At 58.0% G+C, this 115,111-nt stretch carries 112 protein-coding genes (2 of these 112 cut by a window edge); 49 read left to right on the top strand and 63 right to left on the bottom strand.

Annotated features, from left to right (window positions below; all coding sequences use genetic code 11):
- Positions 1-18: the start of a 3'(2'),5'-bisphosphate nucleotidase CysQ gene (cysQ, locus tag C8265_RS09910; RefSeq protein WP_108483835.1), read on the bottom strand. 780 nt of this gene lie to the left of the window's left edge; only the first 18 of its 798 coding nucleotides appear in the window; it begins with the start codon at positions 16-18; the stop codon falls past the left edge of the window.
- Between the two features lie 141 nt (positions 19-159).
- Here cysQ and C8265_RS09905 point away from each other — a divergent pair, with 141 nt between their 5' ends.
- Together C8265_RS09905 and C8265_RS09900 are read left to right on the top strand one after the other, a co-directional pair.
- Positions 160-981: an ABC transporter permease gene (locus C8265_RS09905; protein ID WP_108483834.1), complete on the top strand. Its 822-nt coding sequence runs from the start codon at positions 160-162 to the stop codon at positions 979-981.
- A complete protein-coding gene (locus C8265_RS09900; RefSeq protein WP_108483833.1) occupies positions 978-1,571 on the top strand; it encodes a peptide-binding protein in 594 nt (197 codons plus the stop codon). The genes C8265_RS09905 and C8265_RS09900 overlap by 4 nt, the downstream gene beginning before the upstream one ends.
- Here C8265_RS09900 and C8265_RS09895 read toward each other — a convergent pair.
- Positions 1,545-2,177 (bottom strand): alpha-ketoglutarate-dependent dioxygenase AlkB family protein, encoded by a 633-nt coding sequence (locus C8265_RS09895; protein ID WP_108483832.1) that lies wholly within the window; start codon positions 2,175-2,177, stop codon positions 1,545-1,547. The two genes, C8265_RS09900 and C8265_RS09895, sit on opposite strands and share 27 nt — an antisense overlap.
- A gap of 210 nt (positions 2,178-2,387) precedes the next feature.
- Here C8265_RS09895 and dnaK point away from each other — a divergent pair, with 210 nt between their 5' ends.
- The 3 genes from dnaK to radC all read left to right on the top strand — a co-directional run bounded on the left by dnaK (position 2,388) and on the right by radC (position 6,351).
- Positions 2,388-4,310 carry a molecular chaperone DnaK gene (gene dnaK / locus C8265_RS09890; RefSeq protein ID WP_108483831.1) on the top strand — a complete coding sequence of 641 codons (1,923 nt, stop codon included), beginning with the start codon at positions 2,388-2,390 and terminating at the stop codon, positions 4,308-4,310.
- 74 nt (positions 4,311-4,384) lie between these two features.
- Complete coding sequence (dnaJ, locus tag C8265_RS09885; protein ID WP_108483830.1) at positions 4,385-5,527, top strand: molecular chaperone DnaJ; 1,143 nt, start codon at positions 4,385-4,387, stop codon at positions 5,525-5,527.
- 74 nt (positions 5,528-5,601) lie between these two features.
- A complete protein-coding gene (gene radC / locus C8265_RS09880) occupies positions 5,602-6,351 on the top strand; it encodes a RadC family protein (RefSeq protein WP_108483921.1) in 750 nt (249 codons plus the stop codon).
- 1 nt (position 6,352) lies between these two features.
- Here radC and C8265_RS09875 read toward each other — a convergent pair whose 3' ends face one another.
- From C8265_RS09875 to secA, 3 genes are all read right to left on the bottom strand, one after another.
- On the bottom strand, positions 6,353-7,909 hold the full coding sequence (locus C8265_RS09875) for a substrate-binding domain-containing protein (protein ID WP_108483829.1): 1,557 nt from the start codon (positions 7,907-7,909) through the stop codon (positions 6,353-6,355).
- Positions 7,910-7,931: 22 nt separating this feature from the next.
- Positions 7,932-8,717 (bottom strand): translocase, encoded by a 786-nt coding sequence (locus C8265_RS09870; RefSeq protein WP_108483828.1) that lies wholly within the window; start codon positions 8,715-8,717, stop codon positions 7,932-7,934.
- Between the two features lie 102 nt (positions 8,718-8,819).
- Positions 8,820-11,510 (bottom strand): preprotein translocase subunit SecA, encoded by a 2,691-nt coding sequence (gene secA / locus C8265_RS09865; RefSeq protein WP_108483827.1) that lies wholly within the window; start codon positions 11,508-11,510, stop codon positions 8,820-8,822.
- Positions 11,511-11,672: 162 nt separating this feature from the next.
- On the opposite strand from secA, the gene C8265_RS09860 reads away from it, so the two are divergent.
- Genes C8265_RS09860 through C8265_RS09850 form a run of 3 tightly spaced genes read left to right on the top strand, consistent with a single transcriptional unit; the run spans position 11,673 to position 14,187 of the window.
- Entirely contained in the window at positions 11,673-12,503 is an 831-nt protein-coding gene (locus C8265_RS09860) for a foldase protein PrsA (RefSeq protein ID WP_108483826.1), read from the top strand.
- A 23-nt stretch (positions 12,504-12,526) separates the two neighbouring features.
- Positions 12,527-13,792 (top strand): bifunctional glutamate N-acetyltransferase/amino-acid acetyltransferase ArgJ, encoded by a 1,266-nt coding sequence (gene argJ, locus C8265_RS09855; protein WP_108483825.1) that lies wholly within the window; start codon positions 12,527-12,529, stop codon positions 13,790-13,792.
- Entirely contained in the window at positions 13,789-14,187 is a 399-nt protein-coding gene (locus tag C8265_RS09850) for a (deoxy)nucleoside triphosphate pyrophosphohydrolase (protein WP_108483824.1), read from the top strand. The genes argJ and C8265_RS09850 overlap by 4 nt, the downstream gene beginning before the upstream one ends.
- A gap of 401 nt (positions 14,188-14,588) precedes the next feature.
- Here the strand turns inward: C8265_RS09850 and infB are convergent, their stop codons facing one another.
- The 4 genes from infB to rimP are packed head-to-tail and all read right to left on the bottom strand — an operon-like array spanning position 14,589 to position 19,953.
- Positions 14,589-17,087, bottom strand: coding sequence for a translation initiation factor IF-2 (gene infB / locus C8265_RS09845; RefSeq protein WP_108483823.1), 2,499 nt, complete (start codon positions 17,085-17,087; stop codon positions 14,589-14,591).
- Positions 17,084-17,725 carry an RNA-binding protein gene (locus C8265_RS09840; RefSeq protein WP_108483822.1) on the bottom strand — a complete coding sequence of 214 codons (642 nt, stop codon included), beginning with the start codon at positions 17,723-17,725 and terminating at the stop codon, positions 17,084-17,086. The genes infB and C8265_RS09840 overlap by 4 nt, the downstream gene beginning before the upstream one ends.
- Positions 17,726-17,736: 11 nt before the next feature.
- Positions 17,737-19,350 (bottom strand): transcription termination factor NusA, encoded by a 1,614-nt coding sequence (nusA, locus tag C8265_RS09835; protein WP_108483821.1) that lies wholly within the window; start codon positions 19,348-19,350, stop codon positions 17,737-17,739.
- Positions 19,351-19,353: 3 nt separating this feature from the next.
- Positions 19,354-19,953: a ribosome maturation factor RimP gene (gene rimP, locus C8265_RS09830; RefSeq protein ID WP_108483820.1), complete on the bottom strand. Its 600-nt coding sequence runs from the start codon at positions 19,951-19,953 to the stop codon at positions 19,354-19,356.
- 206 nt (positions 19,954-20,159) lie between these two features.
- Between rimP and C8265_RS09825 the strand changes: the two genes are divergently transcribed.
- Positions 20,160-21,914: an ATP-binding protein gene (locus tag C8265_RS09825; RefSeq protein WP_108483819.1), complete on the top strand. Its 1,755-nt coding sequence runs from the start codon at positions 20,160-20,162 to the stop codon at positions 21,912-21,914.
- Positions 21,915-21,936: 22 nt separating this feature from the next.
- On the opposite strand, the gene pip is transcribed toward C8265_RS09825, so the two are convergent.
- Positions 21,937-22,911, bottom strand: coding sequence for a prolyl aminopeptidase (pip, locus tag C8265_RS09820; RefSeq protein WP_108483818.1), 975 nt, complete (start codon positions 22,909-22,911; stop codon positions 21,937-21,939).
- Between the two features lie 60 nt (positions 22,912-22,971).
- On the opposite strand from pip, the gene ubiG reads away from it, so the two are divergent.
- Positions 22,972-23,733 (top strand): bifunctional 2-polyprenyl-6-hydroxyphenol methylase/3-demethylubiquinol 3-O-methyltransferase UbiG, encoded by a 762-nt coding sequence (gene ubiG / locus C8265_RS09815; RefSeq protein ID WP_240611037.1) that lies wholly within the window; start codon positions 22,972-22,974, stop codon positions 23,731-23,733.
- 54 nt (positions 23,734-23,787) lie between these two features.
- Here the strand turns inward: ubiG and C8265_RS09810 are convergent, their stop codons facing one another.
- Genes C8265_RS09810 through C8265_RS09800 form a run of 3 tightly spaced genes read right to left on the bottom strand, consistent with a single transcriptional unit; the run spans position 23,788 to position 25,245 of the window.
- Positions 23,788-24,228, bottom strand: coding sequence for a MarR family winged helix-turn-helix transcriptional regulator (locus C8265_RS09810; protein WP_108483817.1), 441 nt, complete (start codon positions 24,226-24,228; stop codon positions 23,788-23,790).
- Entirely contained in the window at positions 24,228-24,485 is a 258-nt protein-coding gene (gene grxC / locus C8265_RS09805; RefSeq protein WP_108483816.1) for a glutaredoxin 3, read from the bottom strand. Before grxC ends, C8265_RS09810 begins: the two co-directional genes overlap by 1 nt.
- 34 nt (positions 24,486-24,519) lie before the next feature.
- The gene (locus C8265_RS09800) at positions 24,520-25,245 is read right to left on the bottom strand and encodes a ComF family protein (RefSeq protein ID WP_240611036.1); all 726 of its coding nucleotides are present in this window, start codon (positions 25,243-25,245) and stop codon (positions 24,520-24,522) included.
- Positions 25,246-25,265: 20 nt separating this feature from the next.
- Here C8265_RS09800 and C8265_RS09795 point away from each other — a divergent pair, with 20 nt between their 5' ends.
- Together C8265_RS09795 and hemH are read left to right on the top strand one after the other, a co-directional pair.
- Positions 25,266-26,108, top strand: a complete 843-nt coding sequence (locus C8265_RS09795; RefSeq protein WP_108483919.1) for a methyltransferase domain-containing protein — start codon at positions 25,266-25,268, stop codon at positions 26,106-26,108.
- A 59-nt stretch (positions 26,109-26,167) separates the two neighbouring features.
- Complete coding sequence (gene hemH / locus C8265_RS09790) at positions 26,168-27,259, top strand: ferrochelatase (protein WP_420818861.1); 1,092 nt, start codon at positions 26,168-26,170, stop codon at positions 27,257-27,259.
- 76 nt (positions 27,260-27,335) lie between these two features.
- On the opposite strand, the gene C8265_RS09785 is transcribed toward hemH, so the two are convergent.
- Positions 27,336-27,518 carry a hypothetical protein gene (locus C8265_RS09785; RefSeq protein WP_108483814.1) on the bottom strand — a complete coding sequence of 61 codons (183 nt, stop codon included), beginning with the start codon at positions 27,516-27,518 and terminating at the stop codon, positions 27,336-27,338.
- 152 nt (positions 27,519-27,670) lie between these two features.
- Positions 27,671-28,267 carry a L,D-transpeptidase gene (locus C8265_RS09780; RefSeq protein WP_108483813.1) on the bottom strand — a complete coding sequence of 199 codons (597 nt, stop codon included), beginning with the start codon at positions 28,265-28,267 and terminating at the stop codon, positions 27,671-27,673.
- Positions 28,268-28,445: 178 nt separating this feature from the next.
- On the opposite strand from C8265_RS09780, the gene dalA reads away from it, so the two are divergent.
- Entirely contained in the window at positions 28,446-28,958 is a 513-nt protein-coding gene (gene dalA, locus C8265_RS09775; RefSeq protein WP_108483812.1) for a divisome-associated lipoprotein DalA, read from the top strand.
- 12 nt (positions 28,959-28,970) lie between these two features.
- Here dalA and C8265_RS09770 read toward each other — a convergent pair whose 3' ends face one another.
- The 8 genes from C8265_RS09770 to hslO form a co-directional block, all read right to left on the bottom strand.
- Positions 28,971-29,477, bottom strand: a complete 507-nt coding sequence (locus tag C8265_RS09770; RefSeq protein WP_108483811.1) for a L,D-transpeptidase family protein — start codon at positions 29,475-29,477, stop codon at positions 28,971-28,973.
- Between the two features lie 82 nt (positions 29,478-29,559).
- Entirely contained in the window at positions 29,560-30,345 is a 786-nt protein-coding gene (locus C8265_RS09765) for an ion transporter (protein ID WP_108483810.1), read from the bottom strand.
- 14 nt (positions 30,346-30,359) lie between these two features.
- Positions 30,360-31,586, bottom strand: a complete 1,227-nt coding sequence (locus tag C8265_RS09760; protein WP_108483809.1) for a class I SAM-dependent RNA methyltransferase — start codon at positions 31,584-31,586, stop codon at positions 30,360-30,362.
- Positions 31,587-31,631: 45 nt separating this feature from the next.
- Positions 31,632-33,476 carry an ABC transporter ATP-binding protein gene (locus C8265_RS09755; RefSeq protein WP_108483808.1) on the bottom strand — a complete coding sequence of 615 codons (1,845 nt, stop codon included), beginning with the start codon at positions 33,474-33,476 and terminating at the stop codon, positions 31,632-31,634.
- Entirely contained in the window at positions 33,473-35,314 is a 1,842-nt protein-coding gene (locus C8265_RS09750) for an ABC transporter ATP-binding protein (RefSeq protein ID WP_108483807.1), read from the bottom strand. Before C8265_RS09750 ends, C8265_RS09755 begins: the two co-directional genes overlap by 4 nt.
- Before the next feature lie 66 nt (positions 35,315-35,380).
- Entirely contained in the window at positions 35,381-36,505 is a 1,125-nt protein-coding gene (locus C8265_RS09745) for a CCA tRNA nucleotidyltransferase (protein WP_108483806.1), read from the bottom strand.
- On the bottom strand, positions 36,505-37,095 hold the full coding sequence (locus C8265_RS09740; protein ID WP_108483805.1) for a CoA pyrophosphatase: 591 nt from the start codon (positions 37,093-37,095) through the stop codon (positions 36,505-36,507). Before C8265_RS09740 ends, C8265_RS09745 begins: the two co-directional genes overlap by 1 nt.
- Positions 37,079-38,077, bottom strand: coding sequence for an Hsp33 family molecular chaperone HslO (gene hslO / locus C8265_RS09735; RefSeq protein ID WP_108483804.1), 999 nt, complete (start codon positions 38,075-38,077; stop codon positions 37,079-37,081). Before hslO ends, C8265_RS09740 begins: the two co-directional genes overlap by 17 nt.
- An 83-nt stretch (positions 38,078-38,160) precedes the next feature.
- Here hslO and C8265_RS09730 point away from each other — a divergent pair, with 83 nt between their 5' ends.
- Positions 38,161-38,598 (top strand): NUDIX hydrolase, encoded by a 438-nt coding sequence (locus tag C8265_RS09730; protein WP_108483803.1) that lies wholly within the window; start codon positions 38,161-38,163, stop codon positions 38,596-38,598.
- Here C8265_RS09730 and C8265_RS09725 read toward each other — a convergent pair.
- The 4 genes from C8265_RS09725 to hemA all read right to left on the bottom strand — a co-directional run bounded on the left by C8265_RS09725 (position 38,588) and on the right by hemA (position 41,758).
- On the bottom strand, positions 38,588-38,812 hold the full coding sequence (locus C8265_RS09725) for a DUF6434 domain-containing protein (protein ID WP_108483802.1): 225 nt from the start codon (positions 38,810-38,812) through the stop codon (positions 38,588-38,590). The two genes, C8265_RS09730 and C8265_RS09725, sit on opposite strands and share 11 nt — an antisense overlap.
- A 154-nt stretch (positions 38,813-38,966) precedes the next feature.
- Positions 38,967-39,842, bottom strand: a complete 876-nt coding sequence (locus C8265_RS09720) for a DMT family transporter (protein WP_108483801.1) — start codon at positions 39,840-39,842, stop codon at positions 38,967-38,969.
- A gap of 74 nt (positions 39,843-39,916) precedes the next feature.
- Positions 39,917-40,384, bottom strand: a complete 468-nt coding sequence (locus C8265_RS09715) for a c-type cytochrome (RefSeq protein WP_108483800.1) — start codon at positions 40,382-40,384, stop codon at positions 39,917-39,919.
- Positions 40,385-40,543: 159 nt separating this feature from the next.
- Positions 40,544-41,758 carry a 5-aminolevulinate synthase gene (hemA, locus tag C8265_RS09710; RefSeq protein ID WP_108483799.1) on the bottom strand — a complete coding sequence of 405 codons (1,215 nt, stop codon included), beginning with the start codon at positions 41,756-41,758 and terminating at the stop codon, positions 40,544-40,546.
- A 298-nt stretch (positions 41,759-42,056) separates the two neighbouring features.
- Between hemA and idi the strand changes: the two genes are divergently transcribed.
- Together idi and C8265_RS09700 are read left to right on the top strand one after the other, a co-directional pair.
- Entirely contained in the window at positions 42,057-42,587 is a 531-nt protein-coding gene (gene idi, locus C8265_RS09705) for an isopentenyl-diphosphate Delta-isomerase (protein ID WP_108483798.1), read from the top strand.
- 142 nt (positions 42,588-42,729) lie between these two features.
- Positions 42,730-43,299: a L,D-transpeptidase gene (locus C8265_RS09700; RefSeq protein WP_108483797.1), complete on the top strand. Its 570-nt coding sequence runs from the start codon at positions 42,730-42,732 to the stop codon at positions 43,297-43,299.
- On the opposite strand, the gene C8265_RS09695 is transcribed toward C8265_RS09700, so the two are convergent.
- Positions 43,296-44,552 carry a PP2C family protein-serine/threonine phosphatase gene (locus C8265_RS09695; protein ID WP_108483917.1) on the bottom strand — a complete coding sequence of 419 codons (1,257 nt, stop codon included), beginning with the start codon at positions 44,550-44,552 and terminating at the stop codon, positions 43,296-43,298. The genes C8265_RS09700 and C8265_RS09695 overlap by 4 nt on opposite strands.
- A gap of 180 nt (positions 44,553-44,732) precedes the next feature.
- Between C8265_RS09695 and C8265_RS09690 the strand changes: the two genes are divergently transcribed.
- Complete coding sequence (locus tag C8265_RS09690; RefSeq protein WP_108483796.1) at positions 44,733-45,071, top strand: Hpt domain-containing protein; 339 nt, start codon at positions 44,733-44,735, stop codon at positions 45,069-45,071.
- 6 nt (positions 45,072-45,077) lie between these two features.
- Here C8265_RS09690 and ilvA read toward each other — a convergent pair whose 3' ends face one another.
- Positions 45,078-46,325, bottom strand: coding sequence for a threonine ammonia-lyase IlvA (ilvA, locus tag C8265_RS09685; protein ID WP_108483795.1), 1,248 nt, complete (start codon positions 46,323-46,325; stop codon positions 45,078-45,080).
- Between the two features lie 105 nt (positions 46,326-46,430).
- Between ilvA and C8265_RS09680 the strand changes: the two genes are divergently transcribed.
- Entirely contained in the window at positions 46,431-47,648 is a 1,218-nt protein-coding gene (locus tag C8265_RS09680; protein ID WP_108483794.1) for an argininosuccinate synthase, read from the top strand.
- Positions 47,649-47,702: 54 nt separating this feature from the next.
- Here the strand turns inward: C8265_RS09680 and C8265_RS09675 are convergent, their stop codons facing one another.
- Together C8265_RS09675 and C8265_RS09670 are read right to left on the bottom strand one after the other, a co-directional pair.
- On the bottom strand, positions 47,703-48,119 hold the full coding sequence (locus C8265_RS09675) for a DUF7282 domain-containing protein (protein WP_108483916.1): 417 nt from the start codon (positions 48,117-48,119) through the stop codon (positions 47,703-47,705).
- 75 nt (positions 48,120-48,194) lie between these two features.
- A complete protein-coding gene (locus C8265_RS09670) occupies positions 48,195-48,917 on the bottom strand; it encodes a sulfotransferase-like domain-containing protein (protein WP_108483793.1) in 723 nt (240 codons plus the stop codon).
- A gap of 158 nt (positions 48,918-49,075) precedes the next feature.
- On the opposite strand from C8265_RS09670, the gene mutS reads away from it, so the two are divergent.
- Positions 49,076-51,733 (top strand): DNA mismatch repair protein MutS, encoded by a 2,658-nt coding sequence (gene mutS, locus C8265_RS09665; RefSeq protein ID WP_240611035.1) that lies wholly within the window; start codon positions 49,076-49,078, stop codon positions 51,731-51,733.
- Here the strand turns inward: mutS and C8265_RS09660 are convergent.
- Complete coding sequence (locus C8265_RS09660) at positions 51,711-52,286, bottom strand: nucleotide exchange factor GrpE (protein ID WP_420818860.1); 576 nt, start codon at positions 52,284-52,286, stop codon at positions 51,711-51,713. The two genes, mutS and C8265_RS09660, sit on opposite strands and share 23 nt — an antisense overlap.
- Positions 52,287-52,297: 11 nt before the next feature.
- Positions 52,298-53,362 carry a heat-inducible transcriptional repressor HrcA gene (gene hrcA / locus C8265_RS09655; RefSeq protein ID WP_108483791.1) on the bottom strand — a complete coding sequence of 355 codons (1,065 nt, stop codon included), beginning with the start codon at positions 53,360-53,362 and terminating at the stop codon, positions 52,298-52,300.
- A gap of 121 nt (positions 53,363-53,483) precedes the next feature.
- Between hrcA and rph the strand changes: the two genes are divergently transcribed.
- Genes rph through hemW form a run of 3 tightly spaced genes read left to right on the top strand, consistent with a single transcriptional unit; the run spans position 53,484 to position 55,952 of the window.
- On the top strand, positions 53,484-54,194 hold the full coding sequence (gene rph / locus C8265_RS09650; RefSeq protein WP_108483790.1) for a ribonuclease PH: 711 nt from the start codon (positions 53,484-53,486) through the stop codon (positions 54,192-54,194).
- On the top strand, positions 54,191-54,802 hold the full coding sequence (gene rdgB / locus C8265_RS09645; RefSeq protein ID WP_108483789.1) for an RdgB/HAM1 family non-canonical purine NTP pyrophosphatase: 612 nt from the start codon (positions 54,191-54,193) through the stop codon (positions 54,800-54,802). Before rph ends, rdgB begins: the two co-directional genes overlap by 4 nt.
- On the top strand, positions 54,795-55,952 hold the full coding sequence (hemW, locus tag C8265_RS09640; protein WP_240611034.1) for a radical SAM family heme chaperone HemW: 1,158 nt from the start codon (positions 54,795-54,797) through the stop codon (positions 55,950-55,952). Before rdgB ends, hemW begins: the two co-directional genes overlap by 8 nt.
- A gap of 3 nt (positions 55,953-55,955) precedes the next feature.
- Here hemW and C8265_RS09635 read toward each other — a convergent pair whose 3' ends face one another.
- The 7 genes from C8265_RS09635 to hemJ form a co-directional block, all read right to left on the bottom strand.
- Positions 55,956-56,855, bottom strand: a complete 900-nt coding sequence (locus C8265_RS09635; protein WP_108483788.1) for a ParB/RepB/Spo0J family partition protein — start codon at positions 56,853-56,855, stop codon at positions 55,956-55,958.
- Between the two features lies 1 nt (position 56,856).
- A complete protein-coding gene (locus tag C8265_RS09630) occupies positions 56,857-57,675 on the bottom strand; it encodes a ParA family protein (RefSeq protein WP_420818859.1) in 819 nt (272 codons plus the stop codon).
- A complete protein-coding gene (gene rsmG, locus C8265_RS09625; protein ID WP_240611041.1) occupies positions 57,668-58,291 on the bottom strand; it encodes a 16S rRNA (guanine(527)-N(7))-methyltransferase RsmG in 624 nt (207 codons plus the stop codon). Before rsmG ends, C8265_RS09630 begins: the two co-directional genes overlap by 8 nt.
- A 1-nt stretch (position 58,292) precedes the next feature.
- Entirely contained in the window at positions 58,293-60,164 is a 1,872-nt protein-coding gene (gene mnmG, locus C8265_RS09620; protein WP_206050319.1) for a tRNA uridine-5-carboxymethylaminomethyl(34) synthesis enzyme MnmG, read from the bottom strand.
- A gap of 3 nt (positions 60,165-60,167) precedes the next feature.
- Entirely contained in the window at positions 60,168-61,457 is a 1,290-nt protein-coding gene (mnmE, locus tag C8265_RS09615; protein WP_108483786.1) for a tRNA uridine-5-carboxymethylaminomethyl(34) synthesis GTPase MnmE, read from the bottom strand.
- A gap of 27 nt (positions 61,458-61,484) precedes the next feature.
- Positions 61,485-62,756, bottom strand: coding sequence for a transcription termination factor Rho (rho, locus tag C8265_RS09610; RefSeq protein WP_108483785.1), 1,272 nt, complete (start codon positions 62,754-62,756; stop codon positions 61,485-61,487).
- A gap of 115 nt (positions 62,757-62,871) precedes the next feature.
- The gene (gene hemJ / locus C8265_RS09605) at positions 62,872-63,324 is read right to left on the bottom strand and encodes a protoporphyrinogen oxidase HemJ (RefSeq protein WP_108483784.1); all 453 of its coding nucleotides are present in this window, start codon (positions 63,322-63,324) and stop codon (positions 62,872-62,874) included.
- A 410-nt stretch (positions 63,325-63,734) separates the two neighbouring features.
- On the opposite strand from hemJ, the gene C8265_RS09600 reads away from it, so the two are divergent.
- Genes C8265_RS09600 through dnaQ form a run of 4 tightly spaced genes read left to right on the top strand, consistent with a single transcriptional unit; the run spans position 63,735 to position 66,442 of the window.
- Positions 63,735-64,334, top strand: coding sequence for a Maf family protein (locus C8265_RS09600; RefSeq protein ID WP_108483911.1), 600 nt, complete (start codon positions 63,735-63,737; stop codon positions 64,332-64,334).
- Positions 64,331-65,167: a shikimate dehydrogenase gene (locus C8265_RS09595; protein WP_108483783.1), complete on the top strand. Its 837-nt coding sequence runs from the start codon at positions 64,331-64,333 to the stop codon at positions 65,165-65,167. The genes C8265_RS09600 and C8265_RS09595 overlap by 4 nt, the downstream gene beginning before the upstream one ends.
- Positions 65,164-65,757, top strand: coding sequence for a dephospho-CoA kinase (gene coaE / locus C8265_RS09590; RefSeq protein WP_108483782.1), 594 nt, complete (start codon positions 65,164-65,166; stop codon positions 65,755-65,757). The genes C8265_RS09595 and coaE overlap by 4 nt, the downstream gene beginning before the upstream one ends.
- Positions 65,750-66,442, top strand: coding sequence for a DNA polymerase III subunit epsilon (gene dnaQ, locus C8265_RS09585; protein WP_108483781.1), 693 nt, complete (start codon positions 65,750-65,752; stop codon positions 66,440-66,442). The genes coaE and dnaQ overlap by 8 nt, the downstream gene beginning before the upstream one ends.
- Here the strand turns inward: dnaQ and secB are convergent.
- Both secB and C8265_RS09575 read right to left on the bottom strand, forming a co-directional pair.
- Entirely contained in the window at positions 66,439-66,966 is a 528-nt protein-coding gene (gene secB, locus C8265_RS09580) for a protein-export chaperone SecB (RefSeq protein WP_108483910.1), read from the bottom strand. The two genes, dnaQ and secB, sit on opposite strands and share 4 nt — an antisense overlap.
- Positions 66,967-67,021: 55 nt before the next feature.
- Positions 67,022-67,522: an FxsA family protein gene (locus C8265_RS09575; protein WP_108483780.1), complete on the bottom strand. Its 501-nt coding sequence runs from the start codon at positions 67,520-67,522 to the stop codon at positions 67,022-67,024.
- 118 nt (positions 67,523-67,640) lie between these two features.
- Between C8265_RS09575 and C8265_RS09570 the strand changes: the two genes are divergently transcribed.
- The 3 genes from C8265_RS09570 to C8265_RS09560 are packed head-to-tail and all read left to right on the top strand — an operon-like array spanning position 67,641 to position 69,937.
- Positions 67,641-68,303, top strand: a complete 663-nt coding sequence (locus tag C8265_RS09570; protein ID WP_108483779.1) for a Tim44/TimA family putative adaptor protein — start codon at positions 67,641-67,643, stop codon at positions 68,301-68,303.
- Complete coding sequence (gene mltA, locus C8265_RS09565) at positions 68,300-69,331, top strand: murein transglycosylase A (RefSeq protein WP_420818858.1); 1,032 nt, start codon at positions 68,300-68,302, stop codon at positions 69,329-69,331. Before C8265_RS09570 ends, mltA begins: the two co-directional genes overlap by 4 nt.
- A gap of 3 nt (positions 69,332-69,334) precedes the next feature.
- Positions 69,335-69,937: a Smr/MutS family protein gene (locus C8265_RS09560; RefSeq protein ID WP_108483778.1), complete on the top strand. Its 603-nt coding sequence runs from the start codon at positions 69,335-69,337 to the stop codon at positions 69,935-69,937.
- Here C8265_RS09560 and C8265_RS09555 read toward each other — a convergent pair.
- The 11 genes from C8265_RS09555 to regB form a co-directional block, all read right to left on the bottom strand.
- Positions 69,899-71,143 carry an MFS transporter gene (locus C8265_RS09555; protein ID WP_108483777.1) on the bottom strand — a complete coding sequence of 415 codons (1,245 nt, stop codon included), beginning with the start codon at positions 71,141-71,143 and terminating at the stop codon, positions 69,899-69,901. The genes C8265_RS09560 and C8265_RS09555 overlap by 39 nt on opposite strands.
- Positions 71,144-71,183: 40 nt before the next feature.
- Entirely contained in the window at positions 71,184-72,491 is a 1,308-nt protein-coding gene (gene hslU, locus C8265_RS09550) for an ATP-dependent protease ATPase subunit HslU (protein WP_108483776.1), read from the bottom strand.
- Between the two features lie 45 nt (positions 72,492-72,536).
- Positions 72,537-73,097, bottom strand: a complete 561-nt coding sequence (gene hslV, locus C8265_RS09545; RefSeq protein ID WP_108483775.1) for an ATP-dependent protease subunit HslV — start codon at positions 73,095-73,097, stop codon at positions 72,537-72,539.
- 107 nt (positions 73,098-73,204) lie between these two features.
- Positions 73,205-73,525, bottom strand: a complete 321-nt coding sequence (trxA, locus tag C8265_RS09540) for a thioredoxin (RefSeq protein ID WP_108483774.1) — start codon at positions 73,523-73,525, stop codon at positions 73,205-73,207.
- Between the two features lie 59 nt (positions 73,526-73,584).
- On the bottom strand, positions 73,585-76,923 hold the full coding sequence (addA, locus tag C8265_RS09535) for a double-strand break repair helicase AddA (protein ID WP_108483773.1): 3,339 nt from the start codon (positions 76,921-76,923) through the stop codon (positions 73,585-73,587).
- Positions 76,920-79,874 (bottom strand): double-strand break repair protein AddB, encoded by a 2,955-nt coding sequence (gene addB, locus C8265_RS09530; protein WP_108483772.1) that lies wholly within the window; start codon positions 79,872-79,874, stop codon positions 76,920-76,922. Before addB ends, addA begins: the two co-directional genes overlap by 4 nt.
- On the bottom strand, positions 79,867-80,553 hold the full coding sequence (locus C8265_RS09525; RefSeq protein ID WP_108483771.1) for a nucleotidyltransferase family protein: 687 nt from the start codon (positions 80,551-80,553) through the stop codon (positions 79,867-79,869). Before C8265_RS09525 ends, addB begins: the two co-directional genes overlap by 8 nt.
- A complete protein-coding gene (locus C8265_RS09520; RefSeq protein ID WP_108483770.1) occupies positions 80,532-81,542 on the bottom strand; it encodes an aminoglycoside phosphotransferase family protein in 1,011 nt (336 codons plus the stop codon). Before C8265_RS09520 ends, C8265_RS09525 begins: the two co-directional genes overlap by 22 nt.
- On the bottom strand, positions 81,539-82,030 hold the full coding sequence (gene tsaE, locus C8265_RS09515; protein ID WP_108483769.1) for a tRNA (adenosine(37)-N6)-threonylcarbamoyltransferase complex ATPase subunit type 1 TsaE: 492 nt from the start codon (positions 82,028-82,030) through the stop codon (positions 81,539-81,541). The genes C8265_RS09520 and tsaE overlap by 4 nt, the downstream gene beginning before the upstream one ends.
- 41 nt (positions 82,031-82,071) lie before the next feature.
- Positions 82,072-83,664: a PAS domain-containing protein gene (locus C8265_RS09510; RefSeq protein ID WP_108483768.1), complete on the bottom strand. Its 1,593-nt coding sequence runs from the start codon at positions 83,662-83,664 to the stop codon at positions 82,072-82,074.
- Positions 83,665-83,805: 141 nt separating this feature from the next.
- Positions 83,806-85,188: a sensor histidine kinase RegB gene (regB, locus tag C8265_RS09505; RefSeq protein ID WP_420818857.1), complete on the bottom strand. Its 1,383-nt coding sequence runs from the start codon at positions 85,186-85,188 to the stop codon at positions 83,806-83,808.
- Positions 85,189-85,303: 115 nt separating this feature from the next.
- On the opposite strand from regB, the gene C8265_RS09500 reads away from it, so the two are divergent.
- Both C8265_RS09500 and C8265_RS09495 read left to right on the top strand, forming a co-directional pair.
- Positions 85,304-85,948, top strand: coding sequence for an SCO family protein (locus tag C8265_RS09500; protein WP_108483766.1), 645 nt, complete (start codon positions 85,304-85,306; stop codon positions 85,946-85,948).
- A gap of 71 nt (positions 85,949-86,019) precedes the next feature.
- Entirely contained in the window at positions 86,020-86,574 is a 555-nt protein-coding gene (locus C8265_RS09495; protein ID WP_108483765.1) for an ActR/PrrA/RegA family redox response regulator transcription factor, read from the top strand.
- A gap of 3 nt (positions 86,575-86,577) precedes the next feature.
- Here the strand turns inward: C8265_RS09495 and C8265_RS09490 are convergent, their stop codons facing one another.
- Positions 86,578-87,171: an HD domain-containing protein gene (locus C8265_RS09490; protein WP_108483908.1), complete on the bottom strand. Its 594-nt coding sequence runs from the start codon at positions 87,169-87,171 to the stop codon at positions 86,578-86,580.
- 99 nt (positions 87,172-87,270) lie between these two features.
- Between C8265_RS09490 and ahcY the strand changes: the two genes are divergently transcribed.
- The 8 genes from ahcY (at position 87,271) to C8265_RS09450 (ending at position 97,038) form a co-directional block, all read left to right on the top strand.
- The gene (gene ahcY, locus C8265_RS09485) at positions 87,271-88,659 is read left to right on the top strand and encodes an adenosylhomocysteinase (RefSeq protein WP_108483907.1); all 1,389 of its coding nucleotides are present in this window, start codon (positions 87,271-87,273) and stop codon (positions 88,657-88,659) included.
- A gap of 179 nt (positions 88,660-88,838) precedes the next feature.
- Complete coding sequence (locus C8265_RS09480; RefSeq protein ID WP_108483906.1) at positions 88,839-89,180, top strand: DUF2853 family protein; 342 nt, start codon at positions 88,839-88,841, stop codon at positions 89,178-89,180.
- A 127-nt stretch (positions 89,181-89,307) separates the two neighbouring features.
- Positions 89,308-90,198 (top strand): LysR family transcriptional regulator, encoded by an 891-nt coding sequence (locus C8265_RS09475; protein WP_108483764.1) that lies wholly within the window; start codon positions 89,308-89,310, stop codon positions 90,196-90,198.
- 90 nt (positions 90,199-90,288) lie between these two features.
- A complete protein-coding gene (locus C8265_RS09470) occupies positions 90,289-92,340 on the top strand; it encodes a hydantoinase/oxoprolinase family protein (RefSeq protein ID WP_108483763.1) in 2,052 nt (683 codons plus the stop codon).
- Positions 92,337-93,968 (top strand): hydantoinase B/oxoprolinase family protein, encoded by a 1,632-nt coding sequence (locus C8265_RS09465; protein WP_108483762.1) that lies wholly within the window; start codon positions 92,337-92,339, stop codon positions 93,966-93,968. The genes C8265_RS09470 and C8265_RS09465 overlap by 4 nt, the downstream gene beginning before the upstream one ends.
- Positions 93,969-94,109: 141 nt before the next feature.
- Positions 94,110-94,685 carry a TRAP transporter small permease subunit gene (locus tag C8265_RS09460; RefSeq protein WP_108483761.1) on the top strand — a complete coding sequence of 192 codons (576 nt, stop codon included), beginning with the start codon at positions 94,110-94,112 and terminating at the stop codon, positions 94,683-94,685.
- The gene (locus C8265_RS09455; protein ID WP_108483760.1) at positions 94,682-95,980 is read left to right on the top strand and encodes a TRAP transporter large permease; all 1,299 of its coding nucleotides are present in this window, start codon (positions 94,682-94,684) and stop codon (positions 95,978-95,980) included. The genes C8265_RS09460 and C8265_RS09455 overlap by 4 nt, the downstream gene beginning before the upstream one ends.
- A gap of 23 nt (positions 95,981-96,003) precedes the next feature.
- On the top strand, positions 96,004-97,038 hold the full coding sequence (locus tag C8265_RS09450) for a TRAP transporter substrate-binding protein (protein WP_108483759.1): 1,035 nt from the start codon (positions 96,004-96,006) through the stop codon (positions 97,036-97,038).
- Between the two features lie 46 nt (positions 97,039-97,084).
- Here the strand turns inward: C8265_RS09450 and C8265_RS09445 are convergent, their stop codons facing one another.
- From C8265_RS09445 to tsaD, 3 genes are read right to left on the bottom strand one after another with little or no spacing between them, the layout of a single operon-like run.
- Entirely contained in the window at positions 97,085-97,504 is a 420-nt protein-coding gene (locus C8265_RS09445; RefSeq protein ID WP_108483758.1) for an EVE domain-containing protein, read from the bottom strand.
- The gene (locus tag C8265_RS09440; RefSeq protein WP_108483757.1) at positions 97,504-97,776 is read right to left on the bottom strand and encodes a YciI family protein; all 273 of its coding nucleotides are present in this window, start codon (positions 97,774-97,776) and stop codon (positions 97,504-97,506) included. The genes C8265_RS09445 and C8265_RS09440 overlap by 1 nt, the downstream gene beginning before the upstream one ends.
- Positions 97,777-97,797: 21 nt before the next feature.
- A complete protein-coding gene (gene tsaD, locus C8265_RS09435) occupies positions 97,798-98,886 on the bottom strand; it encodes a tRNA (adenosine(37)-N6)-threonylcarbamoyltransferase complex transferase subunit TsaD (RefSeq protein ID WP_108483756.1) in 1,089 nt (362 codons plus the stop codon).
- A 74-nt stretch (positions 98,887-98,960) separates the two neighbouring features.
- Here tsaD and C8265_RS09430 point away from each other — a divergent pair, with 74 nt between their 5' ends.
- The 9 genes from C8265_RS09430 (at position 98,961) to C8265_RS09385 (ending at position 110,409) form a co-directional block, all read left to right on the top strand.
- Positions 98,961-99,695, top strand: coding sequence for a uroporphyrinogen-III synthase (locus C8265_RS09430; protein ID WP_108483755.1), 735 nt, complete (start codon positions 98,961-98,963; stop codon positions 99,693-99,695).
- A gap of 59 nt (positions 99,696-99,754) precedes the next feature.
- Positions 99,755-101,308, top strand: coding sequence for a COG4223 family protein (locus tag C8265_RS09425; protein WP_126623161.1), 1,554 nt, complete (start codon positions 99,755-99,757; stop codon positions 101,306-101,308).
- An 11-nt stretch (positions 101,309-101,319) separates the two neighbouring features.
- Entirely contained in the window at positions 101,320-102,828 is a 1,509-nt protein-coding gene (locus C8265_RS09420; RefSeq protein ID WP_108483753.1) for a heme biosynthesis protein HemY, read from the top strand.
- A 434-nt stretch (positions 102,829-103,262) separates the two neighbouring features.
- Positions 103,263-104,156, top strand: a complete 894-nt coding sequence (gene galU, locus C8265_RS09410) for a UTP--glucose-1-phosphate uridylyltransferase GalU (protein ID WP_108483751.1) — start codon at positions 103,263-103,265, stop codon at positions 104,154-104,156.
- An 11-nt stretch (positions 104,157-104,167) separates the two neighbouring features.
- Positions 104,168-105,151 carry a UDP-glucose 4-epimerase GalE gene (gene galE, locus C8265_RS09405; RefSeq protein WP_108483750.1) on the top strand — a complete coding sequence of 328 codons (984 nt, stop codon included), beginning with the start codon at positions 104,168-104,170 and terminating at the stop codon, positions 105,149-105,151.
- Positions 105,141-106,178, top strand: coding sequence for a glycosyltransferase family 2 protein (locus C8265_RS09400; protein ID WP_108483905.1), 1,038 nt, complete (start codon positions 105,141-105,143; stop codon positions 106,176-106,178). Before galE ends, C8265_RS09400 begins: the two co-directional genes overlap by 11 nt.
- A 158-nt stretch (positions 106,179-106,336) precedes the next feature.
- Positions 106,337-107,299 (top strand): glycosyltransferase family 2 protein, encoded by a 963-nt coding sequence (locus tag C8265_RS09395; RefSeq protein WP_206050322.1) that lies wholly within the window; start codon positions 106,337-106,339, stop codon positions 107,297-107,299.
- Positions 107,296-108,993: a DUF5927 domain-containing protein gene (locus C8265_RS09390; protein WP_206050318.1), complete on the top strand. Its 1,698-nt coding sequence runs from the start codon at positions 107,296-107,298 to the stop codon at positions 108,991-108,993. Before C8265_RS09395 ends, C8265_RS09390 begins: the two co-directional genes overlap by 4 nt.
- Positions 108,994-110,409 (top strand): nodulation protein NodH, encoded by a 1,416-nt coding sequence (locus C8265_RS09385; RefSeq protein ID WP_108483748.1) that lies wholly within the window; start codon positions 108,994-108,996, stop codon positions 110,407-110,409.
- Here the strand turns inward: C8265_RS09385 and C8265_RS09380 are convergent.
- The 6 genes from C8265_RS09380 to C8265_RS09355 form a co-directional block, all read right to left on the bottom strand.
- Positions 110,397-110,861, bottom strand: a complete 465-nt coding sequence (locus C8265_RS09380) for a PTS sugar transporter subunit IIA (protein ID WP_108483747.1) — start codon at positions 110,859-110,861, stop codon at positions 110,397-110,399. The genes C8265_RS09385 and C8265_RS09380 overlap by 13 nt on opposite strands.
- Positions 110,862-110,909: 48 nt before the next feature.
- On the bottom strand, positions 110,910-111,485 hold the full coding sequence (gene hpf / locus C8265_RS09375; RefSeq protein WP_108483746.1) for a ribosome hibernation-promoting factor, HPF/YfiA family: 576 nt from the start codon (positions 111,483-111,485) through the stop codon (positions 110,910-110,912).
- Positions 111,486-111,707: 222 nt separating this feature from the next.
- The gene (gene lptB, locus C8265_RS09370; RefSeq protein ID WP_108483745.1) at positions 111,708-112,466 is read right to left on the bottom strand and encodes an LPS export ABC transporter ATP-binding protein; all 759 of its coding nucleotides are present in this window, start codon (positions 112,464-112,466) and stop codon (positions 111,708-111,710) included.
- On the bottom strand, positions 112,466-112,954 hold the full coding sequence (locus tag C8265_RS09365; protein ID WP_108483744.1) for an LptA/OstA family protein: 489 nt from the start codon (positions 112,952-112,954) through the stop codon (positions 112,466-112,468). Before C8265_RS09365 ends, lptB begins: the two co-directional genes overlap by 1 nt.
- Positions 112,951-113,586 carry a hypothetical protein gene (locus C8265_RS09360; RefSeq protein ID WP_108483743.1) on the bottom strand — a complete coding sequence of 212 codons (636 nt, stop codon included), beginning with the start codon at positions 113,584-113,586 and terminating at the stop codon, positions 112,951-112,953. The genes C8265_RS09365 and C8265_RS09360 overlap by 4 nt, the downstream gene beginning before the upstream one ends.
- Positions 113,587-113,665: 79 nt before the next feature.
- Positions 113,666-114,277: a ribonuclease D gene (locus tag C8265_RS09355; protein WP_108483742.1), complete on the bottom strand. Its 612-nt coding sequence runs from the start codon at positions 114,275-114,277 to the stop codon at positions 113,666-113,668.
- A 192-nt stretch (positions 114,278-114,469) separates the two neighbouring features.
- On the opposite strand from C8265_RS09355, the gene C8265_RS09350 reads away from it, so the two are divergent.
- Positions 114,470-115,111 carry the 5' portion of an aspartate-semialdehyde dehydrogenase gene (locus C8265_RS09350; protein WP_108483741.1) on the top strand. Its footprint extends 381 nt past the window's final position, so the window shows 642 of its 1,023 coding nt (coding positions 1-642); its start codon is at positions 114,470-114,472; its stop codon lies off the right edge, out of view.

Below are 115,111 nucleotides of genomic sequence, written 5' to 3'. Positions count from 1 at the left end.
CAGTGTGTCAAAATCCAATTGAAAACTCCCTTTTGTGAGTCAAATTTTTGCCAAATTGTTCAGGCAGGTGTTACAAAGATCCGTCGCCCTTATGGTATGTCATAAAGGAAACGGCAACAAATCCATGCGACAACGCGCGGGGGTCACACAGGTAATCAGATGTTCCAGCGGCAAACACGCGAAACACGGCTTGGCACGGCGGCCAACATCCTTGAACTGATTTACCACAATACGGTGCGCAGCATCCGTAAAACCCATTCCAATGCCCTGATGTCAATTCTGATGAACATCTTGCAGACGGTGATTTTTGTCGCGGCTTTTTTTCTTTTGTTTTCGGTGCTTGGAATGCGCGGCAGCGCCATTCGCGGCGATTTCATGGTTTACATCATGTCGGGAATTTTCCTGTACATGGTTCACACCCGCACTGTCACCGCGATTCTGGCATCCGAAGGCCCGGCCAGCGCGATGATGAAACACGCGCCGATGACCACGGCGATCGCCATTGCCTCGGCGGCTTTGGGATCACTGTATATTCAGGTGCTGTCGATGGGTCTGGTTTTGTATTTTTACCATGTGATCTGGGGCCCGTTGCACATTTGGGATCCGGCGGGTGCGATGGGCATGGTCATGCTCAGCTGGTTTTCGGGCGTTGCCATCGGCATGATCTTTCTGGCGCTGAAACCCTGGATGCCCAGTGTGGTGAACATATTGTCAATGATTTACACCCGCGCCAACATGATTGCCTCGGGTAAGATGTTTGTCGCCAACACCCTGCCTGCAACGATGCTGCCGTTTTTCAACTGGAACCCGCTGTTTCACACGATTGATCAGGCGCGCGGCTTTGCATTCATCAACTATTCACCGCATAATTCATCGGTGGACTATCCCCTGTATGTATCCTTGGTTTTACTTATGATCGGGCTGATGGGCGAATTTTATACCCGCAAACACGCCTCGATGAGTTGGAGCGCAAGACGATGATCCGTGCCTTTTGCCTGTGGCTTTTGTTGGCCCTGCCCGCCCATGCCACACAGGATGCGTGGCCCGCGTTACATGATGTGATCGGCGTCACGCCCGATGATGTGTTGAACGTGCGCGCAGGCCCGTCATCGGACACGCCGATCATCGCCACCTTGGCACCTGATGCGGTGGATATCGAACTGATCGCGCCAAACGATGCCTATACCTGGGCGTTGGTCAATGCGGGCGAACAATCGGGCTGGGTGTCGTTGCGGTTCATGCAACGCCAGCCGGGCCAATGGCTGGGCGCGATCCCCAAGGTGCGCAGCTGTTACGGAACCGAGCCTTTTTGGGGCCTTACCCTGACCGATGCGGGCACGTTCACGTTCGACCGCGCGGGCGAAGGGGCGCAAACGGGCCATGTTCTTTCGGTTCTGGCATCGGAAAACCGGCGCGACCGATATGCGATGTCGCTGTCCTCCAGCGGGGCCGCGGCGGTTTTGTCCTATGCGGCCTGCAATGACGGCATGTCGGATCGCCAGTTCGGGATAACGGTTGATCTGCTGATCAATGGCAGTTTCGTTTCAGGATGCTGCACCCTCGCCCCGTGATCCCACCACGCGCAGGGTGACATTGACCCGTCCGCCTTTGGGCATCAGCCGCGATGATCCAAATCTGATCCGGTCCACCCCGTGATGGGCCAGGCGCGCCGCGCCGCCCATCACCACCACATCGCCGCTTTGCAACCACACGCTTTCGGTTTTGCCGCCCTTTTCCACATTGCCCATGCGGAACAGCCCCTCATCCCCCAATGACAGCGATATCACCGGCCACTGAAATTCGCCTTCGTCCCGGTCTTGGTGCAGGCCCATGCGCGCGCCTTCGCCATAAAAGTTGATCAGACAGCAATCGGGCAATCTGTCCGGCCCCAGGGCGCGCCAGATTTCCAGGATTGAATCAGGGATCGGCGGCCAATCCACACCGCTTGGATGGCGCGGCGCGTATCGATAGCCCGCCGCGTCAGACACCCAGCCAAGCCGCCCCGCCGATGTCATGCGCACCGACATCTGCCTGCCCCCCGCCGTGACCGGATGCACCAGCGGGGCGGCACGGATCACCGCGCGCAGATCATTCAGCACCGCCGCTTGCGCGCCCGGGTTCAGCCATCCGCGCCGCACCTCAAACCCGCGCAAACGCAGGATTTGCCCCTCTGCCATCACTCCTCCTTTGCACATTCCGTTGTTAAGAACTGCATTTTACCAAAAATTCCCTGCCCTCCACCGCTTGCAGGGGTCAGACACGCTCCTTATATACGGCCAGACGCCACGCTGAGGGCTTTGTTTTCAGCATAACAATCGGGATCGCCGGGGAAATGCCGCACCGCGGGTTGCCCTGCTAGTATATCGCCTAAGAAGAGGACCATGAGTATGGCCAAAGTCATTGGAATCGACCTTGGAACGACAAACAGCTGCGTCGCCATCATGGATGGCAGCCAGCCGCGCGTAATTGAAAACGCCGAAGGCGCGCGCACCACGCCATCAATCGTCGCCTTTACCGACGATGAGCGTCTGGTTGGACAATCTGCCAAGCGGCAGGCCGTCACCAACGCAGAAAACACAATTTTCGCCGTCAAGCGCCTGATCGGGCGCCGCGCCGATGATGCCGATCTGGCAAAAGACAAAAAGAACCTTCCGTTCAACGTTGTTGCCGGCGGCAATGGCGACGCGTGGGTTGAATCGCGCGGCGAAAAATATTCGCCCAGCCAGATTTCGGCATTCATTCTGGGCAAGATGAAGGAAACCGCGGAATCCTATTTGGGCGAAGAAGTGACCCAGGCCGTGATCACCGTGCCTGCCTATTTCAATGACGCCCAGCGTCAGGCCACCAAAGACGCGGGTAAAATCGCCGGTCTGGAAGTGCTGCGCATCATCAACGAACCAACTGCCGCCGCTCTGGCCTATGGTTTGGACAAGAAAGAAACCAAAACCATTGCCGTTTATGACCTTGGCGGTGGTACGTTTGACGTGACGATCCTGGAAATCGACGACGGCTTGTTCGAAGTGAAATCCACCAACGGGGATACGTTCCTGGGCGGTGAAGATTTTGACATGCGCATCGTCAATTACCTGGCCGAGCAGTTCAAAAAGGACAACGGCGTTGATCTGACCAAAGACAAGATGGCGCTTCAGCGGCTTAAGGAAGCGGCGGAAAAGGCCAAGATCGAACTGTCCAGCTCCAGCCAGACCGAGATCAACCAGCCGTTCATCTCGATGGATCCAAAAGGCGGTCAGCCGCTGCATATGGTGATGAAGCTGACTCGCGCGAAATTGGAAAGCCTGGTGGGCGATCTGATCAAATCGTCGATCAAACCCTGTCAGGCCGCGTTGAAAGACGCCGGTTTGAAAGTCGACGATATTGACGAAATCGTCATGGTTGGCGGTATGACACGGATGCCACGCGTCGTGGAAGAAGTGACCAAGTTCTTTGGCAAAGAGCCCCACAAGGGCGTGAACCCCGACGAAGTTGTTGCACTGGGCGCGGCGATTCAGGCCGGTGTCTTGCAGGGCGACGTGAAAGACGTGGTTCTGTTGGATGTCACGCCATTGTCCTTGGGTATTGAAACCCTTGGCGGTGTGTTCACCCGTCTGATTGATCGTAACACCACGATCCCGACCAAAAAGTCGCAGGTGTTTTCAACCGCCGAAGACAACCAGAACGCCGTGACGATCCGGGTGTTTCAGGGCGAACGCGAAATGGCCGCCGACAACAAGGTGTTGGGCCAGTTCAACCTGGAAGATATCCCGCCCGCTCCGCGCGGTCTGCCCCAGATCGAGGTGACCTTCGACATTGATGCCAACGGCATCGTGGCGGTGGGTGCCAAGGACAAAGGCACCGGCAAAGAGCAAAAGATCACGATTCAGGCATCGGGTGGTCTGTCGGACGCCGACATCGATAAAATGGTGCGCGACGCCGAAGAAAACGCCGAGGCCGACAAGGACCGTCGTGAATTGGTCGAAGCGAAAAACCAAGCTGAATCCTTGGTCCATTCCACCGAAAAGGCAATGGAAGAGCATAAGGACAAGGTTGATCCAACCACGATCGAAGCCATCGAATTGGCCATTGCCAATCTGAACGAACAGCTTGAAACCGACGACGCGGCCAAGATCAAGAGTGGCATTCAAAACGTCACCGAGTCCGCAATGAAGCTGGGTGAAGCGATCTATAAGTCCGAGCAGGCGAAAGCCGGCCAAGAGACCGAAGATGGCGATGCCGATGGCCCGTCAAGCGTGGACGATGATATCGTCGACGCCGATTTCGAAGACTTGGGCGACGACAAACGCGGATCTTAACTGCGGCTTGGAATGACTCTCGGTCGGCCCGGTGATACTGGGCCGACCATTGCGTTCCGAAAGGATGAAACCTGATGGCAAAACGCGATTATTACGACACTTTGGGTGTGAAAAAGGGGGCTTCGGCTGACGAAATCAAAAAAGGTTTCCGTCAAAAGGCCAAAGAACTGCACCCTGACCGCAATTCGGACAACCCAAATGCCGAAGCGCAATTCAAAGAAGCGAACGAAGCCTACGAAGTTCTGAAAGACCCCGAGAAAAAGGCCGCCTATGACCGCTATGGTCACGCAGCGTTTGAGGGTGGCATGGGCGGCGGGCATCGCCCCGGCGCCGGTGGACATGGTGATTTCGCCAGTGCCTTCAGCGATGTGTTTGACGATCTGTTCGGCGATATGATGGGCGGACGCGGCGGGCGGGGCGGACAACGCGCCACAAGGGGCAGCGATCTGCGCTATAACCTGCGCGTCAGTCTGGAAGACGCATATGCCGGACTGCAGAAAACCATCAATGTGCCCACGGCCCTGGCCTGTGGCACCTGTAACGGCACCGGTGCCGAGGGCGGATCAGAGCCAACCACATGCCCCACCTGTGCTGGCATGGGCAAGGTGCGCGCGCAACAGGGGTTCTTTACGGTCGAACGTACCTGCCCCACCTGTTCGGGTGCGGGCCAGACGATCAAGAATCCTTGCCACACCTGTGGCGGTCAGGGGCGGGTTCAAAAAGAACGCTCCTTGTCGGTCAACATTCCGGCGGGCGTTGAAACCGGCACCCGTATTCGTCTTTCGGGTGAGGGCGAGGCCGGATTGCGCGGCGGGCCGGCCGGTGATCTCTATATCTTCATCGAAGTGGCCGATCATGCGCTGTTTCAACGTGAGAACCAGCATTTGTTCTGCCATGTGCCGGTGTCGATTGTGGCCGCCGCTATGGGCGGTGACATCGAAGTGCCAAACATCGATGGTGGCCGCAGCCGGGTGAAAGTGCCCGCAGGCAGCCAATCAGGCAAACAGATGCGCCTGCGTGGCAAAGGCATGCCGATGCTGCGCGGCGGTGGATATGGCGACATGTACATCGAACTGGCCGTCGAAACGCCGGTCAACCTGACCAGTCGCCAAAAGGAACTGTTGCGCGAATTTGAAAAGCTGTCCGAGGAAAACAACCCCGAGACATCCGGCTTTTTCAAAAAGGTCCGCACGTTCTGGGATGGCATCAAAAGCTGAATTTTTCCCCCGTCAGGCCGTTTTGGCGGGGGAAATTAACCATTGGTTTACCAATGCTGCGCGATGATCGCGCCATGACCCGCCGCACTTCCTTTGCCGAACGCCCCCTGCCCCTGTTTCAAGGGGCTGTTCCGGTGGCCGCGGGCAAACTTCCCTCCTACATCAAAGATCACCGCAAACGATTGCGCAGCCGGTTCATGGAAGGCGGCGCCGACGCTGTGCCGGATTATGAGATGTTGGAATTGCTGCTGTTCCGGTCGATTCCGCGGCAAGATGTCAAACCCCTCGCGCGGCGTCTGATGGATCGTTTTGGCGATCTGGGGTGTATCATGGCCGCCAGCCCCGCCCAGTTGTTGGAGATTGACGGGGTGGGCGAGGCGGTGATGCAGGATCTCAAGATTGTCGAGGCCACGGCACACCGGATTGCCCGCGCCCGGGTTTTACAACGCCATGTGGTCAGCAGTTGGGATGCGGTGCTGGATTACTGTCACACGACAATGGCCCACCGCGAAACCGAACAGTTCCGCATCCTGTTTCTGGATCGCAAGAATACCGTGATCGCCGATGAAGAACAGGCAAAAGGCACGGTCGACCATGTGCCGGTCTACCCGCGCGAGGTGGTGAAACGGGCGCTGGCTCTGAACGCATCGGCGTTGATCCTGGTGCACAATCACCCATCGGGCGACCCAACCCCAAGCGACAGCGATATCGCCATGACCGCGCAAATCAACGATGCCTGTGTGGCATTGGGGCTGACCCTGCATGATCACCTGATCATCGGCAAATCCGCCGAACTCAGCTTTCGCCAGGCCGGGTATCTTTAGACTATTTCAACCAAACCTCGACCCGGCGGTTCACGCCCCGGCCCCACTCTACCTCGTCACAGGCCATCGGCATCGCCTCGCCGAATGCCTCGGTACGCAGGGTCAGGCGCGCGGGGTCCACCGTGTGGGCCGCGGCGCGCACCGCATCGCGCACCGCCCGTGCGCGGGTTCTGGAAATGCGCCGATTGATTGAGGCAGGGCCTTCGCCGTCGGAAAACCCGACAAAAACAAGCGTGCGATCATCAAACACGCCGCGCTCCAGCGCTTCGGCCAATAACGCAACGTTTGATCGCGATTGCGCATCCAGTTCGGTTGACCCACCTTCAAACCGATAGGTTACAGTCAGACGGCTGTGCCCCGACAGGGTGCGCACCAGACGTTGCAGTTCTGACAGATCGATTTCTCCGCCTGCGCGGTCGATTGCATTGGCAAACCGCGCGCCTTGGTTTTCAAACGGGATCGCGGCGGGAAATTGATCGACAAACCCGGCGCGCCGGATCACCGGCTGTGCCGCAGGCGATCCGATATAGTGCAGAAATTCGCGCGCAATCCGGGGCAGGCGGCGTGGCGGCAGATAGACAAAAAGCGGGGCTGTGAGGGGGTAATCTTCGGTTTTGATCGTGGTGGTTGTGGCGGCGGTAACAAACCCGCACGGCCCGGTAACGGCCAGCGACACGGTATTGCCGATGTCTGAAAAACTGCCCATGCCAATGGCAAAAGGATCCCGCGCCACGGCATCCACCAGGCTTTCGTTGGTGGCGTGCCGGGTGATGTCAGCGGCGACACCCGCCTTGCCGTACTCTGCCAACACCTTGTTCTGAAAGGTTTGGGACAGCCCCGAATTTTCATCGCGCAGGTGCAGTACAATTGGTTCTTGCGCGCCGCCCAAGTCATCCCATGTGGTAAGCTCACCGGCAAATATCGCCGCCAGATCCGCCATATCAATCTGTTTGATCGGGTTTGAAAGCGCGGTGAGCGGCACCAGCGCATCAAGCGCCAGAATGCGCGAACGCCCCGGCGCGGTCAGATCGCCCAGATCGCCCGTACGCGCGATTGCGGCCTCTTGCGCTGTGACTTCGCGCAGGGACAGCGCAATGTCGGCTTCCTCGGCGATCAGATCGGCAAATCCCTCGTCAGAGCTGTTCAGGCGAAATCCGATGCGCGCCGAAACCTTGCCAGTGGCCCGTTCGCTTAGCTCATACAAGAACCGCTCGTCGCTTTGAGTAACGCGGCGCAGCGCGAAACCGTTGCGTGCGGCAAAGGATTCCAACAGCGAAGGGATCAGAACCGCGCCCATTGACGGCGCCCCGGACAGGGTGAATTCGGCCACATAAGCGGTAAGATTGGGGCAGCCCGGACCGGTGCAGATCACCCCGGACCCATCCAGGGTAAGGATGCCAAATTCGGTATCGACGCGGAAAAATTCGCCATCATAGCCCAACAGATTGCCCGACACCTCGACCGAGCCATCGCGCGACGTCAATGTGACGTCTTCGGCCCACAGGGTGGTGCCAAAAAAGAAAAGCACGGCAGTGATCGCCGCGCGCAAGATCATCATGAAACGTCTGCAACCTGTGGTGTCAGTTCGCCGCAATTTTCATATCTCTGAGCAGGTTATTCAACACCAGAATGTCACCAATCGCATCGCATGCGGGAATTTCGACGGTAAGTGCCGTCTGCGCCATCTTTCCATCGCCCCCCGGTTGCATTGCGTGACCGTGAACCGTTGTGCCACAGGTATAGGCATCAACCATGGTCTGAACGCTTAGTCGGATCGTACCAGTACGCAGCGTCATTTCTGTGGGAAAAACGTAAATCTCGGCGCTGTGGCCATCTTGCAGCGTGTCATCGCCAAGCCGCGTGATAAATCCGCCGCGCGCGCGGATCGCACGCTGGGCCGTGCCGGGGGCATCCACCCAGATGTGGCCATCACTGCCGTGGGTCGCGCCAAATTCCCGCGCGTGAATTTGCAGGCCGGTCTGCCCCTGCCACTGCAGCGTGATCCGTTGATAGGTATCAAAATCAGGGATTGCCACAGTGGTACGCAGGGTTTGCCCGGATATTTCCGCCTCAAACACTGCGATTTCGGAAAGCGCCGGAATATCAACATCAAGCCGCCCGGCGGCGTCGGCCACCATATCAAACAAGACACCACCATGGCGCAATTTCACCAAGGCACCGGGCGCACAGGGGGCGGTGGCCGACAGGCGCACCATTGCCCCCGGCATCAATGCGGATGTGAGGCGTGGGGTGCAATCGGGTGCAGGCGCGGCGTTCGCGAAATGGGAAGCGCCGACCAATACGACCAAAGCCATCACCAGTGCGCTGACGACCTTGGCACATGTCCGTTTCAGATTTCCCACCATGCCACAAAGCTTCCGATTCCATCACGACAGAATCAGGCCTAGCCTGAAATGTGGTCTGATCCGGGGCGCCACGAGAGCGCGCCAGCGGTCATTTGATTCCGGTTATTCCACCTGTCCGTGGCAATGTTTGAACTTTTTGCCCGACCCACAGGGGCACAAATCGTTGCGCGCCGGATTGCCCCATGTGCTGGGGTCGTCTTCAACGAACCCGGTTTCAGGGTTTTCCGCCGGTGCCGCATCGGCATCGGCCGGCCCGGCCAGTGCCTGTTGCTGCGCCTGAAGCTGGGCCAGCATCGCCTGCTGTTCTTCTTCCGACAGGGGCCGGATTTGCGACAGTTTTTTCGTCACATCCGAACGCAGACTGTCGAGCATGGATTCAAACAATTGAAAGGATTCGGATTTATATTCGTTCAACGGATCACGCTGAGCGTAACCGCGAAACCCGACGACGGACCGAAGATGTTCCAGTGTCAGCAGATGTTCGCGCCATTTGGTATCAATGGTTTGCAACAGAACCTGCTTTTCGATCTGGCGCATGGTGTCGGGGCCGAATTGCGCGGCCTTGGCGGCCATGAATTCATCACTGGCCTTGGTGATGCGTTCATTCATCACCTCGTTATCGACACCGTCCTCATCGACCCAGGAGATAACCGGCAGATCAACGCCCAGGTTTTCCAACACCGCAACATACAGACCTTCGCCATCCCATTGATCGGCATAGCTTTTGGGCGGAATGAACCCATCGACCAGATCATCGATCACCTGATGGCGCATATCATCGGTGATTTCCTGAAGGTCCTTCGCCTCCATGATTTCGCGGCGCTGGCCAAAGATCACCTTGCGCTGATCGTTCATCACATCGTCGAATTTCAACAGCTGTTTGCGAATGTCAAAGTTACGGCCCTCAACCTTGGCCTGGGCCTTTTCCAGGGATTTGTTCACCCACGGATGCACAATCGCCTCGCCCTCTTTCATACCCAGTTTGCTGAGCACGTTTTCCAACCGTTCCGATCCGAAAATGCGCATCAAATCGTCTTCCAACGACAGATAAAAACTGGACCGCCCCGGATCGCCCTGCCGGCCCGCACGGCCGCGCAGCTGATTGTCGATCCGACGGGATTCGTGGCGTTCGGTGGCCAGAACAAACAAACCACCGGCATCAATCACCTTTTTACGGTCTTCCACCACTTCGGCTTCAATCCGGCCGCGCACGGCTTCTGGATCGGCCTCGGGGTCATTGGCCAAGTCTTCCAGCACGCGCATTTCAACGTTGCCGCCCAGCTGAATATCGGTGCCGCGGCCGGCCATGTTGGTGGCAATGGTCACCGCGCCGAATTTACCGGCATCGGCGACGATCTGCGCCTCTTGTTCGTGCTGACGGGCATTCAGAACGTTGTGGGTGATGTTCTCTTTTTTCAACAGCTCCGACAGGAATTCGGATTTTTCAATCGAGGTGGTGCCAACCAGAACCGGCTGACCCTTGGCTTTGGCCTGTTTGATGCTTTCAACGATGGCGTCGAACTTTTCGCGCGCGGTGCGATACACCGCATCGTGATCATCGACACGGGCGATGGGGCGGTTTGTGGGCATTTCCACCACGCCCAGCCCATAGATTTCGCCAAATTCCTCGGCTTCGGTGGCCGCGGTGCCGGTCATGCCCGACAATTTGTCATACAGGCGGAAATAGTTTTGGAACGTCACCGACGCGAGGGTAACATTCTCGGGCTGGATATTCACCCGCTCCTTGGCCTCAATCGCCTGGTGCAGACCATCGGACAACCGCCGCCCGGCCATCATCCGGCCGGTAAATTCATCGATCAGCACGACTTCGTCATCGCGCACGATATAATCTTTGTCGCGGGTGAACAGTTTATGCGCGCGCAAACCCTGGTTCACATGATGCACGATTGTCGTGCTTTCGGGATCATACAGCGATTGCCCCTCGGGCAGGATTCCGGCCTGAAGCAGGTGGGATTCCAGAAATTCGTTACCCTCATCCGTATAGGTCACGTTGCGGGTTTTTTCATCCAGCTTGAAATGGCTGTCTTGCAACAGCGGAATCACCGCATCAATGGTGCGGTACAGATCACTGCGGTCTTGCGAGGGGCCGGAAATGATCAGCGGCGTGCGCGCTTCGTCAATCAGAATCGAATCAACTTCATCGACGATCGCGAAATTGTGGTGGCGCTGATACATCTCGGAGAGTTCCGATTTCATGTTGTCGCGCAGATAATCAAAGCCCAGTTCGTTATTGGTGGCATAGGTCACGTCAGATTTGTACGCCGCCATCTTTTCGTCTTCGGGCTGTTGCGGGTACACGGCGCCACAGGTCAGGCCCAGTGTATTGAACACCTTGCCCATCCATTCGGCATCGCGGCGCACCAGATAATCGTTGACCGTAACGATATGCACACCTTTGCCGGTAAGCGCATTCAGATAGGCGGGAAATGTCGCGACAAGGGTTTTACCCTCGCCGGTTTTCATTTCGGCGATGTTGCCCTGATGCAGGAAAATACCGCCCATAAGCTGTACATCAAAGGCGCGCAGGCCCAGGGCGCGGCGCGCCGCCTCGCGGCAATTGGCAAAGGCTTCGGGCAGCAGGGCATCCAGCGATTCCCCCCCCAAGGCGCGTTTGGCCAAACCTTCGGTACGCTCTTTAATCTCGGCATCGGTGAGCTTTTCAAACTCAGGCTCCAGCGCGTTAATCTGATCGATCAGTGGTTTCACTGATTTCACTTTGCGATCATTGGGTGTCCCAAAGATCTTTTTCGCAACGGTTCCGATACCCAGCATATTCTCTCCTGACGCCTTCGTGTGAGGGGACTGCTTGCCCCTATCCACGGGCCACCATAGAAACGGCGCTATACAGTCCCTCATGGCCTGAAAGCGATGTAGTGGGCAGCCAACATAGTGTCAACGTCAAGGCCCGAATGGCCTGACAGGAAGGACGATTCAATGACCAAACTCCGCAATTTTACCGCTGTTCTAGCGCTGATCGCCAGCCCCGCCCTGGCGCAGGACGCCGATACCGTGGTCGCCACCGTCAATGGCACCGACATCACATTGGGTCATATGATCGTGCTGCAACAACGCCTGCCCGAGCAATATCAGCAATTGCCCGATCAGGTGTTGTTTGAGGGTATTCTGGAACAGCTGATCCAACAAACCGCATTGGGCCAGCAAATTACCGAGATGAACAAACGCGCCACCTTGATCCTTGAAAACGAGCGCCGCGCGCTTTTGGCCGGTGAGGTGATTGACGAGGCCGCAAATGAATCGATCACCGATGAGGCGCTGCAATCGGCCTATTCCGCCGCCTATGCGGATGCCAGCCCCGAAGTGGAATATCAGGCCAGTCATATCCTGGTCGAAACCGAGGATGAGGCGAAAGCCTTGATCGAAGAGTTGAACAACGGCGCCGATTTCGCGGAACTGGCCAAGGAAAAATCAACCGGCCCGTCCGGCCCGAATGGCGGCGATCTGGGCTGGTTTGGTGCCGGCATGATGGTGCCCGAATTCGAAACTGCGGTGCAAACGCTGAAGGTTGGCGAAATCGCGCCGCCGGTACAAACCCAGTTTGGCTGGCATGTGGTGATCCTGACCGATACGCGGCAAAAAGAGGCGCCCAGCCTCGACAATGTGCGCGATGAGCTGATCAATACCATTCGTCAGGAATCGGTCGCGGCCCTGATCGAACAGATCACCGAACAGGCAGACATCGTGCGCCCCGAAACCGATGCGATTGATCCCGCGCTGTTGCGCGATGATACCTTGTTGACCCAGTAACCCAAAACAGGAAAGGCGGCACCATGGCCCCCCCCCCCCCCACCAAAGCCGCCAATCCCGTTTCGCCCCTGGCCCCGGCAGGCGGGTTTCCCGCCCTGCCGGTGATCGCTGGCGTGCGCTTTGCCGCCGTTGCCGCGGGCATCAAATACAAAGGCCGCACCGATGTGATGCTGGCCGAACTGGCCCCCGGCAGCACGATCGCCGGGGTATTCACCCGCTCGGCCACGCGGTCGGCGCCGGTGTTGGATTGTCAGGATAAGATCGGCGGTGATCCGGCCCAAGGGGCGGCAATTATCGTCAATTCCGGCAATTCCAACGCATTCACCGGCAAGAACGGCCGCGATTCGGTGATGCGGATCACCGCGAAAGTGGCGCAAACCCTGAATGTGCCGGAACAGCGGGTGTTTTCCGCCTCAACCGGGGTGATCGGCCAACCGCTTCCTGATGACCGGATCACCGATAAGTTGGACGAGCTGCGCGATGGGCTAAGCGACAGTGCCATCGCCGATGCCGCCCGCGCCATCATGACAACCGATACCTTTGCCAAAGGCGCAACCGCCACCGCCGATCTGGGCGGAACGACGATACAGATCGCGGGCATCGCCAAAGGATCGGGGATGATTGCGCCCGATATGGCCACCATGCTGGTCTATATCTTTACCGATGCGGCCATTGCACAACCGGCGCTGCAAACCATCGTCAGCCGGTTGAACGAACAAACATTCAACGCCATCACCGTCGACAGTGACACCTCGACATCCGATTGCGTGATGGTTGGTGCAACGGGTCAGGCGGGCAACAGTCCCATCACCGACCCCGACAGCGCCGATGGCAAATCCTTTGCCACGGCATTGCATGATGTGATGCGTGATTTGGCCCATCAGGTGGTGCGCGACGGCGAAGGTGCAACCAAATTTGTCGAGGTCAACATCACCGGCGCGGCCAGTGACAGCGATGCGCGCAAGGTGGCCATGGCCATCGCCAATTCGCCCCTGGTGAAAACCGCAATCGCGGGCGAAGACCCCAATTGGGGGCGCATCGTAATGGCCGTCGGCAAATCGGGGGCCGAGGCCGACCGTGATCTGCTGACCATCCGGTTTGGCGATATACTGGTCGCTGAAAATGGCTGGGTGTCGCCGGATTATACCGAAGACGCCGGCGCCACCTATATGAAACAACAGGATTTGGTAGTGAATGTCGATCTTGGTTTGGGCAACGGCAGCTCTACGGTGTGGACCTGTGATTTGACCCATCAATACATCACCATCAACGCTGATTATCGCTCGTGAAGGTTGTATTGGTTTCGGCTGTCGCGCTCATCGATGTGGATGGGCGCGTCTTGTTGGCACAGCGCCCCGAAGGCAAAGCCATGGCCGGGTTGTGGGAATTTCCCGGCGGCAAGGTTGAGCCGGGCGAAACCCCCGAAGCGGCGCTGATTCGTGAATTGCAGGAAGAACTGGGCATCGACACCTGGGCCAGTTGCCTGGCACCGCTGACCTTTGCCAGCCACAGCTACGATGAGTTTCATCTGCTGATGCCGTTATTCGCATGCCGTAAATGGCAAGGCACGCCCGTGGCGCGGGAGAATCAACAGTTGAAATGGGTGCGCGCGAACGATCTGCGCTCTTATCCGATGCCCGCGGCCGATGTGCCCCTGATCCCGATTTTGCGCGATTGGCTGTAATTTGAAACAATGCACCGCGCGCAAGGGGCGAATTGTTACATTATTGCGACACACTGCGGTTTGTTTACCAATTATTGACGATTTGGGCGCCTAATCTAAGGACTTGGCGAATTTTTCGGTGGTCAGCCGGAAATTCTCCCCTAAGCTCAATGATACGAAACAGGGGGTACTACACATGGTTAAGACAATAACAATCGGAAGCTGCGTTTCAGTGCAGGGTCTTGTGGTGCGCTCACTTGAAGATGGGCGCGTCGTTATACAGGTCGGACAGAGCCAGTATACCGGATTGCCACTTCAAAATGCGATGCGCGCCTAACAGGTTTCACCACCTACGGGACAATAAAAAAGGACAGTCAATTTCGACTGTCCTTTTTTTATGTGCATCGCCTGTCGTGCGGACCCTAGCTCAGGTTTCGCTCAACCTCTTCACGGGTGAAGATTTCGATCACGTCTTTCGGGCGAATATCGTCGTAGTTTTCAAACGCCATGCCACATTCCTGACCTGACTGAACTTCGGCAACCTCGTCCTTGAACCGCTTCAGTGTTTTCAACGTGCCTTCGTGGATTACGACGTTGTCGCGCAACAGACGCACACCGGCGCTGCGGCGTGCAACGCCTTCGGTTACCAGACACCCGGCAACCTTGCCCACGTTCGACACTTTGAACACTTCGCGAATTTCGGCATAGCCGATGAAAGTTTCGCGCACTTCCGCGCTCAACAAACCGGATGCGGCGGCTGTTACGTCGTCAACCAGATCGTAGATCACCGAATAATACCGGATCTCAACGCCCTTCTGGTTGGCCGAACTGCGCGCTGCGGCATTGGCCCGGACGTTAAAGCCCATGATCGGCGCGCCCGATGCTTCGGCCAGACCCACATCGGTTTCGGTAACCGCACCGACACCCGAATGCAGAACCCGCACGCGCACTTCGTCATTGCCAATTTTTTCAAGCGCCTGAACGATGGCTTCGGCACTGCCTTGCACGTCGGCTTTCAGCAGGATGTGCAACTCGGCCACATCCTGATCTGCTTTGGCCTTTGCCATCATCTGTTCCAGGGTCGTCGCGGCCCCGGCAACGGCACGTTTGTCTTTTGCGGCGTTGTGACGATATTCGGCAATCTCGCGCGCCTGCGCTTCGGTATCGACCACGTTCAAAACATCGCCCGCTTCGGGTGTGCCGTTCAGGCCCAGCACTTCGACAGGAACGGATGGACCGGCCTCATCGATGCGATCACCCTTGTCGTTGATCAACGCTCGAACCTTGCCCCACTGCTCACCGACAACAAAGATGTCGCCCTTACGCAGCGTACCGTTCTGAACCAGAACAGTGGCAACCGGGCCACGGCCCACGTCCAACTGCGCCTCGATCACGGCACCTTGGGCGGCGCGGTCGGGATTGGCGGTCAGATCCAGCAATTCAGCCTGCAAACCGATGCTTTCCAGCAGTTGATCAATGCCCATACCCGTAAGCGCGGACACTTCAACATCCAGAACATCGCCCGACATCGCCTCAACCACCACTTCGTGGTTCAAAAGATCGGTGCGCACCTTGGTTGGATTGGCTGCCGGGCGGTCAACCTTGTTGATCGCCACGATCATCGGCACGCCGGCCGCCTTGGCGTGGGCAATCGCCTCAACCGTCTGGGGCATCACGGCATCATCTGCCGCGACAACCAGAATCACGATATCCGTCACCTGTGCACCGCGCGAACGCATCGATGTGAACGCGGCGTGGCCGGGCGTATCAAGGAACGTCAGCAATGTGCCATCATCGGTGGTCACCTGATAGGCGCCGATGTGCTGGGTGATGCCGCCGGCTTCGCCTGCCACAACCTTGGCCTTGCGGATCGCATCGAGCAGCGATGTCTTACCGTGGTCAACGTGACCCATGACCGTGATGATCGGCGCACGCGGCTGCAGATCTTCGGGGGCATCTTCGACCTGATCAATCACGTCTTCCACGTCGGAATCCGAAACACGCACCACTTTGTGGCCGAATTCTTCGATCACCAGTTCGGCAGTATCAGCATCGATCAGCTGATTCTGCGTCGCCATGATGCCTTCTTTCATCAGGAATTTGACAACATCGGCCACACGTTCGGCCATTCGCACGGCAAGTTCCTGAACGGTGATTGCTTCGGGCAGATTGACATTGCGCACGATCTTTTCACGCTCGACATGCTGGCCCATTGCTTTTTGACGGGCGCGCTCCTGCTTGCGCTTCATCTGCGCCATGGAGCGTTGCCGCCCACCTTCGCCACCCGACAAAGCCTGGTTCAGCGTCAGCTTGCCCGAGCGGCGCGAATCATCGCGGCCACCCTTGCCGGGTTTCGTTGTGCGATCCGATTCGCGGTCATCCTTGCGCGGAGTCGGGGCGCCACCGCCCTTGCGGCCTGTCTCGGCGGCTTTCGCCTCAAGATCGGCAGGCGTTGCAACCGGTGCGGCAGGGGCGTTTGCCTTTGCCTTGGCGGCGGCTGCGGCCTTTTTCTGGCGCGCTTCCTCTTCGGCCTTGGCTTTCAGCGCTTCTTCGCGCTCACGCTCTTCGGCTTCTTTCGCTTCGATTTCGGCGCGGCGCCGCTCACGCTCTTCGGCGCGGGCTTTTTCCTCGGCTTCGCGCTGTGCGGCCTCTTCGGATTCGCGCGCCTTGGCCGCGGCCAGTGCTTTCATCCGGCGGGCCAGTTCGGCATCCGTAATGCCCGCTGGGCGCTTGGACGGATCACCGCCCGTTGCACCACCAACACCAGCCTTGCCAGCCGCAGGTTTGGGTACGACGACCCGCTTGCGCTTGGTCTCGACCACAACACTCTTGGTCCGCCCATGGCTAAAGCTTTGCTTTACCTGGCCAGAGCGGGGCCCGCCCCGCAGGCCGAGAGTTTTTTTGCCGTCACTATCGCTCATGTGGTCTTCTTTACCTTTCCGGTGGCGTCCCCACCGACATCATCATCATCTTCCCGAACGCCCGAAAGCCGCACGGCGTCTTCTCTGAACTTGTCAGTTAAGCCGCCCGCGGCAAGCGCCGCATGTATCACATGTTCCCGTCCGAAAGCCAAACCCAATTCTTGGCCGGTCAGAATCTCAAAAAACGAGCCCCGTCCACCGGGCGCGCGCAGCTTTGATTTGCCCCGCGCAGACCCATCAGAGGCCTGTATCAAAATGGCCGCTTTTTCCTGCAACAGCCAATCTTTTACTTTTTCGTATCCGGCAATTGCCCGCCCCGCCTTGCGGGCCATGGCCAACCGGTCTGTCACGCGGCGCAACAATGCCGCATCGACATCGGCCAACAACGTGGGTTGTACGACCACTTGTCGCTTTGCGCCACGGGAAAACAGCTTTTTCTTTATGGCTGTTTCCAATGCCGACCGTTCGGCCGAAACCCAAATGCCCCGGCCTGGCAATTTCTCGGCCAGGTCCGGATAAATCACATCATCCGGCCCCACCACAAAGCGGATCAAACCCCGCCTTGGGTGAACCTCCCCGGTCGCAATACATTTGCGCTCGGGATCGGAGTAATCTTTTTCGCGGCCACCGCGGGTCATCGAACCGGTCCTTACGCCTCGGCCTCCTCGGCCGCCTCGTCATCTTCTGCTTCGTCAGACTCAAGCTCGGCGGGATCAACCCAGCCCAATTGAATCCGGGCCGTCATGACCATAGCTTGCGCCTCTTCGAGCGAAACGTCAAATGGCTCAAGCACGCCATCATCCTTTACACGCTCGCCTTCCACTGTCGTCCAGCCGCCGGCCAATTCCCAATCGGCACAGGTGGCGAAATCTTCCAGGGTTTTCACCCCATCTTCGGCCAGTGCCTGTATCATCTGGGGTGTCAGCCCTTCAAATGCAACCAGGCTGTCTTCAACACCCAGTGCGCGCGCCGCTTCCAATGCCTTGCGGTTCTGCGCATCCAGGTAATCCTTGGCGCGGGCCTGCAATTCACTGGCGGTGCTTTCGTCAACGCCGTCAATCACCAAAAGTTCATCGGTTTCGACATAGGCGACTTCTTCGAGGCTGGTGAATCCTTCGGAGACCAGAAGCTGGGCAAAAAATTCATCCAGGTCCAGCGTATCCATGAACAGCTTGGTGCGCTCTTCAAATTCCGCCTGGCGGCGCTTGGATTCATCTTCTTCGGTCATGATATCAATATCAAGGCCGGTCAGCTGACTGGCCAGACGCACGTTTTGACCGCGTCGGCCAATGGCCAGCGAAAGCTGTTCGTTGGGCACCACGACTTCGATCCGCTCGGCCTCTTCGTCCAGCACCACCTTTGACACTTCGGCAGGTTGCAGCGCGTTGACCAAAAACGTTGGCATGTCTTCGTTCCAAGGGATGATATCAATCTTTTCCCCCTGCAATTCGTTCACCACCGCCTGAACCCGCGATCCGCGCATCCCAACGCAGGCCCCGACAGGATCAATACTATTGTCATAGGAAATCACGGCGATTTTGGCGCGCGATCCCGGGTCACGGGCCACGGCCTTGATCTCGATGATGCCATCATAGATTTCCGGCACTTCCATCTTGAACAGTTCGGCCATGAACTGCGGATCGGTGCGCGACAGGAAAATCTGTGGCCCGCGCACTTCGCGGCGCACGTCCTTGATATAACAGCGCACACGGTCATTCGGGCGATAGCTTTCGCGCCCGATCTTGTCATTGCGGCGCAAGATGCCCTCGCCCCGGCCAATATCGACAATGACGTTGCCGTATTCTTCGCGTTTGACGATGCCGTTGATGATTGTCCCGGCGCGATCCTTGAATTCTTCGTACTGACGATCACGCTCGGCTTCGCGTACCTTTTGCAAAATCACCTGTTTGGCCGACTGCGCGGCGATCCGGCCCATTTCAACGGGCGGCACTTCTTCGGTGATTTCATCGCCGATCTGCGGATCTGCCATGTACTGTTTGGCGTCCTTGACGTTCAGCTCGGCCTGATAATTTTCGACCATATCGTCTTCGACCACGGTGCGCACACGGGTAAATGTGGCGCGGCCGGTTTTACGGTCAATCGCCACGCGAATGTCCATTTCCGCCCCGTAACGCGATTTTGCCGCCCGGGCGAGCGATTCTTCCATCGCTTCGACCACCAGATTGGGGTCGATCATCTTTTCGCGCGCCACCGCCTCGGCGGTCTGCAACAGTTCCAGCTGGTTGGCAGAGGTAATCGCCATCGCTCAGTTCTCCCTTTTGGGCGCGCGGCCCGTGTCATCTTCGTCGTCCAACACGGTTTCCACCGCGTCGAATTGTGATTCGTCGATTTCGCCGGCATCCTTGCGACTGCGCAGAACATCGCGAATCAAATCTTCGGTCAGAACCAGTTTCGCGTCTGACAGCCAATCAAACTGCAACCCGATGGTGCCTTCTTCGATCTCGATCAACACCTCGCTGCCTTCAATTCCGGCGAGGATGCCCTTGAACCGGCGGCGACCATCAATCATTTCCGAGGTTTCAATTTTCGCCTCGTATCCTTGCCACACATCGAAATCCTTCAGCCGGGTCAAAGGCCGGTCAATGCCCGGGCTTGATACTTCCAGGCTATAGGCGTCTTCGATTGGGTCTTCGACATCCAGATGCGCCGACACCGCGGTGGAAATGCGGGCGCAATCATCCACTTCGATGCCGCCATTTGGTTTGTCGGCCATGATTTGTACGGTTGGCGTCTTGCCGCCCATATAACGCACGCGCACCAGTTCAAACCCCAGATCCTCGATCACGGGGGTTATCACCTCGCTCAGGCGGCGGTCGATGGTGGCTTTGGCGATCATGTCTGACATAGATAAGGTCCAAGCACAAAAAAACGGGCGCGCGGCCCGTGAAAATTCCCGGTGGTGCCTTCGGGTGTGGACCCCGACGCGCCGCTGTTGATGCGACTTAGCGCACCGATCCGCGAATTGCAAGGACCAAGACAAGCCACCAAAAGTCACACAACGTTAAAGGTTCTTCGCGATAGTCGTGCCACCAAAGAAATGCGGAGCACAGCGTGCCGTCCAATACATTCCTGAAATCTCTGGATCGCCAGTCCGAAATCTTGCAACGCGATCTGCGCCTGCGGTTGCCACCCATGATTGCGGCCTATCTTGTTGGCCTGGCCTTTGCGGATTTCGCGCCGCTGACTTTGATTTTCCTGTCCTACCTTGGAAATGAAACCATATCAGCACTGGCGATGAAACGGTTGCAGGTGGGATTCAGCCGGACGTGGTACGCGGTCTTGTTCATCTGTTGTTTTCTGGGCGGCGTTTCCATCATGTCGCTGGCCGGGCTGGTGGTTCTGAATGGCAGCCCGGTCGCCCATATTTACGCCATGGTACTGGTTTTCGGTGTGAGCCTGCACATTATACTGGTGCGCTCCTATCACATTCCCATGACTGTCGCACTCATGGCGCCGGTCATGTTGGTGGGCATCCTGGCCACCGGTTTCTATCTGCGCCAAGAGCCGGATCTGGTGAATGTGGCGCTAGGATATGTCATCACGATTTCGCTTTTTTTCTATTTCATCCAAGCCATTTGCGAAATGTACAGGATGCGGTTCAGCCTGACAGAAGCACGCGATCGCGCCGAACAGGCCAACCAATCCAAAAGCCGCTTTGTTGCCTCGATGAGTCACGAAATCAGAACGCCGCTGAATGGTATTCTGGGCATTGCACAACTGGCCTTGGAAGATGCCAAATCGCAAACGGCAAAAGACCGGGCCGAGGTTTTATACAGCTCTGCCGTGACGTTGAAATCCTTGGTCGACGATGTGCTGGATCACGCAAAGTTAGAGGCCGGCAAAGTCGAAATCAGGGCCACGCCAACCGATTTACGCCAGTTGATGAACACCGTGTCGCGGTTGTTTTTTGATATGGCCAATTCCAAAGGCATCACCCAGAACGTTGAAATCACGCCGGAAATACCACCGCTGATCATGGCGGATTCATTGCGCGTGCGGCAAATCATTTCCAACCTGATGTCCAACGCCATAAAATTCACAGACACCGGTGAGGTTTCGCTGCGCGCCTGGATCTGGAATTTACCCCAGGGCGCGCATCTGTGCATTGAAGTGCAGGACACCGGCCAGGGGATGAGCAACGAAGATCAATCGCGTCTGTTTCAATCTTTTTCACAGGTCGATTCCGATCACGACAGGGCCGCCGTCGGATCGGGCCTGGGCCTGGCGATTTCCCGCAATCTGGCCCGCCTGATGGAGGGTGATCTGACGGTGCAATCCATCCCCGGAAAAGGCACGCAGTTCTGTTTTTACATGCCCCTGCGCCTGCCCAGCGCAAAAGAAACCGGCACGGTCACGAACAATGCCCCCACACCCGCCCATGTCAACGCAACCGCCGCGCTCAGCCTGACCGCGCAGCGGATACTGGTCGTTGATGACAATCGGGCGAACCGGATGATCGCCCGGGCCTTTTTGGAAAAGGCGCAGATGTCGGTGACCCAGGCCGATGGCGGGCGGGCCGCGCTTGACATGGTTCGTTATGATACATTCGATCTTGTGCTGTTGGATATGCACATGCCCGATATGGATGGGCTGGAAACGCTGCAACAGTTGCGCGCGCTTCCCACGCCTTTGTGCAATCTACCGGTCATCGCCGTCACCGCCGATGCCGCCCCCGAAGACCGCGAATTTTATCTGAACGCCGGCTTGGATGGATATCTGGCCAAACCCCTGTCAAAGGTGGATATGTTTCACGAAATGGAACGTGTCTTGCGCGCACGCGCCACCGCCACCCTGGCCGCTGAATAACGGGCCAGATCAAACATGCCGCCTAGCCAGCCGGGCGCAATGCATCCATCGTCTGAACCAAAGCATGGCTGATTCCCGGCTCTGACAATGCGTGCCCCGCCCGGGGCACCATGATCAGCCGCGATTCGGGCCAGGCTGTGTGCAACGTATGGGCCGAAACCGGCGGGCAAATCATATCGTAACGCCCCTGCACAATCGTGCCCGGCACACCGGCCAATCGCCCGATATCCTCAAGGATCTGACCATCCCTCTCCAAAAACCCGGCATTGGTGAAATAATGATTCTCAAGCCGCGCAAAGGCCCGCGCATATTCCGCCGGGCTTTCGCCGCCGGGGCCGTCATTTTCGATGCTGGCCAGGGTATTTTCCCAACTGGCCCAGGCACGGGCATGGCGCACCTCGGTCATCATATCGCCGGAAAACAACCGCCGGTGATAGGCCGCGATCAAATCATCCTGTTCCTCGGCCGGAATCAGATCGGTGAACCGCGCCCAGACATCGGGCCAGAATTTGCCCGCACCGCCGCCATAAAACCACGTCAACTCGGCCTGGGTCATCAAGAACACACCGCGCAGCACCAGATGCGCCACACGATCGGGATGGGTTTCGCCATAGATCAGCGCCAACGTGGCGCCCCAACTGCCGCCAAACACCGTCCATTGTTCAATTTTCAACGCATCGCGTATCCGTTCGATATCGGCCACCAGATGCCAGGTGGTATTCGCTTCAACGCTTGCATGGGGCCGCGACCGGCCACAGCCGCGCTGATCAAACAGGATGATTCGATATACTGTGGGGTCAAAATACCGCCGCATCGACGGCGAACAGCCCCCGCCAGGCCCGCCATGAAACACCACAACCGGCACGCCATCGCGCCGCCCGCATTGTTCGACATATATCCGATGCCCATCGCCCACATCCAACATTCGCTGATCGAATGGGTCGAGCGGCGGATAAAGATAGCTGAATGCGCTTTTTTGACCTGAGAACTTATCCATTCCTGCCCTATATAACCTACAAAGCGGCCCCGCCACGGGCAATCCAAGCAAAAGTTGAGTATGCATACCATGACCCAAACCGCACATCAAAACACAGTCGATGAAGGCGAAGTCGCCAAATTTCAGGCCATGGCCGATGAATGGTGGGATCCGAACGGCAAATTCAAACCGCTGCACATGCTGAATCCGTGCCGGTTGGATTACATCACATCGCAAATCGCGTCCGAATTTGACCGGGATCTGAAATCTTCAAAACCATTCGACGGGCTGCGCATTCTTGATATCGGCTGTGGTGGTGGGCTTTTGTCGGAACCGATGGCGCGGCTGGGGGCCAGCGTTGTGGGCGCCGATGCGGCCGAACGTAACATCCCGGTGGCGCAAATTCACGCCGAACAATCCGGCCTGGCCATTGATTATCGCCACACCACAGCCGAAGCTTTGGCCGATGCGGGCGAACAATTTGATGTGATCTTGAACATGGAGGTCGTCGAACACGTCGCCGATCCCCTGTCCTATCTGCGCGCCTGTCACAGCCTGCTGAAACCCGGCGGATTGATGACCTGTTCAACCCTGAACCGGAACTCCAAAAGCTTCATGATGGCGATCATTGGCGCCGAATGGGTGATGCGCTGGTTGCCCAAGGGCACCCATGAGTGGAACAAATTCATCACGCCGGACGAATTGTTCGATCTGCTGCGCCAGGCCGGTCTCAACCCTGTTGATAAAACCGGTTTTGTATTCAACCCGGTGGCCTGGTCCTGGAAACTGTCTGACCGCGATCTCAGCTGTAATTATGTTACCACCAGCATAAAATCGGCCTAGTTTTTTCTTGCTTGAAATATCCTCGCCGAAGGCATTTATCGCCGCGCAGCGGCCTTATTCCGGCTCAAACCGGGCGCGGATGTTGCGCAACACCGGCAGGGCGGCGCGGATACCTTCGCGCCCCACGCCGCTGACCATGTCATCCAGTACCGGGGCCATGCCCGCCAGCGCCGATTGCAACGCGGCGCGCCCTGCGGTGCTGATTGTTACGATCTTGCGGCGGTGATCCTCCCAATCGGGGCGAATATGGATGTGGCCTGACTGTTCCAGTTTGCTAAGGGTGTTGGTCATGGCGCCCCGGGTTACGTGAAATGTTTCGGCCAACTGCGCCGGGCTGCGATCACGTTTGGTATGGGCCAGGTGATTCAGCACGCTGAAATGGCTTAACTCCATCCCCTTTGGCAGGGCACGCGACAACCGGTTGCGCGCCAATTGCCCGGCCATCAGGATTTCACTGAACAGGGCAATCGCCAAAGGATCGGTGTCACCCGACATTATCCGGCCAGCATCGGGTCAAGCTTGCCGGCACGGTCCAGCGCGAACAATTCGTCACAGCCCCCCACATGGGTGCCGTTTATGAATATCTGCGGCACGGTGCGCCGCCCATTGGCGCGTTGCATCATCGCCTTTTTCTGCGCCGGATCGCGCGACACATCGGTTTCCACAAATCCCGCGCCCTTTTGAGTCAGCAGGCGTTTGGCCGAATGGCAAAATCCGCAAAAAGGCGACGTATAGATTTCGATATTGGCCATCGGCACACTCCTGAAACTGTTTTCAGGACAGAACTTAGGATGCCTTGGCCACGCGCGCCAGTGTCACAATATCAACGCGCGCCGCGCCGGCCGCGATACAGGCATCGGTACAGGCCGATAATGTGGCCCCGGTTGTCATCACATCATCCACCAATAATATATCGCGCCCTTCGATCAGCGCGCCGTATTTGAAATGGGGGCGAATGGCATCGGCGATATTGGCAAACCGTTGATCCAGTGATTTGCCATCTTGCCGGGCCGTGTTGCGCGCACGTTGCAACGCGCGGGGTGACACCTGTACCCCCGCCGCACGCCCCAGTGCCGTGGCCAACAGCGCCGATTGATTGAACCGCCGTTTCAACATGCGCAACCAATGCAGCGGCACAGGCACCAACAGGGTGTTGGGCGTGATCAAGGGTCGCGCCGCGCGCAGCATCCATGCCGCCGCTGGCCCGACGATATCCTGTCGATCCCCGTGTTTCAAAGACAGCACCACGCGCCGCCCCTTGCCATCATAAACAATCGCCGCGCGGCCCCGATGCCAGCGGCGCGGGATCGACATGCAATCGTCACAGTGAATCACATGATCGTCGCCTTCGCCCATCAGGGGCGTGCCGCAACTGTCACACACCAATCCGGCCACAAACGGCGTGTCGCGCCAACAGGGGCCGCATAATCCGCTGCCTTGTTCCACCATTTCATCGCATAAAATGCACTGATGCGGATAGATCAGCGTTAACGCACTTTGCATTCCGGACATTCTGCCCCTACCTCATGGTTATGACCACACCACCCCGCCTGACCGACCGCCCCGCCCTGACCCAACATCGCGCCCGCGCGCGGATGGACCAGGCGCGATTCCTGCACGACGAAGCCTTGGCTCAGATCCAAGAAAGGCTGGAAGAGGTTAACAGGTCGTTTACCAGCCCCGCGATTGTCACCGCACACCCCGAAATCTGGGGTAATGCAATTGAGTCAGCACGGATTGTTGCCGATGGCGAAACACTTGCCCTGACGGAGCAGGCGCATGATCTGGTGATTCACGCAATGACCTTGCATTGGGCCGATGATCCGGTGGGGCAAATGGTGCAGGCGCGGCGCGCCCTGAAACCCGATGGCTTGTTCATTGCGGTGTTTTTGGGCGGTCAAACCCTGGCTGAATTACGCGCCGTTCTGGCCGAGGCCGAGGCAAAGACGCGCGGCGGATTGTCGCCCCGCGTCGCGCCCATGGGCGAAATTCGCGATCTCGGCGGTGCATTGCAGCGCGCGGGATTTGCCCTGCCGGTGGCGGATTCCACGCCGATGACCGTGACCTATGCCAATGCCGTCGGCCTGATGCACGATCTGCGCGCCATGGGGGAAACCAACGCTTTGGCCAATCGCGACCGGCGTTTCACCCCACGGGCGCTGTTTGCACAGGCCAATGCGCTGTATGAACAGCATTACCACAACGGCGCAGATCGTATCGCCGCGACATTCGATCTGGTGTTTCTGACCGGCTGGGCCCCTGATGAAACTCAGCCCAAGCCCCTGCGCCCCGGGTCGGCCAAAACGCGGCTGGCCGATGCTTTGGGGGTGCCGGAACTGAAAACCCAAGACCCGGTCAGACCGCCCCACGATTGACCCCGGGCCAAAACCCATTATGTCCCCCTTAACACCTTAAATAATGATCGGGGCACGCCATGCTGGATTCCAAACCAATGGACGCAAAAGCAATGTTTACATCTGAAAAAGCTGTGTGTCCGGCCCATGCCCCCGCCGACCATCCCAAAATCCCCCCTGGCAAGGTGGGCGTTTTGTTGGCCAACCTCGGCACGCCCGACAATTATGATTATTGGTCGATGCGCCGGTATTTGAATGAATTTCTGTCAGACCGCCGGGTAATCGATTATTCGCCCTGGCTGTGGCAACCTTTGTTGCAGTTGGTCATTCTTACCAAACGTCCGTTCACATCGGGGGCGAATTACAAAACGATCTGGAACCACGATAAAAGCGAAAGCCCGCTTGCCACCATCACCAAAGACCAAACCGCCAAGATAAAAGAGGCAATGGCCGCGCGCTATGGCGATGATGTGATGGTTGATTACTGCATGCGCTATGGCAACCCATCGACCAAATCCAAAGTGCGCAAGATGATCGCCGAAGGGTGCCAGAAGATTTTGTTCTTTCCGCTGTATCCGCAATATGCCGGGGCAACATCGGCCACCGCCAATGATCAATTCTTTCGCGCCCTGATGGACGAAAAATGGCAGCCCGCCGTGCGCACCGTACCGGCCTATTTTGACCAACCGGCCTATATTGATGCCTTGGCGCAATCGGTTGAACGCGCCTATGGTGCGATGGAAACCAAGCCCGATATCCTGGTCACCTCCTATCATGGGGTGCCAAAACGGTATCTGCTTGAGGGTGATCCGTACCATTGCCAATGTCAGAAAACCACGCGCCTGTTGAAAGAGCGGTTGGGCTGGGACGACAGCCAGATCACCACGACATTTCAGTCGCTTTTCGGACCAGAAGAATGGCTGCGCCCCTATACCGTGGAAGAGGTGGCCGTGCTGGCCAAGGCGGGCAAGAAACGCATCGCGGTGATTGCGCCGGCATTTTCCGCCGATTGCATCGAAACGTTGGAAGAGATCAACGAAGAAATCAAAGACAGCTTCATGGACGCGGGCGGCGAAAGCTTTACCTATATTCCCTGCCTGAACGATGACGCGGCACATATCACGGCCCTGAGCGGGGTGATCGAGGATAACCTGAAAGGTTGGATCGAATAGATCGGGAATGAACCAATAAAAAAGGCGGTCAGTAATCTGACCGCCTTTTTAATTCGTGTGCTGTGCGCGACCAGAATTAGTCGGCAACGGCCACTGCGACCAGAACGGCCAACAGAAGCAACGGAACAACAACGCCACCCGAAGAAGAAGAAGTTTCTTCGATGATGACAGTGGGTTCCATAACCGGTTCGGCCAAACCACCAGCGAAAGCGCCGGTTGCAGCGACCGACAGCGCGGCTGCGAGTGCGATTTTCTTCATACTAATATCCTCCAGTATCGCCTGGTGCCGAGAGTTATTGAGGACGGCAGCAGGCACCCAAGACTGTACCTCGTACTTCACGTTTAAGCAGTATTGGCGCGCCGATGCAAATAGCAGATTACCCCCTAAGGGGCTGTTCCGCCTGAATTTCGTCAAATAAGCAACACTTGTGTGCCGTTCCGGGCCAAAGCGAACAGTTGCGCGATGTGTTCATTGTACAAACCGATACATCCGTTCGAAGACCGCCGCCCTATCTTACGCGTATCGTGGGTGCCATGAATGCGGTAATATGTCCAACTTAGATGTAATGCATGTGTTCCCAGTGGGTTATCGGGGCCGGGGCCAACGAAATCGGGCCATTCGGGATTGCGTTGTTTCATTGATGGAGTGGGCCGCCAACTGGGGCCTTCCACCTTGCGGGTAACAACCGTGCGCCCTTTTCGGGTCAGATCCTTGGTCAATGGCACCGATGTTGGAAACAGTTTGTATATGGTTTCGTCGGCGTTCCAAAAATGCAACGCCCGCGTTTCAATATCGACCAGAATCGCGCCATTGTTCAGGTTGGGAAAATACGGCTGCCACTGCAACGACCGGAAACTGGATACATTCCTGCGATTCGTTGTGGCGCCGGGCAAATATTCGGTGCTGTTGTCCAGGGCCAGGGCGGGTGTGGCCAACCCCGCCACGGCGGCAAAAGTGGTGCCCAGAACGCGGCGGCGGGTGAACACGTTTTCGTTTTCTTGCGCCATATCGCATCCCTCCCGACAGATACACATGGGTGATTTTCGCGAAAACTAACTCAAAATGTCTGTTTTTGCAATTTAATCCGGTGTTCGGGCGCGAATTGAAGGGAACACAGGGGGTTTGAACCGGCAAAGGATTGCCTGTAAACCCAACTTCACAGAACTTTATTTGGTGAGCGTGTTCATGAACCGTCGTTTTTTTCTGCTGTCTCCGCTTTTCTTAACCGTCGCCGCCTGTGCCGCCCCCGCCCCGCCCCGTCTGGGTGACGATGGCAAACCGCTGGCCCGACTGTATCGAATCGATTCGGCTGATACCGCGGCCATCCAGTTTCGCATGCTTGATGGCGTGAACGCGCTGCGCCAGGCATCGGGCGGCGCACCGTTGCAGTTGAACGCCGAACTGAACGCCGCCGCCGCCACCCATTCGCGCGATATGTCGGTGCAAAACCGCCCTTGGCATTTCGGGTCTGACGGATCGTCGCCGATCGATCGGGTGCGGCGCGTGGGCTATACCGGCACGTTGCTTGGCGAAAACATTTCAGAAACCTTCGAAACCGAGCTTGAGACACTGGCCGCCTGGGCCAATGAGGCGTCAACGCGCAAAGTCATGACCGACCCGCGCGCGCAACTGTTGGGGTTCGCCTGGTTTCAGGAAGAAAACGGCAAAATCTGGTGGACGTTGATCACCGGCACCTGAACCGACGATGCCCTAAGGGTGGATCACGATCTGGGTGCCATTGTTGACCATCGAATAGATCTCTTCGATTTCCTTGTCAGACACCGCGATACAACCCCAGGTCCAATCCTTTTTGCGGTTGCTTTTCTTTTTATAGAACGGCCCGCGCCCATGGATGAAAATATCGCCACCCGGGCTTTGGCCCAGCGCTTCGGCTTCGGCGCGATCAAATTGGTTGGGGTATGAAATGCCCACCGACAGGTGGAAACGGCTTTTGGGATTGCGCCGGTCGATAAAATACGCGCCTTCGGGCGTTTTTCCGTCACCCTCAACCTTTTTGTCCCCCACGGGGGCGAAGCCCAGATCGAATTTGTACCGCTTCAGCTCTTTTCCATTGCTGACCAGATACAGCGTGCGTGCCTCTTTCATCACGACAATCTGTGTCACCTCGGGGCCATTATAGGTGCGGAATTTCGACCCGCTACAGGCCGCAAGACCCAACAGACCGACGGCCAGAATAAAGAATCGGATAAAACGCATGTGCTGCTCGCTGCCTGATTTGTTTTTTTTTCAGTATAGCCGGTTCGCACGCTTGTCGAAACAGAGATTCCACCGGGGCCGGTCACGGTTTTGTTTGCGTGTCGCTCTTTAGCCGCTCTTCGATGGCCGTCAGGCGCAACAGCACCTCGTCGCGATAGGTGTCGGTGATTTCCTTGTCTTCGGAATGATGCGCGTCTTGCATCGAATTTACGATCAGACCCACCAAAAGGTTCACCACCGCAAATGTGGTGACCATGATGAACGGCACGAAAAACAACCACGCATAGGGATAGGCGGCCATAACCGGGCGCACGATGCCCATGGACCACGATTCCAATGTCATCACCTGAAACAACGTGTATCCAGACCGCCCGATATTGCCAAACCATTCGGGAAACGCCTGCCCGAACAATTTTGTCGCCATCACCGCGCCGATGTAAAAAATCAGTGACATCAGAACAAATACCGATCCCATGCCAGGCAGGGCGTTCACCAACCCTTCGACCACCCGGCGCAGGCTGGGCGCGACCGAAATTACCCGCAACAGGCGCAAGATTCGCAAGGCGCGGAACACCGATGTCGCCTCGCCCCCGGGCACCAGGGAAATGCCGACGATCACGAAGTCAAAGATGTTCCACCCGCGGCGAAAGAACCGCCCGCCATAGGCGATCAGTTTCGCCAACAGCTCGATCACGAAAATCAACAGGCACAGCGAATCAAGCACCGGCAGGATCGGCCCCGTCGCCCCCATTACCGTGTCGGACGTTTCCAACCCCAGAATGATCGCGTTAAACAGAATCACCGCCAGAATCGTATTGGTTACAATCGGGCGTTCCAAAAAGGCGGCTAAACGGTCGCGAAATCCCATTTGGTCCTCTCGGCTCAGGTTTTTTTTGCGGGGCGGGTCAGTTGGGCCGCAAGTTCGACATGGGGCGACCAGCGGAATTGATCGACCACATGCACCCAATCCAGGCGATAGCCCGCATCGGTTAAAATTCTGGCATCGCGGGCGAATGTGACCGGGTTGCACGATACGGCGGCGATTGTCGGCACGTTTGCGCGCGCAATTTCAACCATCTGCGCCTCGGCCCCGGCGCGGGGCGGGTCAATGACGATGGCATCGAACTTGTCCAACTCATCAGGCAAAAGGGGGCGGCGAAACAGATCGCGCGTGGCATGGGTGATTTGTTTCAGCCCTTTGGCGTGGCGCCACCCCTGATCCAGCGCCGCCAACATCCCGGCCACACCTTCCACCGCGTGCACCTCGGCCCTTTGCGCCAAGGGCAGGGCAAAGGTGCCACAACCGGCAAACAGATCGGCGACGCGATTCGCCTTTCCAACCGCGCGCAGAACCGCGCGGGTCAGGGCCTGTTCCCCCGGCACGGTGGCTTGCAAAAACGCACCGGGCGGCGGGGTGACAAGGGCGGTGCCAAAGCTTTGCACCGGGGGGCAGCGGGTGACGATCACCTCATCCTCCCACACCAATCGGGCCAGATCGTGTTGGTTGGCCAGGCCGGCCAGATCAATCCGCATCTGGCCATCCAACGGTTTGCCGCCCCGCACCATCACATCCAGGCCCGCTTGCGATCCGGTCACGGTCAGCGCCATTTCGCCCTTGCGCGATGCACCTGCAATCACCAAGGCCTGATAGGCCGCCATGCCCGCCATCAGATCAGGGTGCAAAAGGTGGCACTGGCTGATTTCGGTAATCACGCCAGACGCGCGGCCATGAAACCCGACCAAAGCACCCTTTTTCGTGCGCCGCCCCGATAATACCGCGCGGCGGCGCGAGCGGGCGGGCGATGTTTCCGCGCCGGTGATTTCGGTGTTCAACCCTTGGGCGGTCAAGGCATGGCGCACCACGCCCACCTTCCAATCGGCAACAAATTCATCGCGCGCATGTTGCAACGCACAACCGCCGCAGGCCTTGTAATGGGGGCAAGGTGGCGCAATCCGATCCGGTGACGGGGTAACGATGCGCGGATCATCAACGCGCCCACCGCTGGCCACGCCTGTCACCACCTCACCGGGAAGGGTGCGGGGAATGAAAATGGGGCCGGGGGCGATGCCATCGCCCTGATGACCCAGACGTTCGATTATATATTCCATTGTCGCGGCGTATCCTGTGGCGGGTCGCTGGGCAATGCGCGTATTTTATTCCGCCGCATCCCGCACATCAATAAACCCGCCTGATTGGCGATTCCAATACCGGGCATAGGTGCCCCCCAACGCCAGCAATTCATCATGGGTGCCCTGTTCCACAATGCGCCCCGCCTCAAGCACGACAATGCGATCCATCCGCGCGATGGTGGACAGACGGTGGGCAATGGCCAGCACGGTCTTGCCCTCCATCACCTGATCCAACGCTTGTTGGATCGACGCCTCAACCTCGGAATCCAGCGCGCTGGTGGCTTCGTCCAACACAAGGATCGGCGCGTCTTTCAAAAAGGCCCGCGCCAGCGCGATACGTTGTCTTTGCCCGCCCGACAACTTCACGCCCCGTTCGCCCAGATAGGCATCATAGCCGGTGCGCCCGCGAAAATCGCTCAGGTCTTCGATGAATTCATGGGCCTCGGCCCGTGCGGCGGCTGAAAACATCTCGGCCTCGGTCGCATCGGGGCGGCCATACATGATGTTGTCGCGCGCCGATCGGTTGAACATCGCGGTTTCCTGCGTGACCATGCCGATATGGCGGCGCAGGCTTTCCTGGGTCACATCGCGCAAATCCTGCCCGCCAATCGTCACCCGCCCCTGTTCGGGGTCGTAAAGCCGCAGCAAAAGCGCCACGAGCGTTGATTTGCCCGCCCCCGAGGCCCCGACAATTCCCAGCTTTTCACCCGCATGAACGGTCAGATCAATATTATCAATCCCGCCGGTTTTCCCGCCATAGGCAAAACTGACATGGTCGAACCGAATATCGCCCGCCTTGCTCAATTCCACCGCGTCGGGATTATCGGTCAGGGTATGCGCGGGGGTCAGGGTGTTCATCCCATCCTCAACCTCACCCACATTGGCGTAAATCGCCATCAGGGTGAAACTGACCCAGCCGGTCATCTGTGCGATGCGAATCGAAATCGCCCCCGACGCGGCAATATCGCCGGGGCTGGCCGCGCCGTTTGACCACAGATACAGCGTGCCACCGATCAACAGCACCGGCAACACCCCGGCAAGCGTCATCAGCGAAAACCGGAAACTGGATGCAAGAACGCCAAAGGCAATCACCTTGTCGCGAAAGGTGGCGATTGATCCGATGGCGGCCTGATCCTCAAACTGGGCATGGGCGAACAGTTTTACGGTTTTGATATTGGTGATCGTATCCACCACCTGACCACTGACCATCGCCCGGCTGGCCGCCCGCGCCATGGAGCGTTTGCGAATCCGCGGCATGAACCAGCGGATCATCAACAGATAGATCACAACCCAAACCGCCAGCGCCAAGGCCACCCAACCGTTGATCGTGGTCAGCAACAGCGCCGAACCAACCAGCGAGGCCAGGGCAAAGAACACCACGTTGATCACTTCGGTCGCCACATCGGTAATCGCGCGGCTGGTTTGCATTTGTTTTTGCGCAATGCGCCCGGCGAAATCATCATCGAAAAACGTCACCGCCTGGCCAAGGGTCCAGCGGTGCAGCCGGGTCAACACCAAGGGGTTCACATTCGGGCCAACAATAATCGCGTTACTGGCTGCCGACAGGCCAAACAGAACCGGGCGCACCACCATGAAAAACGCCGCAACGCCAATCAGCAACCACAGGTTTTCGGCGAAAAATGCCGTTACGCCGGTGTTGATCGCCGCATCAATCACGACGCCCAGCATGATTGCCGTGACAACCTCGGCGGTGCCGGCAAGGGCCGAAAATGCCCCGGCAATGGCCAACCATTTCCACGCCCCTTCCAGCGCCCATTTGAAAAATGCAAACAGGGTGCCGGGTGGCGGGCCATCGGCGGGGCGAAACGCATCAATCAGATTGGCCAAACGTGTGGCAAAGGGAGTCATTCTGCCGCCTCCGTATCAATAAACCCGCCCGATTGGCGCGCCCAGAACCGGGCATATAGCCCGCCTTTGGCCAAAAGCGCGCCGTGATCGCCCATTTCGGCGATGCGCCCGCCATCAATCACCACGATCCGATCCATGTGTGAAATCGTTGACAGGCGGTGGGCAATGGCGATCACGGTCTTACCCTCCATCATGCCATAAAGCGTATCTTGAATTGCCGCTTCAACCTCGGAATCCAAGGCACTTGTCGCCTCGTCCAACACCAGAATCGGCGCGTTTTTCAGGATGACACGGGCCAGGGCCACGCGCTGGCGCTGCCCGCCCGACAGTTTCACGCCACGCTCGCCCACTTGGGCCTCATAGCCCTGTCGCCCTTCGGGATCTTGCAAATCAAGGATGAAATCATCGGCCTGTGCCTGCCGGGTGGCGGACAACATCTGCTCTTCGCTGGCTGCGCGGTTGCCATACAAAAGGTTGTCGCGCACCGAACGGTGCAACAGCGAACTGTCCTGTTGCACCATGCCAATCGCCGCGCGCAGGCTGTCTTGTTGCACCTTGGTAATATCCTGCCCATCGATCAGGATTTGCCCGCCATCGGGGTCATAAAACCGCAACAACAGTTTTACGAGGGTCGATTTTCCGGCTCCTGAGCGGCCCACAATGCCGATCTTTTCGCCGGGGCGAATGGTCAGCGATATATTCTCAAGCCCGCCGGTTTCGCGGCCATAATGGTGGGTCAGATTGCGCAGCTCAATCTCACCCTTGTCCAACACCAAGGGCGGCGCATCGGGGGCATCGGTCAGGGTGACGGGCTGGGCGATGGTTTCCAACCCTTCGGCCATCACGCCAAGGTTGCGAAACAGTGAGGTCAGCGCCCACATGATCCAGCCGGTCATCGCATTCAGCCGCAGCGCCAGCGCCGTGGCCGCCGCCACAACCCCAACCGAAGCCGTGCCGCCAATCCAAAGATACATCGCCCAACCCACAACGGCGACAATCAACAGCCCGTTGAGCAAAACCAAAGCCACATCCATTGTGGTGAAAATCCGCATTTCCACGGCAAATGTCTTGCGCGCCTGTTCAATCGCGCTGCGGGCATAGCCGATTTCGGTATCATCTTGGGCGAATAATTTGACCGAATGAATGTTGGTGTAACTGTCCACCACCCGGCCTGTGACCTGACTGCGCGCATCCGATGCCGCCTGTGACGCGGGGCCGACGCGTTTTATCGTCCAACGCATGAGCGCGCCGTACAACACCAGCCAGAACAACAGCGGGATCACCAGCCGTGGATCGCTGCCCGACAGCATGATCGCCGCGCCCACCACATAGGCGATGGCGAATGTGATGGCATCGAACGCCTGAAACACGACCTCGCCGGCGGCGGGTGGGGTTTGCATGATCCGATTTGCAATGCGCCCGGCGAAATCGTTTTCAAACCAGCCGACCGATTGGCGCAACACCTGACGATGCGCGCGCCAGCGGTAGAGTGTGCCATAATTGGGCAAGATCGCGTTGTTCAAAAGCCCCACATTGAACGCCTGCAACGCCGGGCGCAAAAACAGAATGAACAGCGCCACGGCGATAAATTCCACCCCGTGATTGGCCCAGACATTGGCGGGTGTGTCGCGCGACAACACATCGACCAGACGCCCCATGTACCAGATCAACCCGATCTCAACCGCCGCCACCCCGACCGAGCTGACAGCGGCCAGCGCGAACACCTTTTTGAACGGTTGCGAATAGGCGCGGATAAACGGCCACAGGGCGCGCGGCGGTGTGTTGGTTTCCTTATACGGCGTATAAGGATCGACCATATTTTCGAAAAATCGGAACATGAAAGTGGTGCCTTCCTTGCATCGGGATATATGGCCCGGCTGGGGTAAAGGCAAATCGTGCCGGTGTTATTGCAACAAATCGGCGCGCGTCAGGGCAAAGCCCGATTTGACCCAGCGTTTTTTCAACCGGCGCAATTCAGCGCCCAGCGCGGGGCCTTGAAATTCTGGCATCAGATCGGCGGCGGAAATGGGAAACACCGCATTGGCCCCGGTTTGCAAATCATGCTCCAAGGTGTCGGGTAATGGCGTTTCAAACTGCGCGGCGCGCAAGGTGGCGATGGTGCGCGCCAAATCTGCGCCATGGTCATGGGCCAGGGCCGCGGCGGGCGTGGTGTTGGCCATTCCGTCGCGCAGCAGGTTCAAAACCGCCGTTTCCTTGCGCGATAGGCGCAAATCGCCGGTTTCCCCACCCAAAATGGCCAACCGCGCCAATGGGTCACTTTGCCCGCCCTCAAGATGCACCAGAACCGGCAAAAACCGGGCATCGCTGCCGGGCAACACCGCGTTCAACACGCCCGCCTGGGTCATGGCGGCCACGGCGGGGGCCGGATCGGGGGCTGAAAGAAGTTTTAACAACTCACCCGTCACCCGCTCTGCCGAAAGCTGCGCAATGCCATCCACCGCAGCGGCGCAGGCGGCCAGACCTTCGGCGCCAATTCCCCCAGCAGGGTCACCATACCAGGCATGAAACCTGAAAAACCGCAAAATGCGCAAATGATCTTCGGCGATGCGGCGCGCCGGATCTTCGATAAACCGCACCCGGCGGGCCAACAGATCAGGCAGGCCGTTTAGCGGGTCATGCACCCGGCCCGCCGAATCAGCATAAAGCGCGTTCATGGTAAAATCGCGCCGCCGGGCATCATCGGCCAGATCGGTGGAAAACCGCACCACCGCGTGGCGGCCATCGGTTTTCACATCGCGGCGGAATGTTGTCACCTCATGGGGCAGATCATTGGCGATGATCGTGACCGTACCATGATCATACCCCGTGGGAATCACCCGCAACCCGGCCTTTTTTGCCCGTGCGATCACGTCATCGGGCACCAGATCAGTCGCGATATCAATGTCGCTGACCGGCACGCCCATCAGATCGTTGCGCACACAGCCGCCCACGGCAAAGGCACCTGGCGCCAGCAGGTCAAGCACCGCCTGCGTGCCGGGATGATGCAACCAATCGCCGGTGATCCGCATCACGCCATCCGCGCCGCCAGGGCGCGCAATATCCGCGCCGTCGCACCCCAGATATAATAGGGGCCATAGGGCACAGTGTAATAGCGCCGGTCGGTGCCCCGCCAGCGGCGCGATTGTATGGCAAAACAGCCCGGATCAATCACATGGGCCAATGGTACGCGAAACACCTCGGCCACTTCGCCGGGTTCGGGGCGGGGGTCAAATTCGGCCTTCACCACCGCCAAAACCGGGGTCATGGTGAACCCCGTTACTGTTTCATGGGACGGTAAAGCGCCCAGCACGGTCACGTTTTCACGGCTCAGGCCAATTTCCTCTTCGGCCTCGCGCAGAGCGGCGCCCACCGGCCCATCATCGCCGGGGTCGATCTTTCCTCCGGGAAAGGCAATTTGGCCGGGATGGTGTTTCAACCCCGACGACCGCTTGGTTAAAATCAGATGATCCCCGATCACCGCCACCAACACCCCTGCCCCGCGCAACCGCCGACCCTGGGGCAGAACCGTATCGGGGTTGAGATCAAAATCCGAAGACGGCGCACCGTCTTCGGCCAGGGCGGCCTGTAGGCGCGCCGTGATGTCAGGTGCCACTGTCATCGGATGCCTCGGCCTCAAACCCCAGGGTTTTGGGATCGAATTCGTAATGGGCGCCGCAGAATTGGCAATCGGCGGTGACGATGCCCTCTTCGGTGGTCATATGGCCGATATCCTTGGCCGAATAGATTGACAGGCTTTGCCGCACCTTGTCAGCCGAACAGCCACAGCCAAATTGCACCGGCTGCGCCTCGAACACCCGGGGCTTTTCCTCGTGAAACAAACGGTACAACAAATCGGTGGGCTGTACCGTCGGGCCGATCAATTCCAGTTCCTCAACTGTGTCCAGCAAAGTATTGGCGCGCAACCAGTGTTCGCTTTCATCCTCGTCCAGAATATCTTCGGGTTCCAGCAGGCCATCTTCACCGGTGGCATCGCCACTGGCAAAAGGCGACGCCTTGGGCATGTGTTGCAACATGATACCGCCCGCGCGCCACCCTTCGGCCGCGCCCGGCGTCTGTGCCTTGCCAAAGGTCAGGGCGAACCGGGTGGGCAATTGTTCGGACTGGGCGAAATAGGTTTGCGCACAGTTCATCAATGACCCGCCCGCAATCGGCGTGATCCCCTGATACGGCGTCGTTCCCTGGCCCTGATCGATCAGCAACGCAAAATACCCCTTGCCGATCATGTCAAACGGGGCTTTTTCCGGCTCTAACCTGTCGGCGTCATAGCTGGCCCAGGCGCGGATCCTGGCCGGCGTGCCATCATCGCGGGGGGCATAATAATCGGTGGCGATCAGACGCGCCGGGCCATCGCCGCGCACCTGCAACGATAATTTCCAGCGCAGCTTCATCATCTGCCCGATCAGCGCCGTCAAAAGCGCCATTTCGGCCACCAAAGCTTCGATCTGGGGTGGATAGTCGTGCTGTTCCAGCACACGATCCAGCACACCGTCCAGCCGCGCCACCCGCCCCCGAATATCGGAGCGGTCAAGTTGAAAAGGCAGGACTGTGTCGTCCCAGGCGATTTTAGAACCAAGAGTCATGGGGTTTCCTTACGCATCTCGCGTTGGCATATCGTGTCTATATAGGCAGAACAACGCGATCACCAACAGGCAGGGGGGCAGCCATGATCAAACGGTATGGCAAGGCGGCACAAACCGGGCGCAAATATATCCGGCGGGCCGGGGTTTATGCGGTGCTGCCGCTGGGCCGGTCGCTGTTGCTGACCTATCAGGATGCAACCGTGCCCGAATTTCAACTGCCCGGGGGTGGCATTGACCCCGGCGAATCGCCCATCGCCGCATTGCACCGCGAAGTGTTTGAGGAAACCGGTTGGCGCATTGCCGCGCCACGCCGTCTGGGGGCGTTTCGCCGATTCACCTATATGCCGGACTATGATCTGTGGGCAGAAAAGCTGTGCCATGTCTATACGGCGCGCCCGGTGCGCCCGCACGGCCCACCGTCCGAACCGGGCCATAGCGCGGTGTGGATGTCCGCGCGCGACGCGGTTGAACAGTTGAGCAACCCGGGCGATGCCGCCTTTGTCGCACGGTTCAGTCTTTGACCGTGCGCTTGCCCCCCCGGGCCTTCCAATAGGCGGCGATCTCTCCCAGGGTTTCGGGGGCTTCTTCGTCCACGAACCGGATCATATCCTGATCGAACCGAAAATCCGGACCGCACAGGGTGTTCATGAATTGCCGCACGTTTTGAGTTTTGCGAAAACTGTGGTCAACTGGCGTGTCTGCCGCCAGGGGGCTGGTCTGCCAATCAATGGTCATTGCGGGGCCTCACATGGGTTTCTTGGCAACCTCGGGGCGTTGGTGCCGCCGCGATCGTATTTCCCGTCAGGTAGGGCACAAACCGCGCGCCCGCAACCCAATCGCACGCAACAATGCCGGGCAATATTTTCACAAACAGTTAAAATCCCGAAATTCAAATGGCCCGCCGCCGGGTGTGCAAAAGATAGATGGCCAGACTGCCCACCACGATCGCACCGCCGATATTCATTGCCATTGTCGGTGCTTCGCCCACGCCGATCCAGACGAAAACCGGGCCAAGAACCGTTTCAAGCAGCAACATCAGGCTGACGTTCGACGCATGGGTATATCGTGACGCAAAGGACAAGGCAAAGAACGACACCGGCAATATGATTGCACCGGAAATAAAGATCGGCCAGATCGTTCCATCGGTCACATCCGCCCCGGCAAGGGCAAGACCCAGCATGCCGGAAATAAAACCACCCACTCCCAAAGCCAGCGGAATCGATAGATCGGGGGACATCCGGCAGACGACAAACGTCAGCGCCAGAGACGCCGCCACGCACAGCCCGCCAAGCGCGCCGATCATCACCCCAAAATCAAGGTTCAGCGCGCCATCCGCCCCCCCGAACACGGCGATGCCAATGCCAAGCAGAACGGCGCAAATGGCCACCCATGTGGCACGCCGCGTTGGTTCCTTTAACAAAAGCCAGGCAAAGATCGCCCCAAATATCGGCACCGTCGCCAGCCCGAACAAGACCACCGAAACCGGGGCCACCGATATGGCCAGGCTGAACATCGACGTATTGATGATTTGCGCACATACCACCACAAGGCCGGCGCGCGATCCAAGTGTTGCAAGATCGCGGCGGCGCGATTCGCCGGCAAAAATCAACCATCCGCCAAGCAGCGCCAGCGCAATAAGCAATCCGCGCCAGGCCAGCATCGAAAACCCGTCAAGGCCCGACAGCCGCATCATCAGCGTATCAGGCGACAGCAACAGCGCGCCAAAGGCCGCGAGAAACAAACCAAACATTGGTTGGCGGGTCATGAATGCACCAGACGAACAAAGAAAAAGGGCCGCCAGACAATTTCTGGCGGCCCATCGGAAAACCTGAATCAGGCTTAGTTGGTTGCGGCCTCGGGCTGCAGGGAAAGCATGTAGGCGTACAGGTTCACGGCATCTTCATCCTTGCGGACCTTGTTGGCCATTTTACTGCGCGCACGCTTGTTATCGGTAAATTCACGCAAGAAGCTGGTCGGATCCTTGACGTAGGCCACGAAATTTTCTTCGTTCCATACCAGACCGTCTTCGCCCGCCTTTACCAGGTCTTTGCCATACCGGAACCCTTCAACTAGGCCGGCCTGTTGATTGATGACGCCGTAAAGGTTGGGGCCGGTTTTGGCGTTGCGCCCGGCCAGGGTTTCACCTTCGGGGGTTTCCACCACATGGCATGTGACACACTGGCCAAACGCCTCTTCGCCCGCGGCAACATCGCCGGATGCGGCATCGCTTTGGGCAAAAGCGGGGGCAGCGCAGACTGCGAATGCAGCAGCGAAGATGAATTTGGTGTTGTTTTGGGTAGATGTCATAACTGTCTGCCTTTTCTACGTTGTGGCTTAACTTAGCCTATGATTTCGGCCGGTCAAATCGCTTTGCATACCCGGCAGGGAATCCTCCTGTATCAAATCGTCAGACACGGGGTGGTTCCAAAATTTCTTCAACCCTGTTGAACCCTGACAGAAACGGTATCACGCCACCTGCCGCGACAACGCGCATTGCTGCCACAGTGAATTCAACGCCTGACACAAATGTTCGATGTCGGCATCGGTGTGCAGCGGCCCGGGGGTAAAGCGCAACCGTTCGGTGCCCTTGGGCACGGTGGGATAGTTGATCGGCTGAACATAAATCCCGAAATCACTTAACAGGATATCGCTGATCATCCGGCATTTTACCGGATCGCCAATCATCACCGGAATGATATGGCTGGAGTTGTCCAGATGCGGAATACCAAAGTAATCCAGACGTGCGCGCAGTTTTGCCACCTGTTCGCGCTGGCGTTGCCGTTCAACATCCGATGATTTCAGGTGCTGAATCGATTTCTGCGCCGCTGCGGCCACGGCGGGTGGCAACGCGGTGGTAAAGATGAACCCCGATGAAAAGCTGCGAATGAAATCGCACAGCGCCTTTGATCCGGTGATATAGCCCCCAAAACACCCGAATGCCTTGCCCAATGTGCCTTCGATCAGGGTGATCCGATCCATCAGGCCCAGGCTTTCGGCCACGCCGCCGCCCCGCGGGCCGTACATGCCCACGGCGTGCACTTCGTCGATATAGGTCATGGCGCCGTGTTTGTCGGCCACGTCACAAATTTCGGCGATGGGCGCGATATCGCCGTCCATGGAATACACCGATTCAAACGCCACGATCTTGGGGCGGTCGGCGGGAACGGCGGCCAGTTTACGATCCAGATCTTCGGGATCGTTGTGTTTCCAGATCACTTTGTCAGCACGGGAATGGCGGATGCCCTCGATCATGCTGGCGTGGTTCAACGCATCCGAAAAGATGACAGCATTGGGCAGACGGCTGCCCAATGTGCCCAGCGCGGCCCAGTTCGACACATACCCGCTGGTAAACAACAGCGCCGCTTCCTTTTGGTGCAGATCGGCCAACTCGGCCTCAAGCGAAACATGCTGCACGGCAGTGCCGCTGATGTTGCGCGTGCCCCCGGCCCCGGTGCCACAGGATTTTGCCGCCTCGATCATCGCGTTGATCACATCGGGGTGATGGCCCATGCCCAGATAATCATTGGAACACCACACCGTCACATCGCGCGCCCCGGTTTCCGTCTGATTCGCTGCGCGGGGGTGGTGGCCGCATTTCCGCTCCATTTCGGCAAAAATGCGGTAATTGCCCTCGGCTTTCAAATCATCTAGCTGGCCCTGGAAAAGCGCTTCAAAATCCATGGGTGTCCTCGCGTGTCATTGTTTCAGGTCGGTTCGGTCTGGGCCTTTTCCAACGCCAAAGTTTTCATCAAAAAGCAGCCGTACCATACCCCAATGCCGCAACAGGGCAAGGGTGGTCAATGCGGCCAAAAGTACGCATCTCATTTACGCTGTTCAGAAATTCGCCGTCCAGCGCGCAAAGCTTGACGTTCAAAGCGGATTTGGGCGAAGCTTGAGCCCAGCGCGCCGATGGCCGTTTTTTTGGGAAATGGAATGACAACATGGTGCATCTTACCGATCTGGCTTTGGAAATGCGGCGATGACGATCATGATTCCCACTTGGGTTGATGGCGTGCTGACCCCGGTTGAAAAGCTTGAGGCGCATCAAAGAGGGCTGCGCCATATGGCGGTTTCGGTGTTTGTGATGCACGGTGAAAATGTGTTGTTGCAACGCCGTGCACCCAATAAATATCACACGCCCGGCCTGTGGGCCAACACCTGTTGCACCCACCCCCATTGGCAGGAGGCCCCCGCAACATGCGCCCTGCGCCGCCTGCAAGAGGAACTGGGCATCGTCGGGCTGAGGCCGGTGTATCGTGACCAGATCGAATATCGCGCCGATGTTGGCGGCGGTCTGACCGAACATGAGGTGGTCGATATTTTCGTCGCCGATGCCAACGCCAGCCTGGAAGTTCACCCAGACCCGGATGAAGTATCCGAGGTTCGCTGGGCCAATATTCACGATCTGGCGGCGCAAATCGCGCGCCACCCTGATGAGTTCACCCCTTGGTTGCAGATTTACATGGCCAAGCACAAAGAAAGCATATTTCACGGGCTTGCCCCGGTCTGATGAACGTGCGGTCACAGGTTTGTGAACAGTGTCTGACTGCAGCATATGGCACAAATTTGCCCCGCATCCGTTTACACCGGGCACACCAAGTGTAACCAAGACGTATTAAAAGCACGATCACGCACGATCGCCGGAGGCTGCCATGCTCACACGACGCCATTTCATTCAAACCGCCGGCACTGCGCTGGGTCTGGCCCCTCTTGCCGCTCAGGCCCATGTCGGCCCGCCGCATACCACACCCGAAAGTTTTGATCCGGTGGTCAAACGTATCCGCGATGATATCGAGGTTGGGTCACTTCATGTGTTTCCGAAATATTTCGTATTGTACCATGTGACGGCCCCCGGTGTTGCAACAGAATATCACGTGGCCGTTGGCGATGCGGGGCGTAATTTTATCGGTACGGCCCGGGTGGGTCGCAAGGCCGAATGGCCCAGTTGGACCCCAACCCAAAACATGATCCGTCGCGAGCCGCATGTTTACGGCAAATTCGCCGGTGGCGTGCCGGGTGGCCCCGACAATCCCTTGGGCGCGCGCGCGCTGTATCTGTATCGTGGAAACCGCGACACGATGTATCGCATCCACGGCACATCGCAACCCTGGACCATTGGCACCGCTGTTTCTTCGGGCTGCATCCGGTTGAAAAATGAGCATGTGATCGGGCTGTACGATCAGGTCAAAGTCGGCGCACAGGTCAAGGTTTGGCCAAGTTAAACCGCCTGATCCATCGGGCCTGAAAACTCCAGCAGAACACCGGACACATCATCATCCATATCCTCCTTGGTTGCGAAGGATGCCAGATCCCACAAAAGCGATTGAAAAAACGTTTCTCCCTTAACGTGGGCGCTGGCCCTGAGAATGCTGATCAGGCCCTCTTCCCCCAGCAATGCGCCGGATTCATCGGCACATTCCGTGATGCCATCTGACGCCAACAACAACCGGTCGCCCGGTGACAGGATCGTGGAACACACATCAAATTGTGGGTCAGGCAACAGCCCGATCGGCATGCCGCCATTTCCCAAAAGCTCGATCTTGCCATTGGCCCGCTGCACGATCGGGTGGGGATGGCCCGCTTGCAAAATCTCGACCGCACCGGTTTTCAGATGCACATAGGCCAGCAGGATGGTGAAATAATGTTCGGTGTCCACATCATCCAACATCATCCGATTCAGCCGATGGGCCACTTCCATCAGATCGCGCGCGGCATAGGCGCCATCGCCCCGCGCCTCAAGCGCCATGTTCTGATCAGGTGAATTGCCCGAAAGATAGCCCGCCAAACGCGCTGTCAACAAAGCCGAGGCAATGCCATGGCCCGACACATCCAGCGAAAACAAACCAACCTGGTCATCATCCACCCGGAAATGACCCACCAGATCCCCGCCCACATGGCCACACGACCGCAGCACAAGAGACGCCTGCGCCGTGCCAAAATCGACCGAGCGATCGCGCAACAGCGAATGTTGCAGTTTTCGCGCCTCGTTCAGGTCACGATCAACCGCGGCATACAATGCCTTGATTTCCGAATAGGCGGCGGAAATCATTCGGTTTTTTTCAGACAGCTCCCGTTCGTTTTTCATAATTCGGGCGGCTGCGGTGATGCGCGCGCGCAATTCTTCCGCACTGACCGGTTTGGTGATGAAATCGTCAGCGCCGCTTTGCAGCCCGATGGCGACTTCGTTCTTTTCGGATTTTGAGGTGAGCAATATGAAATAAACGTAACGATCCCGCTGCATTTCGCGAAACCGGCGGCAGAAATCCAACCCCGTCATCCCCGGCATCATCCAATCGCTGATGATCAGATCAAAGGAATGATCCCTGCACAACACCAAGGCATTTTCGCCAGAATCCGCCTGAAGAACCTCAAACCCCCATTTTTCCAGTGTCGCGGTCAGGATCTTGCGTTGCAGCCGGCTGTCATCGACAACCAGAACCCGTTCGATTCCATCCTCCGCCGTGCGCAGATGCATTGAAGACACCGCCCCATGAGAATCATTTTCAAAAACTGTGCTGTCGAAATCCATATGATCTTGTGCCGCTGCCGGATTAAGAAAATGTAAAGTCTGCCAGGTGCATAAGGTAAATATTTCTGCTCATGGTTCATTAACTTTATCGCGCTAAAAACAGTTTGTTATGAAAGGAAACACCAGATGATCGACTGGCATCGCGTTGAACAGTTGAAAGGTGAAATCGGCGCCGATGATTTTGCCGAAGTTGTCGTTCTATTTCTTGATGAGGTGGACGGCGTGATTGCACGTCTTGATACGCGCACAGACACCGTAAATCTGGGCGACGATCTGCATTTTCTAAAAGGCAGTGCGCTTAATCTGGGGTTTCGGGACTTTGCCCGCCTCTGCCAGGACGGTGAGCACACAGCCAAGACCGCGCCTGTGGAAATGTCTTTTCTGCGCCGGGTCATCGATTGTTACGGCCACTCGCGCGCCGCCTTCTTGACCGGGGTAAACGCGCCGACGAAACGCAGTGCCTGATCACGCTCAGATCAGGAATTCGGCCAATATCGTGTCGTTCGTGATATCGCGGTAAATGAACTCGGCCTGATCAAGTTTTGCCAACAGCAGATCAAAATTCTGCGGCGCAGATGTTTCCAACCCGATCAGCACCGAACCATAATTCCGGGCCGATTTCTTGAGATATTCAAACCGCGCGATATCATCATCAGGCCCCAGCATTTGCAGAAAATCACGCAGGGCACCGGGGCGTTGCGGCATCCGCAGAATATAGTATTTTTTCACCCCCGAATACCGCTGCGCGCGCTCTTTTACCTCGGGCAAACGCTCAAAATCAAAATTCCCGCCCGACGTCACGCACACCACACGCTTACCTTGAATGCGATCGCGCAATTCGTCCAATACATTGATCGACAGCGCGCCGGCAGGTTCCAAAACGATGCCTTCAACGTTCAGCATTTCCAGAATCGTCATGCAAATACGGTCTTCGGGCGCCAAAAGTACATTTTCCGCAGACGCGTTTTTCAACACTGCAAACGTGCGCTGACCAATCCGGGCCACGGCGGCCCCATCCACAAAGCTGTCGATGCGATCAATCGTCACCGGCTCCCCCGCCGCCAATGCGGCGGTCAGGCTGGCCCCGCCTTGGGGTTCGACATAAATCAGCTCGGTTTCGGGCGACATCACATCGAGATAACTTTTCACCCCCGCCGAAAGCCCGCCGCCACCAACAGGTAAAATTACCATATCGGGCGGGCCATCCAGATCGGCCAGCATTTCAACGGCAACACTGGATTGCCCTTCGATCACATCGGCATCATCAAAAGGTGACAGAAAATGCCCCCCCGCCTGCACACAGTAATCTTGTGCGGCGGCCAAGGTATCATCGAAATAATCGCCAATCAGCCGAATTTCGATGTTATCACCGCCAAAGGTGCGGGTTTTGGTGATTTTTTGCTGAGGTGTCGTGACCGGCATGAAAATCACGCCGCGCACATCGAAATGGCGGCACACGAATGCCACCCCTTGGGCGTGGTTGCCCGCGCTGGCACAGACGAACAGATCCTGATCGGGGTTATCGGTGCGCACCTTGCGCATCGCATTGAATGCCCCGCGAATTTTATAGGAACGTACCGGCGACAGGTCTTCGCGCTTTAACCAGATATCGGCGTCATACTTTGCCGAAAGGAAATCATTGCGCTGCAGCGGGGTGGGCGCAAACAGCGCGCGCATGCGGGCTGTGGTGGCAAGGGCGGTATCGGCAAAATCATTCATAGGCCCGATGTGGCCTGAATCCGGGGGCCCTTGCAAGGCGCGACCTTGCTCTTGGCGCAAATTAAAGGTATCGCCGCCACGGTTCAGCCATGCAAGGAGATGACGATGAGCGCACCGAAAAAAGTGGTTTTGGCCTATTCCGGCGGCTTGGATACGTCGATCATCCTGAAATGGCTGCAAACGGAATACAACTGTGAGGTGGTGACATTCACCGCCGATCTGGGCCAGGGCGAAGAATTGGAACCGGCCCGCGCCAAGGCCGAAATGATGGGCGCCTCGGCCATCTATATCGAAGACCTGCGCGAAGAATTCGTGCGCGATTACGTGTTCCCGATGTTTCGCGCCAATGCAGTGTACGAGGGATTGTATCTGCTGGGCACGTCAATCGCGCGGCCGCTGATTTCAAAACGTCTGGTTGAGATTGCACAGCGCGAAGGCGCCGATGCCGTGGCCCATGGCGCCACCGGCAAGGGCAATGATCAGGTACGCTTTGAACTGGCCTGTTACGCGTTGAACCCTGATGTTCAGGTGATCGCGCCGTGGCGCGAATGGGATCTGCAAAGCCGGACCAAACTGATTGATTTTGCGGAAAAGCATCAAATCCCGATCGCCAAAGACAAACGCGGCGAAGCGCCGTTTTCTGTGGATGCGAACCTGTTGCATACCTCGTCTGAGGGCAAAGTGTTGGAAGACCCGAGCGAAGAGGCACCCGATTATGTGTATCAACGCACGGTGCACCCCGAAGATGCGCCAGACACGCCCGAAATGGTCGAAATCACCTTTGAAAAAGGCGATGCCGTGGCGATCAATGGCGAGGCAATGTCGCCCGCCACGATCCTGACCAAACTGAACGAACTGGGTGGCAAGCACGGCGTGGGCCGGTTGGATCTGGTTGAAAACCGGTTTGTCGGCATGAAATCACGGGGGATTTACGAAACTCCGGGCGGCACGATCCTGCTTGAGGCACACCGTGGCATTGAACAGATCACGCTGGATTCCGGCGCGGGCCATCTGAAAGACAGCATCATGCCGCGCTATGCCGAACTGATCTATAATGGGTTCTGGTTCAGCCCCGAACGTGAAATGATGCAGGCGCTGATTGACAAAAGTCAGGAACACGTCAGCGGCACGGTGCGGGTGAAACTGTATAAAGGATCGGCGCGCACAGTTGCCCGCTGGTCGGATCACAGCCTGTATTCCGAGGCCCATGTGACGTTCGAAGACGATGCAGGCGCTTATGATCAAAAAGACGCGGCCGGGTTCATTCACTTGAATGCGCTGCGCCTGAAATTGATTGCCAACCGCAACAAACGCGTAAAATAGAAAACTGCCCAGACCGCGTGGGGCGGTCTGGGCGATACTCGTTACCAGACTTTATTACTTGGCGGTGATCACCTGCATCACCAGGTTGCCTTCGGGTTTGATCGGGCCGTCTTCCTTGGCGCCCAAGGTATATTCAAACACGCCGGTTTTCATTCCGCCGGTTTCGGCGTGAACCATCAACATCAGCATATCGCCCGACGCGACCGGTTCTTGCAAAATTGCGGCCACATCGGTGTTTTCACCCATGCGCAGGGGCGCATAGCCAACCACCGGGCCGGGTTTCATATCGGCATCGGTGCGGTGCACAACCAACCAGCCGTTTTCACCAGCCATCACTGTTTCGGCACTGACCACTCCGTTTGATACGTCTTGATCGGCGGCGGTGACACCGGGGGCCATGGAATGGCCGGCGGCCAAGGCAAAACCGGTGCTGGCAATCAGAGCAATGGCAGACAGGGTAAGGTTTTTCATCTTGTTCATCCTTCAGTATGGCACGCGATCCGTGTCGCGTTCCCCCATAACCACGAATGCCCAAGGCGCAGAGTTTCAAAGTTTCGATATTTTTATTCGCGCCGCATACAAGTGTTGATACGCCGCCATCCCGGCATCGGCCAATTCGCCATATTGCCCATCCAGATGCGGCAGCGCGCCTTCGGCCCCGTCAAACCCGGTTGAACGATGCACCGCCCCATACCAATGGGCCGCCCAGACCCCATCCGATGGATGCCCGCCTGCGGGCCAGTTCAACATCGCCGGATCAAACGGCAGTGTCAGCGCCGCACACAGCGCCGCAAGCGCCGCGCCCGGATTGGCGCGAATATCACCACTGTCGATCACAATCGGCGCGGCACCGGATTTGACGAAACCTTGATACAGGTTCAGTTGATGGGCAAATCCCAGATCCTCGATCGTCGGCGCCTCGCGCTTTTTGGCGTAACTGGCGACCACTCGGGCGGGATGGCGGATCAGAAACACATGCCGGGTATCGGCGGGCCAATCGGGCATGAACCCTGGCATCATATGATGTACCATGTGTTTTTGATACATGTGCCGCGCGCCCAATGGGGCAGTCAGCGCCGCGCCCACCTGCGCCGGATCGGTCGGTTCGGCGGCCAAAATCGCATCGCGCATCGGATGTTCCAGACCACTCCGGGCCAGGAACGCGCCGTAAAACGGTTCGTCCACCACATCGCAATCACTGCGCGCGCCAAAACTGTACATCATCGCCGTCGAAAGATTGCGTGGCCCCGACCACATGCATATCCGCATGACCTATCCCTTTTTTTGATTTTCCGTGACCCATATCACGAAAACCGTGCCGTGTACGGACGCCAAAAGTGGTATTTTCAACCGGCTGAGCGCCCAGAGTTTCGCCTTTAATGCCCGTGACGGTCTGGTTAAACTGCGCACGATCACCGGGGGGCATTATGGCCAATGTAAAATCTGCCATCACGCCGATGATGGCACAATTTCTTGAGATCAAGGCCGAGTATCCTCAGGCGCTTTTGTTTTATCGCATGGGCGACTTTTACGAGATGTTCTTTGACGATGCCGTGGCCGCCGCCGAGGCCTTGGATATTGCCCTGACCAAGCGTGGCAAACACATGGATCAGGACATTCCCATGTGTGGCGTGCCGGTGCATTCCGCCGAAGGGTACCTTTTGACCCTGATCCGCAAGGGGTTTCGCGTGGCCGTGTGCGAACAGATGGAAGACCCGGCCGAGGCGAAAAAGCGCGGCAGTAAATCGGTGGTGAAACGCGGTGTCGTGCGTCTGGTGACCCCCGGCACATTGACCGAGGATTCATTGCTTGAGGCGCGGCGCAACAATTTCCTCTGTGCCTATGCGCAGGTGCGCGGCGATGGGGCCTTGGCCTGGGTTGATATTTCAACGGGGCAATTCCGTGTGGCCCCCTGCCCTTTGGTGCGGTTGGGCCCGGAATTGGCCCGCCTGACCCCGCGCGAAATTTTGATCGCCGACAGTGACGATAACACGCTGTTTGACATCATAACGGAATCGGGCGCGGCCCCCACCCCACTATCGCGGGCCAGTTTTGATTCAACCAGCGGTGAAAAACGGTTGTGTGCGTTGTTTGGCGTATCATCGCTGGATGCCTTCGCCACATTTTCCCGCGCCGAGATTGCAGCGATGGCGGCGATTGTTGATTATCTGGAAATTACGCAAAAGGGCAAATTGCCGTTGCTGCGCCCGCCGATACGGGAAAGCGCGGATCGGGTGATGCAGATTGATGCCGCCACCCGCCGCAATCTGGAATTGACCCATGCCCTGTCGGGGGGGCGCGATGGATCGCTTTTGGCGGCGATTGACCGAACGTTGACCGCCGGCGGTGGGCGGCTGTTGGAACGGCGGCTCAGCAGCCCGTCACGCCATTTGCCCACCATCGACATGCGGCTGAACGCCGTGGGGTTTCTGGTGGAACAGAGCCGTATGGCCGAAGATTTGCGCGCCGCCCTACGGCGGGTGCCGGATATGGATCGCGCCCTGTCGCGCCTCGCGCTGGATCGGGGGGGGCCGCGCGATCTGACCGCGATGCGCGCGGGATTAGAGCGCGCCCGCGACATTGCGCAAATGGCGCATGAAGATATGCCACCCCTGTTGGGCGATGCCTGTCAGGCGCTTCATGGCCATGACGATCTGATCGCCCTGTTGGATCAGGCCCTGATCGCCGAACCGCCGCTGTTGCTGCGCGATGGCGGGTTTATCGCAAAAGGGTATGACGCCGAATTGGACGAGGCGCGCACATTGCGCGACGAAGGGCGCAGCGTGATTGCCGGCCTGCAGGCCGATTATGCGGCGCAAACCGGCATTTCGACGTTGAAAATCAAACATAACAACGTGCTGGGCTATTTCATCGAAACCACCGCGACCCATGCACAAAAAATGCTGTCTGCGCCGCTGTCAGATACGTTCATTCACCGCCAAACCACCGCCAATGCGGTGCGGTTCACCACTGTGCCCCTGAACGATATGGAAACGAAAATCCTGAACGCGGGCGCGCGCGCGCTTGAGATTGAAAAACGGCTCTATTCCAGCCTGACACAGGCGATACTGGCCGAATCTGGTGAAATTTCAGCAACCGCCGCCGCGCTGGCCGAACTGGATCTATCTGCCGCGTTGGCGGATCTGGCCCGCGGCGAAGATTGGGCGCGCCCGAAAATGGACGACAGCCGCGCCTTTCTGATCACCGGCGGGCGGCATCCGGTGGTGGAACAGGCCCTGCGCCGCCAAGGCACGGCCAGCTTTGTGGCCAATGATTGCGCCTTGGCCGAGCCTGACAGCGAAGCGGCGATTTGGCTTTTGACCGGGCCGAACATGGCCGGTAAATCGACCTTCCTGCGCCAGAACGCCCTGATCGCGCTGCTGGCGCAAATGGGCAGCTTTGTGCCGGCCACAACGGCACATATCGGGATCGTGTCACAACTGTTCAGCCGGGTTGGCGCGGCGGATGATCTGGCGCGCGGGCGCTCGACATTCATGGTGGAAATGGTCGAAACGGCGGCGATCTTGAATCAGGCCGATGATCGCGCCCTGGTAATATTAGATGAAATCGGGCGCGGCACCGCCACCTATGACGGATTATCCATTGCCTGGGCCACGATGGAGCATTTGCACGACAAGAACCGATGTCGCGCCCTGTTTGCCACACATTATCATGAAATGACGCAACTGGCCGACCGTCTGACAGGCGCGCAAAACGCCACGGTGACGGTCAAGGAATGGCAGGGCGATGTGGTGTTCCTGCACGAAGTGCGCAAGGGATCGGCGGATCGCTCTTATGGGGTGCAGGTGGCGCGATTGGCCGGCCTGCCACAGGCCGTGGTGGACCGCGCCAAGGTGGTGCTGGACGCCCTGGAAAAAGGCGAACGCGAAGGCGGCGCGCGCAAGGCGGCGTTGATCGACGATCTGCCGCTGTTTTCCGCCGTGGCCACCGCGGCCCCTGCCCCCACAAAACCATCGCCCGTAATGGAAAAGATCGCCCAGGTTCACCCAGACGATCTTTCACCTAAACAGGCGCTGAACCTGATTTACGAGCTAAAGGCGCTTACGACTTCGGGGTCGAGCTGACGCCAACCTGAGCCGCGCGCAGCAACCGATCATGCAACATGAACCCATGCGCCATGACCTGAATGATCTCACCCGATTTGGTGCCGGGCACCGGGGCTTCGAACATGGCCTGATGCACCGACGGATCGAATTTATCGCCAATCTCGGGTGATATCGATTTGATGCCGTGTTTGGCGAAAACCGAAATCAGCTCGCGCATGGTCAGCTCGATCCCTTCCAGAAGGCCGGAATTGGCGGCGCGCTGTTCATCGGTCACCACCTCAAGCGCGCGTTGCAGGTTATCAAACACCGGCAACATATCGCGCGACAGTTTTGATCCGCCGTAATTTTCCGCCTCTTTACGGTCACGCTCGCTGCGTTTGCGGGCGTTTTCGGCATCGGCCAGGGCGCGCATGAACCGATCGCGGAACTGATCCCGCTCGGCGCGCAGCGCTTCAAGCTGATCCTCCAGCGTTTCTTCGGCTTCGGGCGCCATTGTATCGGCCTCTCCATATCCTTCTTGTGCCAACATCTCTTCGATCTGGCTGTCTATATCGTCTTGTGGTTTGTTCATTCTTTCACCCATCAACCTCGGTCGGTCAGCAGTCTGCCTATCATCTGTGCTGTGTAATCCACAATCGGAACAATCCGACCATAGTTCAGCCGTGTCGGACCAATCACACCCACAGCGCCGATGATCTTACGGTCAGCGTTCATATATGGTGAAACGACCAAAGATGAACCCGAAAGTGAAAAAAGCTTGTTCTCAGAGCCAATAAAGATACGCACACCTTCGCCCTGATCGGTCAATTCCAGAAATTCGGCAATATCACGCTTGCGCTCAAGGTCATCAAACAGAGTGCGGATGCGATCCAGCTCGGCGGCTTCTGTCGCACTGTCGAGCAGATTGGCCCGGCCCCGCACGATCAACCGTTCGTAACGCCCGCCTTCATTTTCCCAAATTGCCAGACCGCTTTGCACCAATTCGGCGGCCAAAGTGTTCAATTCCTGCCGCCGCGCCTTGATCTCACGTTCGATCGTGTGACGCAGATCGCTCAGGGTTTTGCCTTCGGCCAAGGCATTCAGAAAATTCGCCGCCTCGCGCATGGAACTGGGCGTTTGGCCGGCCGGGGGATGGAAAATGCGATTTTCCACGTGACCATCGGCGAAAACGATCACCACCAGTGCCCGATCCGCCGCCAGGCTGACAAATTCCAGATGTTTGATCGGCGCCTCGTGTTTTGGGGTCAGTACAACACTGGCGCCATGGGTGGCCCCCGATAACGCGCCACCCACCCGATCCAGCAATGATCCCACGTCAGATTCATTGTGGCCCAGGGTTGCATCAATGCTTTCCCGGTCGGTTTCTGTCAGGCTGCTGACTTCAAGCAGGCCATCGACAAACATCCGCAGCCCTTGTTGCGTCGGGATTCGCCCCGCCGAAATATGCGGACTGCCCAGCAGGCCCAGATGCTCAAGATCCTGCATCACATTGCGAATGGTTGCCGCGCTGATCTTTTCGCTCATCGAACGGGTCAGGGTGCGCGACCCCACGGGATCGCCGGTATCAAGATACCCCTCAACCACCCGGCGAAACACTTCGCGGGATCGCAGGTTCATCTGTGACAAAATGTTCGACCCATCATTCATCGGACTAAACCCTTTGCTTGGCCAGGGGCCACTAGGCCACCCTGGGCCGCGAACGTCAATCGGGGTTGCACCGGGGGCTTTGCCTTGGGTATCACGACGCAACACTTGCAAAGGAAAGCCCATGCGCCCGTCTGGCCGTAAATTAAACGAAATGCGCCCGATTTCAATCGAAGTCGGCATCACAAAACACGCCGAAGGCTCTTGTCTGATCAAATGCGGTGATACCCATGTTCTGTGCACGGCCTCGCTGGAAGAACGCGTGCCGCCGTTTTTGAAAAACACTGGGCTGGGGTGGGTCACCGCCGAATACGGCATGTTGCCCCGCGCCACCCATACTCGGATGCGCCGTGAGGCCAAGAATGGCCAATCGGGCCGAACACAGGAAATTCAACGCCTGATCGGGCGGGCCTTGCGCGCGGGCGTTGACCGGGTGGCATTGGGCGAGCGGCAAATTTCAATCGATTGTGATGTGATTCAGGCAGATGGCGGCACCCGCTGTGCGGCAATCACCGGCGGATGGGTTGCATTGCGGTTGGCGGTGAACAAATTGATGAAAGCCGGCGATATCATCACCGATCCGATGGTCGATCATGTGGCCGCGGTGTCGTGCGGCATGTATGCGGGTCAGCCCGTGCTTGATCTGGATTACCCCGAAGACAGCGAAGCGGGCGTGGATGGCAATTTCGTTCTTACCGGTTCGGGCCGTTTGATCGAAATTCAGATGTCAGCCGAAGGCGCGACATTCTCGCGCAGCGAACTGACCGAGCTGTTGGATCTGGCAGATACAGGCATGGCCGATCTGGTTGCAGCACAAAAAGCGGCGGTCGCATGACGCGCCGTTTTGACGGCGACCGCCTGTTGGTCGCCACCCACAACCAAGGCAAGATGGACGAGATCGCCGCACTTCTCGCGCCCTATACCGTGTCCGTCACCTCAGCCAAGGATCACGAGCTTCCTGAACCGGTTGAAGACGGCACCACGTTTGTTGACAACGCCCGGATCAAAGCCCACGCCGCGGCCAAAGCCACAGGCATGATCGCCCTGTCCGACGATTCCGGTATCGAAATTGATGCACTGGATGGCGCGCCGGGGGTTTTCACCGCCGATTGGGCGGAAACCCCGAACGGGCGCGATTTCGTAATGGCCATGACCAAAACCCACGACATGCTTGAGGCAGCCAATGCGCCCTTCCCGCGAACAGCGCGGTTTTGTTGCACGTTGGTCATGGCCTGGCCCGACGGCCACGACGAGGTGTTCACCGGTGTTCTGTCGGGTCAGGTGGTTTGGCCGATGCGAGGGCAACAGGGTCATGGCTATGACCCGATATTCCAACCCGATGGTTACAATATAACACTTGGCCAAATGGATCAGGCGCAGAAAAACCAACTCAGTCATCGCGCCGATGCCTTCAAAAAACTGATGGCGGCCTGTTTTGCCTGACATCACCCCCGAGGGGGGCTTTGGCCTGTATGTGCATTGGCCCTTTTGCCAGGCCAAATGCCCCTATTGCGACTTCAACAGCCATGTGGTTGCCCGCGTTGATCACGGCCGATGGCGGGATGCCTTGGTCAGTGAAATCAAACGGTATGGCGAAATGGCCCCCAATCGCGTGTTGAACACGATTTTCTTCGGCGGTGGCACACCCAGTTTGATGGTGCCTGAAACCGTTGCCGCAGTGATCGAAACCGCCCGCGCCATTTGGCCCGGATCGAACGATATGGAAATCACGCTTGAGGCCAATCCAACCTCGGTCGAGGCTGGGCGTTTTCAGGCCTATCGCGAGGCCGGCATCAACCGAATATCCATGGGTATTCAGGCCCTGAACGACAAAGATTTGCGCCGTCTTGGGCGGCTTCATTCTGTGCGGGACGCAAAAGCAGCCTTTGACATCGCACAATCGACTTTCGACCGGGTCAGCTTTGATCTGATCTATGCGCGGCAAGATCAAAGTCTGGCAGAATGGAAGGCCGAGTTGTCAGAAGCCCTTTCCATGGCGATTGATCACCTGTCGCTCTATCAACTGTCGATCGAAGATGGCACCGCCTTTGGTGATCGCTACAACCGCGGCAAATTGCGCGGTTTGCCAAATGATGATCTGTCCGCCGATATGTATGATTTGACTCAGGATCTTTGCGGCGCTGCCGGTCTTTCAGCTTATGAGGTGTCGAACCACGCCAAAACCGGTTCTGAATCCCGTCATAACCTTATCTATTGGCGCTATGGTGATTACGTTGGTGTTGGGCCTGGCGCCCATGGCCGGCTCACCCTTGGCGGACAAAAATACGCAACCGAGGCTGTAAAACAGCCAGGCGCATGGTTGAACGCAGTGGAATCTGCAGATGGTACAACCGACAGCGCCACTGCCCTCTCGGGCAACGAACAAGCCGCAGAGTACCTGATGATGGGCCTGCGGCTGAGTGACGGTGTATCCATGCAGCGCTTTCATACTCTCGCTGAAACACCGCTTTACCCACAAAAATTGGCCGAACTACAGGCCCTATCGGTGATCGCTCTCGAAGATGACCGACTGCGCGTCACCCCAACTGGCCGCCCAATCCTCAACGAAGTGTTGCGCCAGCTTTTGACCTAAACTTTATCCGGGGTTGGAGAGCATCCGGCAAAGCTCATCCAACTCTTCCAGAGATTTATAGGTCACGCTCAACGCTCCTGACTCCATGCCAGCGTCATGGTTGATCACAACACTCATCCCGACCGCGGCGGATAAATCCTGTTCCAACGCGCGGGTGTCTGCATCTTTTTCTGCCTTTTCTTTCCTTGGCTTCGGCGTCGCGTCTGGTTTGGGGTTCTTTGCCAACGCTTCGGTTTGGCGAACCGACAAGCCTTTAGACACCACAATTTTTGCCAAGGCCGACGGATCATCGGTGGCAACCAACGCCCGCGCATGACCGGTGGAAAGCGCCCCATCACGCAACAAAGCCAACACATCATCCGGAAGGTTCAAAAGCCGCAGAAGGTTGGCGATATGACTGCGGCTTTTGCCCAATGCTTCGGCCAACTTCTCTTGGGTATGGCCGAACCGATCCATCAATTGGCGATAACCGGCTGCCTCTTCCACCGGATTCAGATCGCTCCGTTGAATGTTCTCGATAATTGCAATTTCAAGAACTTCGATATCGTCCAGTTCGCGAACAACGGCCGGCACTTCATGCAATTGGGCAAGCTGCGCGGCACGCCACCGCCGTTCACCCGCGACAATTTCGAACATCTCGGGATCACGCGGATTTTTCCGCAAGATAAGCGGTTGGATCACGCCTTTTTCCCGAATCGACGCTGCCAGTTCGCTCAGCCGTTCCTGGGGAAAGGCGCGTCTGGGTTGCTCGGGATTTGGCTCAATCCGATCAACCGGGATAAAATGGTCGATCCGGCGGGCCGGCTTGTCATCGGATTTGCCCTGTTCTGCCACCCCAACATCCGCCATCAGCGCAGACAACCCACGGCCAAGGCCACGACGTTCTTGTTTCTTATCCGACATTTCATCCAACCTTTTGCTGTGGGCCATGGTGACGCTGAACCAACTCCTGCGCCAACAAACGATAGGCAATACTGCCCTTTGATGTTGCGTCATAGGCCAAAACCGATTGGGCATATGACGGTGCCTCACTTACCCTGACATTGCGGGGAATGACGGTCTGAAACACCAGATCTTTCAGGGTTTCTCTTGCATCAAATTCGACCTGCTGCGCCAATCTGTTGCGTCCGTCATACATGGTAAGAACCACACCTTCGATCCGCAAATTCGGGTTTGCACTTTGGCGTACTTCGCGAATCGTCAACATCAACTGCGAAAGCCCCTCCAAAGCAAAGAATTCACTTTGCAATGGAACCAGAACAGAATGCGCTGCAACCATCGCATTCACCGTCAACAGACTCAGCGATGGTGGACAATCGATCAGGATATAGTCAAACCCATACTGATCCATCGCGGGTTGGCGCAACGCGTCATACAACAAAAAACTGCGTTTCTCGTTGGATAGCATTTCAATATCCGCAGAACTAAGATCGGTGGTGGCGGGTATGATCCACACTCCGTCGTCTTCGGTTGTCAAAATAACCTCTGATAGTTTTGCATCATCCAGCAACAAATCATAGGTCGTCAGAAGCCGGGTGTTTGTATCAACTCCCAAACCTGTTGACGCATTCCCTTGCGGATCAAGATCAACAATCAGAACGTTATAGCCATCTTCGGCCAAAGCCGCGGCCAGATTGATCGTTGTGGTTGTCTTCCCCACCCCACCCTTCTGATTCACAACCGCGATGATACGAGGTGTATTGGTTCGCATAAGATCAGACACGGCGGATATCTCCGATGCAAAGAATGGTGGCGTCTGGTGCAGTGATACTGGAATGGGTGGTAGCGGAAAATTGCCAAACGTTCTGAGCTTCCTTCATCTCGTCCTCAAGACGGGCCCCTTTGAGGAAAAGGGCGATGCCGGTGGGCGCGAGGTGTCGATGCGCAAAACCCAGCAGATCACCGAGCGGTGCCAGAGCACGCGCTGTCAAAACGTCGACAGATTGCGGTTCAAGATTCTCAATCCGCTGATTGATAATTTTTGGATGGATATTTGTAACCCGTGAAACGGTTCGTAAAAATTCGCATTTTCGTTGATCGCTTTCAACAAAGGAAAATTCCGCCCCGTGCTGTTTCATTGCAAGTGCAAGAGGTATCCCCGGAAAACCACCGCCACTCCCGATATCAAGAACCTGTCTGGCTTCGCCCGGGATATGTGGCAAGAGTTGTAAGGAATCGATGAAATGACGGGTCCAAATCTCATCAAGAGTGTTCGATGAAACCAGATTTATTTGCCGATTCCATTTTCTTATCGTATCCTCAAATGCGCAAAGGTCAGAATATGTTTCACGTGAAACATACGGAACCTGGGATTGAAGCTCTTCAAAAGAAATCACCACTTTACGCAACTCTCGACATATTCTTTACCGCTGACAAGATTATCGACAGTCCGGCTGGTGTCATCCCCTCAACCCGTGCCGCTTGGGCAAGAGACCCAGGCCGCGCTCTTTCCAGCTTGCTTTTCAGCTCGTTTGACAACCCGCTGATGCTATTCAGATCAAGATCACTGGGTATCAAAATCTCTTCATCTCTCTTCAGTGCCGCAATATCGCGATCCTGACGTTCGAGGTAGATCGCATATAACGCCTCACGTTCAATCTGCACCGATGTTTCTGGATCAATTTCAGACAAGCGGCCATCGAGCTTGACCAAATCTGAAAATGAAACCTGTCCCAGGCTAAGCAACTGATACGACGTCCGACGGGATCCATCGTTGGATACCTCAATTCCGGCCTTGATCGCATCATTTGAGGTCCAACTCCGCTCAGACAGAAGTGCGCGTGCCGCCTCAAGCCGACCTAGTTTTTCTTGGAACTTCGAATACCTCTGTTTTGAAACACAGCCCACCCCTTGTCCGATTTCGGTCAACCGCTGATCGGCATTATCAGCGCGCAGGGAAAGCCGAAATTCTGCGCGAGACGTGAACATTCGATAGGGTTCAGTGACCCCGCGAGAGACCAAATCATCAATCAACACGCCAATATAACTGGTCGAACGTTGAAAGATAAGCGGCTCCTGCTCACTGAAACGTAATGCGGCATTCAGCCCAGCAACCAATCCCTGCGCCGCTGCCTCTTCATATCCCGTGGTGCCATTGATCTGTCCGGCAAGGTACAGACCGGACACGCCCTTATACTGCAAACACTGGTCCAATGCGCGCGGATCAATATAATCATACTCAATCGCGTATCCCGGTTGCAGGATAACCGCGGATTCCAAACCAAATATAGAACGCACGTAATCCAGCTGCACATCTTCTGGCAAAGATGTGGAAATGCCGTTCGGATACACCGCATTCGATGTTAAACCTTCGGGTTCAAGAAAAATCTGATGCGAGGTTTTATCAGCGAACCGAACTATTTTGTCCTCAATCGACGGGCAATATCGTGGGCCGATACCTTCGATTGAACCGCCATACATCGCCGAACGATCAAGGTTATCCCTGATGATCGCGTGAGTCCGTTCGTTAGTATGTGTAATGCCACAACTGATCTGCTGCGCTGTTGGACCATTGGAAAGAAAACTGAACATAACCGGATCGTCATCGCCGGGCTGCATTTCAAGAGCCGACCAGTTGATCGATTTCGTATCCAGCCGCGGTGGGGTACCAGTTTTCAAACGACCCAGCGGAGCGCCGAGAGTTGTGAAAGTATCAGCCAGGCGTGTTGATGCATTCGCCCCCATTCTGCCACCGACGATCTTTCGCTCGCCAATATGGATCAGACCGCGAAGGAACGTTCCTGTCGTTACAATGACGTTTGGCGCGCTTATCACAGACCCATCCGCCAGAACGACGCCGCTAACGACATGTCCCGATAAAGCCAAGTCGACAATCTCGCCTTGAATAACCGACAGGTTCTCCTGCGCGGCAAGCTCAGATTGAATAGCCAGCCGGAACAACTCGCGATCCGCCTGGGCGCGCGGCCCTTGCACGGCTGGGCCTTTCTTTCGGTTCAAAAGCCGAAACTGGATTCCGGCCTTGTCAGCGGCGCGACCGATAATTCCATCAAGGGCATCAATCTCGCGCACCAGATGGCCTTTACCCAGGCCGCCAATTGCAGGATTACAGGACATGGCGCCGATGGTTTCAGGATCCATCGTGACCAATGCTGTTTTGACTCCCATACGCGCGCTGGCATGGGCCGCCTCGGATCCCGCGTGACCCCCGCCAATTACGACGACGCCGAAGTCAAATTGTTTCACGTGAAACACTCCTTATTTACCCAGGCAAAAGGTGGCGAAAACCTCGTCAAGAACATCTTCTACACCGATCCGTCCGACCAGAGAATCCAGCGCGCGAACAGCACTGCGCAGAGATTCGGCAGCCAGTTCCGCCTGGTCTGGCCCCTGCCCTACAACATTTTTCGCTGCAAACAAAGCCTCGATCCCCCGCTGAAGCGCAATCCGATGCCGTTCCCGGATCATGATACTGGCTGACCCGGCGCGCTGTTGCAATCTATCGGATACGTCCTTTAGCAGAAGGTCAATTCCGGCGCCGGTTTTCCCCGATATCGAACGCATTGTCCCATCGGCCAAATCGCCCTTACCAAGGTAAATCAAGTCGTCCTCTTCCAGATCGACGCCAAGAGATTCATCAACACTTTGAACCAATGCAATCCGCAGATCTGCCATCGACGCGCGCTTTTTCGCGCGATCTACGCCAATCTGTTCAATCTGATCCGAAGTTTCGCGCAGCCCAGCAGTGTCCAACAGCGTAACCGGTAAACCGTCAATCTCCATCCTTACCTCAATAACATCACGGGTCGTGCCGGCAATTTCTGACGTAATCGCCGCGTCGCGCCCCGCCAATGCGTTGAGCAATGTCGATTTTCCGATATTTGGTGCGCCGATGATCGCAACTTCAAAACTATCGCGTACTCGTTCGGCGGCGTGACTGCCCGATGCCTGCTGCTGTAGGTCTCTCAACGTGGTATCAATCAGCGAGGTCACTTCGGGCGACACATCGATTGGAACCTCTTCATCGGCAAAGTCTATCGTCGCTTCAAGAAGTGCGGCCGCGCGGATGAGATTGCGCCGCCAGCCTTCGGTCAATGCGCCAATTTCGCCCGAAAGAACCCGCTGTGCCTGTTTTCTCTGAACTTCTGTTTCGGCCTCGATCAGATCGGCCAAGCCTTCGACCTGTGTCAGATCAAGACGGTTGTTATACAGTGCGCGCTTGGTAAATTCGCCTGGCTCTGCCAGTCGCAGATCGGGCAGATCACCCAGACGCCGTAGGATGGCATTGGTGATCGCGATACTGCCGTGGGTTTGCAGTTCAACAGTTTCTTCGCCGGTAAAGCTTTTGCCAGCGGGAAATGTTATCACCAATCCTTCGTCCAACATCGCCCCGTCTGTATCGCGAATAATCCGCAAGGATGCACGGTGCGCCGGTGGCACATCCCCGACGAGGGTCTGACAGGCCGCAAATGCGCTTGGCCCTGATATTCGTGTAACTGTCACGCCCGCCTTGCCCCGTGCCGTGGCCGGAGCGAAAATCGTTTCCATGTTTGCGATCCTAGGGGTCGGCCAGTTTTAGGTGTTCATTGAGTCGAAGAAATCAGCGTTGGACTTTGTCTGTTTCAATTTCGAGATCAGGAATTCAATCGCATCGGTGGTGCCCATCGGGTTGAGAATCCGGCGCAGAACATATGTTTTCTGCAAATCGCCCTTTTCAACCAACAATTCTTCCTTGCGAGTTCCGGATTTGAGGATATCCATCGCCGGATATACCCGTTTATCCGCCACCTTGCGATCCAGCACGATTTCACTATTACCAGTGCCTTTGAATTCTTCAAAGATCACTTCGTCCATCCGGCTGCCTGTGTCGATCAGGGCGGTTGCGATGATGGTCAGTGAACCACCCTCTTCGATATTACGCGCCGCACCAAAAAACCGCTTTGGCCGCTGCAACGCATTGGCATCAACACCGCCTGTCAGCACTTTACCTGATGACGGAACGACAGTGTTGAATGCCCGCCCCAAACGGGTGATCGAATCCAAAAGGATCACCACATCACGTTTATGTTCGACCAGGCGTTTTGCCTTTTCGATCACCATTTCCGATACCGCAACGTGGCGCGTTGCAGGTTCATCAAAGGTCGACGATATCACTTCGCCCTTCACCGACCGCTGCATGTCGGTCACTTCTTCGGGGCGTTCATCGATCAATAGCACGATCAGATACACCTCGGGATGATTCTTTTCGATCGAATTGGCAATGTTCTGCAACAAAACGGTTTTACCCGTGCGCGGCGGTGCAACAATCAATGACCGCTGACCTTTGCCGATCGGCGCCACCAGATCAATGATCCGCGCCGAGCGGTCCTTGACCGTTGGATCGTCAAGTTCCAGCTTGAACCGTTCGTCGGGGTACAGCGGCGTCAGGTTGTCAAAGGCAACCTTGTGGCGGGCCTTTTCCGGCTCTTCGAAATTGATCGTCTCACTTTCGACCAAGGCGAAATAACGTTCATTTTCATCGGGGCCACGAATCACGCCTTCGACAGTGTCGCCAGTTCGCAGGGCGTATTTGCGGATCAACTCTGGTGAGACATAAATATCGTCGGGGCCGGGCAGATAGTTGGCCTCGGGCGATCTCAGAAATCCGAAACCGTCTTGCAACACCTCCAAAACGCCATCACCGCCGATGATCCATTCATCGTCGGCCCGCTCTTTCAGGATCGAGAACATCATCTCGCCTTTGCGCATGGTCGATGCGTTTTCAATCTCAAGCTCTTCTGCCAGCGCCAAAAGGTCTTTGGGGCTTTGCACCTTGAGATCGGCAAGGTTCAAACGGTCCTGGGTCATGGTCAGATATCCTTAGCAGACACCAAAGCGCCGCTGTCATTTATTCAAGGGAGAACACACGATCGAATGACCGCACGCAGCAGATAGGCCGGATACCAGTGAAAGTCAATCTTGCTTAGAATGGTTTGGCGATAACCGAAAACACGATGACAATCATCAGCACAGTCGGCACTTCGTTCATCTTGCGAAAATACGATCCTGCCTTGGTGTTTTGCCCTGCTGCCAACACTTTGCGCTGACCCGCACACCACATATGAAACCAGGTCATGCCAATCACCGCCAGGGCCTTGATCCAGGGCCACCAGGAGGCCCAGTCGATCATCCCGGGGGTGGCGACCATGATCAGCCCAAACAGCCATGTGGCAATCATTGCGGGGTTCATGATCAACTTAAGAAGCTTACGCTCCATCATTTGAAAAAGACCATCGGTTTCACTGCCGACCTGCACCTGTTCGGTGTGATGCACAAACAGGCGTGGCAGATAAAATATGCCCGCCATCCAAGAGATCACTGAAATGATATGCAGGGATTTTACCCATGGGTAAGCGACATAAAGCAGATCTGACATGGCGTGTCCTTTGGAAAACCCGACCCTCTCTATTCAATAAATAAGATAGAAAGAAAAGAAGATGATGATAGTAGACGCGGTGGATAACGGGGATTATTCGGTTGCCCAAGGGTTTGTCCACGATCGATCTGAGCGGAACTGCCTGTTTGCGGATGAACGGGGATAAATATGAAAACACATGAATTTTCAATATGTTGATGAAATATCTGATGTGTATATCCACGGGGTCAACTGGGTATCGCCACGGGATATCCGATGTTGTCCACATCTGTGAATTTCCCTCTGTCCACGGTGGACAAACATGGGCCGGCCCGTGCAGAAAACGATGAGTTATGCAAAGGCCCTGTTGATCTGCCGTTTTGTCCGAGTCGCCCATTTTTCATCCCGCCGTTTATCCACGGATTTATCCCATGCCCAAACCGATCATTCTGGCCTCAACCTCGGATATCCGCCAACAGCTGTTGCGCAACGCCGGTGTCATCTTTGATGCGGTGCCGGCCCGGATCGATGAGGCGGCGATCAAACAATCCATGTTGGCCGAACAGGCCACGCCGCGCGATATTGCCGATGCCCTGGCCGAATTCAAAGCCCGCAAAATTGCCACCAAACATCCCGGTGCCGTTGTGATTGGCTGTGATCAGGTGCTTGATCTGAACGGGACCGTGCTAAGCAAGGCGCCGTCACCTGATGTGGCAAAACAACAGTTACAGGCGTTGTCAGGCCAGAAACACCAATTGTTGTCGGCGGTTGTGGTGTATGAAGATGCCAAACCGGTCTGGCGGCATATGAACGTGGTACAGATGCACATGCGCACCCTGAGCGATGATTATATCGATCAGTATCTTACCCGAAACTGGGACAGTGTGCGCAATTGCGTTGGCGCCTATAAACTGGAAGAAGAAGGCGCGCGCCTTTTCAGCCGGGTTCAGGGTGATTATTTCAGTGTTCTGGGCCTGCCGCTGCTTGACCTCTTGTCCTATCTCACACTCAAAGGCATGTTAGATTCATGACCGATCAAAAAATCCCTCTGGCCGGCGTTATCGGCTCTCCTATCGCGCACAGCCGCTCTCCTGCGTTGCACCAACATTGGCTGCGCACCATGGAGATTGCGGGCTATTATATACCGATGGATGTGGCACAGGCCGATCTGGCCCATGTGATCAGAACGCTGCCGCAAATGGGGTTTGTCGGTTGTAACGTCACGATTCCCCATAAAGAGGCGGTGTTGGATCTGGCCGATCTTGTGACGGATCGCGCGGCCCTGATCGGGGCGGCAAATACGTTGATTTTTCGGGCCGATGGGAAAATTCACGCCGATAACACCGATGGCTATGGGTTTATTCAGAATTTGAAAGAAGGCGCGCCCCATTGGGATCCGCGGTCGGGGCCGGCAGCGGTGTTTGGGGCCGGCGGGGCCGCACGTGCGATTATCACATCGCTGATTGATGCCGGCGCGCCGGAAATCCGGCTGACCAACCGCACCCGCGCCCGATCCGAGGCATTGCGCGCCGAATTTGGCGCCAAAATCGTGGTTTATGATTGGGTCAAGGCCGGCAATACGTTGGACGGGGCGCAAACCGTGGTGAATTCCAGCTCGCTTGGGATGGTGGGCAAACCCGATTTTCGGGTGCCGCTGGATGGTTTGTCATCTTCGGCCGTGGTGACCGATCTGGTTTATACCCCGCTGGATACCACGTTTTTGCAACGCGCCCGCGAATTTGGCTGTACCACCGTCGATGGCTTGGGCATGCTGATTTATCAGGCCGCGCCGGCGTTTGAGCGGTGGTTTGGCACCCGACCCGAAGTTGACAGCGCCACGCGTGAGGTGGTGCTGGGCCAATGACGCGGCCTTATCTGATTGGGCTGACAGGTTCCATCGGCATGGGAAAATCGACGACGGCACAGATGTTTGCCGATCTCGGGATTCCGGTGTGGGATGCGGATTCTGCCGTGCATCGGTTATATTCCGGTGCGGGGGCGGTTGCCCTGTCACATCTTTACCCGGATGCGGTGCGTGATGGGCAGGTTGATCGCGGTGTTCTGAAGGCCTGGATCGCCCGTGATCCCACCGCCCTGCCCCAGATTGAACAGGTGATTCACCCCTTGGTGGCGGCGGATCGCGCCGAATTTATTACCCGAACCAAAGCACCGATTGTGGTTCTGGATATTCCGCTGCTGTTTGAAACCAACAGCCAAGGCGAATTTGACAAGGTTGTTGTGGTGTCGACCGATGCCGGGGAACAGCGCCGCCGTGTCATGGAACGCCCCGGCATGACGCGGGATCATTTTGAAACGATCCTTGCCAAACAAATGCCCGATGGACAAAAACGCGCGCAGGCCGATGTGGTGATTGACACAACAACCCTGGAAACGGCCCGATCTGCGGTGAACCGCCTGATTGCCAATATCAAACAGGAGCAGAAAATTGCGTGAGATTGTTCTTGATACCGAAACCACCGGGTTTGAGCCTGAATCAGGCGATCGCATCGTTGAAATCGGCGCGGTCGAGTTGCACAATCACATGCCAACGGGCCGCACCTTTCACGAATATATCTGCCCCGAACGGTCAATGCCGCAAGAGGCGTTCGAAGTGCATGGGTTGGGCGATGATTTTCTGCGCGACAAACCCAAATTCGCTGCCATCGGTCAGAAATTTCTGGATTTTGTCGGTGATGCCAAACTGGTAATCCACAACGCCGCGTTTGATATGAAATTCCTCAATGCGGAACTGGGCTGGATCAACCTGCCGAAATTGCCGTGGGAACAGGCGATTGATACCTTGGCGATTGCCCGCAAACGGTTTCCCGGCTCGCCTGCGTCATTGGATGCCCTGTGCCGCCGGTTCGGCATCGACAATTCATCGCGCACCCTGCACGGCGCATTGCTCGATTCCGAAATCCTGGCCGAAGTTTATTTGGAATTGATCGGCGGGCGGCAGCCTGATCTGGTTTTGGCACCGGTGGGTGACGAACACTCTACATCCGGGTCAAACGAAACATGGCGTCCACGCCCGCGCCCTGCTCCCTTGCCCCCGCGCATCACCGAGGAAGAAACCGCCGCCCACCGCGCGTTTGTTGCGGCGATGGGCGAAACGGCCGTTTGGGTGCAAAAGGCCTAGTTCGGCTTTGCGGCGTCACCATTTTGCGCGGCCTGCGCGGCCTGTGCGGCGGCACGCTGTTGCAGGCTTTGGCGATAAAGCGCAACAAAATCAATGGTATCCAGATTCAGTGGTGCGAATCCGCCATCATGGGTCACATCGCTGACAATGCGGCGAATGAACGGGAACAACATGCGCGGGCATTCGATCAGCAAAAAGGGGTGCATCTGTTCGTCTGGCACGTTTTCAATGGCAAAGATCCCGCCATATTCCAGCTCAAGCACGAACAAGGTGTTGTTGGTTTCCTTGTCACGCGATGTGATGTTGAACTTGCCGATAACCTCGTACTGGCCCTCATTGCGTTTTTTCGCATCCAGCGCGACCTGAACCTGAACATCGGGGGTCACATTGCCGCCGGTGCCCTTGCGCGCCACGATGTTTTCAAACGACATATCGCGAATGAACTGGCCCAGAATGCGCAGTTGTGGTGCGGCGGGGGCTTTGGGCTCTTCTGGGGTCGCGGGGGTGGTATCGGATTCAGCCATCATCGGCTCCTCAATCGTTGGATTTTCGCGTGTTTAACAGGTCTGATCTGCGCCCTCAATGGCGAGTCCAGCCAGACGGATTGTTCGGGGCCGGATGGGTTGGGGTTTTGGGCGGGTCGACTTCGGTGTAATCACCGTCAATCACATCGCCCCGGGTGCGCGGGCCGGGCCTTGGGGTTTGGCGCGGATCGCCGTATCCGAAACTTTGCACTGTGATCCGGGCCTTTATAAATTGAAACGCCGCGCGCCGTACCGCCGGAATCAACAGGGCAAAACCGGCCGCATCGGTGAAAAAACCGGGGGTCAGCAACAAAGCGCCGGCAAACAATATCATCGCGCCATGGGCCAAGGGTTCGGTCGGGTCATTCAACCGCTGAAACGATCCGCGCAGTTGCGAAAGCGCCAGCGCACCCTGTGTGCGCACCAGAAACGTGCCCAAAACCGCCGTCAGCACGACAATCGCCAATGTCGGCCACAGCCCGATCAGCCCGCCAATTTGGATAAACAGCGCAATTTCAACAATTGGCACCGCCAGAAATAACATAAACAGCCACATGACAACCTCCTGGGTTCGGGGCAATGGTGGACTTGGCCACGGTCCAACCCTACATAGGGAAGAACACCGCCTGTTACCAACCCCGCCCGCCAAGATGGGCCGCCCAAATGAGGTTTAGATGAGTTCTGCCGTGATCCAGCTTTTGGTTTTGGCCGCGATTGCCGTTTTCCTGATTCTGCGGTTGCGCAGTGTATTGGGAACGCGGGACGGCTTTGAAAAACCGCCCATCGCCGGGCCGTCGCCCGATGCAAAACGCAACCGCCCCGAATTCGAAGTGATCGAAGGCGGGCCAGACCGTGATATCACCGATCATGTTACCGATGGCAGCCCAAGTGCCAAGGCATTGGCAGACATGAAAAAGGTCGAACCCGGTTTCAACGTGACAGAATTCATGCAGGGCGCGCGCGGGGCCTATGAAATGATCCTGATGGCGTTTGAGCACGGCGATATCAAGGATGTGCGCGATTTCATGTCACCCGAAGTGGCCGAGGCATTCGATGATGTCATCCGACAGCGCCATGAACAGGGTTTGACGGTTGAATCCACCTTTGTCGGTCTGCGCGATATCGCCCTGAACGAGGCCGAATTTGACCGTGACAGCAAATTTGGCGAAATCACTCTGCGCCTGACGGCCGAACTTATCTATGTGGTGCGCGACAAGGGCGGCGATATCATTGAAGGCAGCGCGACCGAGATCAAACGCCAGCGCGATGTCTGGACGTTTGGGCGCACCATGGGTGCCAACGATCCCAATTGGCAGCTTGTCGCCACCGGGGAATGATGCGTGGGCTGGCCGCAGCCTGCCTTGCGGGGCTATTGGCCATGACTGGCCCCGCCGCGTCCGATGCGGCGCACAAGATCCTGTCGTTTGATGATTTGAAAGGGTGGGCCGATGATGATCATCAGGCCGCCCTTGACGTGTTTTTGAATACCTGCCGTGACATGCGCGATCCCGAATGGCGGGGCGTGTGCAACTTTGCCAAACAACAGACCAATGCCAGAACATTTTTCGAATTGTTCTTTCGCCCTGTTCTGATCGAAGACGGTCAGCCAATGCTGTTCACCGGGTATTACGAACCTGAATTGAACGGCTCACGCTATCAGGGCGGGCGATACCAGTATCCGCTGTACAGCCTGCCTGATGAGGCCCGGTCAGGTCAGGCCTGGTTTTCGCGGCGTGATATTGAAGAACAGGATGTGTTGGCGGGGCGCGATCTGGAAATTGCCTGGATTGATGATCCGGTGGATGTGTTTTTCCTGCATGTGCAGGGCTCTGGGCGGATAAAACTGCCGGATGGGTCGTATGTGCGGGTGGGGTATGGTGGCAAGAACGGCCATGATTACCGCTCGATCGGGCGGGAATTGGTCCGTCAGGGGGTGTACGAGGCGCATCAGGTGTCGGCCCAGGTGATTCGAAACTGGGTCAAACGCAACCCCGAAGAGGGCGCAGAACTGCTGCGCCACAATCCATCCTATGTTTTTTTCCGTGAGGTCAGCGAAGTGCCCGCCGACAAGGGGCCGCTGGGTGCGATGAACCGATCGATCACCACCTTGCGATCCATCGCCGTTGATCCGCGCTATACCCCTTTGGGCGCGCCGGTCTGGATCGAAAAGGGTGGGCGTGGGCAGATGCGCAAATTGATGATCGCCCAAGACACCGGCAGCGCCATAAAAGGCGCGCAGCGGGCCGATATCTTTTTTGGTACGGGGGCTGTTGCCGGGCGGCAGGCCGGCCGGGTGCGTGACCCCGGGCGCATGATTGTTCTGATGCCGATTCAGCGCGCCTATGCGCTGGCCCCCGGGATATAACCGATGTCACGACGGCGCGAACCCCGACGGCTGAACCCCGACGAAGCCGAACTGTGGCAGCGGGTGGTGGAACATGCGGTGCCGATGCATCCGGCCCGCGCCCCAGATGCGCCGGCCCCGGTGCCACAGCCGGCGGCGCCGCCAAAGAAACCCGTGCCGCCGCCCATTGCCCCGTTTGCGATCAAAGGCAGCCGGTCAGAACCCCGGGTCAAAACCGACACCGCGCCGCCCCTGTCACAACAGGTATCCCAAGGCCCGTTGGCCATGGATCACAAGGCGTTCACAAAAATGCGCCGGGGCAAATTGCCCGTTGAGGGGCGGATCGATCTGCATGGCATGACCCTGGATCAGGCACAGCCGACCTTGATCAACTACATCATGGGGTCACAGGCCATGGGCAAACGTCTGGTTCTGGTGATCACCGGCAAGGGCGGGCGCAAACGCGACCGCAATGAATGGCACAATGGCCATGGCGCGCTGAAACGTCAGGTGCCGCACTGGTTGCGCATGGCCCCCGTAGGCGCAAAAGTGTTGCAAGTGAGCGAAGCACATCAAAGCCATGGCGGATCAGGCGCTTATTACGTCTATCTTCGGCGCAACCGGTAAACTGCGCCGCGCCTTGGCGATGGCAATGGTAGACAGTACAGCCGTGATGGCGAAATAGGCCGAGATCGCAAACATCTGTACCGGAAAAACGATGTCAAAATCCACAAAAACCGATGTGATCCCCGGCCCGATGGCCGATCCGAACACCATGATCGCGGCGGCCAAGGCTTTGATCGCGCCGATATGACGGGTGCCGTAAAATTCGGCCCAGAACGCGGCGGGAATGGTCGCTTGTGCGCCGGTGCCTAGCCCGAAAATCATCATCGCAATCGCCCCACCCCACAGGGTTTCGGCCTGTGCCATGACAAAAAACGCCACCATGAAGGGGATCATGTACAATTGCATCAAACGCGCGGTGCCAAACCGGTCAATCAACGCGCCGGTGGTGAATGTGGTCGCGATAGAGGTGACAGTAAACAGCGGCAAAAGCGCGGCAAAATCAATCAGCGCCCAACCTTTCACTTCGGTCAGATGCACCTGGTGAAAAAACATCGCTGTGCCCCAGGCCGGCGGGCCCAACAACAGCGGGATCATCGCCCAGAACAACCAATGGTGCAAAACATCGCGCCTTGTCCAATGGCGTGCGGTCATGCCCACGGCGTTTGAGCTTTCGGCCACCGATTGCGGTGTGCGTTCAGCGCGCAACAGCCGCAGAATGATTGGCAGGGTGCACAAGACCAACGCGGCGGCAATCACCCACAGCCAGCGCCAGTTCATCACATCCAACAGCGCCACAAATATGATCGGCAGCACCGCCTGCCCCAGGGCAAACCCCATGGCCGCCACGGATAAGGCCCGCCCCCGCGCGGCCACAAACCACCGCGCCATGGCAACAATGCTGAGATGGCTCATCATGCCCTGGCCGGTGAACCGCAGGGCAAACACCAAAAGGATCAGCATCCAGACCCCGGCCCCCGCCGCCATCGCCAGACAGGTGGCGGCCAAAGCCAGGCACACAAACACCGCCAGCCCGCGAATGCGAAACCGGTCGGTCAACACCCCGGCCCAAATCATCGCCACTGCCGATGCGGTGGTGGCCACCGTATAGATCAGGCCCCATTGCCCGTGCGACAGGCCATAGTCGCCCATAATCTCACCCGCGAAAAGCGAGATGAAAAACGTCTGCCCATAGCTGGACGTAAACGAAAGCAAAATACCCGCCGTCAGAAACAGCCAGTTTTCGCGCAGGAATGTGACAAAGCTCATACCCCTGTTTCGGCCCGTTGGGGCCGAAAGGGAAGGGGGGTTAAAGCACGTAACGGCTCATATCTGCGGATCTGGCCAGTTCGCCCAGATTTGCCTCAACAAATTCGGCGTTTACGGTGATGTCATCGCCCGCCCGGTCAGGCGCGGTGAAGGACAGTTCTTCAAAAACCCGCTCCATGATCGTGTAAAGGCGGCGCGCGCCGATGTTTTCGATTGCCTCGTTCACCTCAAACGCGATTTTGGCCAAGGCTTTGATGCCGTCTTCGGTGAAGGATACCGTCACCTGTTCGGTGTTCATCAATGCGGTGTACTGCAAAGTCAGCGCATTGTCGGTTTCGGTCAGGATGCGCACGAAATCCTCTTCGGTGAGGGGGCGCAATTCCACCCGGATCGGCAACCGCCCCTGTAATTCGGGCAACAAATCCGAAGGTTTGGCAATGTGAAACGCGCCCGAGGCAATGAACAGGATGTGATCGGTTTTGACCGGCCCGTGTTTGGTGGATACGGTTGTGCCCTCAATCAGGGGCAACAAATCGCGCTGCACGCCTTCGCGGGAAACATCGCCGCCACGGGCATCCTTGCGCGCGCATACCTTGTCGATCTCATCCAGAAACACGATGCCGTTTTGCTGGACCGCCTCAAGGGCGGCCTTGGTCACGGTTTCATCGTCCAGCAGTTTATCGGCCTCTTCGCTTAGCAAAACACCATAACTATCGGCGACAGTCAGCTTTTTGCGCACGGTGCGCTGCCCGAGTTTGCCAAACAGATCGCCAAGGTTCATCATGCCGCCCATCTGGCCCGGCTGCATCCCCGGAATTTCCATATTGCCCAATGGGTTTGACGTATCGGACACCTCAAGTTCGATCACGGTCTGATCCAACTCGCCATTGCGCAGCTTCTTGCGAAACATCTCGCGGGTCTGATCGCGCGCGCCCTCGCCGGCGATGGCCTCAAGAACCCGTTCTTCGGCGTTTTCCTGGGCGCGGGATTTCACATCTTCGCGCATATGATCGCGGGTCATGGTGATGGCGGATTCCACCAGGTCGCGGATGATCTGTTCCACATCGCGGCCCACATAACCGACCTCGGTAAACTTGGTCGCCTCAACCTTGAGAAATGGCGCGCGGGCCAGTTTGGCCAACCGACGCGAGATTTCGGTTTTGCCCACACCGGTGGGGCCGATCATTAGAATATTTTTCGGATACACCTCATCGCGCAGATCATCGCCCAATTGTTTGCGCCGCCAGCGGTTGCGCAGGGCCACGGCCACGGCGCGTTTGGCGTCTTTCTGGCCGATGATAAACCGGTCCAGTTCAGACACGATTTCGCGGGGGGTCAGATCACTCATTACGGGGCCTCTCTGTCGCTGCCGGTTTGCCGGCGCGATCGAATTTTATGATTTGCTCAACTTTTCAACGGTCAGATTGCCGTTGGTATAGACACATATATCGGCGGCAATCGCCATGGCGCGGCGCGCGATGTCTTCGGCATTGGCGTCGGTATCCATCAGGGCGCGCGCGGCGGCCAGGGCATAATTGCCCCCCGATCCGATGGCGGTGACGTCATGTTCGGGTTCCAACACATCGCCCGCGCCGGTGATCACATACAGATCGGCACCATCGGTCACGATCAGCATCGCCTCAAGTTTTTGCAGGTATTTATCGGTGCGCCAGTCCTTGGCCAATTCAACCGCCGCGCGCTGCAACTGGCCCGGTGTGGCGTCCAATTTCGCCTCAAGCCGTTCAAGCAGGGTAAAGGCATCGGCGGTCGATCCGGCAAACCCCGCCACCACGTCATAGCCACCGGGGCTGAGGCGGCGCACCTTGCGCGCAGTACCTTTGATAACCGTCTGGCCCAGGGACACCTGCCCATCACCCGCGATCACCACTTCGCCGCCCTTGCGCACACCGATGATGGTGGTGCCGTGCCAGCCGGGGAATTCTTGCTTTGCCATAATTTACACTCCGTTTGGGGTTATATGGACAGGGTGGGGCGCGTTGCCAACCCATACGCAAAAGGGCGCCCCATGGGACGCCCTTTTTAACAAGCGGTGCAAGCCGATCAAATTTCTTCTTTGATCCAGTTTTCCAAGGCGGCCTTGGGGGCGGCGCCGACTTTGTTCGATACGACTTCGCCGTTTTTGAACATGAACAGGGCCGGAATACCGCGCACGCCCATTTGGGCGGGGGAGTTGGGGTTTTCGTCAACGTTGACCTTGACGATTTTCACCCGGCCTTCGTATTCGGCGCTCAGCTCTTCCAGGGCGGGGCCGATCTGTTTGCACGGGCCGCACCATTCGGCCCAGAAATCCACGATCACGGGGATGTCGGATTGTTTCACTTCGGCGTCGAAAGTATCATCGGTGACAGCTACGGTGGCCATGGCGCATTCTCCAAAGGGCTATATTTACGGCTGAAACCTATGAACCCTGCCGGGCGTCGTCAAGGTGTGGTGGCCGGTTCAAAGGCCCTGGTCACAATGTCGTGGGGCAGGGGCATCAATGTGGCGGTTTTGGTCCATAGAATTGCCGTATCAATCCGGTGGTCTGGATAGATCTGCGCCAAGGCAGCGGCATAAGCGCCCATTTGCCGCAACAATCCATCGGGCACCGCCTCGGGCGTTTCCGGCACCACGGTGTTGGATTTGTAATCAATCGCCAAAACCGCGTCATCGGTAACGATCAACCGGTCGATATTGCCATAAAGCGGCAAGCCGTTGATTTGTGCGGTGATTGCAACCTCGGCCAAGGCGCCGGGCGCGAAGAGATCACCAAGGGTGGGGGTGTTCAACACCTGTTGCACCTCGGGAAACACATCATTGGCGCGATCCGGGCCAAGCAGGCTGTGCGCTGCGGTGATCCATTGCTCGGCGGGCAGGGTGGGCAGATGCTCCAACAACAGATGAATATCGGTGCCGCGCGCCATCTGTTCCTCTTGGGTCAATAGCGCGGTTTCCCCCGGGAGGGCCTTTGCCCCGCCCAGATTGGATGGGCTGATCGGTTTCACCTCGGCCACATGGGGGGCCGGTTGTGTCAGCCAGCCGGGCAGGGCCGGTGTTTCATGTTTATCATCGGCGGTTGTCTCCACTGCGCCCGCGGCCCAATCGCGGTGGGAATGGCGGATGCCCTCACCGGTGGGGCAGGCCAGTGTTTCACACGGCAGCGTCTCTAATCCGGCCTCTATCGCCTCGTACCACGACGGCGACACCATATCGCCCGCGCCACAAATGATCAGCCAGGTTTCCGCCCGGGTCATCGCCACATATAACAGGCGCGCGCGCTCGGCCTCGTCCGACGCGACGATTTGCGCCTTGGCGTCGGATAGTACCGTTGGCATGTCATCGGCCTTGGTGCGCCATAACAGGGTGCCATCCGGGGCCGCAAACACCTGATCGCGGGGGTCGGATTTTTTGCGTAACGTATCGGGCAGGATCACGATGGGCGCCTCCAGCCCCTTGGCGCCATGCACCGTCATCACCCTGATCCGGTTGCCCGCACTGTCGGCCTGACGTTTGACATCCACATCATCGGCATCAAGCCAGGCCAGAAACCCTGTCAGGCTGGGAATATCCATGCGTTCATAGGCCAGCGCCTGATTTAGCAGCTCATCCAAGCCATCTTGCGCCTCGGGGCCCAACCGGCCCAACAGGTTTATCCGACCGTGGTGGCGCAAGAGGATCCGTTCCAACAGGTCATAGGGGCGCAGAAAATCGGCACTGCGGCGCAGATCATTGATGGTGGCCATGGTTTCTGGATAATTTTCGGCTTTGTTGCGCAAAGCCTGCCACAGATAGGTTTCCGACCGTTTCGCCGCCAATGCGAACAGATCTTGTTCGCTCCAACCAAACAGCGGCGAGCGTAGGGCGCAGGCCAGGGCATAATCATCCTCGGGCGTGGCCAGAAACGCCAAAAGCGCGCGCAAATCGCGCACAGCCAGTTCAGCCCCCAATTTCAACCGATCTGCCCCGGCAATATCAAGGTTCTGCGCCTTGCAAGCGCGGATAATTTCACTGAACAACCGTTTGCGCCGCTGCACCAAGATCAGAAAATCGCCGGGGCGGACCGGGCGACGGGTGCCTTTTTCCGCTGGAATAGTCTCTTTTTCGTCGATCATGCGTTTGATTTCGGCGGCGATATGGTGCGCCAGTTGCACATCCGCCGCGCTGGCGCTGACCCGATCCACCGGATCGTACCATGGGCCATCTTCGGGGTCGGGTTGTTTTTCGATCACCGGCCACAGATCAACGCGGCCGGGCAATGTTTCGTGAAACGCCTTGTGCCGGGCATCGAGCGAAAGGGGGTCATCCGCGCCGCTGCCAAACACCGCATCGACCGCGTTCAAAATCGCCGCAGAGGAGCGAAACGAATATTCCAGTTCCAACCGTTGCAGCGGCGCGGCCCCGGCCAGTTTTTCGGCAAAATGCGCGAACATCCGTTCAAATTCTTTTGGATCGGCCCCTTGGAACGAATAGATCGATTGCTTGCGATCTCCGACCACAAACAGGGATCGTTCGCCAGGGCTGCGCGCGCCCATGCCGGCGGTGAACTCTTGGGTCAGCAATTCAACCACGCGCCACTGTGTCGGGCTGGTATCTTGTGCCTCGTCCACCAGCACATGATCGATGCCGCCATCCAACCGATACAACACCCAGGCGGCCAAGGCGGGATTGGTCATCAAACCGCGCGCCTTGAGGATCAGATCGTCAAAATCCAACCAGCCCCGCGCCAATTTACGGTGTTCATAGAGTGGCAAAAACGTTTGGGCGAACTGGTGCAGTGCGATGGATTTTTCCGCCGCCATCAGCGCCAGCCGGGTTTCACGCGCATCGGCCACACGTTCCATCAGATCATTCAGATGGTCCAGATCATCGCCCAAGGCCGATTGGGTTTTCTTGGTGGGAAATGTGCCAATCTTGGCCCCAAACGGTGATTTTGCCCCGGCACCAAATAAAAACACGCCCTCCAATTCGCCCAATGCGCCCGCGTCAAACACCCCTTGGGCGACCCGCGCCAACACGGCGGCATTGCGTTGATCGGTAACTGTGCCCTTGGCCATTGCACCGGCCACGCGGTGCAGTAAATCGGCCTCACCGCCATCAAACACGTCGTGCAGCAGGGCGGCCATGTCATAGCCCGGTTTGATGTCGAATTGGGCGCGAATATCCGCATCGCTCTGCGGTGGGAAAAACCGATCGCGGTGTTTGGCGATTTCGCGGGTCAGATCGGTGAAATCTTCGGCGGTGTAATGGCGCGCGACGGTGTCTATCACATCGGGGGCCAGGGTGTCGGACATTTCCTCGACGATTTCTTGCGTGAGCAGGTTTGCCGCGCGTTCATCCATTTCACTGAATTGCGGCGATACCCCCGCCTCAAGCGGAAAGCGGCGCAAAAGGGCGGCGCAAAACGAATGGATCGTCTGAATTTTCAGCCCGCCGGGGGTTTCGATGGCGCGGGCAAACAGGGTGCGCGCAAGGGCCAGCCTGTCGGCGGGCAAATCGCCCGACACCCCCAGTTCGGCAAGGTTTTCGCGCAATTCCCCATCAGGCGTCATCGCCCATTCGCCCAACCGTTTGAACAGCCGGTTCTGCATTTCCGACGCTGCCGCCTTGGTATAGGTCAGGCACAGGATGTTCTGCGGCGATGCCCCATCCAAAAGCAACCGTGCCACACGGTCGGTCAGCACGCGGGTTTTGCCCGACCCGGCATTGGCCGACAGCCAAGTGGATGATCCGGGGTGCGCCGCCTGAATCTGGCGCGCGGTTGCCTCATTCAGGGGGGTCATGCGACGTCTTCTCCTATGGGGGGGGCGCTGTCGTCCCATTCGCCAAAGCGGGCCAAATGATCGTAATCGCCCGTGTTATAGGTTTTGTGCATGGCGCGGCGGCTGGAATATCCTTGCTGGTGCTGCCCGAAGGTGGCCAGCAGTTTGCGCAGATCGGCAAGGGTTTCGTCAGGGTCCAACACATCCTTGGCATCCGCATCGCGCAGGGGATAAGCGCGCAGTTCGGGCGATGTACCCAGCCCGATATAGGCCACCTCGGCCACTGGCATTTTATCCAGCCCTTTGAATGCGCCCGTTTCGGCCATCGCGGCCTCTAACAACAGTTGTTTGTCAAAATATTTCATTTCGGCGGGTTTGGGGGGCGTTCCGGTTTTGTAATCGTAAATCACCAACCGCCCATCGTGGCGCAAATCGAACCTGTCGGCCTTGCCGGTAAGGGTAAATTCAACATCCCCCAGATGCAGGGCGCCGGTGCCCTCCAGCATGGAAATGATCGGCGTTGCGGTTTGACGTCTTTCCACCTCACCGGCCAAAAACCAATCGACCACCCGTTCCAATTTTGCCGTCCAGATGCGGCGCGCGGTGGGCCAGGGGACTTCGGCGGTCAGGGTATCATGGGCCAGTTGCAACAGACGGTTGCGGGCCTCGGGCGCGGCGGGGTTGATATTCTGGCGCACGAAATCCTCAAACACCTGATGCAACACGGTGCCGCGCAGGGGGGCGTCGGGCAGTTGGCGCAGCGGATCAAGCGGGCGCAGCCGCAACACATGGCGCGCATAAATCGCATAAGGATCGCGGATCAGGGTTTTGATTTGCGTGACCGACAGCTGTTTGGGCCGGTATTTCACCGGCGGCCGGGGCGCGGGGCGCGGGGCCTGGCGAATCGTGGGAATATCCGCCTCGATATGATCGGCCAGGGCCAGCCATTTCTGCCCCCGCGCGCGCATATCGGTCAGCGCCTTGGGGCCATCGGTGCCGGGCAGGCCGGCCAACAGGTTGGTCAGGCGATTCACCCAGCGTGACACCACGGTTTCCGCCTCGGCGTCGCGCAGGGCGCGGGTTAAAATAACCTCGCCACCCGCCACCGCCTGTTGAAAATCATGGGCCGACAACCCGGTGCGCCGTTCGGGCAGCAACAGCCCCGCCTGTTGGCGCATCCGCCGGTTCAGCCACGGATCGGGGGCGGGCATTTCGGGCCACACCCCATCGTTCAGCCCGCCCAGGATAACCAGATCGGCGCCCTGCACCCGCGCCTCAAGCGTGCCCCAGATCATGATATTGGGGTGGGCCTGAACCGGTTCGCGCACTTCGCCGGTGATTACGGTTAGGAACAATGCCTGATAATCGCGCGGCCCCATATCGCCGCCATGCTCTGCCTCGGCGCGCAGTTGCGTGACCTGTTTCAGGGCGGCAACCCCGGCCTCTTTCAACCACAATTCACCGGGGTGTTCGGTGGGGCCGGATGACAGATGTTCGGCCAGGGAAATGTGATGTTCCACATGATCGGCCAGGGCGCGTTGGCCCACATCCTCCAGCCCCTCCAACACACGGGCCAGCCATGTGGCCCAGGGCAGGGTTTCATCGTCGTCCCGGCCAGCGGCCCAGTTTAGCAGTGTATCCGGCGTGATGAACGGCGGGCCCTTGCGGCGCAACCACAGTTCAAATTCGCGGGTTTGGCGCAGATGCGGCCCGCGATCCGTGCCGCCGGTGTTGCACAGCGGGTGTTTCAACAGGGTCAACAAAGGCTCGGCCGTTAACCGTTCGCCAAACAGCGCCGCGATATGGCGCAAAAACCGCCCAGGTGCGGACAGGTGCAGCGGGCGCCCGGCGCTGTCATCGGGTGTCAGCGACCAACGATCAAGCGCCGCCGTGACCTGCCGGGTCAGCATCCGATCCGGCGTGATCAGGGCGGCGGTTTTACCGTCATCCGCCGCCTTGCGCAGACACAGGGCAATCGCCAACGCCTCGTGGCGCGGCGATTTCGCCTCGATCAGAGTCAGGCCCTTGGTGGCGCTGGGCAAATCGCCCAGATCGGGGCCTTCGATCATCCATTGATCGGTGACGGGGGCGGGGCGCAGCGCGAGGGAGACGATGCGATTGCGCGCCGCGCGGGGATCATGATCTGTCCAGCGCATGATCTGATCTGGCGTCAGATCCATCTGTGCCATCAACCGGGCAAAGCGAAACTGTGGATGATCCTCGGATGACAGCGCGTCGTCCAACTGGCCCCACACCCTGTCGGGCATTTCATAATCGAACCCCGGCAAAATCACGGCACCCTGGGGCAAACGCGCAACGGCGGCCATCAACAGCGCGGTCGCACCGCGTGATCCGGTGGAACCGGCGATGATAATTGGGTTTTGCGGCGGGGCGATCTGCCATTGGTCAATCAAATGCTCCACCGCGCGGCGCTGGCGCGCTTCGGGGTCGGGGGCCGATGTATCGTTGAAATAGGGCTGAATCAGTTTGATAAACGACAGGCTGCGCGCCCAATGGCCGGATTCATCGGTCACATCAAGCTGTGCCAATTGATCGGGCGGCACGCCTTCGCCCTGCATCTCATCCATTAACGCCGCCAGGCTTTCGGCGAGATCGAAAATCGCCGCGCGGGGGGCGAGGGTGCGATCCTGTTCAATCAGCCGGGCGATAAGTTGCGCCAATTCCAACCGACGCCGCAGGGAGGACGTGGCCGGGGGCAGGCCCGCCAGGGGCACCTGCGCCGACAGATCGGTGACCAAACGCAATCGCGGCAGTAAGGCGGCGCTGTTTTGCAGAAACAGGGCCTCGACACGGCGCTGCATCCGGGCGGTATTGAGCAGCAGATCAATCTGCGCCATGGCATGGGGCGGGCGGCCCGCTATGCGTTGATGCAGCCCACTCACAAGTTGTGCAGGGAAATCGGCACCGGGAGGCAGGGCGAATACCCTTGGGTGATCTTGAGGGTCAAACATTATGCTGTGCCAACATGGTTTCGGCGATTGCAATGCCGTCGGGGTGGCCCACATCGCACCAGCCACCGGGGTGTTCAACCCCATGCAAACGCCCGGTGGCCGCGAACATATCCCACAGCCGGTTTAGCGAAAACGCGGCATCGGCAATATCGGCCAGACGTTCGGTTTTGATGATTTGCGCGCCGGTATATACCTGATTGCCCTGCCGGATCAGCCGCCCGTCCTGTGCCAAGGTAAAATCACCGGGCGCGGCGCGGCCATGGGCGCGGGCGACAGGTATGGTCAACAACAGCGCGTCCATGCGGTCGGGGGCCCAGGCGGCGCGCAAGGTGTCCATCGGGTTTGGCCCGGTCCAGACGGCATCGGTGTTTAACGTGGCAACCGGCCCCGCGCCCAATAGCGGCAGTGCCTGGCGCAAACCGCCGCCCGTGTCGAGGATCGCCGCGCGCTCCCAGGATAGCGCAACATCCTGCGCCGCCAGATGATCGGCCAACATCTCGCCCTTGTAATGCAGGTTCACCACCCGGCGGGCAAACCCATCGGTTAAGGCCAGCGCGTGATCGATCAGGGGCCGGCCCGCGACCGGGATCAGCGGTTTTGGCATGTAATCGCTCAAGGGTGCCATGCGGGTGCCAAACCCCGCGGCAAACAGCATTATCACCGTGGGAGAGTTGCGCATCGCTGCCTCAGATGTTGCAGATGGTCGGGGGTGGGGGCCGGCAGATCGGCCAAGACAATATCGCGCAAATTGCCGAGGGCCGGATGGGCCAGATCGCGCATCAAATGCCCCCAAACCCGCGGGATCAGATCAATATACCCGGCCTTGCCATAGGCGACACACAGCCGGGCAAACACCCCCAGAATACGCAGGTTGCGCTGTGCAGACAGTACGGCACAGGCGGCGCGGAATGCGTCACTGTTACAGCCGGTTTTCGTGATATAGCGGTCAATCATCGCGGTGCGCGTTTCTGCCGACACATCGCGCCGGGCATCCGCCACCAGCGACACAAGATCATAGGCCGGATGCCCCGCCATCGCATCCTGAAAATCCAGCAGGCCAACCGATTTCACCCCGGTTTCACCGGGCAGAACCAACAGGTTTTCGGCGTGATAATCGCGCAGGATCAGAACCGATTGATCATCGGCGAATTTCACCAACAGACGGTTGAGTTCGGTGCAGAACGTTGCGGCGCAGGGCGGAATGGCACCCGTGCCAGCGGTGCAATACCAACCATAGGCAATGGCGATAAATTCGGGATCGAACGGCGGTTGAAACCGTGGCACATCGGGCAGGGGCGGGTGTTGGTGCAGAGCGATTAAGGCATCAATGGCCAAGGCATACAAACCCTGTTCGCGCTCAGGGCGTGAGCCGAGAACCGTGGCAAACAGGGCATCGCCCAAATCCTCGATCACCAGAAACCCCTGATCCGGATCCCGTGCCAGAATACCGGGTGCGGACAGGCCGATCCGGCGCAGATGCCGCGCGATGGTTACAAAGGGGCGCACGTCATCGTCGGGCGAATCCATCACGACAACGCTTTGCCCGTTGGGGGCAAACAGCCGGTCATAGCGCCGGTTCGATGCATCCCCGGCCAAGGGTTTGCGCGCCCAATCAGACCAGGGCGAACTGGCCAAAAACCGGTCAAGGGCGGCGGTGCGGGTGTTCATTTCAATGTGGTCCGTTCCAGATAGGGGGCCAGGCGGGTTTGCCAGCAGTGATCGCCGACAAACGCAATGGATCGCCCGGTTTCCCCCCGTGTCGCCAACCGCAGGGTCAGGGCCGTATCGGGCGCGGCCGGGCCCAACCGATCGGGCCATTCGATCAGGCACAGCGCGGTTTCAAATGCCTCGTCCATCCCCAATTCAAACACGTCCGACACATCGCCGAGCCGGTAAAGATCGGCGTGCCACACTTCGCCCATAGGCGTGTCATAGGTTTGGACCAGCGTGAACGTGGGGGATGGGACGTCTTCGGCAAATTCCGGCCCTTGCAAGGCCTGAATCAGGTTGCGGGCAAAGTGGGTTTTGCCCGCGCCGATATCACCATCCAGCAATATCACATCGCCCGGCGCAAAGGCGGGTGCCAAATGCTGTGCCAGGTGCGCCGATGCCTCGGGCGAGGGGGAGTGAACCGTGTGAAAAGCAGCGCGCGACATGGGCGCAGTTTGACCGCGCCGCGCCGCGCCTGCAAGTGGGTTCAGCCGTTGATCCGGCGCGGCGGTTCGTGTGCGCGGATGACAGGATCGGAGTGTGCCGCCGGGGCGATGCCGTTGAATTGAACAAGGGTCGATCCCCCCGGCAAACTGCGCCCCTCCAACAGCAGCGGTCGCCCGTCCAGCAAAATCGCATCGCAATCAAAACAGCCCGCCCGCACATCGGACATGACGTAGGTGCGCAATTTTTCCCAAACCGGGTTAGGCGCGCATTTTTCCGACCAATGGCGCACCGCATCACCGATATAAAGCGTATCCAGCCCCTCGCGGGTGTTGGTGCCCCACAGGGTGTCATAGGCGGCATTGGTCAGGGTCATGACACCGGTGGGTGAAAATACCGCCATGCCTTGGGTCAGGCTGTCGATCACCGATTGCCCCACCTCTAGTTCGGTACGATAGCGCCGATTGATGCCGATTTCGTCACTGATATCTTCGAACAACAGCGCGACAGCGCCATCCATCTGTGGCCGTCCCGTTACCCGATAGGTGCGCCCATAGGGCAGGTGCCAGGTTTCAAGATAGGTGCCATCGACGGCGGATGCCTCAAGATCGGCGATCTGTTCGCGCCAGCTGTTATAGTTTTTCGGTTCGGGCATCATCTGCCGTTCGCGCAACATGTCGAAAAACGCAAAGATCGTGGGCCGTGTGATCAGGTTTTGTGGGGCAATTGTGGTCAGGTCGGCCAAGGCCGGGTTGAACAGGGCCAAGCGCCGGTCGCGGGTAAACACCGCCAGCCCGATCGGCAGATCGGCAAAGGTTTTCGAAAGGGTCTGCACAAAGGTGCGCATGGAACTTTCGGCCTCGACCACGGTATTCACATCCATCGCCGAGATCAGGAAATCATCGTCCAGCGGAGTGATGTGAAACTGATACCAGTGTTCGGCCCCCGACTCACCGCCGCCCAGACGATGACGATGCGGTTTGGTAGAATCACTGTTCAGGTTTTGCTGAATATTGATGTCAAACAATTGGCAAGGTGGCCAAAGCCCGGCGCGATCGGCATTTCCGAATGTCGCACAGGCATCCAGATAGGCCCGGTTGGCCCAGGTGATATTGCCCTGATCATCCTGGCGCCAGACAAGAAACGGCATGTGTTCTGTCGTATCGCGCAAACTGTTCAATTCGGATTCAAAGGACATGATTGTGGAGCGATCAACAATCACCCGGTCATCGGGATTTTCAATATCGTTCAGGCAAAGGCGCACCTGTGCATTGCGGCGGGACAGGGTTGCGATTTCGGAATTATCGGTTGAAATGATATTGCGTTGATCGAATGTGCCCAGATCCTTGTATTGGGTGCGCAGGGTTGGAAAACGTTTCGCCAGAAGTGATGACAACCCATTGAAATCCTTGATGTGATCGCCCGCGACAGAAATCAGGGTTTGCGCGGCTTCGGACAGATCAACCATTTCCGTGCCTTCAAATACAAAACACACCGCCGGTTCACGGTGGGATTTCGAACTGTCACCCGACATTGAGTCCCGTTGCCAGACCGAAACGGCCCAAAGCGCGCCAAGCGACACGACCGATGCTGAAAGAATAGCCAGCGCAGCCAGAATTACAGAGTCATAAACCATCTGTGTCCCATTTAAATCGTCATATTGTCCCCACCTCAGGAAACGTTGCAATTCTTAACGAAGCGTTAATATGGCGTGCAGTCGCGCATACCGGTGCCAGAATGGAACTCAATCTTGCGATCTGATGCTGGTTGGCATCAATCAGGCATCAATCTGACGATTTAATCCCAAAGATTGCCGGCCTTTTTCGGGATCAAAACCGATATCGTTCAAATTCCAGACCGATTCGACAATTGCGCCCGACCGCGCCGCCGGGGCCATATTTCGGGTCAGCGGATCATGACCATTGGCAAAGCTCAGCTCGGCTCCCGACCGTTCCAACAGGGTTTTGGCGATAAACAGGCCCAGGCCCATTCCATCGTATTGGGGGCGTCGTTTGGCGTGGCTGTCACTGGACCTTGGGCGCAGGAACGGATCACCAAGGCGCGGCATCACATGGGCCGGATAGCCCGGGCCATCATCGGCAATGCGAATGCGGATTGTATCATGTGACCAGTGAATATCGATCCAGACCGTGGTGCGCGCAAAATCCACCGCATTTTGCACCAGATTGCGCAATCCGTGAATGATTTCGGGGCGTCGCTGAATCTCGGGTTGGGTCGGGGTGCCGTTTTCAATCGGGGAAATGTCATAAATGATGGTTTTGCCACGGGCATCATGGGGTTCGGCCGCCTCTTGCACCACGGTGCCAACGGGCGCGCTGCGCATGTGCAGATCATCCTTGCCCGCCCGCCCCATGGAGCGCAGGATATCGCGGCACCGATCCGCCTGTTGCGCGATCAGCATGATATCGTCACGCAAATCCGGATCGTTGATTTCATCGATCATTTCGGATGAGACCAGTTTGATCGTGGCCAGTGGCGTGCCCAGTTCATGGGCGGTGGCCGCGACCACCCCGCCCAGATCGGTCAATTTCTGTTCGCGCGACAGGGCCAGTTGGGTGGCAACCAGGGCATCGGCCATGGCGTTGACTTCGGAGGTGACGCGCCGGGCATAGGCGGCCAGAAACACAATGCCGATGATCACGGCAATCCAGAACCCGAATACAAAGATATCGGGCATCACCAGCACAAAACCGGTGTTTGTGGTCAGCGGCACATGCCAGATGGCAACACAGGTGATCGCCAACATCGCCACCGCCGACACCAGAACCGTCGAGCGCCGTTGCAGCGCCGTGGCAGAAATGGTTACCGGTGCCAGAATCAACAGGGCAAAGGGGTTATTCAGGCCCCCGGTCAGAAACAGCAGGACCGCCAATTGGGTGATGTCAAACAACAACAGCGCGACCATTTCACGCTCGGACAGGCGCTTGTTTTCGGGAAAGACGAACAGCCCCACCAGATTGGACACAACCGAGGCCCCGATGGCCAAAAAACACCATCCCATTTCCAACGAAAAATCAAACACATAGGCCGCCACGATCAACGCTGCCGCCTGCCCCGCCGCCGCAACCGAGCGCAGATAAACAAGGGTGCGCAATCTGACCCAGTTGGATCGGCGCGTATGGGCAAAGGCCGAATGCACGGGCGCACTCCTGTTCATGTGCCGCAGGATCGCGGTGTTGTGTCAACGTGCCCCCTTGTATCGGGGTGCTGTCTGGCGGATCAATGACCCAAATTGCCAAGTAGGAGCCAAGCCGATGATCCGCGTTTATGCCATTGCCGCAGTTGTTGCATTACTGGGGATGTTGGGCGCCCTGTGGTGGTATGTGACCGCAGATCAGGGCGGCGATTTGTTTGCCCAATGTCGCACCAGCCAGATTGCCGGCGGGTCGGCCGCCATCGGTGGCCCGTTCACATTGGTCAGCGAAACCGGCGAAACGGTGACCGACGCCGATGTCATCACCAAACCATCGCTGATTTACTTTGGCTATACGTTCTGCCCCGATGTCTGCCCGATGGATGCGGCGCGCAATGCTTTTGCGGTCGATCTGCTTGCGGAAATGGGCCACGATGTGCAGCCCGTGTTCATCAGCATCGATCCGGCCCGCGACACACCCGAGGTGTTGGCGAAATTCACCGATTTCATGCACCCTGACATGTTGGGCCTGACCGGCAGCCCCGAACAGGTAAAGGCGGCCTCCCAAGCCTATAAAACCTATTACGCCAAGCGGGGCGAGGGCGATGAATTCTATCTGATGGATCACTCGGTTTTCACCTATCTGGTGTTGCCCGAACACGGATTTGTCGAATTCTTTCGCGGCGCACCCACCGAACCGGGCCAGGGCGTGACCGAAGAAGAAGTTGCCAAAACAACCGCATGCTATATTGATGCGGCCAGTTAGGGTTGGCCAAAGCCAAAGCGCGCGCTAGATTTCCGAACAGGTTATAGGCTGCCGAAAGAAGGGGCGCGAAAATGGATGCGTTGTCTGATCACGAAATCGGAGAAGACCGCACGCTGTTGTTGGTCGATGACGATGAACCGTTTTTGAAACGGTTGTCGCGGGCGATGGAAAAACGCGGGTTCAGTGTGGAAACCGCCGAATCCGTGACCGCAGGTCGGGCCATTGCTACGGCGCGGCCCCCCGCCTTTGCGGTGATCGATCTGCGGCTTGACGATGGCAACGGGTTGGATGTGGTTGAAACCATCCGCGAACGCCGCCCCGACAGCCGGATTGTTGTGCTTACCGGATACGGCGCGATTGCCACGGCGGTTGCCGCAGTGAAAATCGGCGCGACAGATTACCTGAGTAAACCTGCCGATGCGAACGAAATCACTGCCGCCCTGCTGGCCAAGGGCGACGCCCTGCCGCCACCGCCCGAAAATCCGATGTCGGCCGATCGTGTCCGGTGGGAACATATTCAGCGCGTGTATGAACAATGTGACCGCAACGTCAGCGAAACCGCCCGCCGCCTGAACATGCACCGCCGCACGTTACAGCGGATTTTGGCCAAACGCTCGCCGCGCTAACGCTTAGATTTCCGCCAATAATTCATCATGTCGCGCGGTGTAATCGGCCCGCACCAAGGGCGCCGGGCGCAGCATGATCGACAGGCCCGCGGTCAGCGCGCCATCAGGGCGGCCAAAAAACCTTGTCGCCTCGGTTTGGGAAAATCCGGCAATCTGCGTGGCTTCCAACCAGGCGCTGATCCTGTCGGCCTTTTTGATCTGCCGTTTGATTGCCACGGGCAGCGTGGCAGGCAGGCCGAACCGCAGATGGATCGCCGCCATCAACCGATCATCCAGCGCGCCATAACCGGGGCCGATCGCCGCCTTCACCGGTGAAATCATATCGCCGATCACATATTCGGGCGCGTCATGCAAAAGCGCCGCCAACCGCCATTTAGCCGGCGCGCCGGGCGCAATGCGGCCAAACAGGGTTTCGACCAACAGCGAATGTTCGGCCACGGAATAGGCATGATCGCCCCGTGTTTGCCCATTCCAGCGCGCCACAAAGGCCAGACCGTGGGCGATATCCTCGATTTCGATGTCCATCGGCGTTGGGTCCAACAGATCCAGCCGCCGCCCCGACAGCATTCTTTGCCATGCCCGTGGTTGTTTCATCATCACCCCCGTGTGGTGCGCGGCCCCGCGCATTGCCGTGACCGTGCCATGGTGTTAATCCCCTCGCAACATCACATTTGGATCACGCAGGAGCCGCCGACAATGGCCAAAGATTACATCGTCAAAGACATCGCTCTGGCCGCCTATGGGCGCAAGGAACTGGATATTGCCGAAACCGAAATGCCGGGGCTGATGGCGCTGCGCGAGGAATACGGGCAAAGCAAACCACTCACCGGATCGCGCATTGTCGGATCGTTGCATATGACGATTCAGACAGCGGTTTTGATTGAAACGCTGGTCGCGCTGGGCGCTGATGTGCGCTGGGCCTCGTGCAATATTTTCTCAACCCAGGATCACGCGGCCGCAGCGATTGCCGAATCCGGCGTGCCGGTGTTTGCGATCAAGGGTCAAAGCCTTGAGGAACATTGGGATTATCTGGATAAATCGTTCCAATTCCCCGATGGGCCAAACCTGATTCTGGACGATGGCGGCGATGCCACGCTGTACATCCTGCTGGGTGCGCGCGCCGAAGCGGGCGAAGATGTGATCGCTGTGCCGACCTCGGAAGAAGAGGTCGCGATCAAGGCGCAGATCAAAAAGCGCATGGAACAATCGCCCGGCTGGTTCACCAAGATGCGCGATCAGATCAAAGGTGTATCCGAAGAAACCACAACCGGCGTGCATCGCCTGTATGATCTGGTGAAACAGGGGCAACTGCCGTTTCCCGCGATCAACGTCAACGATTCCGTGACGAAATCAAAGTTCGATAACAAATACGGCTGTAAGGAATCGCTGGTCGATGGCATCCGCCGCGCCACCGATACGATGATGGCGGGCAAGGTGGCCGTTGTCATGGGATATGGCGATGTGGGCAAAGGCAGTGCTGCGTCGCTTTCGGGGGCCGGGGCGCGCGTGAAAGTGACCGAGGTTGATCCGATCTGCGCCCTTCAGGCGGCGATGGATGGGTTTGAAGTTGTGTTGTTGGAAGATGTGGTTGGCACTGCCGATATCTTCATCACCACCACCGGCAACAAAGATGTCATCCGCATCGAACACATGCGCGAAATGAAAGACATGGCCATCGTTGGCAATATCGGCCATTTCGACAATGAAATTCAGGTGGCCGCCCTGAAAAACCACAAATGGACCAATATCAAGGAACAGGTGGACATGATCGAAATGCCGAACGGCAATCGGTTGATCCTGCTGTCCGAGGGCCGGTTGTTGAACCTTGGCAATGCCACCGGCCATCCCAGTTTTGTGATGTCGGCCAGTTTCACCAATCAGGTGTTGGCCCAGATCGAACTGTGGACCAACACCGCGGCCTATAAGAACGACGTTTATATCCTGCCCAAACATCTGGATGAAAAGGTCGCGCGCCTGCATCTGGATCGGATCGGGGTGAAACTGTCGAAACTGAACCCCGAACAGGCGGCCTATATCGGCGTATCGCCCGATGGCCCGTTCAAACCCGAACATTATCGGTATTGATTCTGTCGCCCGGGTCACAGGCCCGGGCGGTTTTTCCTTTGGGCCCCAAAACCGACGATAAACCGCCCATTATCGTCTTTTGTCGTAAATACCCCTTTGTTCATCGGCGCCTCTTGGGTACCGTCGCCGCGACCGGGCCGGGACGGCGCGGTGGATATGATGACAATGGTGAGGGCCTCATGGGTAAAAGAGATGATTTGATCGCACGCTATGCGGATGATTTGAAAAACAAATGTGGCATGACACCGGATATGGATCTGCTGACCAAAGTGACCATCGGCTGTGGTCCGGCGATTTACAATGCTGATTCCTCGACCGTGGCGGCCACGCAGCCCGGCGAACTTGAGACGGTCAAGAACAATTTCCTGATCAAGAAACTGGGCCTGGCCGATGGCCCCGAATTGATGGACGCGATCCACAAAGTGATCGAGATTTACGGCGCGTCCGAGCGTAATAAATACCGCGCGGTTGTCTATTACATGCTGACCAAACATTTCGGCAAAGAATCGGTTTACGGCTGATTGGCAAATATCGTGCAACGCTACGCCGCCTTCGGGCGGCGTTTTGCGTTAAGGTCTGGTGCGGGTATGTGAGGCCGCGACATGCCGATCTGAAGTGCCATCCAACACCTAAAACCAAAGGCGCACCATGAGCCGTATCAACATAGAACAGATGCGCACGTTTCTTGAAGTGGTGCGCGCGGGCGGGGTGCGACGTGCGGCGCAAAGCCTGAATCTGACCCAACCCGCCGTCAGCGCCCGGATCAAGGCGTTGGAAGACACGTTGGCCGTGGCGCTGTTTCATCGGGGCGCCGGGGGCATGACCCTGACCAAGCGGGGCGAGATGTTGATCCGCTATGCCGAACAATTCGAACATCTGTCGGAACAGGTCACCGCCAATATCATTGCCCCCGACGCGATTGAACGGCATCTGCGTCTGGGGGTGGCGGAAACCGTGGCGCAATCGTGGTTGCCCGAATTCATCGCCGGCCTGCACCGCCGGTCTCCCAAGGTGGAAATCGAAATTGACGTTGATGTATCGCTGAACCTGCGCACCGCATTGTTAGAGCGTGAGATCGATCTGGCGATCCTGCTTGGCCCCGTGTCCGAGGCAACAGTGACCAATATTGCCCTGCCAGAGTTCGATCTGGCCTGGTATGTCGCCGCCAGCCATCCTGTGGGCGGTGATACCGCACTGGTGGCGCAACGCCCGGTCATCACCTATGCGCGCAACACCCGCCCACACCGCGAATTGAAACGCGCATTGTTTGAACGGGTCGGGCCGGGGGTACAGATGTTTTCATCGTCGTCCCTGTCGGCCGGTTTTCGCCTGGTCGAGGCGGGGTTGGGCATTGCCGCCCTGCCTGTGGCGCTGGGCGAAGACTTGGTGGCGCGCGGCACCCTGCGCGCCTTTGATCCCGGATGGGTGCCCGCACCGCTGCAATTTACCGCGTCTTATCTGAGTGATCCGAAAAGCCATGTGGTGGAAACCGCGGCGCAACTGGCGCTGTCCACCGCGCGGGGCGATAAAAATATCTGATCGAATAGGCCAATAATTTTCGATTTGTCTTGATGCCGGTCTTGCGCAATTGTCGATGAAACTGCTCTTTACAGGATCATCCGTTCCATCATGGCAAAGCCCCGCATCACCATTGCCGTCGACATTGGCGGCACGTTCACGGATCTTGAATTTCGCGATGCCAGCACAGGCGCGGCGCACAGCCTCAAATCCCCCACCACGCCCGATGATCCCGCGCGCGGTCTGACCGATGCCATCGCCCTGGCCGGGGCGCGGTTTGGCTTTACCACCGCCGATATCGGTTTGATCCTGCATGGCACCACCATCGCCACCAACGCCGTGCTAACCCGCGATCTGCCCCCCGGTGCGTTGATCACCACCGCGGGGTTTGAAGATGTGTTGGAAATCGGCCGCCATGCCCGGAGCGATATTTACGCCCTGCGCGGGCCAGATCGCACACCGCTGATCCCGCGCCGCCACCGGTTTGGCGCACCGGGCCGGATCGGGGCCGCAGGCGAAGTGGTGCGTGATATCGATCTGCCCATGCTGGATGCGGTGATTGAACAGGTGGCAACCTCGGGCGCACAGACCACGGCGATTTGCCTGTTGAATGCTTTTGCAAATCCGGCCCACGAAATCGCCATTCGTGATCGTCTTTTGGCCCGGTGCCCCGATATGGCGGTGTCGTGCAGCCATCAGGTTTCGCCTGAAATCCGCGAATTTGAACGCACCGCCACCACGGTTCTGAACGCCCTGCTGGTGCCGGTCATCGCGCGCTACGTCACCGCCCTGCGCGCCCGTTTGATCGAGGCCGAGATCACCGCGCCGGTTTACCTGATACAATCCAACGGCGGTGCGATTGGGTTAGACGCGGCAGTGCAGGCCCCGGTCAAACTGTTGCTTTCTGGCCCCTCGGGCGGGGTGTTGGCAGCGCAAAAATTGGCGCAGATGCTTGATACCCCCGATGTGGTGGGTGTGGACATGGGCGGCACCAGTTATGATGTGGCGGTCGTGGCCGGGGGCGAACGCACCATCGTCACCCAAGGCGAAATCGACGGTCTGCCGGTGCGCGTGCCGATGGTTGAAATGCACACCATCGGCGCGGGGGGCGGCAGCATCGCCTTTGTCGATCCATCAGGCCGGTTGCAGGTGGGGCCACGCAGTGCGGGCGCTGTGCCCGGCCCGGTGTGTTACGGGCGTGGCGGCGTTGAACCCACGGTGACCGACGTGAACCTGATCCTGGGCCGGTTGGATGCGGCCACGTTTCTGGGCGGGCGGTTCGCGCTGGATCTGGACGGCGCGCGGGCGGCACTGCGCGATAGGATCGAAACGCCCCTGTCCCTGACTCCCGATCATGCGGCGGCGGGTATATTGGCGGTGGTTAACGCAAAACTCGCCGCCTCGATCAAGTTTTCTCTGTTCGCCAAAGGTTTGGATCCGCGCGATTTCGCCTTGATGAGCTTTGGGGGGGCCGGCGGTTTGCACGCCTGTGAGGTGGCCGATGAACTGGGCATCACCCAGGTGATCTTCCCCCGTGATCCATCGACATTTTCCGCCCATGGCATCCTGTCTTCCGACATCCAACACGATCTGTCGCGAACCGAGATTTTGCCCCTGACGCCGGGTAGTTTGCCCGCGATCAACGCGATCGCCGATAGCTTGCGCAGCCAGGGTGGCGCGCTGCTTGATGCCGATCATTTGCCCGATGACAAACGGGTTCTCAACCTCACCGCCGATCTGCGCTATCGCGGGCAGGCGTTTGAATTGATGGTGGCGGTGCCCGACGGGGCGATTACCGATGTAACCCTGACCACCCTGCGGGAAAGGTTTGAGGATCAGCACCGCCAACGGTTTTCCTTTGATGATCCGGCTGAGGCGGTTGAAATCGTCACACTGCGGCTGATCGCCATCGGCATTTTGGAGCAAGGGGCGCGGCCCGCCGCCTATGCGCCGAGCGAAACAGCGGCCCAAAACCATCGCCCGGTGCATATGGATGGCGCCTGGCACGTCACGCCGGTGCATCGCCAATTGGCCCTGGCAGTGGGGGAAACCCTGTCCGGTCCGGCGATTATCGAACAGGAATATACCACGCTGCTGTTGCCCGCTGCCTGGACATTAACCATGACTGTTAGCGGCGACATGACTGTAAGGAAACGCGTATGAGCCGCCCTGATCCCGTTCTGCTTGAAATCGTATCGGCCGCGCTTGTGTCGGTGGCCGAGGAAATGTCGGTCACGGTGTGGCGCACCTCGCGCAGTACCACGGTGCGCGAATTGCTCGATTATTCCACCGCCGTGTTCGATGGCCAGGGGCGCAACGTGGCACAGGCGGCGCGGATGCCGGTGCACCTGAATTCGATGGAACTGTGTCTGCATCACATTGCCGCCCATCATATTCCGCTGGACGATTGGCGCGATGGCGATGTGATTGTGACGAATGATCCCTATTCCGGGGGGCAACACCTGCCTGATTTCATTGCGTTCAAGCCGGTGTTCAAAAATGGCGAACGCATCGCGATTACCTGTGTTCTGATTCACCATGTGGATGTGGGCGGCGGGGCGGCGGGAGGATATAACGCCAAAGCGGTTGAGGTGTTTCAAGAGGGGCTGCGCCTGCCGCCCGTGCGGATCGTGCGCGGTGGGATGATGCAGGACGATCTGTTCAACACGATCCTGCACAATGTGCGTGAACCCGAAACATTTCGCGGTGATTTCCTGTCACAAATCGCGGCCCTTGACGTGGGCGCGCGCGCCATGCTGCGCCTGGCGGACCGGTATGGCGTTGGTGCGCTGAATGATATCGGCAGCGCGCTGCTTGATCATGCCGAACACGAAATGCGCGCCGCCCTGTCGGCCCTGCCCGATGGCACCTATCACGCCGAAGATTTCGTCGATGGTGACGGGATTGAACCGGGGCAAAAGCGTATCTCGGTGGCGCTGACCATCAGCGGCAGCGATATCGCACTAGATTTCAGCGGCACCTCGGATCAGGCCAAAGGGCCGATCAATGCCACCATGGCCACCACCACATCTGCCGTATATTACGCCGTCATCGCCGCATGCGGGGTAACGGCCACGGTGAATGCGGGGTGTTACCGCCCGATTACCGTTACCGCGCCGGATGGCTGTCTGGTCAACGCGGCCTTTCCCGCGCCGGTGGCGATGCGGATGTTGCCCGGCCACAAAATCGCCACCGCCGTATTGCGCGCCTTTGCCCAAGTGTTGCCCGATGACATTCCGGCCTCCTATTACGGCACCACGTTCAATCACGCGGTAAACATCCGTCATGCCGACGGGCGGCGGCAGGTCTATTTCGATAGCGAACTGGGCGGTTGGGGCGCGCACCCGGATCAAGACGGGCCAAACGGGCTGGCCGCCGGATTTCACAACGGCCAGAACACGCCGGTTGAAATGATCGAGGCGCTGTTTCCCCTGCGGTTCACCCAATACGGACTGGCCCCCGGATCGGGGGGTGCGGGCAAAACCCGCGGTGGCCTGGGCATTGTGCGCGAATGGGAGTTTTTGGCCGAAGACGGATTGTTAAACAGCGCCTTTGATGCGTTTGAGTCGCTGCCTTACGGCCTGAATGGCGGTCAGCCCGGGCAGGGCGGCAGCCTGTCTGTCACCCGTGATGGGCAAACGACCCAACTGTTGTCAAAAACCATCGGCCATCCGTTGCGCCCCGGCGATATCGTGCGGATGCAAACCCCCGGCGGCGGCGGTCACGGTGATCCGACCCAGCGTGACCCAGATGTCGCAAAGCAGGACCGGAGCGATGGTTATGTACGCTAACCCCCGGGGCTTTGCCCCGGACCCCAGGATATTTATGGAAACAGAAATGGGGTTTGGTTTTTTCTTGCTGAAAATATCCCCGCCGGAGGCATTGAAAACTTTTTATGCTACGGAATATCCAAAGCGCACGGAGGGAGATGTATGACCGAGCCTCTTGCCCAACGGATGTCACGCTGGCTGGCCTGGGTGGCGGGCGCGGTGATCTTGTTTGGTTGTGCTGTTCCGATCACCATTGACGTGGCGTCGCGGTTTTTCTTCAATCGCTCGGCCGTCGAGAGTTTTGAGATTTCGGGCTATGGACTGGCCGCCTGTATCGGTTTGGGTCTGGCGTTCACCGTCACCACCAAGGCGCATATTCGGGTTGATTTTTTGGTCGCCAAGCTGCCGTTCCCCTTGCGCGCGATGTGCGATTTGGCGGCGGCAGTCGCGTTGGCCGTGGTTGCGGCGGCGCTGGCCTGGTTTGCCTGGGGTACGTTGGCGCAATCCTGGGCCATGGGCGCGCGATCCATGTCGCATTTGCAGATCCCGATTGTGATCCCTCAAGGGCTATGGTGGATTGGGCTGTTCTGGTTTGCCTGTATGGCCGTTCTGGCCCCGGTTCAGGCGGTGTTGCGCCTGATCAGAGGCGACCGCGCCGGGTTTGAAGCGGCCATCGGCAGTGCCGATCTTGACGCCGAAATCGACGAGGCGGTTCACGCGGCAAAGGACAGGCCATGATCCTGACCGCCTTTGTTCTGCTTCTTGTGATGCTCTTGTTCAGTCTGCCGGTGGCGGCGGTTCTGGCGATTACCGGTTATATCCTGTCGGAAAAATATGCGTTCTTTCCGATGACCGGAGCGGCGGGGGAATTGGCCTGGAACAGTTCCGAGGATTTTATCCTGATTGCCGCGCCGATGTTTATCATGATGGGCGAATTGATGCATCGGTCGGGCGTGTCGGGGCGGCTGTTCAACGCTTTGAACCCATGGTTTGCCCGCCTGCCGGGGCGGCTGATGCATACCAACATCGCCTCATCCGCTGTCTTTGCCGCCACATCCGGGTCAAGCATTGCAACGGCGGCCACCATTGGCACCGTGGCAATTCCGAATATGGACCAGGGGGGGTACAACCGGCCTTTGTTCCTGGGGTCGATTGCGGCGGGGGGCACGTTGGGCATTTTGATCCCGCCCAGCATCAACATGATTATCTATGCGGTGCTGACCGATACATCGGTGGCCGATCTGTATGCCGCCGGGTTTATCCCCGGTTTCATGTTGGCCACTTTGTTTTCCGGCATCGTTTTGATCCTGGTTTTGATGCGCCCGCACTGGGGCGGCACGGAAATTCCGGCCAAATCTCTATGGCCTGATCGGATCAGGGGGCTGCCGCATTTGATCCCGCCTTTGGGGCTGTTTTTCATCGTTGTGGGCAGTATCTATGCCGGGCTTGCCACCCCGACCGAAGCGGCGGCGCTCGGTCTGATCGCGACGGTGGGGTTGGTGGCGCTGAACGGGAAACTGACCCTGCCGGTGATGTTGGCCGCGTTTGAAGGCACGGTCAGAACCACCTGCATGATCATGCTGATCGTGATTGCGGCGTTTTTTCTGAACTTTGTGATGGTGAGCATTGGATTGGTTCAGGCGATTACCGATGCGGTGCTGTCTTTGGGTTGGTCGCCCTTGGGGATGCTGTTTGCGATCATTGTGTTTTATCTGCTTTTGGGGTGTTTCATGGAAACCCTTTCGATGATGATTGCGACCACCCCAATCATCGTGCCGGTGATTGTTGAACTGGGCTATTCTCCGGTTTGGTGGGGCGTCGTGTTTGTGATTTTGATCGAGGCGGCGCTGATCACCCCGCCGGTGGGGATGAACCTGTATGTGGTGCAGGCGGTGCGCAAGGGGGGCGGTGCGTTTACCGACCTGTTCAAGGGTGCGGCGCCGTTTCTTGTGGCGATGCTGCTGATGATCGTTTTGCTGATCGCGTTTCCATCGCTTGCGCTTTGGCTGCCAACCATCGTTAATCCAAAATAAATCAATAACAGGGAGAAAGAGTAATGAAACATCTTATGACAACGTCCATCGCCGCGCTTATCGCGCTGCCTGTGGCGGCGCAGGATATGCCTGCGACTGAATTCAATGTGGTCGGCTCCATCGGCAGCCTGTCGATGTATACCGATAAGGAATTGCCGTTCTGGACCGAACAGGTGCCAAGCGAAACCGATGGCAAAATCACCGCCAATGTCAAACCCTTCACCGAACTGGGGTTCAAGGGCGGCGAAATCTTCCGTTTGGTCAGCAATGGCACGTTGCAAATGGCCACCACGGTTTTGGCCTATAATTCCGGTGAGGTGCCGCGCAACGAGGCGACCGATCTGGTGGGCGTTCTGGAATCCGTTGAACAACTGGCCGAAGTGGTTGAGGCGTGGCGTCCGTCCTATGCGGCGTTCCTGGAATCTGAACATAACATCAAATTGCTGGGCTTTGGCACCTATCAGGCGCAGGTGATCTATTGCCGCGATGAGTTCAGCGCATTGGCCGATCTTGAGGGGCGCAAGGTGCGGGCATCGGGCGCGTCGCAACAGGCGTTTGTGTCGCATTTGGGCGGCTCGCCCCTGTCCATCGCCTTTGCCGAGGTGCAGCCGGCGCTGTCATCGGGCGTGGTGGATTGCGCGATTACCGGTGCGCTGTCGGGGTATAAGGCCAAGTGGCACGAGTCGGCGAATTTCATCTCGCCCATGCCGGTGAATTTTGGCCTGGCGGCGCAATTGGCCAATCTGGATTGGTGGAATGGTCTGGATGCGTCGGTTCAGGAGTATCTGACCACCGGCTTGCGCGGTCTGGAGGATTCGATCTTTGAACTGGCCGCCACCGAAACCGAAACCGGTCTGGCCTGTAACACATCGGGCCCCTGCCCCGAGGGTGAACCGGCCGGCATGACATTGGTGCCGCTGAGCGATGCCGACAAGACATTGCGCGCCGAAGCGGTGAAATCCGCGATCCTGCCCGCCTTTGCAGAACGCTGTGGCGATGACTGCGTCAGCGCGTGGAATGACACGATTGGGGCCAAACTGGGCGTGATGATCGAATGATTTTGGGGCGGCGGGTTCGGCCCGCCGCCTTTCGCGATTTCGCGCACTAGGCGGTATATCCGCCCAATTCGCACACCACCGCCCATTCTGCATCGCTGACCGGTTGCACCGACAGGCGGGGGTTATTGACCAGTGCCATATCGGAAAGACGCGGATCGTCTTTGCACATGTCCAGCGTGACGGGGGTGGGGAATGGTGCGATGGCTTTGATATCCACACAGTCCCACCGGTCATCGTCGGCTGTGCTGTCGGGGTGGGCCTCGGCGATCACCTCAACCACGCCGACCACGGCCTTTTCCGTTTGCGAATGGTAAAAGAACGCCAAATCGCCCACCGCCATATCGCGCATGAAATTGCGGGCCTGGTAATTGCGCACGCCGTCCCATTCTTCGCCCGCGTCGCCCTTGGCCACCTGCATATCCCAGGACCATTCCGAAGGTTCGGATTTGAACAGCCAGTAGCGCATCAGCCGATCACCTGATTCCAGGCGATCAGCTCAACCGATTGAAACAGCCCCGCCTTGCCATATGGGTCGGCGGCGGCCCAGCTTTCGGCCTCGGCCATGTCGGCGACGTTCAGAATAATCAGCGATCCGCACATTTCACCGTTATCATCCAATAACGGGCCGGCCCGTTCCACGGCCGAGGATGATTTAAGATAGGCAACGTGATCGGGGCGGTTATCGGTGCGCAGTTGCAAGGCACCGGGTTTGTCTTTTGCAATCAAGGCCACGCGCATGGGCGATTCTCCTAAAATGTGTCAGGCTTTCGCGCCTTTCTTCCCACTGCCTAGCATGGGGCGGGCGGTTGTATCCAGAGGCCAGCGGGGGCGCGCGGCCAGGGTCATGTCATCAAACAGGCCCAGGCGATACCGCTCGATCCCGGCCCAGGCGATCATTGCGGCGTTATCGGTGCATAATGCCAAAGGCGGGGCGAGAAACCGCAGCCCCATGTCGGCGCACAGGGTTTGCAATCCGGCGCGAATGGCGCTGTTGGCGGCCACACCCCCGGCCACGGCAAACACCGGCTGTTCGGGCGCCAGAGCCATATAGGCATCAATCGCCCGGCGCGATTTGGCGATCAGCACATCGCGCACCGCCGCCTGAAACCCGGCGCACAGATCGGCGCGGTCCTGACGGTGCAGCGCGCCATCCACCATCACCTTGTCCCGTTCACGCAGAAGGGCGGTTTTCAACCCGGAAAACGACATATCCATATCGGCCCGATCCAACAAAGGGCGTGGAAAGACAAAGCGTGCGGGGTTTCCCAGTTCTGCGGCCTGTTGCACCGCCGGGCCGCCCGGTTGTGCCAAGCCCAACAATTTGGCGGTTTTATCGAAGGCCTCGCCGGGGGCATCATCGATCGTGCCACCCAGACGGGTGAATCTGGTGGCCGAATGGACCAACAGAAATTGGCAATGCCCGCCCGACACCAACAGCATCAGATAGGGAAACGCCACGCCATCGGTCAGGCGCGGCGTCAGCGCGTGACCGGCCAGATGATTGACCCCGATCAAAGGCAGGTTCGCACCCGCGCACAGCCCCTTGGCGCACATCACCCCCGACAGCACACCGCCCACCAACCCCGGCCCGGCGGTCACCGCCACCGCGTCGCAATCGGCCAGGGTGATGCCGGCGATGTCCAACGCCTGTTCGATGGTATGATCCAGCTTTTCGGCATGGGCGCGCGCGGCGATTTCGGGCACGACGCCGCCAAAATCGGCATGCAGTGCGGTTTGCCCGGCCACCACCGATGACAGGATGTCAGCCGTGCCCGTTTCGTGGCGCACCACGGCGGCGGCGGTATCGTCACAACTGCTTTCGATCCCAAGTAGGGTAAGGGGGGGCATGGCGGCTCCGGTTGTCAGATCGTGCGCCCGCAGCTATCACCCACAGGTGGCCCAAACAAGCAGGAGCACGGCGCATGGCCGAATCGACGTTATTGTTGACCCGCCCCCAGGCGCAATCCTTGGGGTTTGCCGAAACCTGCCGCGCGGCGGGATGGACCGGGCCAATCGTGACGTCTCCGATTTTGGAAATCGTGCCGCGCCCGATGCCAAACCGTCCCGCGCCCGGCACCACATTGATCTTTACCTCGGTTAACGGGGTGGAGCAGGCCACCGCCCAACACGATTTGGCCGGATTTCATGCCTTTGCCGTGGGCGATACCACCGCAAAAGCGGCGCAAGAGGCGGGCATGACCTGTGTGTCGGCCAATGGCGATTTCCGCGACTTATTGGCGCTGTTGGCCCGGCACGATACCGGCCCCCTGCTGCATCTGCGCGGCACCCATAGTGCGGGCGATTTAACCAGCGCGCTGGCGGAAATGGGCCGCGAGGCTGTGGAATGGGTGGTGTATGATCAGGTCGCGCAGCCGTTGAACGGTGCCGCGCGCCGCCTGTTGGCCGCACCGGGGCCTGTTGTTTTGCCGCTGTTTTCGCCCCGTTCGGCGCGCCTGCTTTCGGCGGCTGTGGGGGAAACGGCGGCGCCTTTGTCGCTGATCGCCATCAGTCAGGCCGCGGCCGATGCATGGCGCGGCAACGGCACGATGTGCGTGGTTGCCGACCCGACGGGCAAAGCCATGCTGGCCGCGATTGTGGCGCAATTCGATCAGGGCGCGCATGGTTCTGGCCTTGTTGATGGGGAACCAAAAAGCTAAGTTAGGCTTAGTTAGGAAGGGTCGGCCGGTCTGGCCCATCAACGAAAGGTGCGGTGCGCGTGGCTAAATCGAAGAAACCCAGAACCACCCGGTCTCAATCTGCGAAGGCAGCAGACAAGACAACGGAGAACACCGATCTGGATACGGATGCGGCAAAAACCGACATATCCGATGATGCCACCGGCGCAAACACCGAACCCGTTGAATCCCCCCCTGAAGATGCCATCATCATGGGGCCGCCCGACGATGAGGCGGACGAAAACGCAGGGCAAACCGATGTGCCGGTCGATCTTGAAAAGCCGCAGGATGTGCCCGATCCCGGGGCCGACAGCCTGACTGGTGCCGATGATGGTGGCGATTCCATCCTGCCACCAGAGGAAAATTCCGACCCCGACAGTTTGCACAGCGCCGCTGATGACACTTCGGTCACACCCGATACATCCCCCGAGGCAGACAACACCGCCCCCGGCACAACGCCGATGTTGGCCCCGGTTCCGGTTGAACAGCCGCGAATCGCCCGTGGGCCGGGGTTTTTGACCCTGCTGATTGGTGGCGCTCTTGCCGGGGCAATCGGGTTTTTCGCTTCGGAATATGACGTGTTCAACCAGGGCGGCGAAGATCCGGTTGCCGCGCTTGAGGCACGATTGAACGATCAGGCCGCCCAATTGGAACAGGCCAGCGCACAGGCATCGGATGCTGCGGCAACGGCCGCCGCGGCGCCCACACCCGATGACATCGCCGCGCTTCGCGAAGAAATTGCCAATCTGCCCGCAGGTGAGGGTGGAGCCGATCCGGCGCTGGGCGACCGGCTGAGCGAGGTTGAAACCTGGCTTGATAATCTGTCGGCGCAGGTGGCCGGGTTGCCCGATCAGGCAGGCGGCACCGATGAGGCGGCGTTGAGCGCGCTGGAAGACCAGATCGCCACCGCCCGTCAGGACATCGAAGCGCAATTCGCCGCCCGCCAACAAGAGGTGGAAGCCGAGCTTGCGACGATTCAAGAGCAATATCAGACGCAGCTTGCCGCCCTTGAGCAAAAGATCGACGCCCAAAGTGGCGCCATCGCCGACGCCACATCCGCTGCCGACGCGGCCCGTGAATCGGCCGCATCCGAAACCCGCCGGATCACCGTTCGCGCGGCGCTGATTCAGATCAACGCGGCCATCGACAGTGGTGAGCCGTTTATCGAATCGACCTCGGCACTGGAAACCGCAGGCAATGTCGATGTGCCGCCTGCCTTGCTTGAAAATGCCGAAACCGGCGTTGCCACATTGGCCGAATTGCAAAACAGTTACCCACCTGCGGCGCGCGCGGCACTTGGCGTATCGATCCGCGAAACCAGCGGGGGTGGCGCGTTGGATCGCTTCGGTGCGTTTGTCCGGTCGCAAACCGGGGCGCGATCATTGGATGCCCGCGATGGCGACGATCCGGATGCGGTATTGTCGCGGGCCGAGGCGGCGTTGAAATCGGGCGATGTTCAGGGCGCGTTGGATCAGTTGAACGATCTGCCCGAGGCAGGGCGCGATGTGATGGCCGACTGGTCTGCCCGTGCCAACGCCCGGCTTGCCGCCTCTGCCGCTCTGGCCGACCTTTCCGCCACAACGAACAGCAACTAAGGACGATATGAATGCTTTGGTCTCTTCTTAAAATCGTCCTGTTTATCTGCGTTGTCGCCGGTTTGGCGCTGGGTGCGGGTCAACTTATGGAAACCGATGGCAGCGTGCTTGTTTCCATCGCCAATGTCGAATTCACCCTTGGCCCGTTGCAATTGGCGATTGCGGCGCTGCTGCTGTTATTGACGGTCTGGATCATTCTGAAACTGGTCAGCTTTCTTGTGGCGCTGATCCGGTTTTTGAATGGTGATGAAACCGCCATGTCGCGGTATTTTGACCGTAATCGCGAACGCAAAGGGTTTCAGGCGCTGTCTGATGGCATCATGGCCCTGGCATCCGGTGAGGGTAAATTGGCCATGGCCAAGGCGGCAAGGGCCGAAAAATATCTGCGCCGCCCCGAACTGACCAATCTGATCAAGGCACAGGCGGCCGAAATGGTGGGTGACAAACGCAAGGCCGAAGAGGTTTACAAGGCCCTTCTGGTGCATGATCGCACCCGTTTTGTCGGGGTGCGCGGGCTGATGAAACAAAAACTGGCCGAGGGCGATACAGACACCGCGCTGAAACTGGCGGAAAAGGCATTTGCCCTGAAACCGAAACACAGCGAAACCCAAGATGTTCTGTTACAACTGCAGGCGGGCCATGCCGATTGGGCCGGCGCGCGCAAAACGCTGGGTGCCAAGCTGAAAACAGGCACCCTGCCGCGCGATGTTCACAAGCGCCGCGATGCAGTTTTGGCCCTGTCCGAAGCGCGCGAAATTCTGGAAGACGGGAAAAGCGTGCGCGCCCGTGAGGCCGCGATCGAGGCGAACCGCCTGTCACCCGCGCTTATTCCGGCGGCGGCGATGGCGGCGCGAAGCTATATCGAAAACGATCAGCCCCGCTATGCCACCCGCGTACTGCGCAAGGCATGGGAGGCCCAGCCGCACCCGGAACTGGCCGCTGCCTTTGCCGAGATTGACCCGAATGAATCCAGCACAGCCCGGATCAAACGGTTCAACACCCTGACCCGGATCAAACCGGATCATCCCGAAACACGGATGTTGTTGGCCGAACTTTATATCGCCGACGAGGATTTCCCGGCGGCGCGGCGTGCCTTGGGCGATCTGGCCACCACCGAACCCACCGCCCGGTCTGTCACCATCATGGCGGCAATCGAACGGGGCGAGGGCGCGGATGATGCCATTGTCCGCGGCTGGCTGACCCGCGCCGTATCGGTATCGCGCGGCCCGCAATGGGTGTGCGAGAATTGCCAGACTGTACATTCGTCATGGGTGCCGGTGTGTCAGGGCTGCGGCGCATTCGATACGCTGGCCTGGAGCGTGCCGAAATCGGGCGAAATGGTAATGCCCACCAGCACTGAGATGCTGCCGTTGATCGTGGGGCAAATCGCGAAAGAGCCCGAGGTTTCAGAGGCCGAGGTGTCCAAAAACAGCACGCCCCCCGAAGCAGAGCCGGAAGACGCCGAGATCGTACCCGAACCGGAAACACAGGACGGCGTGACACTGTCCAAGACCACCTAGCATTCAGTTGCCTGGCACATTGTGTCAGGCAACTGGTATCATCGGATCACCTGGTGTTTTTTCGGCAAACGGCAGTTGATGAACCGTGTATAGAAACCGCGCGGGGGGATTTGTCTGAACAGATCGTGCGCGCCGGATCGCGGCTGAGATTTTTCGGCTGTCAGAAATGGCCAAATTCAACTTGGCCGATTTCCGCCTGCGGACGGGCGGTGCATGTGCCGCGCGCGACGGTGTTGCAAGGTACCTAAATGTCGATTTAGACGCAAACAGGGGTATTGTGCCGCCCTTTCAGTGCGAAAAGCATCAATAATCAGAAATTTACCGGTTTCGCCGGATGGTTTACTTGTGGTCATGCTGTATCTGTTCACTGCTGTTCATCCGATTTTTCTTGCGCTATTAAGATAGAAATCAGTTTTTACGTACAAGGAGCCGACATGAGGCGCAAAGTTACAAAAGCGGTCTTTCCTGTTGCAGGTTTGGGAACGCGGTTTTTGCCGGCGACGAAATCAATACCCAAGGAAATCATGACATTGGTGGATCGTCCGCTGATCCAGTACGCAATTGACGAAGCCCGCGCCGCAGGCATCAAGGAATTCATTTTTGTCACCTCGCGTGGGAAATCCGCGCTTGAGGATTATTTTGATCATGCCCCCGAATTAGAGGCCGCGTTGCGTCAGAAAGGCAAAGACGATTTGCTGGATGCGATGAAGGACACGATCATGGACAGTGGTGCCATTGCCTATATCCGGCAGCACAAACCCTTGGGCCTCGGCCATGCGGTGTGGTGCGCGCGGCGCCTGATCGGGGATGAGCCGTTTGCGGTAATTTTGCCGGACGATGTGATCGCGGCCGAGAAACCCTGTCTGCAGCAAATGGTCGAATCCTATGAGGAGACCGGCGGCAATATGGTTGCCGCGATGGAAGTGGCACCAGAAAAAACATCGTCTTACGGCGTGCTGGATGTGGCCGAAGACCTGGGATCGCTCGTGCGGGTGAAAGGCATGGTTGAAAAGCCCAAACAGGAAGACGCGCCCAGCAATCTGGCTGTGATCGGCCGCTATATCCTGACGCCCAATATCCTGAAAACATTGAACAAGATGAAATCCGGGGCCGGCGGCGAAATTCAGTTGACCGATGCCATCGCCCAAGAAATCGTTGCAGGCGGCGATGTTTTTGGTCTGCGCTTTCGGGGGCAACGGTTTGATTGTGGCTCAAAGGCGGGTTTCTTGCAGGCCACGGTTGCCTTTGGCCTGTCGCGCCCTGATTTGCGGGATGAGTTTTCGACCTATATCAACGAACTTGTGACCAGCCAGAAAGCCGCGCAGTAAGGCAAATTTGCATGCAGAGAATTCTTGTCACGGGTGGCGCGGGATATATCGGGTCGCACGCCTGCAAGGCGCTGGCCGCCGCAGGGTACGAACCGGTGTGTTTCGACAATCTGAGTACGGGGTTTGCCGCGGCGGCAAAATTCGGCCCGTTTGAACAGGGTGATTTGCTGGACCGGGGCCGTCTTGATGCGGTTTTTGCGAAATACGCTCCGGTTGCTGTCATGCATTTTGCCGCATTTTCCGATGTGGGTGAGGCAACGCGCGACCCCGGAAAATACTGGCGCAACAATGTTTCGGGGTCATTGAACCTGATCGAGGCGGCGTTGGATGCCGGATGCCGCAACATCGTATTTTCATCGACATGCGCCACCTATGGTGATCAGGATGGCGTGACGCTGGACGAGAGCTGTGTTCAGGCGCCGTTGAATGCCTATGGGGCAAGCAAGCGCGCGATCGAAGACATGTTGATCGACTTTTCCAACAGCCACGGTTTGAACCACGTTATATTCCGGTATTTCAACGTCGCCGGAGCCGACCCCGATGGCGAGATTGGGGAAAATCACCAACCTGAAACCCATCTTATCCCGTTGATGTTGCATGCAATTCAGGGCAAGCGCGCGGCGCTGACCGTGCATGGCACGGATTATGACACGCCCGATGGCACCTGTATCCGTGATTATGTGCATGTGTGTGATTTGGTCGATGCGCATGTTCTGGGTCTGCAGTGGCTCGAGGCGGGCAAAGGCAACCGGGTGTTCAATCTGGGCACTGGCACCGGATTTTCCGTGCGCGAGGTTGTGGCGCATTCCGCCAGTGTGACCAACCGCGCGGTGCCGGTTGTTGATGGACCGCGCCGCATTGGCGATGCCACCGCTCTGGTCTCGGGCAGCACCCGGGCAAAGGCCGAATTGGGCTGGACGCCGAAACGATCAGACTTGGAAACCATGATCGCGGATGCATGGCGTTGGCATGAATCACCAGGGTATGACGAATAGCGCGCTTTATCTAGCATGGCGCGCCTATCGGTTGCGGTGGAGGCGGCGGTATCTGCTTGGCCGCGCCATTCGAAAACGCAAACAGCTTGTGGCGCTGTGTGATCGGACCAAAACGATAAATTCCGGTGATATTCTGCTGTTTTGCACCGTGCGAAACGAAGCGTTACGCCTGCCGTATTTCATTCAGCATCACCGCGATCTGGGGGTTGATCATTTCCTGTTCGTGGACAATGACAGCACCGATGGCACCGCCGATCTGTTGACGCGCCAACCCGATGCCTCGGTCTGGCAGACCACCGGAAGTTATAAAAAATCGCGTTTTGGAATGGATTGGCTGGGCTGGCTGCAGTTGCGCCATGGTCATGGGCATTGGTGCCTGACATTGGACGCAGATGAGATTTTGATCATCCCGCACCAGCATGCCGGGCGGCTGCCACACCTGACCCGCTGGTTGGATCAACACGGCTGGCACAGTTTCCGCACCTTGATGATTGATCTCTATCCCAAGGGGCCGGTGCGCGATGCAACCTATGTTGCAGGCCAGAATCCGGCAGATGCGATACCGTATTTCGATGCCGATAATTTCACCCACCACCCCCGCCCCGAATTGCAAACCCTGTTGACCCGAGGCGGGGTGCGCGCGCGCCATTTCTTCCAATCGGCACCGCACCGCGCGCCGACCATGAACAAGACGCCATTGGTCAAATGGCACCGGCGTTATTCCTATCTGGATTCAACGCATTCCTTGCTGCCCCCAAGGTTGAACCGGTCCTATCCTGAACCGGGGTTTGATCGCCCCACTGGGGCCCTGTTACACACCAAATTTCTGAACACGATTGTCGAGAAATCCGCCGAAGAAAAGCAACGCCAAGAGCATTTTTCAAACAGCGCCCTGTATGATGATTACTATGACGGGTTGATCGCCAACCCCGATTTGTGGGCGCCGCATGCACAGCGCTATGTCTCGTGGCAACAGCTTGAAAAGCTTGGGCTGTTGACCCGTGGCGCGTGGGATCATGTTGATTAGCCATGCCGTGTAAGTTACGCTTTTTCAGGCCGGAAAAAGCCATAAACAGGGTTAACCCGGCGTTCACCGGCGCGGGCTAGGGTGCTATTGGCGGTTAAAGGGTATTTGTGGGCGTCGTTGAATCATATCGGCTGAGATGGCGGCGGCGCGTGGCCTTGATGCGGGCGTGGCGCAAGCGGCGGCAGTTGACCTCGGTGCAAAACCGCACGGCGCAGATTGCCGGTAACGATACTCTGTTATTTTCCACCCTGCGCAACGAGCGCATTCGCCTGCCCTATTTTCTTGAATATTACCGCGCCTTGGGCATCAACCATTTCCTGATCGTCGATAACGGATCGGATGACGGCACCGGGGAATATCTGGCCAAACAGCCCGACGTTTCGCTGTGGTACACCACCCGCAGTTATCGCAAATCGCGGTTCGGGCTGGATTGGATGAACCACCTTCTTGCCCGCTATGGCCATCGCCATTGGACGTTGACCGTGGATGTAGATGAATTTTTCGTCTATCCATTCTGTGAAACGCGCCCGATTGCCGCGCTGACCGATTGGTTGGATGCCTCGGCTGTCAGATCTTTTGGCACGATGATGTTGGATATGTATCCCAAGGGGCCGCTGTCACAGCATAGCTATGAAGAGGGGCAGAACCCGATCGACATCGCCAATTGGTTCGATTCCGGAAACTATACGATCAGCAAAAACAGCGCGCTGGGCAATCTGTGGATTCAGGGTGGCCCAAGATCGCGATTCTTTTTGCCCGATCAGCCGAAAAAGGCACCGGCGCTGAACAAGACGCCACTGGTCAAATGGAACCGGCATTATGCCTATATCAGCTCCACTCACATGCTTTTGCCGCGCGGATTGAACAAGGTATATGACGAAGACGGGGGTGAAAAAACCTCGGGAGTTCTGCTGCACGCCAAATTTTTGAACACCCTCGGCCAAAAGGCCCAGGAAGAGGTGAAGCGCCGCGAACATTTTGCCAATGGCGCGGAATATCAGGCATATCATGATAAATTGCGCGAAACCGATCCCGATCTGTGGTGCAATTGGAGCGAGAAATACATCAACTGGCGCCAGTTAGAGATTTTGGGCCTGATGTCCAAGGGAAATTGGGCGTGACCGTCGGGTTTGTCATGATGTGTCACGATGCGTTGGATCGTGCGGCGCAGGTGGCGATTCATTGGGCAAAGGCCGGATGCCCGGTTGTTATTCACGTGGATAAACGGGTGGAGTCGGCGCGCTATGATGGTCTGGTGCGGGATGTGTCGCCCTATCCGGCGGTGCAATTTTGCAAACGTCACGCCTGTGAATGGGGCACCTGGTCATTGGTTGAGGCCTCCCAAACCGGGGCAGAAATGATGCTGCGCAGATTTCCACAGGTCGGGCATGTCTATCTGGCTTCGGGGTCCTGCCTGCCATTGCGCCCCATTGCCGAATTGTCGGCCTATCTGGCGGCGCGTCCGGGCATAAACTTTATCGAAAGCGTGACGACACAGGATGTGCCGTGGACGGTGGGCGGGCTTGACCATGAACGTTTCACGCTGCGGTTTCCGTTCTCGTGGAAACGCCATCGGCGGTTGTTTGATGCCTATGTCAATCTGCAGCGCCATGTAAAATTGAAACGCCGCATTCCGGCGGGGATCAGCCCGCATATGGGGTCGCAATGGTGGTGCCTGACCCGTCAGACCCTGGGCGCGATTCTGGAAAGCCCGCGGCGGGATGAATTTGATGCTTATTTCAAACGGGTCTGGATTCCCGATGAAAGCTATTACCAAACCCTGGTGCGGCTTTATTCGGATCAGGTGGAAAGCCGGTCCTTGACCCTGTCCAAGTTTGATTATCAGGGCAAACCGCACATCTTTTATGATGATCATCTGCAACTTTTGCGCCGCTCTGATTGCTTCATGGCGCGCAAGATCTGGCCGGGGGCCGCGCGGCTGTATGGCACGTTTCTGTCCGATACCCTGGCCAGCGAAAACCGCGCCGAGCCGAATCCGGGCAAGATTGACCGTGTTTTCGCCAAGGCGATCGAGCGGCGCACGCGGGGGCGCGCCGGGCTGTACATGGCCAGCCGGTTTCCCAAAAACGGCTGGGAAAACGGCAAAACCTGCGCGCCTTACTCCGTGTTTCAGGGATTCGGTGATCTGTTTCAGGATTTCGGCCCCTGGCTGCACAAGGCCACAGGTGCACGGGTGCATGGGCATTTGTTTGCCTCCGAGCGGGCGCATTTTGCCGACAATTACAAAATCTATGCCGGGGCCTTGCCCGACACCGCCGCTCTGCGTGATTATAACCCCCGTGCTTTTTTGACCAATCTGGTGTGGAATACACGGGGCGAACGGCAATGTTTTCTGTTTGGCCCCCGTGACAAACAGAAAATTGCCGAGTTTCTGATTGATGATCCGAATGCGTCGATTTCGGTGATCACCGGGGCCTGGGCCGTGCCGCTGTTTCGGTCGCGCCGCGATTTTTCCGATCTGCGCCGGGCTGCGGCGCGTTTGCAACAGGTTGAGGCCCAACAATTGGCCAGGCTGCGCCATATCCACACCAAGGCGCGCGTGCGGATCTGGAGTATGGCGGATTTTGTCGATGCCCCGGTTGAACCGTTGCAATCGATCATTGATGAGATCGGCGCGCGCGCAAACCGGCGGTTGAGCACCGCGCCGCAAATGCATGATCTGACCGGATTTGGCCAGTTTTTGCAGAATCTGAAAAACCAAGGGATGCAGCCGTATCTGATGGGCGATTTTCCCACAGGCGATGTGTCCGAAACCCAAACGCCCGTGCGGCGTAAACCTTATTTGGTGCGTTAGATGGCCCGATTTGACAGCTTTATCCTGCTTGCGGAAATGCGGACGGGGTCGAATTTTCTGGAAGATACATTAAACTCGGTCACGGGTCTGAAATGTTGGGGCGAAGCATTCAACCCCCATTTCATCAGCCATGCGGGCAAGACCGAACAGGCGGGCATCACCATCGCCGCGCGCGAGGCCGATCCGTTACAATTGCTGCGTGCGATCCGGGACAAGACAGAAGGCATCGCCGGATTTCGGTTTTTTCACGACCATGATCCCCGGATTCTGTCACATTGCCTGACGGAATCGCGCTGTGCCAAGGTCGTGCTGACCCGCAATCCGTTGGACAGCTATGTTTCATTGGAAATCGCCCGGCTGACCGGCCAATGGCGCCTTGGCGATCTGAAGGCGGCGAAAACCGCCAAGATCACCTTTGATCCTGTTGGTTTTTCGCGCCACCTGTCGAAATTACAGGGCTTTCAGCAGGATTTGACGCGTCATTTGCAGGTGTCCGGGCAGACCGCGTTTTATATCCGGTACGATGATATCAACGATGTCGAAATTCTGAACGGCCTCTTGGCCTATCTGGGGGTGTCTGACCGCCTTGATGGGACAAGCGGCAAAACCAAGGTGCAAAATCCCAGCCCGCTTAGGGATAAGGTGCTGAATTATGATGATATGGTGGCCCATCTGGCCGGGCATGATCATTTCGATCTGGGCCGCACCCCCAATTTTGAACAGCGGCGCGGCCCCAATATCCCCGGCTTCATCTTTGCCGCACAAAGCCCGCTGGTGTATTTGCCGATTCGCGGTGGGGCGATGGCGCGGGTTGAATCGTGGTTTGCCCGGCTTGATGGCGCCCCGGCCGTCACACCGGAAATGACACAAAAAGATTTGCGCAAATGGAAACGGAAAAACCCAGATCACCGCAGTTTCACGGTGATCGAACACCCCGTGGCGCGGATTCACGACACCTTTGCGCGCCATATCTGGCCGGTTGATCAGGACGGATATGGCGATCTGCGGACCACATTGCGCGACCGCTATAACGTGCCGCTGCCCGATGACGGGGTCGGGGAGACACCGGCGTATCGCGCCGCGTTTCTGGCGTTTTTGAAATTTGTCAAAGGCAACCTGGGCGGTCAGACCAGCATTCGCAATGATCCCGCCTGGGCCACCCAATCGGGCCTTGTGCAGGGCATGGCACAATTCATGTCACCGGATATGATTATCCGCGATACCCAGTTGTCTCAGGGCCTGTCGGCGGTGTCAGGCCAAATCGGCATGTCTGCGCCCGATGCGCCCGAGCCTGAATTGGGCCTGCTGCCGGAAATCTACGATTCAGAAATCGAAGCCGCAGTGCGCGATGTCTATCAACGGGATTATATGATGTTCGGTTATCGCACCTGGGGCGATCAGGCTCACGCCGCCTGACTGCGCGCTGTTTCGGTCAGCATGGCATGAAGAACGGCGGGGTCATCATTGGCGCGCAGTTTCGTGCATAAATCGGTGTTGCGCAGGGTGCGTGCCACCAATGCCAACGCCTTGAGGTGTTCAACCCCCGCGTTGCTGGGCGCAAACAGCGCAAAAATCAGATCGACAGGTTTGTGATCGACGGCATCAAATTGCATGCCCCGCTCCAGCCGGATGAACAGGCCACACACCTTTTTGGCCTGGTCCAGCCGGGCGTGGGGCAAGGCAATGCCATGCCCCACTGCGGTGGGCCCAAGGGTTTCACGATCCATCAACGCCTCTATGGTGCGATTGGCGGAAAGGCCATAAACCGTATGGGCCAATTCGCCCAACTCCTGGAACAGCCGTTTTTTGCTGGTCATTGTGCCAACAGAACGAACGGCCTGTGGGGAAAGAAGCGTTGAAACCTGCATGTCGTCCTAACGTCCAATGGGCCCCAAAGTCAGGCGGAGACCAAGGTTTTACACCGTTTTAGGATCAATCCACCCAATGTTGCCGTCTTCACGGCGATACACGATGTTGACCTCGGCGCTTTGTTTTTCATTGCGGAACACCAAAACCGGTGCGCCCGCCAGCTCCATCTGCATCACCGCTTCGCCCACACTGAGCCGCGGAATTTTCGTTTCCATTTCGGCGATGATCATGGGGGCCAGGCTATCAGGCTCGTCCATTTCTTCGCTGTCACTTGCCGCAAGGATATACGAGGAAGCCCCGGAAAGTTCAACAGGCTGTGACCGGTCCTTGTGATGGTCTTTCAACCGGCGCTTGTAACGGCGCAGTTGTTTATCCATCTTTTCTGCGGCGCTGTCGAAACTGCCGTAAATTTCGGTGCCCCGCCCCCGTGCCTGAACCGTCAGGCCGGTCGACAAATGCACCACGGATTCGCAGATAAATTCATGACCATCCTTTGAAAACACCACCAGGGCATCGGTCGGACGGCCCGGGTACTTTGCGATCATGGCATCGATCTCGGTACGCACATGGGTTTGCAAGGCTTCGCCGATATCGATTTGTTTGCCGCTAATTTGGTACTGCATTACATCTCCTGTGGTGCTGGAAAAGGGACGCGTGGGGCGACGGCGGGGCCGGGCACCGCACGCTGGGTCGTGAACGTTGATGATCAGAAATCGGCTCCGGAACCCCGGCCAATTGGCGTATATGCATTCGGGCGAAGGTTACGGGTATCTCTGTCATCGCCCCATTTGGCGCCTCAAGATCGCGATTTGTCAATCCAAACCAACCCACAACCTGGCCGAGTGTCAGGAAATGCGAAACCCCTGGCCCAAATAGACGCGCCGCACATTTTCATCGCGCACCACTTCGTCACTGGTGCCGCTCATCAATACCTGACCGTCGTGCAGGATATAGGCACGGTCAACGATCCCCAAGGTTTCGCGCACGTTATGGTCGGTGATCAAAACGCCGATGCCGCGGTTTTTCAGATCGCCGACCAATCCGCGGATTTCCGCCACGGCAATCGGATCAACCCCGGCAAAGGGTTCGTCGAGCAGCACATAGGACGGGTTTGCCGCCAGACAGCGCGCAATTTCGGCGCGTCGCCGTTCGCCACCCGACAGGGCCGGTGCCGGAGTGTGGCGCAGATGGGTGATCGAAAACTCGCTCAGCAATTCCTCTAATCGGTCGCGGCGGGTGCTGCGATCCTTGGTGCTGATTTCCAGAATGGCAAGAATGTTGTCTTCGACACTCATGCCGCGAAAAATCGACATCTCTTGTGGCAAATACCCGATGCCCAGCTTGGCGCGGCGATACATCGGCAGGGTCGTGACCTCGCGCCCGTCAATGATGACCTGGCCGCCTTCGGGCTGTACCAATCCGGCGATGCAATAAAACACCGTGCTTTTGCCCGATCCGTTCGGCCCGAGCAGCGCGACAACCTCGCCCCGCGCCAAATCCAGCGTGACATCGCGGATCACCAGCCGTTTGCGATAGCTTTTGCGCAGATTGCGGATTTGCAGGCCCGTACCGCTGGCCGCCAGTCTTAACTTTGGGTCAGTCATCAGTTGCCGCCGGTCTGAAACACCGTGCGCACACGGCCCTCTAGGATGCCGGTGCCGGCAGCCAGATTGATCGTCAGAGTATTGGATGACAGGGCGTTCTGACCTTGGGTCAGCAACACATCGCCGGTCATCACGACGGTGCCCTTGTCGATGGAATATATCGCCTCGCGGGCCTCGGCCGCCTCGGCACCATTAACCAGGGTGACGCCGCCGGTGGCGCGCATTTCCGAAATTTGTCCGGCCCCACCCGGCGCATATACCACCCGCACCGCACCCGCACTCAGCCGCATTTCGCCCTGGGTAATCAGAACATTGCCGGAAAATTCTGCCGATCCGTCGGCCTGATCAATCGACAGGCTGTCGGACGCCACCTCGACGGGTTGCGATGTATCGTGTTTCAGCCCGCCAAAGGCAATGTTGGTGCCTTGGGCCAGAGCTGGCGCCCCGCACAGCATCAGTAATGTGGCCAGTGTTGCGATCCGCGTCATTGCCCGCCTCCCTGCGTTGCATTGGGTTGGTATATCAGGCGAACGCCTTGGTTGAAAACAAGAACATAGGATGGCCCGTCCTCGGCGCTGCCGGGGGCCGGATGCTGCTTTAGCTGCATTTGCCCGGCATTCAGTTGCCCCATCGGGCCTTGGGCCGAAATTTCGCCTTCGCTGAACACGTCCGTGATATCGAGGCGCGCAGATACGCCTTGGGTTTCAATGGCATAACCGGTCGAGGTGAGAATCTTTACGCCGTCGGTCAGATCCGCCTGCTGTCGCCCGGTATCAACCAGGCCGGTGCCTGCGGTCAGATCCAGAATGCCACCGTCGCGGGTTTCCAGCCGCAGGCGCAATTGTTCGGCACTGACGGAATCGGTTGTTTCGGGGCGTGCGCTTGTGGCGGCCATCGTGATTGCGGTGCCATCGCGGGTGACGCCGGAATAATCAGGCCGGTCAATGCGCTGTTCGCGCAAGATCGCCGCCACCTCAACTTCGGAATAGGGGATCGCGCGGGTCGGGTCGGCCTTTTTTGAAACCAGAAACAGGGTCGAAAGGATGGCCAGCGCGGTCAGCGGCAGGATCACCTTGAGCCAGGCAACCAGCCGGGAATATCTGTTGTCAAACCGTGCCACGCCACTTGCCCATCTGTTACCGCCTGTAATCTAGGGCCAAGTCAACGCGCGCAAAAGGGGGTGCGCGATTTTCCGCAGCTTAGTGGGAAAAGATATCCTGATCCGGCCATCCGTTCAGATCCAATTGCGCCCGCATCGGCAGGAAATCAAAACAGGCCTGGGCCATGTCGCCCCGGCCTTCGCGGGCCAGACGTTTATCCAGTTCCTTGCGCAATGCATGCAGATACAGCACATCAGACGCGGCATAATCCAACTGTGCTGGCGTCAGTTTGGCCGCGCCCCAATCGCTTTGTTGTTGATATTTCGAAATGTCGACCTGTAACAATTCCTGCAAAAGATATTTCAGCCCGTGCCGGTCCGTATAGGTGCGCACCAGTTTGCTGGCGATCTTGGTGCAATATACCGGCGCCGTGACCACGCCGAATGCATTCAGCAACGCCGCGATATCAAAGCGGCCAAAATGAAACAGCTTCAACACATCGCGATTGGTCAGCATCGCGCACAGGTTTGGCGCGGCATCCTGGCCCGGCGTGACCTGCACCATATGGGCATTGCCATCGCCCCCCGACATCTGAATCAGGCACAGCCGGTCACGGTGCGGATTCAGCCCCATGGTTTCACAATCAATGGCCACGACAGGCCCCAGATTCAGCCCATCGGGAAGATCGTTCTGATACAGATGATTGGCCATGGCGGCGCCCCTTTCCTGTTGGCCCTGTCATAAGCCGCCCTGCCACGCCGCGCAATCGCAAGGCGCGCAAATCTGTGCCGGACCCATCTGAAACGCAAATGTCGCAGGCCACAAATCGCCATGCGCGCGCCCTTTCCCTTGGCCTCTACCTGGGCTATCAAACGCCGTCCTGCGATCTTGAGGAGTCCCACCATGGGTTATAAAATCGTCGTCGTCGGTGCCACGGGCAATGTGGGCCGAGAAATGCTGAGTATTCTGGCGGAACGTCAGTTTCCCGTCGAAAAGATTGCGGCACTTGCGTCGCGCAAATCCTTGGGCACCGAGGTCAGCTTTGGCGACAAAACCCTCAAGACCCAAGATCTGGATACGTTTGATTTTACCGGTTGGGACATGGCGCTGTTTGCCATCGGATCGGACGCAACCAAGCAATATGCGCCCAAGGCGGCCAAGGCCGGATGTGTGGTGATCGACAACTCATCGCTGTATCGCTACGATTCGGAAATCCCGCTGATCGTGCCCGAAGTGAACCCAGACGCGATCACGATGGTTTCAAACAAGAACATCATCGCCAACCCCAATTGTTCGACCGCGCAGATGGTTGTGGCGCTAAAGCCGCTGCATGATCGCGCGCGGATCAAACGGGTTGTGGTTTCGACCTATCAATCGGTTTCCGGTGCCGGCAAGGATGGCATTGACGAGCTGTGGGATCAGACCAAGAGCATTTATAATCCGGTCGATGACAAGCCGGCGAAAAAGTTCACCAAGCAGATCGCGTTCAACGTGATTCCGCATATCGACGCGTTCATGGATTCCGGCGACACCAAAGAAGAATGG

Source organism: Oceaniglobus ichthyenteri (assembly GCF_003057885.1).
GTDB lineage: Bacteria > Pseudomonadota > Alphaproteobacteria > Rhodobacterales > Rhodobacteraceae > Oceaniglobus > Oceaniglobus ichthyenteri.
The sequence above is the reverse complement of the archived record's forward strand: the minus strand, read 5'-3'. Positions and strand labels throughout refer to the sequence as shown.

Excerpts from the sequence above, each read along its gene's own strand:
- C8265_RS09905 (WP_108483834.1), top strand. The coding sequence starts at position 160 with ATGTTCCAGCGGCAAACACGCGAAACACGGCTTGGCACGGCGGCCAAC.
- C8265_RS09900 (WP_108483833.1), top strand. The coding sequence starts at position 978 with ATGATCCGTGCCTTTTGCCTGTGGCTTTTGTTGGCCCTGCCCGCCCAT.
- C8265_RS09895 (WP_108483832.1), bottom strand. The coding sequence starts at position 2,177 with ATGGCAGAGGGGCAAATCCTGCGTTTGCGCGGGTTTGAGGTGCGGCGC.
- dnaK (WP_108483831.1), top strand. The coding sequence starts at position 2,388 with ATGGCCAAAGTCATTGGAATCGACCTTGGAACGACAAACAGCTGCGTC.
- dnaJ (WP_108483830.1), top strand. The coding sequence starts at position 4,385 with ATGGCAAAACGCGATTATTACGACACTTTGGGTGTGAAAAAGGGGGCT.
- radC (WP_108483921.1), top strand. The coding sequence starts at position 5,602 with ATGACCCGCCGCACTTCCTTTGCCGAACGCCCCCTGCCCCTGTTTCAA.
- C8265_RS09875 (WP_108483829.1), bottom strand. The coding sequence starts at position 7,909 with ATGATGATCTTGCGCGCGGCGATCACTGCCGTGCTTTTCTTTTTTGGC.
- C8265_RS09870 (WP_108483828.1), bottom strand. The coding sequence starts at position 8,717 with ATGGTGGGAAATCTGAAACGGACATGTGCCAAGGTCGTCAGCGCACTG.
- secA (WP_108483827.1), bottom strand. The coding sequence starts at position 11,510 with ATGCTGGGTATCGGAACCGTTGCGAAAAAGATCTTTGGGACACCCAAT.
- C8265_RS09860 (WP_108483826.1), top strand. The coding sequence starts at position 11,673 with ATGACCAAACTCCGCAATTTTACCGCTGTTCTAGCGCTGATCGCCAGC.
- argJ (WP_108483825.1), top strand. The coding sequence starts at position 12,527 with ATGGCCCCCCCCCCCCCCACCAAAGCCGCCAATCCCGTTTCGCCCCTG.
- infB (WP_108483823.1), bottom strand. The coding sequence starts at position 17,087 with ATGAGCGATAGTGACGGCAAAAAAACTCTCGGCCTGCGGGGCGGGCCC.
- C8265_RS09840 (WP_108483822.1), bottom strand. The coding sequence starts at position 17,725 with ATGACCCGCGGTGGCCGCGAAAAAGATTACTCCGATCCCGAGCGCAAA.
- nusA (WP_108483821.1), bottom strand. The coding sequence starts at position 19,350 with ATGGCGATTACCTCTGCCAACCAGCTGGAACTGTTGCAGACCGCCGAG.
- rimP (WP_108483820.1), bottom strand. The coding sequence starts at position 19,953 with ATGTCAGACATGATCGCCAAAGCCACCATCGACCGCCGCCTGAGCGAG.
- pip (WP_108483818.1), bottom strand. The coding sequence starts at position 22,911 with ATGGATAAGTTCTCAGGTCAAAAAAGCGCATTCAGCTATCTTTATCCG.
- ubiG (WP_240611037.1), top strand. The coding sequence starts at position 22,972 with ATGCATACCATGACCCAAACCGCACATCAAAACACAGTCGATGAAGGC.
- C8265_RS09810 (WP_108483817.1), bottom strand. The coding sequence starts at position 24,228 with ATGTCGGGTGACACCGATCCTTTGGCGATTGCCCTGTTCAGTGAAATC.
- grxC (WP_108483816.1), bottom strand. The coding sequence starts at position 24,485 with ATGGCCAATATCGAAATCTATACGTCGCCTTTTTGCGGATTTTGCCAT.
- C8265_RS09800 (WP_240611036.1), bottom strand. The coding sequence starts at position 25,245 with ATGTCCGGAATGCAAAGTGCGTTAACGCTGATCTATCCGCATCAGTGC.
- C8265_RS09795 (WP_108483919.1), top strand. The coding sequence starts at position 25,266 with ATGACCACACCACCCCGCCTGACCGACCGCCCCGCCCTGACCCAACAT.
- hemH (WP_420818861.1), top strand. The coding sequence starts at position 26,168 with ATGCTGGATTCCAAACCAATGGACGCAAAAGCAATGTTTACATCTGAA.
- C8265_RS09785 (WP_108483814.1), bottom strand. The coding sequence starts at position 27,518 with ATGAAGAAAATCGCACTCGCAGCCGCGCTGTCGGTCGCTGCAACCGGC.
- C8265_RS09780 (WP_108483813.1), bottom strand. The coding sequence starts at position 28,267 with ATGGCGCAAGAAAACGAAAACGTGTTCACCCGCCGCCGCGTTCTGGGC.
- dalA (WP_108483812.1), top strand. The coding sequence starts at position 28,446 with ATGAACCGTCGTTTTTTTCTGCTGTCTCCGCTTTTCTTAACCGTCGCC.
- C8265_RS09770 (WP_108483811.1), bottom strand. The coding sequence starts at position 29,477 with ATGCGTTTTATCCGATTCTTTATTCTGGCCGTCGGTCTGTTGGGTCTT.
- C8265_RS09765 (WP_108483810.1), bottom strand. The coding sequence starts at position 30,345 with ATGGGATTTCGCGACCGTTTAGCCGCCTTTTTGGAACGCCCGATTGTA.
- C8265_RS09760 (WP_108483809.1), bottom strand. The coding sequence starts at position 31,586 with ATGGAATATATAATCGAACGTCTGGGTCATCAGGGCGATGGCATCGCC.
- C8265_RS09755 (WP_108483808.1), bottom strand. The coding sequence starts at position 33,476 with ATGACTCCCTTTGCCACACGTTTGGCCAATCTGATTGATGCGTTTCGC.
- C8265_RS09750 (WP_108483807.1), bottom strand. The coding sequence starts at position 35,314 with ATGTTCCGATTTTTCGAAAATATGGTCGATCCTTATACGCCGTATAAG.
- C8265_RS09745 (WP_108483806.1), bottom strand. The coding sequence starts at position 36,505 with ATGCGGATCACCGGCGATTGGTTGCATCATCCCGGCACGCAGGCGGTG.
- C8265_RS09740 (WP_108483805.1), bottom strand. The coding sequence starts at position 37,095 with ATGACAGTGGCACCTGACATCACGGCGCGCCTACAGGCCGCCCTGGCC.
- hslO (WP_108483804.1), bottom strand. The coding sequence starts at position 38,077 with ATGACTCTTGGTTCTAAAATCGCCTGGGACGACACAGTCCTGCCTTTT.
- C8265_RS09730 (WP_108483803.1), top strand. The coding sequence starts at position 38,161 with ATGATCAAACGGTATGGCAAGGCGGCACAAACCGGGCGCAAATATATC.
- C8265_RS09725 (WP_108483802.1), bottom strand. The coding sequence starts at position 38,812 with ATGACCATTGATTGGCAGACCAGCCCCCTGGCGGCAGACACGCCAGTT.
- C8265_RS09720 (WP_108483801.1), bottom strand. The coding sequence starts at position 39,842 with ATGACCCGCCAACCAATGTTTGGTTTGTTTCTCGCGGCCTTTGGCGCG.
- C8265_RS09715 (WP_108483800.1), bottom strand. The coding sequence starts at position 40,384 with ATGACATCTACCCAAAACAACACCAAATTCATCTTCGCTGCTGCATTC.
- hemA (WP_108483799.1), bottom strand. The coding sequence starts at position 41,758 with ATGGATTTTGAAGCGCTTTTCCAGGGCCAGCTAGATGATTTGAAAGCC.
- idi (WP_108483798.1), top strand. The coding sequence starts at position 42,057 with ATGACGATCATGATTCCCACTTGGGTTGATGGCGTGCTGACCCCGGTT.
- C8265_RS09700 (WP_108483797.1), top strand. The coding sequence starts at position 42,730 with ATGCTCACACGACGCCATTTCATTCAAACCGCCGGCACTGCGCTGGGT.
- C8265_RS09695 (WP_108483917.1), bottom strand. The coding sequence starts at position 44,552 with ATGCATCTGCGCACGGCGGAGGATGGAATCGAACGGGTTCTGGTTGTC.
- C8265_RS09690 (WP_108483796.1), top strand. The coding sequence starts at position 44,733 with ATGATCGACTGGCATCGCGTTGAACAGTTGAAAGGTGAAATCGGCGCC.
- ilvA (WP_108483795.1), bottom strand. The coding sequence starts at position 46,325 with ATGAATGATTTTGCCGATACCGCCCTTGCCACCACAGCCCGCATGCGC.
- C8265_RS09680 (WP_108483794.1), top strand. The coding sequence starts at position 46,431 with ATGAGCGCACCGAAAAAAGTGGTTTTGGCCTATTCCGGCGGCTTGGAT.
- C8265_RS09675 (WP_108483916.1), bottom strand. The coding sequence starts at position 48,119 with ATGAAAAACCTTACCCTGTCTGCCATTGCTCTGATTGCCAGCACCGGT.
- C8265_RS09670 (WP_108483793.1), bottom strand. The coding sequence starts at position 48,917 with ATGCGGATATGCATGTGGTCGGGGCCACGCAATCTTTCGACGGCGATG.
- mutS (WP_240611035.1), top strand. The coding sequence starts at position 49,076 with ATGGCCAATGTAAAATCTGCCATCACGCCGATGATGGCACAATTTCTT.
- C8265_RS09660 (WP_420818860.1), bottom strand. The coding sequence starts at position 52,286 with ATGAACAAACCACAAGACGATATAGACAGCCAGATCGAAGAGATGTTG.
- hrcA (WP_108483791.1), bottom strand. The coding sequence starts at position 53,362 with ATGAATGATGGGTCGAACATTTTGTCACAGATGAACCTGCGATCCCGC.
- rph (WP_108483790.1), top strand. The coding sequence starts at position 53,484 with ATGCGCCCGTCTGGCCGTAAATTAAACGAAATGCGCCCGATTTCAATC.
- rdgB (WP_108483789.1), top strand. The coding sequence starts at position 54,191 with ATGACGCGCCGTTTTGACGGCGACCGCCTGTTGGTCGCCACCCACAAC.
- C8265_RS09635 (WP_108483788.1), bottom strand. The coding sequence starts at position 56,855 with ATGTCGGATAAGAAACAAGAACGTCGTGGCCTTGGCCGTGGGTTGTCT.
- mnmE (WP_108483786.1), bottom strand. The coding sequence starts at position 61,457 with ATGGAAACGATTTTCGCTCCGGCCACGGCACGGGGCAAGGCGGGCGTG.
- rho (WP_108483785.1), bottom strand. The coding sequence starts at position 62,756 with ATGACCCAGGACCGTTTGAACCTTGCCGATCTCAAGGTGCAAAGCCCC.
- hemJ (WP_108483784.1), bottom strand. The coding sequence starts at position 63,324 with ATGTCAGATCTGCTTTATGTCGCTTACCCATGGGTAAAATCCCTGCAT.
- C8265_RS09600 (WP_108483911.1), top strand. The coding sequence starts at position 63,735 with ATGCCCAAACCGATCATTCTGGCCTCAACCTCGGATATCCGCCAACAG.
- C8265_RS09595 (WP_108483783.1), top strand. The coding sequence starts at position 64,331 with ATGACCGATCAAAAAATCCCTCTGGCCGGCGTTATCGGCTCTCCTATC.
- coaE (WP_108483782.1), top strand. The coding sequence starts at position 65,164 with ATGACGCGGCCTTATCTGATTGGGCTGACAGGTTCCATCGGCATGGGA.
- secB (WP_108483910.1), bottom strand. The coding sequence starts at position 66,966 with ATGGCTGAATCCGATACCACCCCCGCGACCCCAGAAGAGCCCAAAGCC.
- C8265_RS09575 (WP_108483780.1), bottom strand. The coding sequence starts at position 67,522 with ATGTGGCTGTTTATGTTATTTCTGGCGGTGCCAATTGTTGAAATTGCG.
- C8265_RS09570 (WP_108483779.1), top strand. The coding sequence starts at position 67,641 with ATGAGTTCTGCCGTGATCCAGCTTTTGGTTTTGGCCGCGATTGCCGTT.
- mltA (WP_420818858.1), top strand. The coding sequence starts at position 68,300 with ATGATGCGTGGGCTGGCCGCAGCCTGCCTTGCGGGGCTATTGGCCATG.
- C8265_RS09560 (WP_108483778.1), top strand. The coding sequence starts at position 69,335 with ATGTCACGACGGCGCGAACCCCGACGGCTGAACCCCGACGAAGCCGAA.
- C8265_RS09555 (WP_108483777.1), bottom strand. The coding sequence starts at position 71,143 with ATGAGCTTTGTCACATTCCTGCGCGAAAACTGGCTGTTTCTGACGGCG.
- hslU (WP_108483776.1), bottom strand. The coding sequence starts at position 72,491 with ATGAGTGATCTGACCCCCCGCGAAATCGTGTCTGAACTGGACCGGTTT.
- hslV (WP_108483775.1), bottom strand. The coding sequence starts at position 73,097 with ATGGCAAAGCAAGAATTCCCCGGCTGGCACGGCACCACCATCATCGGT.
- trxA (WP_108483774.1), bottom strand. The coding sequence starts at position 73,525 with ATGGCCACCGTAGCTGTCACCGATGATACTTTCGACGCCGAAGTGAAA.
- addA (WP_108483773.1), bottom strand. The coding sequence starts at position 76,923 with ATGACCCCCCTGAATGAGGCAACCGCGCGCCAGATTCAGGCGGCGCAC.
- addB (WP_108483772.1), bottom strand. The coding sequence starts at position 79,874 with ATGTTTGACCCTCAAGATCACCCAAGGGTATTCGCCCTGCCTCCCGGT.
- C8265_RS09525 (WP_108483771.1), bottom strand. The coding sequence starts at position 80,553 with ATGCGCAACTCTCCCACGGTGATAATGCTGTTTGCCGCGGGGTTTGGC.
- C8265_RS09520 (WP_108483770.1), bottom strand. The coding sequence starts at position 81,542 with ATGAACACCCGCACCGCCGCCCTTGACCGGTTTTTGGCCAGTTCGCCC.
- tsaE (WP_108483769.1), bottom strand. The coding sequence starts at position 82,030 with ATGTCGCGCGCTGCTTTTCACACGGTTCACTCCCCCTCGCCCGAGGCA.
- C8265_RS09510 (WP_108483768.1), bottom strand. The coding sequence starts at position 83,664 with ATGGTTTATGACTCTGTAATTCTGGCTGCGCTGGCTATTCTTTCAGCA.
- C8265_RS09500 (WP_108483766.1), top strand. The coding sequence starts at position 85,304 with ATGATCCGCGTTTATGCCATTGCCGCAGTTGTTGCATTACTGGGGATG.
- C8265_RS09495 (WP_108483765.1), top strand. The coding sequence starts at position 86,020 with ATGGATGCGTTGTCTGATCACGAAATCGGAGAAGACCGCACGCTGTTG.
- C8265_RS09490 (WP_108483908.1), bottom strand. The coding sequence starts at position 87,171 with ATGATGAAACAACCACGGGCATGGCAAAGAATGCTGTCGGGGCGGCGG.
- ahcY (WP_108483907.1), top strand. The coding sequence starts at position 87,271 with ATGGCCAAAGATTACATCGTCAAAGACATCGCTCTGGCCGCCTATGGG.
- C8265_RS09480 (WP_108483906.1), top strand. The coding sequence starts at position 88,839 with ATGGGTAAAAGAGATGATTTGATCGCACGCTATGCGGATGATTTGAAA.
- C8265_RS09475 (WP_108483764.1), top strand. The coding sequence starts at position 89,308 with ATGAGCCGTATCAACATAGAACAGATGCGCACGTTTCTTGAAGTGGTG.
- C8265_RS09470 (WP_108483763.1), top strand. The coding sequence starts at position 90,289 with ATGGCAAAGCCCCGCATCACCATTGCCGTCGACATTGGCGGCACGTTC.
- C8265_RS09465 (WP_108483762.1), top strand. The coding sequence starts at position 92,337 with ATGAGCCGCCCTGATCCCGTTCTGCTTGAAATCGTATCGGCCGCGCTT.
- C8265_RS09460 (WP_108483761.1), top strand. The coding sequence starts at position 94,110 with ATGACCGAGCCTCTTGCCCAACGGATGTCACGCTGGCTGGCCTGGGTG.
- C8265_RS09455 (WP_108483760.1), top strand. The coding sequence starts at position 94,682 with ATGATCCTGACCGCCTTTGTTCTGCTTCTTGTGATGCTCTTGTTCAGT.
- C8265_RS09450 (WP_108483759.1), top strand. The coding sequence starts at position 96,004 with ATGAAACATCTTATGACAACGTCCATCGCCGCGCTTATCGCGCTGCCT.
- C8265_RS09445 (WP_108483758.1), bottom strand. The coding sequence starts at position 97,504 with ATGCGCTACTGGCTGTTCAAATCCGAACCTTCGGAATGGTCCTGGGAT.
- C8265_RS09440 (WP_108483757.1), bottom strand. The coding sequence starts at position 97,776 with ATGCGCGTGGCCTTGATTGCAAAAGACAAACCCGGTGCCTTGCAACTG.
- tsaD (WP_108483756.1), bottom strand. The coding sequence starts at position 98,886 with ATGCCCCCCCTTACCCTACTTGGGATCGAAAGCAGTTGTGACGATACC.
- C8265_RS09430 (WP_108483755.1), top strand. The coding sequence starts at position 98,961 with ATGGCCGAATCGACGTTATTGTTGACCCGCCCCCAGGCGCAATCCTTG.
- C8265_RS09420 (WP_108483753.1), top strand. The coding sequence starts at position 101,320 with ATGCTTTGGTCTCTTCTTAAAATCGTCCTGTTTATCTGCGTTGTCGCC.
- galU (WP_108483751.1), top strand. The coding sequence starts at position 103,263 with ATGAGGCGCAAAGTTACAAAAGCGGTCTTTCCTGTTGCAGGTTTGGGA.
- galE (WP_108483750.1), top strand. The coding sequence starts at position 104,168 with ATGCAGAGAATTCTTGTCACGGGTGGCGCGGGATATATCGGGTCGCAC.
- C8265_RS09400 (WP_108483905.1), top strand. The coding sequence starts at position 105,141 with ATGACGAATAGCGCGCTTTATCTAGCATGGCGCGCCTATCGGTTGCGG.
- C8265_RS09395 (WP_206050322.1), top strand. The coding sequence starts at position 106,337 with ATGCGGGCGTGGCGCAAGCGGCGGCAGTTGACCTCGGTGCAAAACCGC.
- C8265_RS09385 (WP_108483748.1), top strand. The coding sequence starts at position 108,994 with ATGGCCCGATTTGACAGCTTTATCCTGCTTGCGGAAATGCGGACGGGG.
- C8265_RS09380 (WP_108483747.1), bottom strand. The coding sequence starts at position 110,861 with ATGCAGGTTTCAACGCTTCTTTCCCCACAGGCCGTTCGTTCTGTTGGC.
- hpf (WP_108483746.1), bottom strand. The coding sequence starts at position 111,485 with ATGCAGTACCAAATTAGCGGCAAACAAATCGATATCGGCGAAGCCTTG.
- lptB (WP_108483745.1), bottom strand. The coding sequence starts at position 112,466 with ATGACTGACCCAAAGTTAAGACTGGCGGCCAGCGGTACGGGCCTGCAA.
- C8265_RS09365 (WP_108483744.1), bottom strand. The coding sequence starts at position 112,954 with ATGACGCGGATCGCAACACTGGCCACATTACTGATGCTGTGCGGGGCG.
- C8265_RS09355 (WP_108483742.1), bottom strand. The coding sequence starts at position 114,277 with ATGGCCAATCATCTGTATCAGAACGATCTTCCCGATGGGCTGAATCTG.